Annotated in this window: 114 protein-coding genes and 2 pseudogenes (2 of these 116 running past the window's edge); 72 read left to right on the forward strand and 44 right to left on the reverse strand. The window is 69.4% G+C overall.

Annotated elements, in window-relative coordinates:
• The 6 genes in view from HDC37_RS07130 to HDC37_RS07155 are tightly spaced (at most 43 nt apart) and all read left to right on the forward strand, a layout consistent with a single transcriptional unit that may run on beyond the window.
• Window positions 1-67 carry the final stretch of a carbohydrate ABC transporter permease gene (locus HDC37_RS07130; RefSeq protein WP_179559725.1) on the forward strand. It extends 812 nt beyond the left edge of the window, so the window shows 67 of its 879 coding nt (coding positions 813-879); its start codon lies beyond the left edge, outside the window; the stop codon is at window positions 65-67.
• A 43-nt stretch (window positions 68-110) separates the two neighbouring features.
• Window positions 111-1124 (forward strand): NAD(P)-dependent oxidoreductase, encoded by a 1014-nt coding sequence (locus HDC37_RS07135; protein WP_179559726.1) that lies wholly within the window; start codon window positions 111-113, stop codon window positions 1122-1124.
• Between the two features lie 38 nt (window positions 1125-1162).
• Entirely contained in the window at window positions 1163-2062 is a 900-nt protein-coding gene (locus HDC37_RS07140) for a sugar phosphate isomerase/epimerase (RefSeq protein ID WP_218869473.1), read from the forward strand.
• The gene (locus tag HDC37_RS07145; RefSeq protein ID WP_218869475.1) at window positions 2049-4757 is read left to right on the forward strand and encodes an alpha-L-rhamnosidase; all 2709 of its coding nucleotides are present in this window, start codon (window positions 2049-2051) and stop codon (window positions 4755-4757) included. Before HDC37_RS07140 ends, HDC37_RS07145 begins: the two co-directional genes overlap by 14 nt.
• Before the next feature lie 4 nt (window positions 4758-4761).
• Entirely contained in the window at window positions 4762-5325 is a 564-nt protein-coding gene (locus tag HDC37_RS07150) for an RpiB/LacA/LacB family sugar-phosphate isomerase (protein WP_179559729.1), read from the forward strand.
• Window positions 5325-6617 carry an FAD-binding protein gene (locus HDC37_RS07155; RefSeq protein WP_179559730.1) on the forward strand — a complete coding sequence of 431 codons (1293 nt, stop codon included), beginning with the start codon at window positions 5325-5327 and terminating at the stop codon, window positions 6615-6617. Before HDC37_RS07150 ends, HDC37_RS07155 begins: the two co-directional genes overlap by 1 nt.
• 594 nt (window positions 6618-7211) lie before the next feature.
• On the opposite strand, the gene HDC37_RS07160 is transcribed toward HDC37_RS07155, so the two are convergent.
• The gene (locus HDC37_RS07160; protein WP_179559731.1) at window positions 7212-8060 is read right to left on the reverse strand and encodes a MarR family transcriptional regulator; all 849 of its coding nucleotides are present in this window, start codon (window positions 8058-8060) and stop codon (window positions 7212-7214) included.
• Between the two features lie 166 nt (window positions 8061-8226).
• Here HDC37_RS07160 and HDC37_RS07165 point away from each other — a divergent pair, with 166 nt between their 5' ends.
• The 23 genes from HDC37_RS07165 (at window position 8227) to HDC37_RS07275 (ending at window position 29386) form a co-directional block, all read left to right on the forward strand.
• Window positions 8227-8739, forward strand: coding sequence for a hypothetical protein (locus HDC37_RS07165; protein ID WP_179559732.1), 513 nt, complete (start codon window positions 8227-8229; stop codon window positions 8737-8739).
• On the forward strand, window positions 8739-9110 hold the full coding sequence (locus tag HDC37_RS07170; RefSeq protein ID WP_218869477.1) for a hypothetical protein: 372 nt from the start codon (window positions 8739-8741) through the stop codon (window positions 9108-9110). The genes HDC37_RS07165 and HDC37_RS07170 overlap by 1 nt, the downstream gene beginning before the upstream one ends.
• 77 nt (window positions 9111-9187) lie before the next feature.
• A complete protein-coding gene (locus HDC37_RS07175) occupies window positions 9188-9979 on the forward strand; it encodes a CPBP family intramembrane glutamic endopeptidase (RefSeq protein ID WP_179559734.1) in 792 nt (263 codons plus the stop codon).
• A gap of 1001 nt (window positions 9980-10980) precedes the next feature.
• Window positions 10981-12054 (forward strand): Gfo/Idh/MocA family protein, encoded by a 1074-nt coding sequence (locus tag HDC37_RS07180; RefSeq protein ID WP_179559735.1) that lies wholly within the window; start codon window positions 10981-10983, stop codon window positions 12052-12054.
• On the forward strand, window positions 12051-13067 hold the full coding sequence (locus HDC37_RS07185) for an aldo/keto reductase (RefSeq protein WP_179559736.1): 1017 nt from the start codon (window positions 12051-12053) through the stop codon (window positions 13065-13067). The genes HDC37_RS07180 and HDC37_RS07185 overlap by 4 nt, the downstream gene beginning before the upstream one ends.
• Window positions 13068-13346: 279 nt before the next feature.
• The gene (locus tag HDC37_RS07190; RefSeq protein WP_179559737.1) at window positions 13347-14771 is read left to right on the forward strand and encodes an ABC transporter substrate-binding protein; all 1425 of its coding nucleotides are present in this window, start codon (window positions 13347-13349) and stop codon (window positions 14769-14771) included.
• Between the two features lie 51 nt (window positions 14772-14822).
• Window positions 14823-15770, forward strand: coding sequence for an ABC transporter permease (locus HDC37_RS07195; RefSeq protein ID WP_179559738.1), 948 nt, complete (start codon window positions 14823-14825; stop codon window positions 15768-15770).
• Window positions 15763-16593: an ABC transporter permease gene (locus HDC37_RS07200; protein ID WP_179559739.1), complete on the forward strand. Its 831-nt coding sequence runs from the start codon at window positions 15763-15765 to the stop codon at window positions 16591-16593. The genes HDC37_RS07195 and HDC37_RS07200 overlap by 8 nt, the downstream gene beginning before the upstream one ends.
• Before the next feature lie 5 nt (window positions 16594-16598).
• Window positions 16599-17597: an ABC transporter ATP-binding protein gene (locus HDC37_RS07205; protein ID WP_179559740.1), complete on the forward strand. Its 999-nt coding sequence runs from the start codon at window positions 16599-16601 to the stop codon at window positions 17595-17597.
• Window positions 17594-18457, forward strand: coding sequence for an ATP-binding cassette domain-containing protein (locus HDC37_RS07210; protein ID WP_179559741.1), 864 nt, complete (start codon window positions 17594-17596; stop codon window positions 18455-18457). Before HDC37_RS07205 ends, HDC37_RS07210 begins: the two co-directional genes overlap by 4 nt.
• The gene (locus HDC37_RS07215; protein WP_179559742.1) at window positions 18450-19451 is read left to right on the forward strand and encodes a Gfo/Idh/MocA family protein; all 1002 of its coding nucleotides are present in this window, start codon (window positions 18450-18452) and stop codon (window positions 19449-19451) included. The genes HDC37_RS07210 and HDC37_RS07215 overlap by 8 nt, the downstream gene beginning before the upstream one ends.
• The gene (locus tag HDC37_RS07220) at window positions 19448-20230 is read left to right on the forward strand and encodes a hypothetical protein (RefSeq protein ID WP_179559743.1); all 783 of its coding nucleotides are present in this window, start codon (window positions 19448-19450) and stop codon (window positions 20228-20230) included. Before HDC37_RS07215 ends, HDC37_RS07220 begins: the two co-directional genes overlap by 4 nt.
• A 77-nt stretch (window positions 20231-20307) precedes the next feature.
• Complete coding sequence (locus HDC37_RS17510) at window positions 20308-21366, forward strand: amidohydrolase family protein (protein ID WP_218869479.1); 1059 nt, start codon at window positions 20308-20310, stop codon at window positions 21364-21366.
• Window positions 21363-22256 (forward strand): 3-hydroxyacyl-CoA dehydrogenase family protein, encoded by an 894-nt coding sequence (locus HDC37_RS07230; protein ID WP_179559745.1) that lies wholly within the window; start codon window positions 21363-21365, stop codon window positions 22254-22256. Before HDC37_RS17510 ends, HDC37_RS07230 begins: the two co-directional genes overlap by 4 nt.
• 53 nt (window positions 22257-22309) lie before the next feature.
• Window positions 22310-23410, forward strand: a complete 1101-nt coding sequence (locus HDC37_RS07235) for a zinc-binding dehydrogenase (RefSeq protein WP_179559746.1) — start codon at window positions 22310-22312, stop codon at window positions 23408-23410.
• Between the two features lie 161 nt (window positions 23411-23571).
• Window positions 23572-24624 carry a hypothetical protein gene (locus HDC37_RS07240; protein WP_179559747.1) on the forward strand — a complete coding sequence of 351 codons (1053 nt, stop codon included), beginning with the start codon at window positions 23572-23574 and terminating at the stop codon, window positions 24622-24624.
• Window positions 24625-24629: 5 nt separating this feature from the next.
• Window positions 24630-25493 (forward strand): fumarylacetoacetate hydrolase family protein, encoded by an 864-nt coding sequence (locus HDC37_RS07245; RefSeq protein WP_218869513.1) that lies wholly within the window; start codon window positions 24630-24632, stop codon window positions 25491-25493.
• Complete coding sequence (locus HDC37_RS07250; RefSeq protein WP_179559749.1) at window positions 25490-25867, forward strand: RidA family protein; 378 nt, start codon at window positions 25490-25492, stop codon at window positions 25865-25867. The genes HDC37_RS07245 and HDC37_RS07250 overlap by 4 nt, the downstream gene beginning before the upstream one ends.
• 65 nt (window positions 25868-25932) lie before the next feature.
• Window positions 25933-26751, forward strand: coding sequence for an IclR family transcriptional regulator (locus tag HDC37_RS07255; protein ID WP_179559750.1), 819 nt, complete (start codon window positions 25933-25935; stop codon window positions 26749-26751).
• Complete coding sequence (locus HDC37_RS07260; RefSeq protein WP_179559751.1) at window positions 26748-27674, forward strand: phosphotriesterase; 927 nt, start codon at window positions 26748-26750, stop codon at window positions 27672-27674. Before HDC37_RS07255 ends, HDC37_RS07260 begins: the two co-directional genes overlap by 4 nt.
• Window positions 27675-27739: 65 nt before the next feature.
• Window positions 27740-28078 (forward strand): helix-turn-helix transcriptional regulator, encoded by a 339-nt coding sequence (locus HDC37_RS07265; RefSeq protein ID WP_179559752.1) that lies wholly within the window; start codon window positions 27740-27742, stop codon window positions 28076-28078.
• Between the two features lie 137 nt (window positions 28079-28215).
• Complete coding sequence (locus HDC37_RS07270) at window positions 28216-29142, forward strand: hypothetical protein (protein ID WP_218869481.1); 927 nt, start codon at window positions 28216-28218, stop codon at window positions 29140-29142.
• Between the two features lie 37 nt (window positions 29143-29179).
• Window positions 29180-29386, forward strand: a complete 207-nt coding sequence (locus HDC37_RS07275) for a hypothetical protein (RefSeq protein ID WP_218869483.1) — start codon at window positions 29180-29182, stop codon at window positions 29384-29386.
• 169 nt (window positions 29387-29555) lie between these two features.
• Here HDC37_RS07275 and HDC37_RS07280 read toward each other — a convergent pair whose 3' ends face one another.
• Window positions 29556-30137 (reverse strand): TetR/AcrR family transcriptional regulator, encoded by a 582-nt coding sequence (locus HDC37_RS07280; protein WP_179559755.1) that lies wholly within the window; start codon window positions 30135-30137, stop codon window positions 29556-29558.
• Window positions 30138-30183: 46 nt separating this feature from the next.
• Between HDC37_RS07280 and HDC37_RS07285 the strand changes: the two genes are divergently transcribed.
• Window positions 30184-31389: a DUF418 domain-containing protein gene (locus HDC37_RS07285; RefSeq protein WP_179559756.1), complete on the forward strand. Its 1206-nt coding sequence runs from the start codon at window positions 30184-30186 to the stop codon at window positions 31387-31389.
• Window positions 31390-31445: 56 nt separating this feature from the next.
• Here HDC37_RS07285 and HDC37_RS07290 read toward each other — a convergent pair whose 3' ends face one another.
• From HDC37_RS07290 to HDC37_RS07330, 9 genes are all read right to left on the reverse strand, one after another.
• Window positions 31446-32537: an epoxide hydrolase family protein gene (locus tag HDC37_RS07290; RefSeq protein ID WP_179559757.1), complete on the reverse strand. Its 1092-nt coding sequence runs from the start codon at window positions 32535-32537 to the stop codon at window positions 31446-31448.
• A 169-nt stretch (window positions 32538-32706) separates the two neighbouring features.
• Entirely contained in the window at window positions 32707-34056 is a 1350-nt protein-coding gene (locus tag HDC37_RS07295) for a GGDEF domain-containing protein (RefSeq protein ID WP_179559758.1), read from the reverse strand.
• Window positions 34057-34178: 122 nt separating this feature from the next.
• Window positions 34179-34823 carry a pyridoxamine 5'-phosphate oxidase gene (pdxH, locus tag HDC37_RS07300; RefSeq protein ID WP_179559759.1) on the reverse strand — a complete coding sequence of 215 codons (645 nt, stop codon included), beginning with the start codon at window positions 34821-34823 and terminating at the stop codon, window positions 34179-34181.
• A 39-nt stretch (window positions 34824-34862) separates the two neighbouring features.
• Window positions 34863-35114, reverse strand: a complete 252-nt coding sequence (locus HDC37_RS07305; RefSeq protein WP_179559760.1) for a hypothetical protein — start codon at window positions 35112-35114, stop codon at window positions 34863-34865.
• Window positions 35114-35446 (reverse strand): ATP-dependent DNA ligase, encoded by a 333-nt coding sequence (locus tag HDC37_RS07310; RefSeq protein ID WP_179559761.1) that lies wholly within the window; start codon window positions 35444-35446, stop codon window positions 35114-35116. The genes HDC37_RS07305 and HDC37_RS07310 overlap by 1 nt, the downstream gene beginning before the upstream one ends.
• A 124-nt stretch (window positions 35447-35570) precedes the next feature.
• Window positions 35571-35879, reverse strand: coding sequence for a hypothetical protein (locus HDC37_RS07315; RefSeq protein ID WP_179559762.1), 309 nt, complete (start codon window positions 35877-35879; stop codon window positions 35571-35573).
• 99 nt (window positions 35880-35978) lie between these two features.
• The gene (locus HDC37_RS07320) at window positions 35979-36539 is read right to left on the reverse strand and encodes a DUF3618 domain-containing protein (RefSeq protein WP_179559763.1); all 561 of its coding nucleotides are present in this window, start codon (window positions 36537-36539) and stop codon (window positions 35979-35981) included.
• The gene (locus HDC37_RS07325; RefSeq protein ID WP_179559764.1) at window positions 36536-36949 is read right to left on the reverse strand and encodes a phage holin family protein; all 414 of its coding nucleotides are present in this window, start codon (window positions 36947-36949) and stop codon (window positions 36536-36538) included. The genes HDC37_RS07320 and HDC37_RS07325 overlap by 4 nt, the downstream gene beginning before the upstream one ends.
• Window positions 36927-37667 carry a hypothetical protein gene (locus tag HDC37_RS07330; RefSeq protein ID WP_179559765.1) on the reverse strand — a complete coding sequence of 247 codons (741 nt, stop codon included), beginning with the start codon at window positions 37665-37667 and terminating at the stop codon, window positions 36927-36929. Before HDC37_RS07330 ends, HDC37_RS07325 begins: the two co-directional genes overlap by 23 nt.
• A 211-nt stretch (window positions 37668-37878) precedes the next feature.
• Between HDC37_RS07330 and HDC37_RS07335 the strand changes: the two genes are divergently transcribed.
• Window positions 37879-38538, forward strand: a complete 660-nt coding sequence (locus HDC37_RS07335) for a hypothetical protein (RefSeq protein ID WP_179559766.1) — start codon at window positions 37879-37881, stop codon at window positions 38536-38538.
• A 4-nt stretch (window positions 38539-38542) separates the two neighbouring features.
• A complete protein-coding gene (locus tag HDC37_RS07340; RefSeq protein WP_179559767.1) occupies window positions 38543-39265 on the forward strand; it encodes a DUF72 domain-containing protein in 723 nt (240 codons plus the stop codon).
• Here the strand turns inward: HDC37_RS07340 and HDC37_RS07345 are convergent.
• Complete coding sequence (locus HDC37_RS07345) at window positions 39251-40318, reverse strand: YihY/virulence factor BrkB family protein (RefSeq protein WP_179559768.1); 1068 nt, start codon at window positions 40316-40318, stop codon at window positions 39251-39253. The two genes, HDC37_RS07340 and HDC37_RS07345, sit on opposite strands and share 15 nt — an antisense overlap.
• 198 nt (window positions 40319-40516) lie before the next feature.
• Between HDC37_RS07345 and HDC37_RS07350 the strand changes: the two genes are divergently transcribed.
• The 3 genes from HDC37_RS07350 to HDC37_RS07360 are packed head-to-tail and all read left to right on the forward strand — an operon-like array spanning window position 40517 to window position 42941.
• Entirely contained in the window at window positions 40517-41464 is a 948-nt protein-coding gene (locus HDC37_RS07350) for an SDR family oxidoreductase (protein WP_179559769.1), read from the forward strand.
• Window positions 41465-41475: 11 nt separating this feature from the next.
• Window positions 41476-41964, forward strand: a complete 489-nt coding sequence (locus HDC37_RS07355; protein WP_179559770.1) for a hypothetical protein — start codon at window positions 41476-41478, stop codon at window positions 41962-41964.
• Complete coding sequence (locus HDC37_RS07360; RefSeq protein ID WP_179559771.1) at window positions 41961-42941, forward strand: cation diffusion facilitator family transporter; 981 nt, start codon at window positions 41961-41963, stop codon at window positions 42939-42941. The genes HDC37_RS07355 and HDC37_RS07360 overlap by 4 nt, the downstream gene beginning before the upstream one ends.
• Before the next feature lie 4 nt (window positions 42942-42945).
• Here HDC37_RS07360 and HDC37_RS07365 read toward each other — a convergent pair whose 3' ends face one another.
• A complete protein-coding gene (locus HDC37_RS07365; RefSeq protein ID WP_179559772.1) occupies window positions 42946-43863 on the reverse strand; it encodes a LysR family transcriptional regulator in 918 nt (305 codons plus the stop codon).
• A gap of 132 nt (window positions 43864-43995) precedes the next feature.
• Between HDC37_RS07365 and HDC37_RS17125 the strand changes: the two genes are divergently transcribed.
• Window positions 43996-44118, forward strand: coding sequence for a hypothetical protein (locus tag HDC37_RS17125; protein ID WP_257021366.1), 123 nt, complete (start codon window positions 43996-43998; stop codon window positions 44116-44118).
• A 51-nt stretch (window positions 44119-44169) separates the two neighbouring features.
• On the forward strand, window positions 44170-44709 hold the full coding sequence (locus HDC37_RS07370; protein WP_179559773.1) for a YaeQ family protein: 540 nt from the start codon (window positions 44170-44172) through the stop codon (window positions 44707-44709).
• Window positions 44710-44815: 106 nt separating this feature from the next.
• On the opposite strand, the gene HDC37_RS07375 is transcribed toward HDC37_RS07370, so the two are convergent.
• Window positions 44816-45259 (reverse strand): YbhB/YbcL family Raf kinase inhibitor-like protein, encoded by a 444-nt coding sequence (locus HDC37_RS07375; RefSeq protein WP_179559774.1) that lies wholly within the window; start codon window positions 45257-45259, stop codon window positions 44816-44818.
• A gap of 203 nt (window positions 45260-45462) precedes the next feature.
• Here HDC37_RS07375 and HDC37_RS07380 point away from each other — a divergent pair, with 203 nt between their 5' ends.
• The 4 genes from HDC37_RS07380 to treS all read left to right on the forward strand — a co-directional run bounded on the left by HDC37_RS07380 (window position 45463) and on the right by treS (window position 49632).
• Complete coding sequence (locus tag HDC37_RS07380; protein WP_179559775.1) at window positions 45463-45894, forward strand: DUF6325 family protein; 432 nt, start codon at window positions 45463-45465, stop codon at window positions 45892-45894.
• 1 nt (window position 45895) lies between these two features.
• Window positions 45896-46261: an SHOCT domain-containing protein gene (locus HDC37_RS07385; RefSeq protein WP_179559776.1), complete on the forward strand. Its 366-nt coding sequence runs from the start codon at window positions 45896-45898 to the stop codon at window positions 46259-46261.
• Window positions 46262-46372: 111 nt separating this feature from the next.
• A complete protein-coding gene (locus HDC37_RS07390; protein WP_257021367.1) occupies window positions 46373-47224 on the forward strand; it encodes a universal stress protein in 852 nt (283 codons plus the stop codon).
• Between the two features lie 95 nt (window positions 47225-47319).
• Window positions 47320-49632: a maltose alpha-D-glucosyltransferase gene (gene treS / locus HDC37_RS07395; protein WP_179559777.1), complete on the forward strand. Its 2313-nt coding sequence runs from the start codon at window positions 47320-47322 to the stop codon at window positions 49630-49632.
• Window positions 49633-49645: 13 nt separating this feature from the next.
• Here the strand turns inward: treS and HDC37_RS07400 are convergent, their stop codons facing one another.
• From HDC37_RS07400 to HDC37_RS07450, 11 genes and pseudogenes are all read right to left on the reverse strand, one after another.
• Window positions 49646-50890, reverse strand: coding sequence for a phosphotransferase (locus HDC37_RS07400; protein WP_179559778.1), 1245 nt, complete (start codon window positions 50888-50890; stop codon window positions 49646-49648).
• A 74-nt stretch (window positions 50891-50964) separates the two neighbouring features.
• Window positions 50965-51648: an ABC transporter ATP-binding protein gene (locus tag HDC37_RS07405; protein WP_179559779.1), complete on the reverse strand. Its 684-nt coding sequence runs from the start codon at window positions 51646-51648 to the stop codon at window positions 50965-50967.
• The gene (locus HDC37_RS07410; protein WP_179559780.1) at window positions 51645-52526 is read right to left on the reverse strand and encodes an ABC transporter ATP-binding protein; all 882 of its coding nucleotides are present in this window, start codon (window positions 52524-52526) and stop codon (window positions 51645-51647) included. The genes HDC37_RS07405 and HDC37_RS07410 overlap by 4 nt, the downstream gene beginning before the upstream one ends.
• Entirely contained in the window at window positions 52523-55222 is a 2700-nt protein-coding gene (locus tag HDC37_RS17395; protein ID WP_218869486.1) for an FtsX-like permease family protein, read from the reverse strand. The genes HDC37_RS07410 and HDC37_RS17395 overlap by 4 nt, the downstream gene beginning before the upstream one ends.
• A gap of 14 nt (window positions 55223-55236) precedes the next feature.
• The gene (locus HDC37_RS07420; RefSeq protein ID WP_179559782.1) at window positions 55237-58251 is read right to left on the reverse strand and encodes a hypothetical protein; all 3015 of its coding nucleotides are present in this window, start codon (window positions 58249-58251) and stop codon (window positions 55237-55239) included.
• Between the two features lie 381 nt (window positions 58252-58632).
• On the reverse strand, window positions 58633-59508 hold the full coding sequence (locus HDC37_RS07425; RefSeq protein ID WP_179559783.1) for a PhzF family phenazine biosynthesis protein: 876 nt from the start codon (window positions 59506-59508) through the stop codon (window positions 58633-58635).
• A 113-nt stretch (window positions 59509-59621) separates the two neighbouring features.
• Window positions 59622-60032 (reverse strand): arsenate reductase ArsC, encoded by a 411-nt coding sequence (locus tag HDC37_RS07430; RefSeq protein ID WP_179559784.1) that lies wholly within the window; start codon window positions 60030-60032, stop codon window positions 59622-59624.
• 55 nt (window positions 60033-60087) lie between these two features.
• A complete protein-coding gene (locus HDC37_RS07435) occupies window positions 60088-60975 on the reverse strand; it encodes a metalloregulator ArsR/SmtB family transcription factor (RefSeq protein ID WP_179559785.1) in 888 nt (295 codons plus the stop codon).
• 134 nt (window positions 60976-61109) lie between these two features.
• Window positions 61110-61616: a GNAT family N-acetyltransferase gene (locus tag HDC37_RS07440; RefSeq protein ID WP_179560069.1), complete on the reverse strand. Its 507-nt coding sequence runs from the start codon at window positions 61614-61616 to the stop codon at window positions 61110-61112.
• A pseudogene (locus HDC37_RS07445) lies at window positions 61616-61819 on the reverse strand (flavoprotein); the annotation flags it as partial. The pseudogene HDC37_RS07445 and the gene HDC37_RS07440, both read right to left, overlap by 1 nt.
• Window positions 61820-61827: 8 nt before the next feature.
• Window positions 61828-62454: a TetR/AcrR family transcriptional regulator gene (locus tag HDC37_RS07450; protein WP_179559786.1), complete on the reverse strand. Its 627-nt coding sequence runs from the start codon at window positions 62452-62454 to the stop codon at window positions 61828-61830.
• Window positions 62455-62663: 209 nt separating this feature from the next.
• On the opposite strand from HDC37_RS07450, the gene HDC37_RS07455 reads away from it, so the two are divergent.
• From HDC37_RS07455 to paaE, 9 genes are all read left to right on the forward strand, one after another.
• Window positions 62664-63404 carry an enoyl-CoA hydratase/isomerase family protein gene (locus HDC37_RS07455; RefSeq protein ID WP_179559787.1) on the forward strand — a complete coding sequence of 247 codons (741 nt, stop codon included), beginning with the start codon at window positions 62664-62666 and terminating at the stop codon, window positions 63402-63404.
• Window positions 63401-64285, forward strand: a complete 885-nt coding sequence (locus HDC37_RS07460; RefSeq protein WP_179559788.1) for a 3-hydroxyacyl-CoA dehydrogenase family protein — start codon at window positions 63401-63403, stop codon at window positions 64283-64285. Before HDC37_RS07455 ends, HDC37_RS07460 begins: the two co-directional genes overlap by 4 nt.
• Window positions 64270-66342 carry a phenylacetic acid degradation bifunctional protein PaaZ gene (paaZ, locus tag HDC37_RS07465; protein WP_179559789.1) on the forward strand — a complete coding sequence of 691 codons (2073 nt, stop codon included), beginning with the start codon at window positions 64270-64272 and terminating at the stop codon, window positions 66340-66342. Before HDC37_RS07460 ends, paaZ begins: the two co-directional genes overlap by 16 nt.
• A gap of 5 nt (window positions 66343-66347) precedes the next feature.
• Window positions 66348-66737 (forward strand): hydroxyphenylacetyl-CoA thioesterase PaaI, encoded by a 390-nt coding sequence (paaI, locus tag HDC37_RS07470; RefSeq protein WP_179559790.1) that lies wholly within the window; start codon window positions 66348-66350, stop codon window positions 66735-66737.
• 123 nt (window positions 66738-66860) lie between these two features.
• Window positions 66861-67868: a 1,2-phenylacetyl-CoA epoxidase subunit PaaA gene (gene paaA, locus HDC37_RS07475; protein ID WP_179559791.1), complete on the forward strand. Its 1008-nt coding sequence runs from the start codon at window positions 66861-66863 to the stop codon at window positions 67866-67868.
• Window positions 67868-68173, forward strand: coding sequence for a 1,2-phenylacetyl-CoA epoxidase subunit PaaB (gene paaB / locus HDC37_RS07480; protein ID WP_179559792.1), 306 nt, complete (start codon window positions 67868-67870; stop codon window positions 68171-68173). Before paaA ends, paaB begins: the two co-directional genes overlap by 1 nt.
• Window positions 68170-69006, forward strand: a complete 837-nt coding sequence (gene paaC / locus HDC37_RS07485; RefSeq protein ID WP_179559793.1) for a 1,2-phenylacetyl-CoA epoxidase subunit PaaC — start codon at window positions 68170-68172, stop codon at window positions 69004-69006. The genes paaB and paaC overlap by 4 nt, the downstream gene beginning before the upstream one ends.
• An 8-nt stretch (window positions 69007-69014) precedes the next feature.
• Window positions 69015-69530 carry a 1,2-phenylacetyl-CoA epoxidase subunit PaaD gene (paaD, locus tag HDC37_RS07490; protein ID WP_179560070.1) on the forward strand — a complete coding sequence of 172 codons (516 nt, stop codon included), beginning with the start codon at window positions 69015-69017 and terminating at the stop codon, window positions 69528-69530.
• Between the two features lie 50 nt (window positions 69531-69580).
• Complete coding sequence (gene paaE / locus HDC37_RS07495) at window positions 69581-70702, forward strand: 1,2-phenylacetyl-CoA epoxidase subunit PaaE (protein ID WP_179560071.1); 1122 nt, start codon at window positions 69581-69583, stop codon at window positions 70700-70702.
• A 361-nt stretch (window positions 70703-71063) separates the two neighbouring features.
• On the opposite strand, the gene HDC37_RS07500 is transcribed toward paaE, so the two are convergent.
• Entirely contained in the window at window positions 71064-72026 is a 963-nt protein-coding gene (locus tag HDC37_RS07500) for an ROK family protein (RefSeq protein ID WP_179559794.1), read from the reverse strand.
• A gap of 51 nt (window positions 72027-72077) precedes the next feature.
• Here HDC37_RS07500 and HDC37_RS07505 point away from each other — a divergent pair, with 51 nt between their 5' ends.
• From HDC37_RS07505 to HDC37_RS17135, 3 genes and pseudogenes are all read left to right on the forward strand, one after another.
• On the forward strand, window positions 72078-72713 hold the full coding sequence (locus HDC37_RS07505) for an NAD(P)-dependent oxidoreductase (RefSeq protein ID WP_179559795.1): 636 nt from the start codon (window positions 72078-72080) through the stop codon (window positions 72711-72713).
• The gene (locus tag HDC37_RS07510; protein WP_179559796.1) at window positions 72710-73144 is read left to right on the forward strand and encodes a MarR family winged helix-turn-helix transcriptional regulator; all 435 of its coding nucleotides are present in this window, start codon (window positions 72710-72712) and stop codon (window positions 73142-73144) included. The genes HDC37_RS07505 and HDC37_RS07510 overlap by 4 nt, the downstream gene beginning before the upstream one ends.
• Window positions 73137-73796, forward strand: a pseudogene (locus tag HDC37_RS17135) (NmrA family NAD(P)-binding protein); the annotation flags it as partial. The gene HDC37_RS07510 and the pseudogene HDC37_RS17135, both read left to right, overlap by 8 nt.
• A gap of 117 nt (window positions 73797-73913) precedes the next feature.
• On the opposite strand, the gene HDC37_RS07515 reads toward HDC37_RS17135, so the two are convergent.
• Window positions 73914-74954, reverse strand: coding sequence for an SDR family NAD(P)-dependent oxidoreductase (locus HDC37_RS07515; RefSeq protein WP_179559797.1), 1041 nt, complete (start codon window positions 74952-74954; stop codon window positions 73914-73916).
• A 50-nt stretch (window positions 74955-75004) separates the two neighbouring features.
• Here HDC37_RS07515 and HDC37_RS07520 point away from each other — a divergent pair, with 50 nt between their 5' ends.
• Complete coding sequence (locus HDC37_RS07520) at window positions 75005-75580, forward strand: TetR family transcriptional regulator (RefSeq protein ID WP_179559798.1); 576 nt, start codon at window positions 75005-75007, stop codon at window positions 75578-75580.
• Window positions 75581-75622: 42 nt separating this feature from the next.
• On the opposite strand, the gene HDC37_RS07525 is transcribed toward HDC37_RS07520, so the two are convergent.
• Window positions 75623-76096, reverse strand: a complete 474-nt coding sequence (locus HDC37_RS07525; protein WP_179559799.1) for a YdeI/OmpD-associated family protein — start codon at window positions 76094-76096, stop codon at window positions 75623-75625.
• A gap of 105 nt (window positions 76097-76201) precedes the next feature.
• On the opposite strand from HDC37_RS07525, the gene HDC37_RS07530 reads away from it, so the two are divergent.
• The gene (locus tag HDC37_RS07530) at window positions 76202-77350 is read left to right on the forward strand and encodes a hypothetical protein (protein WP_179559800.1); all 1149 of its coding nucleotides are present in this window, start codon (window positions 76202-76204) and stop codon (window positions 77348-77350) included.
• 65 nt (window positions 77351-77415) lie between these two features.
• Window positions 77416-78408 carry an NADP-dependent oxidoreductase gene (locus HDC37_RS07535; RefSeq protein ID WP_179559801.1) on the forward strand — a complete coding sequence of 331 codons (993 nt, stop codon included), beginning with the start codon at window positions 77416-77418 and terminating at the stop codon, window positions 78406-78408.
• A 42-nt stretch (window positions 78409-78450) separates the two neighbouring features.
• Here HDC37_RS07535 and HDC37_RS07540 read toward each other — a convergent pair whose 3' ends face one another.
• Window positions 78451-78882: a GIY-YIG nuclease family protein gene (locus HDC37_RS07540; protein WP_179559802.1), complete on the reverse strand. Its 432-nt coding sequence runs from the start codon at window positions 78880-78882 to the stop codon at window positions 78451-78453.
• 70 nt (window positions 78883-78952) lie between these two features.
• On the opposite strand from HDC37_RS07540, the gene HDC37_RS07545 reads away from it, so the two are divergent.
• Window positions 78953-79846: a zinc-ribbon domain-containing protein gene (locus tag HDC37_RS07545; RefSeq protein WP_179559803.1), complete on the forward strand. Its 894-nt coding sequence runs from the start codon at window positions 78953-78955 to the stop codon at window positions 79844-79846.
• Window positions 79847-79856: 10 nt separating this feature from the next.
• On the opposite strand, the gene HDC37_RS07550 is transcribed toward HDC37_RS07545, so the two are convergent.
• The 3 genes from HDC37_RS07550 to nhaA are packed head-to-tail and all read right to left on the reverse strand — an operon-like array spanning window position 79857 to window position 83785.
• Window positions 79857-80207: a UBP-type zinc finger domain-containing protein gene (locus HDC37_RS07550; RefSeq protein ID WP_179559804.1), complete on the reverse strand. Its 351-nt coding sequence runs from the start codon at window positions 80205-80207 to the stop codon at window positions 79857-79859.
• Between the two features lie 31 nt (window positions 80208-80238).
• Window positions 80239-81882, reverse strand: coding sequence for a cyclic nucleotide-binding domain-containing thioredoxin-disulfide reductase (locus tag HDC37_RS07555; protein ID WP_179559805.1), 1644 nt, complete (start codon window positions 81880-81882; stop codon window positions 80239-80241).
• Between the two features lie 10 nt (window positions 81883-81892).
• A complete protein-coding gene (gene nhaA / locus HDC37_RS07560; RefSeq protein WP_179559806.1) occupies window positions 81893-83785 on the reverse strand; it encodes a Na+/H+ antiporter NhaA in 1893 nt (630 codons plus the stop codon).
• Window positions 83786-83908: 123 nt separating this feature from the next.
• Between nhaA and HDC37_RS07565 the strand changes: the two genes are divergently transcribed.
• On the forward strand, window positions 83909-84907 hold the full coding sequence (locus HDC37_RS07565) for a glycosyltransferase family 2 protein (RefSeq protein ID WP_179559807.1): 999 nt from the start codon (window positions 83909-83911) through the stop codon (window positions 84905-84907).
• A gap of 37 nt (window positions 84908-84944) precedes the next feature.
• On the opposite strand, the gene HDC37_RS07570 is transcribed toward HDC37_RS07565, so the two are convergent.
• Together HDC37_RS07570 and HDC37_RS07575 are read right to left on the reverse strand one after the other, a co-directional pair.
• Window positions 84945-85400, reverse strand: a complete 456-nt coding sequence (locus HDC37_RS07570) for a CinA family protein (protein WP_179559808.1) — start codon at window positions 85398-85400, stop codon at window positions 84945-84947.
• A complete protein-coding gene (locus HDC37_RS07575) occupies window positions 85400-85834 on the reverse strand; it encodes a hypothetical protein (RefSeq protein ID WP_179559809.1) in 435 nt (144 codons plus the stop codon). Before HDC37_RS07575 ends, HDC37_RS07570 begins: the two co-directional genes overlap by 1 nt.
• A gap of 225 nt (window positions 85835-86059) precedes the next feature.
• Between HDC37_RS07575 and HDC37_RS07580 the strand changes: the two genes are divergently transcribed.
• The 3 genes from HDC37_RS07580 (at window position 86060) to HDC37_RS07590 (ending at window position 87691) form a co-directional block, all read left to right on the forward strand.
• Window positions 86060-86344: a hypothetical protein gene (locus HDC37_RS07580; protein WP_179559810.1), complete on the forward strand. Its 285-nt coding sequence runs from the start codon at window positions 86060-86062 to the stop codon at window positions 86342-86344.
• 94 nt (window positions 86345-86438) lie between these two features.
• On the forward strand, window positions 86439-87431 hold the full coding sequence (locus HDC37_RS07585) for an SDR family oxidoreductase (RefSeq protein WP_179559811.1): 993 nt from the start codon (window positions 86439-86441) through the stop codon (window positions 87429-87431).
• Window positions 87431-87691 (forward strand): ATP-dependent DNA ligase, encoded by a 261-nt coding sequence (locus tag HDC37_RS07590; RefSeq protein ID WP_306457549.1) that lies wholly within the window; start codon window positions 87431-87433, stop codon window positions 87689-87691. The genes HDC37_RS07585 and HDC37_RS07590 overlap by 1 nt, the downstream gene beginning before the upstream one ends.
• Window positions 87692-87741: 50 nt before the next feature.
• Here HDC37_RS07590 and HDC37_RS07595 read toward each other — a convergent pair whose 3' ends face one another.
• From HDC37_RS07595 to HDC37_RS07620, 6 genes are all read right to left on the reverse strand, one after another.
• Window positions 87742-88098: a hypothetical protein gene (locus tag HDC37_RS07595; RefSeq protein WP_179559813.1), complete on the reverse strand. Its 357-nt coding sequence runs from the start codon at window positions 88096-88098 to the stop codon at window positions 87742-87744.
• A gap of 2 nt (window positions 88099-88100) precedes the next feature.
• The gene (locus HDC37_RS07600; RefSeq protein WP_179559814.1) at window positions 88101-88265 is read right to left on the reverse strand and encodes a hypothetical protein; all 165 of its coding nucleotides are present in this window, start codon (window positions 88263-88265) and stop codon (window positions 88101-88103) included.
• Window positions 88266-88382: 117 nt separating this feature from the next.
• Window positions 88383-90659 (reverse strand): glycoside hydrolase family 3 N-terminal domain-containing protein, encoded by a 2277-nt coding sequence (locus HDC37_RS07605; protein ID WP_179560072.1) that lies wholly within the window; start codon window positions 90657-90659, stop codon window positions 88383-88385.
• A 93-nt stretch (window positions 90660-90752) separates the two neighbouring features.
• Complete coding sequence (locus HDC37_RS07610; RefSeq protein ID WP_179560073.1) at window positions 90753-91625, reverse strand: carbohydrate ABC transporter permease; 873 nt, start codon at window positions 91623-91625, stop codon at window positions 90753-90755.
• A 5-nt stretch (window positions 91626-91630) separates the two neighbouring features.
• Complete coding sequence (locus HDC37_RS07615; protein ID WP_179559815.1) at window positions 91631-92644, reverse strand: carbohydrate ABC transporter permease; 1014 nt, start codon at window positions 92642-92644, stop codon at window positions 91631-91633.
• A 1-nt stretch (window position 92645) separates the two neighbouring features.
• Window positions 92646-93935 carry an ABC transporter substrate-binding protein gene (locus HDC37_RS07620; RefSeq protein ID WP_179559816.1) on the reverse strand — a complete coding sequence of 430 codons (1290 nt, stop codon included), beginning with the start codon at window positions 93933-93935 and terminating at the stop codon, window positions 92646-92648.
• Window positions 93936-94096: 161 nt separating this feature from the next.
• Here HDC37_RS07620 and HDC37_RS07625 point away from each other — a divergent pair, with 161 nt between their 5' ends.
• Entirely contained in the window at window positions 94097-95098 is a 1002-nt protein-coding gene (locus HDC37_RS07625) for a LacI family DNA-binding transcriptional regulator (protein ID WP_179559817.1), read from the forward strand.
• Here HDC37_RS07625 and HDC37_RS07630 read toward each other — a convergent pair.
• The 3 genes from HDC37_RS07630 to HDC37_RS07640 form a co-directional block, all read right to left on the reverse strand.
• Window positions 95067-96296, reverse strand: a complete 1230-nt coding sequence (locus HDC37_RS07630) for an ROK family transcriptional regulator (protein ID WP_179559818.1) — start codon at window positions 96294-96296, stop codon at window positions 95067-95069. The genes HDC37_RS07625 and HDC37_RS07630 overlap by 32 nt on opposite strands.
• Before the next feature lie 115 nt (window positions 96297-96411).
• The gene (locus HDC37_RS07635; protein WP_179559819.1) at window positions 96412-99732 is read right to left on the reverse strand and encodes an endo-1,4-beta-xylanase; all 3321 of its coding nucleotides are present in this window, start codon (window positions 99730-99732) and stop codon (window positions 96412-96414) included.
• Between the two features lie 101 nt (window positions 99733-99833).
• On the reverse strand, window positions 99834-100847 hold the full coding sequence (locus HDC37_RS07640; RefSeq protein ID WP_179559820.1) for a LacI family DNA-binding transcriptional regulator: 1014 nt from the start codon (window positions 100845-100847) through the stop codon (window positions 99834-99836).
• Window positions 100848-100963: 116 nt separating this feature from the next.
• Between HDC37_RS07640 and xylA the strand changes: the two genes are divergently transcribed.
• The 6 genes from xylA (at window position 100964) to HDC37_RS07670 (ending at window position 107060) form a co-directional block, all read left to right on the forward strand.
• Entirely contained in the window at window positions 100964-102169 is a 1206-nt protein-coding gene (xylA, locus tag HDC37_RS07645; protein ID WP_179559821.1) for a xylose isomerase, read from the forward strand.
• 100 nt (window positions 102170-102269) lie between these two features.
• A complete protein-coding gene (xylB, locus tag HDC37_RS07650; protein ID WP_179559822.1) occupies window positions 102270-103568 on the forward strand; it encodes a xylulokinase in 1299 nt (432 codons plus the stop codon).
• Window positions 103569-103620: 52 nt separating this feature from the next.
• Window positions 103621-104331 (forward strand): GTP pyrophosphokinase family protein, encoded by a 711-nt coding sequence (locus tag HDC37_RS07655; protein WP_179559823.1) that lies wholly within the window; start codon window positions 103621-103623, stop codon window positions 104329-104331.
• Between the two features lie 47 nt (window positions 104332-104378).
• Entirely contained in the window at window positions 104379-105302 is a 924-nt protein-coding gene (locus HDC37_RS07660; protein WP_257021369.1) for a transposase, read from the forward strand.
• 49 nt (window positions 105303-105351) lie between these two features.
• On the forward strand, window positions 105352-106572 hold the full coding sequence (locus HDC37_RS07665) for a cation:proton antiporter (RefSeq protein WP_308472130.1): 1221 nt from the start codon (window positions 105352-105354) through the stop codon (window positions 106570-106572).
• The gene (locus HDC37_RS07670; RefSeq protein ID WP_179559824.1) at window positions 106569-107060 is read left to right on the forward strand and encodes a glutaminase; all 492 of its coding nucleotides are present in this window, start codon (window positions 106569-106571) and stop codon (window positions 107058-107060) included. The genes HDC37_RS07665 and HDC37_RS07670 overlap by 4 nt, the downstream gene beginning before the upstream one ends.
• Window positions 107061-107075: 15 nt before the next feature.
• Here HDC37_RS07670 and HDC37_RS07675 read toward each other — a convergent pair whose 3' ends face one another.
• Window positions 107076-107819, reverse strand: coding sequence for a GMP synthase (locus HDC37_RS07675; protein ID WP_179559825.1), 744 nt, complete (start codon window positions 107817-107819; stop codon window positions 107076-107078).
• 78 nt (window positions 107820-107897) lie between these two features.
• Between HDC37_RS07675 and HDC37_RS07680 the strand changes: the two genes are divergently transcribed.
• The 4 genes from HDC37_RS07680 to HDC37_RS07695 all read left to right on the forward strand — a co-directional run.
• Window positions 107898-108515 carry an RNA polymerase sigma factor gene (locus tag HDC37_RS07680; protein WP_257021370.1) on the forward strand — a complete coding sequence of 206 codons (618 nt, stop codon included), beginning with the start codon at window positions 107898-107900 and terminating at the stop codon, window positions 108513-108515.
• Window positions 108502-108972, forward strand: coding sequence for a hypothetical protein (locus HDC37_RS07685; RefSeq protein ID WP_179559827.1), 471 nt, complete (start codon window positions 108502-108504; stop codon window positions 108970-108972). The genes HDC37_RS07680 and HDC37_RS07685 overlap by 14 nt, the downstream gene beginning before the upstream one ends.
• A gap of 54 nt (window positions 108973-109026) precedes the next feature.
• A complete protein-coding gene (locus HDC37_RS07690) occupies window positions 109027-110682 on the forward strand; it encodes a S8/S53 family peptidase (protein ID WP_179559828.1) in 1656 nt (551 codons plus the stop codon).
• A 129-nt stretch (window positions 110683-110811) separates the two neighbouring features.
• Window positions 110812-112352 carry the 5' portion of a CHAT domain-containing protein gene (locus HDC37_RS07695; RefSeq protein ID WP_308472131.1) on the forward strand. Its footprint extends 910 nt past the window's final position, so the window shows 1541 of its 2451 coding nt (coding positions 1-1541); the start codon lies at window positions 110812-110814; its stop codon lies off the right edge, out of view.

Genomic DNA, 112352 nt, shown 5'->3' on the forward strand with positions numbered 1-112352 from the left:
CGTCCTTTTCCTCATCTTCCAGCGCCGCTTCGTCGAGGGCCTAGCGAGCGGTTCCGTCAAGGGCTGATAACCCACACTTCCGAATCTCTTAATCAACAGGAGCGAACTCCATGACAGCAAAACCCCGTGCTCTCGTCGATATGTACGGCCGCAAGATCGATGAGATCTTCTCGTCCGACGATCTGGCCCGCCTCCACGACACCGTCACGGTGCTCTGGGCGAAGGACGCACCCATGCCGGAGGACGAGGCAGCTCAGGTCTTGCAGGATGCAGACATACTCATCTGTTCCCAGTGGCGGTACGGCGAACTTCGCGATCGCTTCCCTCGGTTGCGAGCCATCATCGATGTTGGCGGTGGACTGCCGCGCGGCCTGGACTACGAGGAAGCCTTCCGTCGGGGGATCCACGTCCTGACAGCAGCGCCAGGATTTGGACGGCAAGTGGCGGAGATGGCCCTCGGCCTCGCTCTGGCCGCATGCCGCGAGATCGCAATAGGCGATCAAGCGATGAGGCAGGGTCGCGAGGCATACATGCATGGCGGCAACGAGACGACCTTCATGCTCTTCGACAAGCCGATAGGCATCATCGGATACGGCGGCATCGCGTCGGCGCTGCATCCGCTCCTGATCCCCTTCGGCGGAAGCATCAGCGCTTACGACCCCTGGCTCGGAGACGGATATCTGCGATCGCGCGGCGTCACCCCGAAACCGCTCGACCAGCTCCTAGAGGAGTCCAAATTCATCTTCGTTCTCGCCGCCCCGAGTTCTGACAACAACGCCTTGCTGGATCGCGGACGATTGGAGATGATCGCCCCGGATGCGGTGCTTCTCCTCATCAGCCGAGCCCACGTCGTCGACTTCGAAGCACTCACCGACCTTCTCGCGGAGGGTCGATTCCGCGCCGGTATCGACGTCTTTCCCGAGGAGCCGCTACCTGCCGATCACCGGATCCGAGCTTTGCAGTCCGCCGTCTTGTCTGCCCACCGGGCCGGGTCGGTACGCGAAGGGATGTGGGACCTCGGTCGACTGGTCGTCGACGACGTCGAATTGCTCGCACGAAGCCTGCCCCCTCGGCGACTGCAGCCGGCTGCCCGTGAACTCGTCACTCTGCTGACCAACGCCTAATTGGAGACTCGATGAAACTTGGATTCGTCACCGCTTGCATGCCTCAGGCTTCTCTTGAGGAGGTCGTGCTCTGGGCGGGGTCCGCCGGCTTCGACTCTTTGGAAGTGTCGGCGTGGCCGACCGACGGTTCAGGTCCGTCACACATCGACGTGGCCCGGCTCGACGAGGCCGCAGCGAAGGAGATCGCGCGCTCCCTCTCCGACGCCCAGCTCGAGATCTCCGCAATCGGGTACTACGAGAACAACCTCCACGCCGACCCAGCCGTCCGCGAGCGCGTCCATGCGCATCTGCGCAGTTGCATCGACGCGGCAGCGCTCCTGGGCGTGCCCTATGTGGGGACGTTCGTCGGACGCGATGTCACGCGTTCCGTCGCGGAAAACCTCAGCGATGCTGAGATCGCCCTTCCTCCGCTTGTCACGTACGCTCGCGAGCGGAGAGTGTCGCTAGTCGTGGAGAACTGCCCGATGGAGGGATGGCACCCCGACGGCTACCCGGGAAATCTGGCCTACTCGCCCGAGCTCTGGGAGTGGATGTTCGAGTTGGGTTTCTACCTCAACTACGATCCGTCACACCTCATCTGGCTAGGAATAGACCCCGTGGAAGCGGTTCGGCCGTACGTCTCGAAGGTCATCCACGCGCAGGCGAAGGACACAGAAGTCGACCCAGCTGCCCGCACTCGCTTCAGCGTCTTCGGGAAGACACGGAAGCGCGAAAGCGAATGGGATGTGGGCTGGTGGCGGTACCGCGTCCCCGGTCGGGGCCAAGTCGACTGGCTCGCCGTCATCGATGCACTGGACGAGGGCGGATTCACCGGCCACATCGCCATCGAACACGAAGATCCCGTATGGGGTGGGACTCCTGATCGAGTGAAGCGTGGTCTGGAGATCGCCCGCGACACGCTGCGTCCGCTTGTGGGCCCTGTCAATGGTCGCGGCTGATCCTGCTCTCGAGGTCGGCGATCTCCGGACTGATCATGCCGTCGACCCGCTCGGGATCGACGAGCCGAGGCCCCGGTTCTCCTGGCAATTGCGATCAGGTCGACGTGGGGTGGTGCAGTCGGCGTACCGGCTGATCGTTCAGGAAGATGGCGGTGACCGCGGAACGCACACGGTATGGGACACCGGTTGGCTGCAGAGTGACGTTCAGCTCGGCGTTGAGTACGGCGGGAAGCCGCTGCGCAGCACGACGGGATATTCGTGGTCCGTGCAGATTCGCGACGACGTGGGGGAGGAGGCGCAGAGCGCCGTCGCAACCTTCGAGACGTCCTTTCTGCAGGAGGGCGACTGGGTCGCGAAGTGGATCGCCTGTGTCGCCAAGACCCCGACCGTGCAGTCGCCTCTCTTCCGTCGGGAGTTCACCCTGTCGGAGCGGGTGGTCCGAGGACGGATCTACGTCAGCGGACTGGGCTATCACGAGTTATGGGTGAACGGCGTACTTGTGGGGGATGCGGTTCTGGACCCGGCATGGACGGACTACCGATCTCGCATCTTCTATGTCACCCATGACGTGACGCAGCTACTACGGAAGGGGGGGAATGTCGTCGGGGTCGCGCTCGGTAACGGGTGGTTCGAACCCTTCCCCTCACCGGTCGCGAGCCAGCTGTGTCCGCAGTTCATCCTCGAGGTTCGCCTCGACCTCGCAGACGGTTCCCAGCAGGTCATCGCTACGGACGGCAGTGGAGAGTGGAAGACAACGGTCGACGGCCCCGTCGTGGATCACAGCATCTACGGTGGAACGACCTACGACGCTCGGCGCGAGATTCCTGGGTGGGCAGAACCGGGTGTGGCACACCTCAGCACCGGCGCGCGCTGGCGCTCCGCGATCATCGTGGAGGCGCCGGGAGGGCGGCTGCAGGCTCAGCCGCTTGAACCGATCAAGGTCGTGGACGTCCTCACTCCCGCAAAGGTGACACGCTTATCTGACACAACCCACGTCGTCGACTTCGGACAGAATTTCGCGGGGTGGGTTCGGATTCGTCTCGACGCGGAGCCGGACGCCGAGATCTCGCTTCGACATGCCGAGCTCCTGGACGATGACGGCCACGTCAACACCGTGAATCTTCGAAGTGCGGCCGCAACTGATCGGTTCATCGTCTCGGATGATTCGCCGCGCTGGCACGAACCGAAGTTCACGTATCACGGGTTCCGTTATGTGCAGGTCGAGGGTGCTCTGCGTTCGTTCGGCGCGGAAGACATTCTCGGACAGGTTGTGCGCAGCGACGTGTCGAAGACCGGTAGCTTCCGGTCAGACCACGACCTGCTGAACCGCCTTCACCAGAACATCGTGTGGACGGAGGCGAGCAACTTGCACGGGCTCCCGACGGACTGCCCACAACGCGACGAGCGCCTCGCGTGGCTCAACGATATGACGGTCCGCGCGGAAGAGGCTGTGCACAATTTCAACCTTGCTCGGCTCTACGGCAAGTGGTTCGGCGACATCCTCGACACGCAGGGGGCAGAGACGGGGGCCATCGCTGATACGGCCCCGCATGTTCGCTTCGGTCATCGCCCCGCCGACCCGGTCTCGAGCAGCTTCCTCCTCGTGCCGTGGCTACTTGCCATGCACTACGGAGAAACGCGTTGGATCGAACGCCATTATGAGCGTTTGGATGCCTGGGTCACCTACCTCGCGTCCCTCCGGGAGGGGGGCCTGATCCTGCAATCCGAGATCGGCGACTGGGCACCCCCCGTGGAGCAGGCTGTGGCGGGGAGTGCCGGAGCCGGCGCCGTCTCCGCCAAGACACCGGGCGGGCTCATCTCGACCTGTTTCCTCTTCCTGAACCTCGAACTCATGGCGCAATTCGCGCGCACGCTAGACAGATCAGAACACGAGACCGACTACCTTCGCGAAGCGGACCGCGTCAGGCAGAGCATCAACGAGCGGTACTTCGACCGGCACGCCGGCTCGTACGGATCAGGGAATCAGTCGTCGAATTCGATAGCTCTCTATACAGGCATCGTTCCGACCGGTTACGAAGACGCCGTCCTGGACAACCTCGTTCGCGACATTGCGGACCACGGCTACCATCTGACGACCGGGAACCTCTGCACCAAGTTCGTGATGGATGTCTTGGGTCGGGCAGGACGAACAGATGTTGCGATGCGTCTCCTCGAGCAGAGGACGTATCCGAGCTGGGGATACATGATCGATAAAGGCGCAACAACGATCTGGGAGCGCTGGGAGCACGTGACTGGCGGTCCGCTCGCTGCGATGGCCTCCCATAATCATCCGATGTACGGAGCAGTCGATTCCTGGTTCTACCGCTTCCTCGGCGGCATCTCACCCACACCCGATCGGGCCGGCTTCGGTCACTTTCTCATCGAACCTCAGCTCGCCGAGTCGGTGGGCAGCGTGGAGTGTCGTCTCGAAACGGTGCGCGGGCTGGTTGGCTCGAGCTGGACCGTTGGATCCGGCGCAACGGTGTTCGACATCGACATTCCAGCGAACAGTACAGCCTCCATCCTCCTCCCCTGCCCAGAGAAATCGACGGTCCTCGAAGGAGGTCGCGTCATCGAGGTCGGGCCACCGACCCCGCTCGATGGAGTACGAGCGGCGAGGCGGGAGGACGCCGGAATTCGACTGGAAGTAGGTTCTGGTCGCTATCGATTCGTCGTTCACAAATTGAAGGGATGAGGGGATGCGCTCAGCAAAAGACAAGCACGTCGTCGTCGGCGCGGACTTCGCGGGGTTCTCGCTCAAAGAGTCCGTGAAGAGACATCTTGAGGATCGCGGATGGACCGTAGCCGACCTCACTCCTGAGAAAGAGAATCTGCCGATGTATCACCGCGTCGGATTCCTGCTAGGCGCTCAGCTTGCGGAACGCGAATTCGAACGCGCGCTCGCCTTCTGCGGCTCCGGGATGGGCATCCACATCGCCGCCAGCAAATGTCCTCACGTTCATGCAGCGGTCTGCGAAAGCGTGGCCACCGCGAGAAGGGCGTCGACCGCAAACGGCGCAAACCTCCTAGCGATCGGCGCCTTCTTCACAGGACACCGCCTCGCGCAGGCGATGGCCGATGCCTTTCTCGAAAACGCGCTCGGAGACGGTTATGAGGAATGGGACGGGTTCTACGAGTATCACAAGCTCGGGTTCGATGAGTGTGAAGACTTCGACTACGGAGCCTTCAAGGCCAACGGCTTCCGCCTCACCAACGCAGGCGAAGTGAACCTGGGACCTGAGCCCCGCGGACTCGCCTTCTGATGGCGTTGACGAAGCGCCGCAGCGCGAGCCCAACCTCGGGCGAAACACGCCGCACCAACTGGGCGGGCAATGTGCGGTTCTCAGCGCGAAAGGTCGCGTCACCGACAAGCACCGATGAACTACAGGAGATCATCGCCGGCGCCGAAAAGGTCAAAGCAATCGGCACTGGGCACTCCTTCAGCGCGGTCGCCGACACGGACGGGCTCCAGCTCGACCTGACCCGCCTGCCGCGAATCGTGGAGCTCCACCCCGCAGCGCGTCGCGTTCGCGTGTCGGCGGGGCTTCGCTACTCGGACGTCGTCGAGATGTTCCACCGGAACGGCTTCGCGCTCGCCAACCTCCCTTCTCTCCCCGACGTATCGATGATCGGAGCAATACAAACCGCGACGCACGGTTCGGGAAAGGGGCAGCGATCTCTCGCTGACAGCGTTCACGCGATCGAAATGATACGAAGCGACGGTGAGCTCGTCCGTGTTCAGCGTGGGGACCCGGACTTTGCGGGGGTCGTCGTCGGTCTCGGTAGCCTTGGGGTCGTCACATCGATCGAGCTCAACCTCGTTGAAACCTACGACATTCGCCAGCGAGTCTATGAAGACCTGCCCCTCGAGCGTGCCCAGGAGGAGTTCGACGGGCTGATGGCGAGCGGCTACAGCGTTTCGTTGTTCCACTCGTGGAGTCGACCGAACTTTGTCGACTCACTGTTGGTTAAGCGGAAAGTCGGTGGCGTGGGACGTTTTCCGATGAGCTTTTTCGGGGCTCGTCGGGCAGCCCGCTCGCGTCATCCGGTCCGAGGCGTATCCGCTTCGACCTGCACACAACAGCTGGGGGTAGTCGGTCCTTGGTTCGACCGCCTCCCTCACTTCAGGATCGGTGGCACGGCCGCTCGCGGCGCCGAACTGCAGTCGGAGTATTTCGTTCCTCGCGCCCAATCTTCGGCAGCGCTCGAACAGCTGCGGCGTTGTGCCGCCTCCTTCCGGCAGGTGCTCCTCGTCAACGAGGTTCGGATCGTTTCTGGCGATGATCACTGGTTGTCGTACGCGTATGGGACGGACGTCACCGGCTTCCATTTCACGTGGAAGCCTGACCGCGAAGAAGTCTGGAAAGCAGTGCGAGAGATCGAACGCCACCTGGTGCCGCTCGGCGCGCGTCCGCATCTAGGAAAAATCCACAGTCTGTCAGCTGATGAGGTAACGCGACACCTGCCGATGGCCGAACCGTTTCGTTCCCTTCGCTCTCGATACGACCCCAGGGGCGCGTTCGCGAACTCAACTATTGAGTCTTTGGGTCTATAAACTCCCGTGCGTCGCCGAGTGATCTTGCCCTCGGCGACCGTGATGGCGGGCAGGTAGTCGCCATCGCGCAGTGTGTGCATCACCGCGGGTAACCCGTGAGAAAGATCCTGTCGCGATCGACGGCTGCGGGCACATTCGCCAAACCTCCGAACCCGCGTGAACACAGGCGTCGACGCCTCCGCACACTCTTGAAATGCCCCGCGGCTTGAGTTCAAATCCCACCGTCACCGCCAAAAATCCCCGATCAAGGGTAACTTTGTCTTCTATTCGATGAAGTTGAGCAAGAGCGCCGCGCACCATCCGCGGCGCTTTTCTCATTTGGCCGAGTTTCTCGCCCGTTTCGTGCTCGATCCGTGGGAAGGAATGAGGACAGATCGAATGTCCCGCTTCTCACTCGCAGAGAGGGGTGAGGACCTGCCCTCGATCGCGAAAAAGTCCCGGCCGGGGCGGATTCGAGCGAAAACCTGCGGTCGGGTTCTGCTCCTTCGTCAGTCTCTCATGCTCCTTCGGCGGGCTCCCGAGGGGGTGCCGGTGTAGCGAAGGGCTCCCTGGATCTAAACAACGGGTGCGGATCGCGTGTTCGTGGATCTTTCCTCAACGACCAGGGATCTGAGTCCGCTCATCGATCAGTGCGGTGGCCACTTCAAAGGCCGCGACTTCGGCGAAGAGTCGAGCGAGCGACGCGCTCTGCTCCGCGATCCCTCGCATCACGGCTTGGACGGCGCTCATGCCTTCGGGGGTCACCTGAACGACGACGGCGCGACGGTCCTCAGGTATGACGTCACGGAGACGGACCGCGTACCCCTTGGCGCAGAGCTGGTCGACGATGTACGAGGCAGCTGGACGAGATACCGCCAGAGATGTGGCCAGGTCGTGTGGACGGACGCCACCCATGGACGCAATCTGTACGAGGGCAGCCCGCTGGCGGGCGGCGAGGTGTCCTTGGCTTGCGGCGTCGGGCATGGTGCGTACGAGATTCACGCCGGCCTCGCACACCCGGAGAAGAAGAGGCATGGCGTCCGACGACGTATTCGACTCGAACCGCTCCTCCGCCGACGCGAGCCCGGCGCTGATCTCGTGGGCGATCTCCGCGCTGTCGAGGAAGAAGGCCACGATCGAGGTGCGCAGCACCTCCGCCCGCCGCTCACCGTCGGGGGTGAAGACGACCTCGACCGCACGCCTGTCCTTGTGGGACGGCCGTGTGGTGACGAGGCCCTCCTCGCGCATCCGGAGAAGCATCCGCGAGACGGCGCGCCGATTCATCCGCGTGATCGCTGCCAGCCGTCGGGTAGTCGGATGGGATTCGGCCGCGATCGCACTGAGCGCGACCATCGTCTCGATCTCCGCCCACCGGGAACCGAAAGCGGCGTCAAAGACCCGGGTCAGGTCATCGTTGAAACGCCCGAGGAGCCCCATCGCCCGGGCTTGCGCCGCAGCATCCATCCCTCACCTACCCCAGAGAATCCATTCAAGCAGTCCGGCATCTGCGAATGGTGTGCAGGATCGCTGGCGCGACGGTTCAAAGATGTCTTGATTTGAGTTAGCCTCATGCCGAGGCCAGGTGCCCGACCGATCGCGTCGGCGGCCGAACTGTGGGAGAGGCGCCGAAATGTCGAGAGAAGAGCACGCCCGAGAGGGCGCCCAAGCGGCGATCCCCGACGATGAGATCTTGGACGTCGCCGTGGTCATGCCCCGGGGGTCGACGTTCGCCGGAGTGGTGGGGGCGACGGCGGGAGTCGCTGCCGGCGGCAGCAATCCGACGGCGTGGGGCGTCGCCGGGGGGATCATCGGGCAACGCGTGGGTGCCGCATCTCGCGGCAGCTACCCCTCGCTCGTGCTCGCACTCTCTCCGGAGCGGCTCTACGTCCTCGGAAGGCAGAGCACCGGTCTGGTAGGCGGCTGGAAGAACCTGCACCCCGTCGCGCACATCGAGCGGAAGAACCTCGAGGTCAGCAAGCATCGACGCGGCACCGTCCTCGTCATCGGACTGACCGACACCACGACGAAGACGACGCTCGAGGTCGAAGCCCAGACCATCGGCGGTCTCGGGTTGAAGGATCTCCTGGGTGAGGTCGAACCCGATGGCTCGCGCGCGACGGACGCGAACGGAGGCGCGGCGTGATGGCCGGGAAGCGCCCCGCGGGCGTGGTGCTCATCGCCGTGCTCGCGTGGATCGGCGCAGCCCTGCAGATCATCACCGGGATCCTTGTCGTCACTCGGGTGCTCAGCCCGGATGGGGTGGGGATGGAGGCGGCGTGGATCGGGATCATCGTCGGGATCCTCTCCGCGATTGTGGCATCCTTCCTCTTCAGCGGAAGCAACGTCGCGCGCATCCTGGTGACCATCTCCTTCGCGCTCCAGCTGCTGACCGCAATTTTCGCAGTCGCGGCGAACCCCGCCAACCTGGTCGCACCGATCCTCTCGGCGATCGTCGCGATCATCGGACTCGCGCTGCTGTACACGGCCCGCGCGAACGAGTACTTCCGCAAGTGACCTGCGCCCGCCCGTCACGCCGACTCGCCTCGGTGTGACGGGCGTCTTCCGCCCCGCCATATCCAAGGAGAAACTCCATGCCCGACATCGCACAGCGCTACCGAGTCCGCCCGAGGGTGTGGATCGGCCTCGTCATCTACGTCGCTTACGTCGCGGTCGTCTTCATCGTTCAGCAGCTCTCCGGGGTGCCGTACACCGCACTGGGTGACAGCGGCGCGAACCTCTTCCTCGGTGCGGGTCTTTCCCTCATCGTGGGTGCGGTCCTCCTCGCGCTCACCACGTCACTGCTCGGATGGTGGCAGCCGGCGCTCTTCGACCGGCACCGTTCGGCGCACAAGTGGCCGATCGTCGCCGCGATCATCATGGTGGTCGCACTCGTGGTCAACCTCGCGTCCACCGATTGGGGCGCGTTCGATGTCGCATTCCTCGCGGCCGCCATCGTGCTCTTACTCGTCGGCTTCACCGAGGAGCTCGCCACCCGCGGGCTGCTCCTCGTGGGGCTGCGCAGTCGTCTCTCCGAGGTCTGGGTCTGGCTTCTCACCTCGGCCCTCTTCGGCCTCATGCACCTCGTCAACGTCCTCTCGGGTCAGGCGGTCGGACCGACGCTCCAGCAGGTCGCCCTCGCCTTCGGTGCGGGCACGATCTTCTACATCTTGCGGCGTGTGACCGGCAGCCTGATCTGGGCGATGGTCCTTCATGGGCTCTGGGACTTCTCCACATTCAGCGCCAGCCACGGAACACCCGCACCATTCGTCGTCCTCGGCGGAGTCCTGGAGATCGTCGCCATCGTCGTGGCGTTCATCGGCGTCGCCTTCGTCATCCGCGGAGCCGACGAGCGCATCAGCGCGGGGGAGGGGTCGCGCGTCTGAGAGGGCGAGGGGTGGCGAGACGTGCGCAGCTCTCGTCTGCCTGGCGTGAGAATCGACGAGTCCCTGCTGATGAGCCGGTGCGGCATCCACGAGGAAGCTCGTCACGGGGAGCTCGACCTTCCGGCGCTCCGGCTGAAGCCGTGGGAATGTCCGCGTTGCCACTCGACTAACTCGCACATCGCCGAAACCTCGAAATCCGCGTGAACACAAGTCTCGACGTCCCCGCACATCCCCGAAACGTCCGAGTCCATTAGTTCGAATCCCACCGACACCACCATAAATCCGTGGTCAGAGGCTGTTTCCGAATTTGATTCGGCGGGGTTGAGCAAGAGCGTCGCGCATCGCGTGCGACACCTTTTCGTCGCACCGGGGATCTCGGCTTTGCGCTCAGTCCGTGGGAGAGAATCGGGAAAGGTCCGGTTATCCGATTCTGGCTCGCAGAGGCGCGTACACCGTCGCCCGATCGGAGAGAGAAAGTCCCGGTCGGGCCGTTTGATCGCCGCTTCCGTGTCGGGCGAATCGACCGCGTTGGGCGAGGGCGATTCCTCTTCCCGGTGCCGTGGAGGCGGGATGCGCGGGACCAAGGGCTTCTGCGGGCGAGAAGCGCCGCGCGAAGGGCCAGAATTTGGTGCGCTAGTGGCGGGGGTGCTGCCGCCCCAGAAGGTTGCGCGCAGCGAGATTCTCCGCGTCGCCATCAGGTCACGCCAGGCCGGGGCTCCTGCGCGGACCTGCTCAGACCCTGGAATCTCTCCGTCACCTCCCATCGATCACCTCATGCACCCAGGGGCGCAGACTCCTGCGAATCGGACGGCCTGTCGGGCGGTGACGGAGCCCCGGTCTCGCGAACCGCTTTCGAGTCTTGCGGGGCAGGAGAGGGTGCCGATAACTTTATCACACATTTGAACCTTTGTTCAGATATATGAAATGCAGCGCGTGTCATTGTCGGCCTGCGGAAGGCCTGTCCGAGGGGGCGCGATGCGCTCCCACAGAGAGGTGACGCTGTGCCAGATGAGGCGAAGGCGAAGGTTGGCGTGATCGGATTGGGCGTCTATGGCGCGTTACACGCGCGGACCTACGCCGCGATGGATGGGGCGGAGCTCACGGGGGTCTGCGATCTCCGGCCTGATCGCTCCCGAGACATGGCTGCCGAGCTCGGATGCAACGGGTATACCGACGTCCAGCAGATGCTCGCCACTTGCGATCTGGATGCGGTTTCCATCGCATTGCCAGATCATCTGCATGCCGACGCCGCGATTACCGCAGCGAGGGCGGGGAAGCACGTGCTCGTTGAGAAGCCGTTGGCAACCACGGTCGACGAGTGTTTGCAGGTGATCGCGGCAGCTGAGGAGAGCGGGGTCTTCCTCATGACCGACTTCTCGCAGCGTTGGAGCCCAGTGATGCAGCTTGCCAGAAAGGCGGTCACGGAAGGCGACCTTGGTGACGTGCAGCTTGGCTACTACCGGGCGAATGACACGATCTACGTTCCGACGAAGATGCTGTCCTGGGGAGCGCAGTCGACCGTCGCCTGGTTTCTCGCGTCCCATTGTCTGGACAACCTCATGTGGCTCTTCGATGCTCGCGATGCCTACGCCGGCGGAGCAGGCGACTGCATCAGGCGCGTACGAACAGTGGCTCGGCAGTCCGTTCTCGCCGCTCGCGGCCTTGCAACTCCAGACTTCTACCTCACGACGCTTGAGTGGGAGTCGGGAATGGTGACGACGTTGGAGAACTGTTGGATTCTTCCGGAGTCGTCTCCCAGCGTCTTCGACATGAAAGTGCAGCTGATCGGATCTCGGGGGACCTTTCACATCGATGGGTCCCACAGTGGTGTCGTCGAGCAGTGGGCTGAGAAAACGTCCTACCTCGATCCGTTCGCCTACCTAGAGGTATTCGGCGAGCCTGTGGGGTTCGCGACGTCGAGCATCAGGCATTTCGTTTCATCGGTGGCAAAGGGGGTGCCACCTTCCGTCGACGGTTTCGACGGGTTGGCCGTCACTCGGCTGATTCTCGCGATGGAGAAATCGATCGCTGTCCAAGCCCCTGTGGACATCCGGAACAACCCCTTCCGGCCATGAGTGCGACGATGCCAACTGCGGAGATCGCTCCGCGCGTGGAGATGCCGATGATCGGCCTCGGGACGTGGTCGCTGAAAGACCCGTACCACTCGGTACGGACAGCTTTGGATGTCGGATATCGACACATCGATACCGCGGAGCAGTATGGCAACGAAGACCTCATAGGCAGGGCAATCGCCGACAGCGGATTGCCGAGAGAAGACGTCTTCATCACCACCAAGATCTTGTCCCGTGACGTCGATCGCGTCGATGACATCATCTCGGCGAGTCTCGCCGCCTTGCGCACCGACTATGTGGACCTTTGGCTGATCCATGATCCGCCTCCACCCGGCCTGTCCGAACGGCTTTGGGGGAGTCTGATCCGACTGCGCGAGGCAGGGTTTGCCCGCGCAATCGGCGTGAGCGAATACGGAACCAGCCAGATTGACGCCATCATCGCGTCCTCCGGTGTAACGCCTGCGGTGAATCAGGTGAGGTGGGCGCCGGCGCTCTTCGACCCCGTTCGATTGCGAGATACGACTGCCCGAGGTATTCGGCTGGAGGGCTTCAGTGGGTTGCGCCTGGCCGATCTCGATGATCTGGCCCTGGTGGCACCCGCGCAACGGCGTGGAGTCACGCCGGCACAGATACTTCTGCGATGGCACATCGACCATGGCGTCGTGGCCATTCCCAGGACGGACAGTGACCGTCGCATAGAAGAAAACCTCGATGTGTGGGGCTTCGAGCTCGATGAGGACGAACGGCGTGCAATCGATGCGCTGAGCACCGTCAGAGTGGCAGCACGGGCGTGCGGTCCTGGGTGCAGTCTGGTCGGCCGGGTGGGGACAGTGGTTGCCCCGACCGGTGTTCCCACAGGTCCCGGAGAGATCGCTGTCGAGGGCCAACTCCCTCTCATCGCCTGGTCCAGCGAGCTCATCGCAGTTGGGTCGATCGCTCGAATAGTCGGATGTCGCAGCAGCCGCTCCGTAGACGTCGTTCCCGAACCCAGGACCGACGCGGAGGCCCAGCCCTGATCGCCTGGAAACTATTGCGGCGACGACTCGTCGATGCTAGCTTTCGACAAATGTGAACCTGAGTTCAAGAACATGAACCAACCTCACACCCACACCCGAGGAGGCACCGTGAAGTTTCGTTCATCAATCGCGCTCGCCGCCGCCGCTGCAGTCGCCGTTGTTCTGGCTGGTTGCGCGAGCGGAGGCTCCGACGACACAGCCCCGACAGACGAGGCGGCCAGCTGCGAAGGTCCGCCGCAGGCGGGCGGCTCACTCACCGTCGCAAAACAGAATGAGACGTTGTCGCTCAGCCCCTACGCCACCCCCGGAGGATTCGGCGACACCGAGGCGTTGAACATGATCTTCGAGACACTGGTGCGGATGGATCCGACTGGCGCGACGCAGGACATCGTCCCCGGTGTGGCCGACGAGTGGACCGTGAGCGATGACGGGCTGACGTATACGTTCAACATCCGCGATGGAGCGACGTTCTCCAACGGGCGACCAGTCACCGCCGAGGACGTTCAGTACACCCTCGATAACTGGTCGGATCCTGAGGTCAGTCAGTGGGCTTCGTTTGCGCGCGGATACGAATCGACGACGATCGTCGATGAGTCGACCGTTCAGGTCAACATGTCCCAGCCCATCGGTGGATTCCTCTACTCGCTCGCGATGGTCACGGCCGCGATCCTGCCCGAGGCGGAGGCAGAAGAGGCCGGCGAGGCGTTCTTCGACGCGCCGATCGGCAGCGGTCCCTTCGTTCTGGACGAATGGGTGAAGGGCTCCTCGATCAGCTTCTCGAAGAACCCCGAGTATTGGGACGAAGCCGGACCGCTGCTCGACGAGATCGAGTTCCGGTTCATCACCGACGACAACAACCGCGTGCTCGCCCTGCGCTCGGGTGACGTGCAGATGGTCGACAACGTGCCGTGGTCGCAGGTCGAGGCGCTTGAAGGCGAGGCGGCGGTGACCCTCGAGGAATTCGAGATCCCCTCCTGGATCCTGCTGTCCCTCAACAACCAGCGCGGACCATTCGCCGACCAGAACGTCCGCCAAGCGTTGTCGCTGGCGATCGACCGCGAAGGCGTCAACGAGAACATCTACTTCGGCAAGGGTGAGCTACCCAACAGCATCCTGCCGCGCCTGCGGTTCGACGCCGGGGCAGACCAGATCGCGCCCACGCCTTACGACCTCGAGCAGGCCAAAGCACTTATGGCCGAGTCGGCCTACCCCGACGGCTTCGAGGCAACCCTGGAGTACCCGAGCGGCAACGCCGCCTTTGAGAGTCTCGCCGCGGTCCTTCAGGGCGCGTGGGCAGAACTGGGGGTGACGGTGGAGCTCGTACCCGGTGATCAGGCGACCCTCAGCCAGAACTTCACCGGCGGCGAATACGACATCATGCTGCCGTACTCGTTCGCGGCAAGCGACGTGCCGATTCCGGACGAGTTCGCGGAGTTCTACGCCGTACCCGGCGGCACCAACGGGTTCTTCACCTGGTGGACCGATCCTGCCATCGAGGAGATGGTGCTCGAGTTCACCGGCACCATCGACGAGGAGGAGCGCGCAGCGCTGTGGCCGCCGATCCAAGAGGCGATGCTCGAGGCCCAGCCCGCGATCAACGTGCTGAACCTGCCGCTCGTGAGCGCGCACCGTGACGGCGTCTGCGGGTTCACCACGAACCCCATCAGCCAGAGCACGTTCACGAACACCTGGGTCACCGGCTAGGAGTTCGCGCCATCGTGACACACGTCCACGAACTCCGGGGGAGGTAGGGGTTTGCTCCTCTACTTCCTCCGGAGGCTTTTGCTCAGCCTCGCGCAGCTGCTCGGTCTGGCTATCGTCGTCTTCCTCATCCTGCAGGCGGTTCCGGGTGACCCGGTCAAGATCATGCTCGGCGAACGCGCAGCACCCGAGTACGTCGAAGCGGTGCGCGAGAGTCTCGGCCTGAACGAACCCGTGCTGACACAGCTCGGGATGTACCTCGCCCGAATCTTGACCGGCGACCTCGGCGACTCGGTCACATTCGGACAGCCGATCCAGACCCTGATCGCCTCGCGCATAGAGCCCAGCGCGTACCTCATCACCTACGGCCTGCTCCTGGCCGTCGTGATCGGTTCCACGCTCGGACTTATCGCCGCCATCCGGTCGGGATCCGTGACGGATTTCTCGATGCGAATCCTGGCGACGGCGATCTTCGCCATGCCGGCTTTCTGGGTCGGACTCGTGCTCTCCCTGGTGCTCGGCATCCAGCTCGGCTGGTTTCCGGTCTCGGGATACGAATCGGGATTCCTCGGCGCGCTGCGCACCCTGACCCTGCCCGCCATGGCCATCGCTCTCTCCCTCATCGCGGTCGTGCTGCGTACGCTGCGTGCGAGCACGAAGCGCGTCCTCGACACCGAGTACGTCGAGGCCGCGCGGGCGCGCGGCTACTCCGAGGCTCGGGTGATCACCCGGCACGCGCTGCGCAACTCGGTCACCCCCACGATCTCGGTCGTCGCCGTTATCATCGGATTCCTGATCGGTGGAACCGCGGTGATCGAGCAGGTGTTCAGCATCCCCGGACTCGGCTCGCTGCTCGTCCAAGCCGTAGAGCGCCGTGACTACCCCGTCGTGCAGGTCCTCGCCCTCCTTGCCGGCGCGGTGGTCATCGTGGCAGGCCTGGTCGCGGACTTGATACAAGCCGCACTCGACCCGAGAATCAGGAGCGCGATCAGCAATGGCTGAGCCACTCGTGCGCGCCCGTCGCCGTACCTGGTCCGCGGAGACCACGGTCGGGGCATCCATCGTTGCCTTCGTTGTGATTGCGGCCGTCGTCGGGCCGCTCTTGTCGCCGTGGGATCCGAACGCTCCCGACGTTCTCGCCGCGCTCGAACCGCCGTCTCTCGAGCACTGGATGGGCACCGACTCCGCCGGCCGCGACGTTCTCACTCGATCGCTGGTCGGTGCACAGATCTCGCTGCTTGCAGGAGTCCTCATCACCGTCGCCACGGTGACGATCGGCACAATCGTCGGAGCGCTGGTCGCCTATGTAGGAGGCTGGTTTGACGCCTTCGTGTCCCGCGTCGTCGACACCGCGATCGCCATTCCCTTCATCGTCGTGGTGCTCGCCACCGTCGCGATCCTGGGCGTCGGCACGGTAAGCGTCGCGGTCGGCATGATCATCGTCGGCTGGGCCGTGTACGCGCGGATCGCGCGGGCGGAGGTGCTCTCGCTGCGAGAGCACGAGTTCATCATGGCCACACGTTCTCTCGGCTACTCTTCGCCGCGAATCATTTTCCGCCACGTGATCCCCAACGTGATCCGTCCGAGCCTCACCTTCGCCACGATGGACGTCGTCGCCGCGATGGTGGTGCTCGCAGCGATGTCCTACCTCGGCTTCGGCACACAGCCGCCCGTAGCCGATCTCGGCTCCATCATCGCCGGCGGCCAGCCCTATCTGCTGTCGGCGTGGTGGATCTCGACACTGCCTGCCGTGATCCTGATCGCCCTAGGCGTCGGGGTCGGCCTGATCGATGATGGCTTCTCCGGCCGACGGAAGGGACGGTGAGGCGCGTGGCCGACGACACCCGGGGTGCACCCCTGCTCGAGATAGCGGACCTCCGCATCGGCTTCGGCGATAAGCAGCGCGAAGCGGTCGCGGTGGTCCGCGGTGTGAGCCTGCGCCTGGAACGCGGCCGAATTCTCGGCTTGGTCGGCGAGTCCGGCTCAGGCAAGAGCCTCACCTGCCGTGCGATCATGCGGCTGCTGCCCGAGGCCGGCCATGTGCTCTCCGGGCGGATCTCCTTCGACGGTCGCAATGTTCTAGAACTGGACCGCCCCGACCTGCTCGCGTTCCGCTCCACCGAAGTGGGAATGATCTTCCAGGACCCGTTCTCGTCGCTCAACCCCACACGCCGGATTGGCTCGCAGATGGTCGAGGCGCTTCGGCTCGCGCTGCGCCTTCCCGACCGAGGGGCGACGAAACGGGCCATCGAGCTTCTCGCCGAGGTCGACATCCCGGACCCCGCCGCGAAGCTGAGGATGTACCCGCACGAACTCAGCGGAGGAATGCGACAGCGCGTGATGCTCGCCATCGCGATGGGTGCCAAACCCAGGCTGCTGATCGCGGACGAGCCTACGACGGCGTTGGACACCACCACGCAAGCGCAGATCCTGCAATTGCTGCGGAGGGTGAAGGACGACACCGAGTCTTCGATCCTGTTGGTGTCGCACGACTTCGGGGTGATCGCGGAGATGTGTGACGACGTTGCCGTGATGTACGACGGGTACGTCGTGGAATCAGGACCCGTCGAGGAGGTGTATCTGCGCCCCCAGCATCCGTACACGCGGGCACTGATCGCGGCGGTGCCGACGCTCACCGTCCCAGAGCGCGGGTACCGACGTCCCACAATCCCGGGACCGCCGCTGGGCACGACTCGCTATGACGGTGGCTGCCCCTTCACGCCGCGGTGTGCGTTTGCGCGGCCGGAGTGCCGCAACGTCTCAATGACACTGCTCCCGGTGGGTCCTGCCCACACGAGCGCCTGCCCATTCGAAGGGAGCCATCGATGACGGTGAACGCGCACGTCCTTTCGGTGCGAGGGCTGACGAAAACCTTCCGGCCGCGCGGCCTGCGCCTGCCTGGGCGGCCGCGACCGTACGGACTGAGGGCCGTCGACGACGTGTCGTTCGATCTCAGCGCCGGCGAGATCGTCGGGATCGCGGGCGAGTCGGGGAGTGGCAAGTCCACGACCGTCAAGTGTGTCGCCCGCCTCATCGACGCGGACGCTGGTGAGGTATGGCTGGACGGCCGTGACCTGATGTCGATGAAGGGCTCGCAACTGCGTGCCGCGCGCCGACTGTTGCAGGTGGTGTTCCAGGATCCGTACTCGTCGCTCAACCCTCGGATGCAGGTGGGTGACGCGATCCGCGAGGCGGGCACCACTCATGGCGTGCCCGACGCGCGCGCACCCGGGTTCGTCGCCGAGTTGCTCGACAAGGTGCGGCTGCCCGCCTCATACGCCAAGCGCATGCCGCGAGACCTCAGCGGTGGTCAGCGCCAGCGGGTCGCGATCGCCCGAGCGCTCGCACCACGCCCCAAGCTCGTCATCGCGGACGAAGCGGTCAGCGCCTTGGACGTGTCGGTGCAGACCGAGATCGTCAACCTTTTCCTAGACCTCCGCGACGAGACGGGGATTTCGGTCATCTTCGTCTCGCACCAGCTTCCTGTGCTCACCACCCTCGCTGACCGATTGATCGTGATGAAAAACGGACGCATGGTCGAGACCGGCGACACCCGGGCGGTGCTCGCCGATCCTCAGCATGAGTACACCCGGGCACTGCTCACCGCGTATCCCGATCCGCACGCATCGCTCGTGCGGCGAGGCTTCGCCCCTGCGCTGCCGGGCGAGGAAGGGGCCATCGATGATTGACGAGGACGGAGTGCTCCGGCTTGCGGTCTGGGGTGCCGGAATCATGGGTGAGCGCGTGGCGCGCGCCGCCTCGTCGCTTGATGGTGTGACGGTCGTGGCCGTCGTGGACCGCGAGGGGGAACGAGCTCGATCTGTGGGGGACCGGATTGGCGCGCGCGCCTTCACCGATCTTGCGCGCGCCTGCGAGAGCACGGGTGCCAGCGCGGTGTACATCGGGCTGCCCAATGCCGCGCACCGGGACGCTTGCGTGGAGGCCGCCGTGCAGCGACTTCACGTACTCGTCGACAAGCCCCTCACTGCGACGTCGGCGGAGGCTGACGATGTGGTTCGCGCCGCGCGCCACGCTGGGGGCTTCTGGATGACAGGGTTCAGCTATCGGTTCCGGGGCGAGTGGCAACGCGCCCGCGACGTCATCCGCTCCGGGGCCATCGGGGAGCCGTACTTCGTCTCCGACACCGTGGTCGAGGCGTTCCGGTCAGCACCGGCGTGGTACTGGAACCGCAGCGCAGGCGGTGGGGTGATACAGCTGCAGAGTCACCACGTGTTCGATCGATGGGAGTGGCTGTTCGACCGCGATGTCACCGGCCTCTGCGCCCAAAGTATTGCGCCGGACGGACACGACGCGGAGTTGTCGGCGGTAATCGCGGCGCGACTTGGACAAGCGCTCGTGGCATCGTCCGCCCTCTCGTTCGGCGTCGGCTACGACGCCCCGCCCCGGGTGGCGCTCACCGTCCAGGGCACCCACGGCGTGCTCGAGCTCGACGAGTCGCGGCGACTGATCGTCACGACCGATGCCGGGACCACCGAAGAGTCATTCCACGATGACTGGCTCGTCGCCGAACTTGCCGCCTTCGCCGCCGGCACGCGCGGAAATGACTCAGGCCTGCCTGGACTTGCAGCGGGGCGGCGGGCGGCGCTGCTCGCAGAGGCCGCCGTTGCATCAGCGGAGGGTGGCGGCTGGATCTCCACCGTGGCCGACAGGGGGTGGCGATGACCCCCGACACCTATTCGATCCGGGCGGAGCGTGCGGGGGTACTCGCGACACCGGGGTGGGCCATCATGCTCGGCGAGAACGACAGCACACTCCACGACTTGCACTTCTACGTGTGGATCGTCACCGATGGCACCACAATCGGCCTCATCGACACCGGTCTGCCGCCGGATCGCGCCGACTCTGATGCGCTCAGCGCGACCAATCGCGCCTTCGGGGACACGACCGGATTCCGTTCGATGCGCACGCTGGCGCAGATCCTCGAGGACGCGCGAATCGACCCTGCCGATATCGCATTCGTCGCCCTCACGCAGACCGTCACGTACCACACCGGTGGCCTTGACGCGGCGCTCCTGCCGAACGCCACCTTCTATCTGGCGCGCGCCGGAGTCGACGAGTTCCTGGGCGACCCCCCGGGCCATCCGGCACCCGAGTTCTACTTCACCGCGGCCTCATGGGACAGCCTGCGCATCTTGGCGATTGAGGGTCGGCTGCGCCTTGTCGCGGATGCCGAGCAGATCCGCCCGGGGATACGGTTCGAGGTGACCGGGGGCCACCACCCCGGTTCGGCCGGGGTGCTCGTGTCGACCCCCCAAGGGCTGGTGGGAATCCTTGAGACCGCGTTCTTCGCACGCAATCTCGAGACCGGCCGCCCGATCGGCATCGCCGAGAACGCCGCCGCCGCACGGCGGGCGATGGCGTCCTTCCTTGCGCGGTGCGACGACGTGGCCGCAATCCACGACCCTGGTAATGCTGAGCGGTTTCGGGCGGTGGTGCGATGAGCGCGGCTGATCAGGACGCTGCGCCCGTGGTGCTGCGAGGCGGCACGGTGCACGATCCGGCTACCGGACGCGCGCGCGTGACCGACGTTCGACTCGAGGGTGGGGTGATCGCGACGGGGGACGCACAGCCCGGCGACCGCGTGATCGATGTGACCGGGCGAATCGTGTCGCCCGGCCTCGTTGACCTGCACACCCACATCTTCGCCGGCCAGGATCTCGGCGTCGACGCCGACGGTGTCGCCTTCCCCTCCGGTACGACGACCATGATCGACACCGGCAGTGCCGGGGCGCACCTCATCGGAGCATTCCGCGCATCGACTTTGGAGCGTTCGACGGTCGGCATCCGCGCTTTCTTGAACATCGCGACGATTGGTGCGACGAGCATCCTCCTCGGCGGGGAGCTGCGCGCGCCGTGGTACGTCTCGGAGGAAGAGGCAGTCGCGGCGATCGACGCGCACCGCGACTTTGTGGTCGGCGTGAAGGTACGCGCGTCCGCGGACGTGGGCGGCGAGCACGCTCTCCCCGCACTCGCCGCCGCGCGGCGGGTCGCCGACCGCGTGGGCCTGCCGCTCATGGTCCACCTCGGTCCGCCACCGGTCGGCGTAGACGAGATCGCCGATTCGCTCCGTGAGGGTGACATCCTGACCCATGCCTTCACGGGGTGGCCCGGCAACGCTGTCGTCGACGACGACGGCCGGACGCGACCATCGGTAGCGCGGGCCCGCCAACGCGGGGTGCTTCTGGACATCGGGCACGGCGCATCCGGCTTCAGCCTGGAAGTCGCGCGCAGGATGCTCGCCGCCGGTCAGCCTCCCGACACCATCAGCACCGACCTCCACGCGTACTCGAGCAAGACTGTCGGAGACCTGCCGCAGGTGATGTCGAGGTTCCTCGCGCTCGGGATGCCGCTCGGCGACGTGCTACGTTGCACGACGGTCACCCCAGCACGCGCGGTCGGCCTCGCCGTAGGGGAGCTGACGCCAGGATCGCGAGCAGATGTCACCGTGCTCGAGCTCGTCGACGCCGACGTCGAGTACGCCGACGGCTTCGGCGCGACCATCCGGGCGTCACGCGAACTCCGGGCGGTACAGACCTTCCTCGGCGGACAGCAGGTCTACGAGCGGGGGTCGGCATGATCCACTCCGTGGTCGTGGGCGGCGGCATCATGGGCAGCGGGATCGCGATCGCGCTGGCCCGAGCCGGACACGCCGTGTCCGTCGTCGAACCCAACGAGTGCGCGCGTGCACGGCTGAACACGGGCTTCGCGGAGCATCGGTGGCCTTCGCCCGAGCTGGTGCCGTCGGTCGGCGCCGACCTCCAAGCGTCGGCCGCGGCCGATTTGGTCATCGAGGCGGCACCCGAACACGCAGAGCTGAAGCGGGCCCTGTGGCGGCGGATCGGAACCGTTGCCCCGGAGACCGCGATCCTCGCGACCAATACATCGTCGCTCGACGTCGACGACCTTGCCGCGTGCGTACCCAATCCCGCCCGCGTGCTCGCCACCCACTGGTTCAATCCCGCCTATGAGATTCCGTGCGTCGAGGTCGCTCCAGGGCACCTGACCTCCTCCGCGGTGGTGCAGCACGTGATGGAGATACTCGCCGCGGCCGGCAAACGTCCCGTCGTGGTGGGCAACACCGCCGGTTTCGTGGCGAATCGGATTCAGTTCGCGGCGATCCGGGAAGCAATGCTCTGTGTGCAGGAGGGGGCGTCTCCGGCAGACGTGGACGAGATTGTGCGGTCATCCTTCGCGCCGCGCCTGGCCGCGCTGGGGCCGCTTGCAAATGCGGATCTCGGCGGTCTCGACACGTATCTCGCAATCTTCGACGTGTTGCGACGTGCGCACGGCGCTCGCTTCGAGGCGCCTGCAATGCTCGTCGATCTTGTGGCAGAGGGGCGGGTCGGCACGAAGGCCAACGCGGGAGTTTTTGACTACACGCCGCAAAGCGCTCGCGCTCTCGCCATGCTCCGCGACGATCGGATATCCCGCGTCCTCGGCGCGATCCGCAATGAACAGGGAACATAGATGTTTCGGATATATGAAATACTATTCACGGTTATGAATGGGGAGGTGGGTCCGTGCGTGCGCTGAGGCTCGAGGAGATCGGCCGGCTGAGTCTGGTCGAATTGGACGAGGTGTCGCCGGCACCCGGAGAGGTCGTGGTCGAGACGATCGCTACCGGCATCTGCGGGTCCGACATCCATGGCTACACCGGCCACAATGGCCGACGGGTTCCCGGCCAGATCATGGGTCACGAGACCGTGGGGCGGATCGCCGCGGTGGGTGCCGACGTCTCGCGCGACCGCTACCGCGTCGGGGCTCTCGTCACGGTCAACCCCGTCGTCGTGCCACCCGAGCGCGTGCGGGCGTTCGAGGGCCGGGAGCAGCACGATCCCCGGCGACGGGTGATCGGTGTCGACCCGGCGTTCGTCTCCGCGTTCGCCGAGCGATACGCCGTTCCTGTGACGAACGTCGTTGTGCTGCCGGAACTGGCCAACCCCCTGCACGCGGCACTGATCGAACCTCTCGCCGTCGCCATCCACGCCGTCCACCGGGTGGGGGGCGTCGAGGGGCAGGCGGTCCTCGTCATCGGCGGCGGCCCGATCGGGCAGTCCTGTGTGCTCGCCGCCATCCGCGACGGCGCCGAGCGCGTCTTCGTGTCGGAGCCCAACGAGGCCCGCCGCTCGATCTGTTCGTCGCTTGGAGCCGAAGTCATCGATCCGAGCGGCGCCGACGTGCCGCAGTCCGTGAGCGAACTCACGGGCGGACTCGGCGCCGACGTCGCGATCGACGCGGTCGGGAACACCGCGACGATTTCGGACGCGCTGCGTTCGACCATGCTGGGCGGGCGGGTGTGCCTTGTCGGGATGGCCCAACCGAACGTGGCACTCGACGCCTATCGCATCAGCACTGACGAACGCGTGCTCGTGGGGAGCTTCACCTACCCGGCCAAGACCTTCGAGGAGGCGGCAGCCTGGGTGTCGGAGGGAACGGTCGACCTTAACGTGCTGGTCAGCGACGTCGTGGCACCTGAGTTCGCTGACGCCGCATTCGCACGACTGGCCCGAACTCTCGATGTCGCAGGCAAGGTGCTGATCCGCTTTGCTCCGGACGGCGCGGAGACGGGTTCGGACGCTGGAGCGGCAGCCCCTCTCCGCGCAGCTGCGGACGCATCATGAGCGCCGGGGCTCAGCGGGGAGGGGACGAAGGGGGGATCTTCGCGAGCATCGGTGTGCGTCGCGTCGTCAACGGCGTAGGGCCGGCAACCCGGCTAGGGGGCGTCGCATTGCACCCTTCCGTCGTCGCGGCGATGACAGACGCCACCCACTACCCGGTCCGGATGGACGAGTTGGAGCGGTCCGCAGGGCGCGAGCTGGCCAGGATGCTGGGAGTCGAGAGCGCGTATGTCACCTCCGGCGCGTCGGCCGCACTTACTCTTGCGACCGCGGCCATCATCGCGGGCGAGGACGCGGCCAAGATCGACGCGCTCCCCCGCGTTGAGGGCGTCCCGCGCGACATAGTCGTGCTTGCCGCGCACCGCGATCCCTATGACCGCGCGCTGGAGGCAGCCGGAGCCCGGCTGCGGGTGGTGGGCTACCCCGCCACGACGCACCTCGGCGAGGTGGACCGCGCCCTTGACGACGAGACAGCGGGCGTGCTCTACCGGCCCGGCCGCCCCGGCGATCATCCCCCACTGTCCGCCATCTGCGAACTCGCCGCGCGCCGCGGCATACCCGTCCTCATTGACGGCGCGCTCTACGCGCCCCCGCTCGAAAACCTGCACCGGTGGATGGATGCGGGCGCCGCGCTCGTGGCTCTGAGTGGCGGCAAGCACTTCCGTGGCCCGCAGGCCAGCGGCATCCTGTGCGGACACGCGGGACTTGTCGATCTGGTCGCGTTGCAGCACCAAGACATGGATGAGCGGGAGGCGACCTGGATCCGCGGAGCCCGCAGCACCACACCGCTCACCCCGCCCCGGCAAGGCATCGGGCGCGCAATGAAGGTCGGGCGTGAGCAGATCGCCGGACTCATCGCCGCCGTAACCCGATACGTCGAGGCGCCCGGGGCAGACGACGAACCCGGCATCCGCGAGCTCCAACAGCTGCGCGCACTGCTTCAACCGGGCACCATCCCAGTGATCTGGCACGAAACCTCTGTGCTGGGCGTGCCCGTACTCGAACTGGATCTGGCCGCTGCGGGACTCGACGCCGACTCGTTCGTGACCGCCCTCCGCGAGCGGGACCAACCCATTTTCCTCGAGGAATCAGAGGCATGGCGGGGGGTGCTCCAGGTCAACCCGATGGGGCTGACACACGGCGACGGACGGACGATCGCGGAAGCGGTCACCGCAGCCGCCCGGGCGCTGCGTGGCACAGAAGGAGAGCATCAGTGAAGCTCATGCGAACTGGCGAGCCCGGATACGAACGCGCGACAGTCAGCGCGGACGGCGTGATGTGGTTCGACGCCACCGCCGTCGTCGACGACATCGATCCCGGGTTCTTCGCCGGCGATGGGCTGCAACGGCTTCGCTCCGCGCTGGATGCGGGGACGTTGCGGCCCGTGGCGACCGACGGCGTCCGGATCGGTCCCGCGCTTGGATCGCCGACGTCGATCGTCTGCATCGGGATGAACTATGCCGCGCATGCCGCGGAGTCCGGGTCGTCCCCGCCCGACGAGCTCGTGATCTTCTTCAAGAAGACGAACACAGTGTGCGGCCCCCACGAGCCCATCGTTCCGACCGACGCACGCTCGACCATCGATTGGGAAGTCGAGTTGGGCGTGGTGATCGGAGCACCGCTGCACGGCCGTGTCAGCCCCGCGGAGGCGATGTCGGCGATCGCCGGCTATGTGCTCGCCGACGATCTCAGCGACCGGTGGCTGCAGATCGAACGCTCCGGCGGCCAGTGGTCGAAGGGAAAGAGTTTCCCGGGATCGTGCGCGCTCGGCCCGTGGATCGCTACGGCGGACGAGATCGCCGACCCGCAATCGCTGCGCATGCGTTCATGGGTCAATGGCCAGCCGCGACAGGATTCCACGACAGCCGACATGGTGTTCCCTGTCGCGCAGATCCTCACCGAGCTCGCTCGGGTGATGGCGCTCGAGCCGGGCGATCTCATCCTCACCGGCACTCCCGAGGGTGTCGCGCTCTCCGGCCGATTTCCCTACCTCTCGTCCGGCGACACCGTCCGGATGACTATCGACGGACTCGGCGAGATCGAGCACACCGTCGCTCCCTTCCCGACCGAGGAGGTCACGGCATGAACGACATCGTTGGACACACCGATCGGGCGCCGCGGCCTGCCGGACCCTATTCGCAGAGCCGTCGGAGGGGCTCTGTGGTCGCGTGCGCGGGCCAGGCGGGGATCCGCGCCGACGGTAGCGTCGCGGAGGGCTTCGTGCTCCAGTTCCGGCAAACTCTCGAGAACCTTCGAGAGACGCTGGCAGCGTCAGGCGCCGACCTGACGGACGTCATCCAGGTGCGTGTATTCCTTACCGATCCCGCCCAGTTCGCCGAGATGAATGAGGTCTACGCGGATTTCTTCACTGATCCGCTGCCTGTGCGTACGACGGTGACAGTCACGCTACCCGCCCCGCTGCTGGTCGAGGCAGACCTGCTTGCGGTCGTAGCGGACTGACGGCGTGAAGATGGGCGGTGCGACAATGTGCAGCGGTCAGTTCACGAACGCAGGGGAGGTCGGCGATGAGTGATCAGGGGCAGAACGTCAAGTCAGCCCAGCGCACCCTCGAACTCCTCGAGGTCGTGGCGCGGCATCCGAATGGCGTGACCTTCGTCGAGCTCGCAGAGCAGTTGCCGTATCCGAAGAGCAGCCTGCACGGGCTGCTGCACACGGTCGTGGCGATGAAGTGGCTGACGCTCGACCCCGACGATCGCCGGTACTCCATCGGTGTGCGTCCCTGGGAGGTCGGCCAGGCGTTCCGCCGCAGCCGTGACATCGTCATCCGGGCGCGACGCTACCTGCGCGAAGCGAACGAGGCGCTCGACGAGACCGTACAGCTCGGCATCTTGGACGACCTCGACGTGGTTTATCTCGACAAAGTGGAGGGCACAAAGCCATTGCGGCTCGTCTCCAACGTCGGTAGCCGGCTTCCCGCCTACGTGACCGGTATCGGGAAGGCGCTGCTCAGTGGACTGCCCGACCGCGTCCTGCGGGAGCGATTCGCGGGCCAGGAGTTGCCCGGTTACACCTCGCGGACGATCACCTCCGGCGACCGGCTCATCGAAGTGCTCGCGGAGGTGCGGCGTCAGGGCTACGCCACCGACGACGGCGAGTACTCGCACGGCGTGTACTGCGTCGCCCTTCCGATCATGAACCGGCAGCGCCAGGTTGCCGCGGCCCTGAGCTTCTCGGTGCCCAAAGCTCGGGTGGACAACGGTGAGGTGAGCAGCGATCGCATGATCGAGGTGCTTCGCGTCGCGTCTCACGCGATCTCGCGCGCCCTCGACACGGCATCGTCAGCCGGGGAAGCTCCACGTCTCGCGGAGGGGAGGGCGGAATGACCACGGGACGCGTAACCACGGTTCTCGGCGACGTCGAACCTGAGCAGCTCGGGTTCACCCTGACGCACGACCACATCCTCGTGGACGGTTGGGGCCTCCGCCAGCTCTACGAGGCGATTCTCGACGACGAGCAGATCGCCCTTGCCGAGCTCGTGCGCTTTCGCGAGGCCGGCGGCGGCACCGTGTGCGACCCCACCAACGTGGGGCTGGGGCGCGACCCCGAAGCACTCGCCCGGTTGAGCCGGGGATCCGGAGTCCACATCGTCATGGGCGCCGGCTGGTATCGCGAAGTGGTCTACCCGCCTGCGATTACGACGACTTCCACCTCCGAGCTCGCCGCGGTCCTCGTGAGAGAGATCACCGAGGGAGTGGGTGAGACCGGGATCCGGCCAGGGTTCATCGGCGAGATCGGCACCGAGCGCGGACACATCACGCCGCACCAGGAGCGCGTGTTCCGCGCGGCCGGCCGTGCACACGCCGAGACGGGCGTGCCGATCCTCACCCACACCACCCACTGGGGCGAACTAGCCCTCGAGCAGCTGGATTTGCTCGCGGAGGAGGGCGTGGACCCGGGGGCGGTCATCGTCTCGCACCTCGGCGACCGCAAAGGCGTCGAGCACATGCTGCCGATCGCCGAGCGTGGCGCGTGGATCAACATCGACAATCTTGCCTTCGTGCAGGGGTACGCACCGCTCTCCTTCCGGATCGACAACATCGTCGAGATGTGCCAGCGCGGCCTGGCGGAGCGGGTGATGCTCTCCAACGACATCTGCGAACTCGGTCAGCTCGCCGCGTACGGTGGCGTCGGGTATGACAACGTCCTGACCAACGTCATCCCATTGCTGCGAGAGCGGGGTTTGTCTGACTCGGACATTCATCAAATGACCGTGCTGAACCCTGCTCGCGCCTTCGTGTTCCGCTGAGCGCACCGTGCACGACCACCGCCTCGATTCGTGTCCACGGTGCGTACACGCGCGCGGGACTGCCGGTGAGTGACGAAGTGACTTCCGAGGAGCGACTGCAAGAGATTTTCGTTGCGCTTGGGAGCGTCAAGCGGCTCCTGATTCTTCGATTGTTGGCAGAAGCGGTTACAGGTCGGACCAGGTCGCTTGCCGCCGGCTTGACCATCAGTGAGGTCGCGACCGCTGTGGAGATCACTCGTTTCGCAGCCTCGCATCACCTGAAGATCCTCCGGGCGGCCGGGGTCGTGAAGGCTACCCGCGATCGGCAAAGTCTCCGCCACGAGCTGGAAATCAACACCTTCCTCAGTATTGACGAGTGGCTGCTTCCTCTTCTGCAGTCGGTCGAGACACAAGTGGAGCGCTGAGTGTCGGTCGAACGGACGACAGCTGCGTGCCGATCGAGGAAGGACCCATATAGGACGAACCGATTCGTATCGGTCCCGTCGGAGCGGGCGGAATCGCTTGCGCCCATGTCGCCGGACACCGACGCAACCTCGATACGGTGACGTTCGACGCGGTCGCGGATCCCGTCGCCGAGAGCTCATGGAGGCCGGCTACCCACCCGCTTTCACCTACTGCAGCATTTGGCGGGCGGTGCGCCGGCGCAGGTCGCCGCGATGCTGACCCGGCGTCGCCTGCAGTTCACGGACGCGAAGGACCCGGCCCAGGTGCTCGTCCGCTCAACAATGGCGTGGTCGGCCACGTGACGACGAGCTGGGCGTACGGCCCCTGTAATCTTCGCGGCCCACACCTCGCGGAGCCGCCGGCGTTCGAGGACCTGGACGCGGGGGCAGTCCTCGTCCGCTACGACTGCAAGATACCCGAGGGCGTGTTCGACGGCGCGGTTGCAGCAGCCCTCGTCGTCGGAGAGATCCGCGACCGGGCGTGGCTCGAAGTGGATGGAATGAGGGTCGCGCAGTTGTCCCGCGCGGATGGTGACCGCGCCGCAGTGCTTCCCCCGGTGCGCGCACTCACGGTCATCGTCGAGGACGAAGGCAGGATCAACTATGGCCCGTCGATCGGTGAGACCAAGGGCATCGCCGGCGGGGTCCTGATCTCGGGAGAGCCGCTGACGGGGTGGCAGGCGCAGCCTATCGATCTGCAGGGTCTCGCCGAGACGATCGCGCGCGCTCCGGTCGGCCCAGCCACGGGAAGGGCCGGGCTCCGCGGCTCCTTCACGCTTCAGGCCCCGACGGATCTGCACCTCGACACGGTCACACTTGGAACGGGCTTTGCTGTCCTGAACGGATACGTCCTCGGAAGGTACTCGAGGCGCAGGCCTCAGCCGACCCTCTTCGTGCCCGCACCGCTCACACGAGCAGGCGTGAACGAACTCATCCTGATCGAGATGAACCAGATCATCGAGCCCGTCGTGTCATTTCGTCGCCAGCGCCGATCTTGGCCCTGTCGAGGAGTAGGGGCTACGTAGGGTTGTCGGATCGGCGTCTGACACTCTGGGGGAGATCATGAAGATGCATTACATCGGTACGGTCCTTCTCGGCTGCGGCTTCGCGATGCTCGTCGGAGTGGTTCTGCTCTTGGACCCGGCCGCGCCGGACGCGAACATCGGGGCGGGAATCCTTGCGATGGTCGGGGTTCCGCTCGGCACGCTCGGCCTGCTGATGATCATCGCGCACGCCTCATTCCGGGTCTTCAAAAAGGTCCGGACCTAGATCGCGGCGCGCGCGGCGATGCCGCGTCAGCGCCCCTGCAGGATGCCCACAAGGGCGGCGCCGACATCGTGAGATTCGTCGCCCATCCGCGAGGCGTTGGCGCGTTCGAGGGCCGCAGAGACCCGCCGACGGTTCGCCAACGCGGAGTGAGACTCTGAAGCACAAGCCTCTAGGTTGAGTTCCTGCGACTATCGCAGTTCCCTTTCATCCACGTCTCGAACACGATCGTCGCTGCAGAGGCGGGCGCGATGACGCCTGCTCTCACCTGCTCCCACCCGAGGTACGTCAGGGTCAAGAATGACTCGGCTATCCAGCGGGCAGGGTGGTCGCCACGGAAAACGCCGCGACTCTGCCCCCGGCTGACGGCGTCGAGAAGCGGGGCGTCGAGCTCCGTCGTGACGGTCACGGGTGGGCCGTCCGCGGCGTCGTCGATGAGACCCGACCGCAGGAGCACCGCTACGTGTGCGCCAAGGGGGATCAGTTGCTCGGCAAGCCGGATGAACCGAGTAGTCGATGCATCCGCGGTTTCGTCCGTCTCGAAGGCCGAGGCGAGGTCTGCAGCGATGTAGGCATCGGAGAATCGGCCGGTCGCAGAGTCAGCGACCGCTTCCAGAACGTCCTCCCGGGTAGGGAATCGCCGGTGCAAGGTCGTCCTGCTCACGCCCACGGCAGAGGCGAGATCGCCGAGCGAGGACCGTGGACGCTCGACAAGAGCGGCAGCAAGTGCATCGATGAGTTCGTTTCTGTCCACGTTCCCACTCTACCCGGGGGCGAAACAATTGTGTACCGTATGGAACATGAATGTTTCAGCACCGCAGTCGAGCGCATCTCGGCAACTGCTGCCCGACGCGCTTCGCGGCTTCGCGCTGGCGGGCATCGTCGTGGTCAATGCTCCCTTTCTCGCGGTGTCGAACGACGGCCTCTACGGCGATCTGAGCTCCCCGCTCGATCAGATCGCCGCATTTCTCGTCGTGATGCTGGCGCAGGGGAAGTTCTATCTCCTGTTCGCCTTTCTCTTCGGCTACAGCGCGCACCTCATGATGCCCGCCGCGCGGGATCGATCGGAGGATTTCAGACGGCAACGGACTCGATTCCTGCGGCGTCTTCTCGGGCTTTTCGTTCTTGGCGCCATCCACGCCGTGTTCATCTTCATCGGCGACATCCTCATGGGCTACGCCGTCATCGGGCTGGCGCTGGTGCTGCTGATCTCCCGCTCCTCGCGAGCGATACTCATCGCCGCCATCTGCGTCTGCAGTGCCGGGTTGATCATTCTCAGCGCCCTGATGGCCTTCGCTTCGAGCTCGGCCCCAGCAACGGGAGGATTCGTCGGTGATGCGAGCGCCCTCGATGCCGCACTCCGCGGGGGATTCCTCGAGGGAGCCGCAGGTCGCCTGCAAGCCCTCCCCGACGCGCTCGCCTTTCAGGCGATCGTCAATCTCCCCCTCGCGCTGGGGATGTTCCTCCTCGGTCTCGTCGCCGCCCGCGCGGGCATTCTCGCCACGCCCGAGCGTTTTCCGCGCCTATGGCGCCGGCTCAAGATCGCCGCGGTCACGCTCGGCGTACCCGGAGGGATCGTCGCCGGATGGTTGGTTGTCTTCGGAGACGGCAGTGAGCTCACCGCGACCGCGAGCATCGCCATCGGCTTCGGGACGGCACCGGCGTTGGCCGCAGGGTACCTGGCCGTGGCGGCCTCAGCATCGTCGCGTGTGCTGTCTCTCGCGGCGCCGGCGGGACGGATGTCGCTCACCGGCTACCTCGGTGAGTCGGTCGTGTTCGCGGCCATCTTCTGTGGATGGGGTCTCGGGCTCTTCGGCGAGGTTCCTGTGTGGGCGGCAGTGCTCATAGGCCTCGCGGTGTGGGTGATGATCGATGTCTTGTCCCGATGGTGGCTGCACGTCTTCCGCTACGGCCCTCTGGAATGGCTCCTTCGAATGTGGTCCCGTGGTCAGCCTGTCGAGCTCATGCGGTCACCCGGCAGCGCAAGGCGAGGGAATGGTCGCTGAGAGTTCCGGGCCCCACCTGAACGTGGACGCGCTCGGCTGGACGTGCTGCGCGCGCGTCACGTGATCGCGTCGAAGAACACCGTGACGTCGCGAGCGAATCCTGCCGGGTCCTCCCAGGCCCCGAAGTGCCCGCCGCGCGGCATGGTCGTCCAGTGCGCGACAGTGAAGAAGCGCTCTGCGTACGACCGCGGCGGGTGAGCGATGTCTTTCGGGAAGATCGTGAACCCCGTGGGCACGGTGACCCGGCGAGCGGGGTCGCCGGGATGGAGGGCGGCGTCCCGGTAGTAGCGGATGGCGGACCCGGCCGTGCGTGTCACCCAGTACACCATGGCGTTGTCGATCAGCTCATCGGGCGAGAAGACGGTCCACACATCGCCGGCGCAGTCGCTCCACGCGTGGAACTTCTCGAGGAACCATGCGGCAAGTCCCACCGGGGAATCCTCGAGGGCGTAAGCGAGCGTCTGAGGTTTGGTGCGGTGGAGGGCGGCGTACGCGCCTTCGCTCACGCTCCACGCTGTCATCGCATCAAGGAAGGCCTGTTCGTCCGGGGTCGCCGTGGACGCGTCGAATGCATAGCGGTGCCAGTAGGGCACGTCCACGAGGTGAAGCCCCACGACGTGCTCCGGATGGCGCAGCGCGATTTCTTCAGCGATCGCGCTGCCGATGTCCCCGCCATGGACCCCGAACGACGGCAGGTCGATCCTCGCCATGAGAGCAGCGAGCAGGTCGGCTATCTGTCCGGGACCGTAGCCGGGATGCGGCGGGCGGTCGGAGAACCCATAGCCCGGGATGCTCGGGATGACGAGCTCGAACCGTTCAGCAAGAAGGGGAATGGACTTCTCGAAGCGCAGCGGACTATCGGGCCACCCATGGAGCAACAGGAGGGGAGTAGCCCCGCGCGTTCCTGCGCGGATGAAGTGGACGTTGAGACCGTCGATTCTCTCGTGACCGTGATCGTACGCGTTGATGCGCTCCTCCGTCGCGCGCCAGTCGTAGCCGTTTCGCCACCTGTCGACAAGTGCCTCGAGGGGGGAGACAGGAGTGCCCCACGACCAGTCGTCGACGACCGCATCCGGCCATCGGGTGCTGTCCAGCCTCCCACGCAGGTCGTGGAGAACGGACTCAGGTACGTGAAGCGGAGGTTTCATGGTGGATGCCGATCCTGCCCGAGAGAACGCCTTGACGGAAGATACCCCGAGCCGAAGACTCCCGCGAATACGGAGAGCCTCGACCTCGACGTGGGTCGGTTCAGGGCGCGCCGACGAGTGCGTGCTCAGCGGCCGTCGCCATCGCGTCGGACACGACGATCCGCGGAGTTCACGCCACGTCCGGCGGAGCGGAGGCGACGGGGCCGGTGAGCGTGATCGGTCCACCGACAGCGCTCATGATCTGATTCCCGCCGGCTTCCTTCGCCCGGTACATCGCCGTGTCGGCCGTACGGATGAGCTGCTCGGCGGTCGAAGGGCTTCCTGCCGGCGCGGTGGCGATGCCGATACTCGCTCCGAAAACCCGCCCGGTCGCGCCATCATGCAACAGTGCGAGCACCCTTCGGGCGATGGCCTGGGCGGCGGAGACGTCCGCCGTCGGACAGACGATCACGAACTCGTCGCCACCATAGCGCGCGACCAGATCCTGCATCCGAACAGCGGCGAGGAGGCGACGGCCTGCTTCGCGAAGCATCCGGTCGCCGGCGTGGTGGCCGAGGCGGTCGTTGACCTCTTTGAACCGGTCGAGGTCGACGAAGAGGACCGCGCATGCGGTCTGGCCGACGATGGCTCGCAGCTGGTCCTCGAGATGGCGCCGGTTGGGAAGGCCGGTGACGTCGTCGTGGGTGGCGGCGAAGGCAAGCCGGGTTTGGAGCCGCAGCGTCGCGAGGGCCTGGGCCGCCTGTCCGGCGAGGGCCTCGGCGAGCGGTGCCGCCTCGTGGTCGAAGGTGCGCTCGTGTCGGAACCAGGCGATGAAGGCCCCGAAGTCCATTTCCTCGTGATGCAGGGGCGTCGCGATGAGCGCGTGCACCCCCGCTGCCCGCATCGCCGGCGCCAGGCCTGGGTGGAGGCTCTCGCCTTCGTCCGGCCCGGACAGCGCGAGGGTCCGTCGTGGCGCGCTGACGAGCGCGATGAGTGACTCGGAGTCGATCTCCCCGTTGAAAGGGTCGTGTCCGGCGACGAGGGTGGTTCGACCGTCCGGATGATGCAGGTAGACCGCCGCGTGCTCCGCGTTGTAGGCACGCCCCGCGGTGTCGGCGAGGATGGTGGCGAGTCGATCCTCGCTCGTGGCTGTGGAGAAGGCGACGGAGGAGTCCATGAGCAACTGCAGGCGTGTGCTCGTGCGGTCGGCCAGATCGTGATCGCGCCGGAGGTCGCGCAGCGCACGCCACCTCGCGGATGCCTCCAGGAGCAGAAGCGTCTGTCCTTCTCGGCTGTGCTCTCGAGAGACGATGACGGCGCGACCGGGGTCTCGCCGGTCGAGCATCATCCACGGACCAGGACCCCGTCCGTCGGGAAAGAAATCGTCGTGTGCGTAGGTCAGCACGTCATCGAGGGCCAGGCCCACCAGCTCTTTCCGAGATCGACTGATCCACTCCGCGAACCAGTCGTTCACCGATGCGATGACTCCACTCGCATGGAGGTGCACCACACCTGCCGGAAGCGCATCACCGTCGTTCACCGCTCGCTCCCGTTCCGCGACGCGCAGGCGTCATGTGGACACGGATCGGCGCCCTTGTTCTCCGCGAAGCGCCTCGAATGTAGCATGGGGCTCACACCGTCGAGGTGGCGACCGGGCCGCGCTCAGGGCTGCAGGCGCGCGACGCTCCATGCCTCGTCGCCCGTGCGTGTGAACACGATACGGTCGTGCAGGCGCGACGTGCGGCCCTGCCAGTACTCGATGCGATGGGGTCGCAACCGGTAGCCGCCCCAGCGTGCGGGGCGTGGCACCTCCCGTCCCTCGGGGAAGGCCGCCGCGACCTCGGCGACGCGCGCATCGAGCTCGGCCCGCGACGCGACGGGCTGCGACTGCGCGCTCGCCGTTCCCGCGATCCGTGACCCGTGGGGGCGCGAGGCCCAGTACGCGTCCGACTCGGCGTCGTCCACGAGAGCCACGTCGCCCGTCACGATCACCTGCCGGTGCAGCGTGTACCAGGGGAAGAGGAGGGTCGCGACGGGGTGCGCCGCAAGGGCCTGGCCCTTCCTCGATGATCTGTCGGTGTAGAACACGAAGCCCTTCGCGTCCACGGCGCGCAGCAGTACGGTTCGGCTCGAGGGCGTGCCGTCGGCGTCGACGGTGCCGAGCACCATGGCGTTCGGTTCGTAGACGCCTCGCGCTGCAGCATCCTCGAGCCAGGTCGAGAACTGCGCGATCGGGTCGCTTCCGACATCCGATTCATCCAGGCTGAGGTTGCCGTAATCGGTGTGGCGGGCGAGTGGGTCGATCACAGCACCGACCCTAGGCGATGGCGCGGAGGGTGCAGCCCGTCACGGGCCGAGGCTCGTCACAGAGGCATCCGCCTCCGGCTCTTGCGGCGGATCCGGGATCGGCACGATCGCGATCGGCACGCCGGGTCCGATGAACAGCAGCGCTTCCCGACGCTCCCCTTCGCCGTCGTTGGCGGTCAGCCATCCGCCGTTGTCGGCGACCGCCTGCGTGATCTCACGCGTCAGACCCTCGACGGTGCGCCCACCGACGCTGAAGAGCTGACCGCCGTAGATGATGTCGATGCGCTTCATCAGATGACTCCCGCCTCGTCGATCCGGAGCTGGTCGGTCTGAGGCTCGGGCACGATGTAGAGTCCCGTCGGCGCATTCGCCGTGTACGCCAGAGCCTCGATCCAGGCGCGATTGATCGCGGGCCGCCGGCTGCCGTAGAACTTGTAGACGATCGAGCACCGCGGGTGCACCCAGACGGTCGTGCGCCCGTCGCCGATGCTGCTGTCGTCCTTCCAGGTGAAGTTGAATGCTTCGCCCCGCCGCAGTTTCGCCGCGATGACCATCTGCAGATGCAGAAGAAGGCGATCTTCGAAGTCGACCTTCACGAGCCCGTCATAGATGAATTTTCCCACCGGGCACCTCCTGGGTTTCGGTGTTCGTCAGGGTTGGGGGATACCTCCCACGCTGAACGCCGGCACCTGCGGTGGCAACATGGTTGACCAGCGCAGGTGCCGGGTGGTACGGCGGGTCTGCTCGTCAGAAGTCGTCTTCGCCGTACCCCACGTCGTGGTGATCGATCATGTCCGGCCACTCGGCGACCGACGGCTGCAGGCGGTTCGCACGTCGCTGCAGCTCCTGGACGAGCTCAGGGTCGTTGATCTCTTCGACCGCCTCAGCGACCGGTGTCGAGTAGAGCTGGCTCGCCGGCCCGATCAGGAAGTGGGCCGAGCCGCGCGCCCCGCCTTCTTCGAGGACCGGAATCGACACGACATCGGACGTGTGGGTGTCGGCCAGGGCGCGCGCGTATCGCAGGAGAGCCGTGCTCACCTCGTCCGAGGTCAGCACGTAACCGCCTGAGTAGTGAAGTCGTCGCAATGTCCTCATCTCCTTGACGACGGGTGGTGCCGGGTCGACCGGCCCGGCACCGCCCGTCAGTCGCCCGGCTCAGCCCGCCAGGTGCTGGCGAGACGTGTCTGCCTGGTCCTTGACTTCCGCGGTGGCAGAAGCAGCTTCGTCCTTGACGACGTCCACCGACTGGACCGCGGATTCCTTCACCGCGGCCGCCGCCTCCTTGGCGGGCTCGCGCAGGTGTGCCCCCGCCTCCTTGGCGACCTCGGTCACCTCGTCGACGAGCGGCTGCGCCTTATCCTTGACGGTGTCGGCGAGCTGCTTCTCCTTCGACGATGCGGGGATCAGCGACGCTGCCAGAAGTCCGGCGCCGAAGGCGATGAGGCCCACCGCCAGCGGATTGCCCTCCGCCTTCGCCGCCGCGCGGTGGGTCGCGGACCCGACGGCCCCACCGGCATCCGACAGGGCCGAACCGGCGTCATCCGCGGCTCCCATGATCCGGTCGCGCACCGACCCGACCGCCCCCTTCACCGCACTCGTACGGCGTTCCATGATCTTCGACGGCGATACCTTGTCGGCCAGGGCGTCGACGTCGCCGCCCAGTTCGCGCCTCGTGCGCTCGATGTCCGCGCGGATCGCTTCCGGTGAATCGCTCATCGGTTCTCCTCATTCCTTTTCAGCGTTTCAGGGATCTCCTTGAGGGTCTCCACCGTCTGCGGAGCACCCTGCACCTTCTTCATCTCGCCGCGGCCGACGGCGAACAGGATCAGCGCGATCGCCGCCCAGATCACCGCCACGATCACGGCCGCCCAGCCCCCGCCGACGAGGAGGGACAGCGCCCACCACAGTGCGACCGACAGGAAGAAGATCGCCATCATGGCGGCATACGCCGCGCCGCCGAGCTCGCCGGCTCCCTTGGCGGTCTTGCCGGCGGATTCCTTCAGCTCGGCCTTGGCGAGCGCCACCTCCTGGCGCATCAGCGTCGAGAGGTCTCTCGTCACCTCGCCCAGGAGGTCGCCGAGAGACGTCGTGGCAGCCTTCTGCTCAGATGGAGTAGGGCTGCTCATCGCCGTCCTCCCTCCGGGGTGCCCCAGCCGCGGGGGCCGGTGCGCCGACGGTCGACTGGGCGTAGATCGGGGTCTCCTCCGCGACGGACAGCTCCTCCTCGGCGCCACCGACCGGAGGCGACATGAGGGCAGCGTCCGACACCGGCCGTGCGGTGGACGCGCCGGATGCTGACCCGGCATCGGCCTTCTTCGCTTCGGCGGCGTTCGTCGCCAACGCCCTCGTCAGGCGCCCGACCACGATTCCGGCGACTGCCGCGCTCAGGATGAACACCCCGGGGCGACGCCGCGCGAAGCGTTTGACCTCGTTCAGCACGTCGGCCGGCTCTCGCTCGCTGAGCCAGTCCGACGCCAGCGACACCCGGGTCGATACCTGGCGCACGAGATCGGCAGCGAGGGAATCGGATGCTGCGCCGTCGGCCATGCTCTGGAGGTCGCCGCCGACCGCGCGAAGGCCGCCTGCCACCCGCTCCTGCTGGGTGCGGGCCTGAGCGCTCAGTTCCTGCTGAGACTGGGCGAACAGGTCCTTGGCCTGGTACTTCGCTTCGTGCGCGACCGACGAGGCTTCGCTCTTCGCCGTGTCGACGACGCTTTTCGCCTGATCGCCGGCGGTGTGCGCGAGATCGGACGCCTCGCGCTTGGCCGTGTCGACGGTGCCTGATGAGCCCATCGATCCGCCACTGTTCGGTCCCGACACGCTCGTGTCGTCGTAGTTCGACATCGCTCTTCCTTTCCGACCCGCTCGATCCGAACGGGATGACCGCCATTTCTACGCACGACGGAGGAATCGCAGATCCCCCTTGCCAAATCGGAACGCGATCGCTAACTGCACGCGCGATCGGGGTGCGGCGAGGGGGCTGAAGGGTACGGCGGCACAGGTGAACCCGCAACCCCGAAGACGAACGCAGACACCGGTCGCTACCGTCCCGGCCATGACCTCCCACACCGATGCCCGCGACGGCGACGATCGCCACGACACGCGACCCGCCGGAGCCCGGCCGGGTGCCCCCGCCGCACTGCGCGACGACGTGCTCGCCCGCGAACGTGAGCGCTTCGGCGGGATGAAGTTCGGGACGGCCTTCTTCGGCTGGCTCACCGCGACCGGCACCGCCGTGCTGTTGACGGCGCTCGTCGCCGCGATCGCCGGGGCTGTCGGGGTCGAGACCCGCACGGTAGACGACGCCGCCGAGGCCGCAGCGTCGAGCCCGGTGCTGACGACGGTGATCAGCGCGGTCCTTCTCGCGCTCGTCCTGTTGATCGCCTACTTCGCCGGTGGCTACGTCGCCGGGCGCATGGCGCGCTTCAGCGGGGCGAAGCAGGGGATCGCGGTGTGGATCTGGTCGATCATCGTCGCCGTGGTGGTCGCAGTCATCACCGCGATCGCGGGCAGTCAGTGGGACATCCTGGCGGCTCTCGACAGCTTCCCGCGGATCCCCGTCACCCCCGAAACAGCGACCCTCACCGGCATCCTCACGGCCCTCGGTGCGGCGATCGTCGCGTTGATCGGAGCGGTCCTCGGAGGGATGGCGGGCATGCGATATCACCGTCGGGTGGATCGCGTGGGGCTCGGTGGCGTGACCGCCGCACCGTAGGTCGATGGCGCGCATCGGGACGTCGGGCTGGAGTTACGACCACTGGAACGGCGTGCTCTATCCACCGGGTCTCGCCTCTCGCAACCGGTTCGCGCCCTACGTGGCGGAGTTCGACACGGTCGAGGTCAACGCGACCTTCTACCACTGGCAGCGCGATGCGACATTCACCGGGTGGCGGGAGCGGAGCCCCGCAGGATTCCAGATGTCGGTGAAGGCGCCGCGCGGGCTCACCCACGGGCGAAAGCTCGCCCACCCCGAGGTGTGGCTTGAACGGATGGCGCGAGGGCTGCATGCGCTCGCCGACCGCCGCGGGCCCCTGCTCGTCCAGCTGCCGCCGGACATGGAGCGTGACGACGAGCGTCTCGATCAGTTCCTGGCCCAGACCCCGGGCTGGATGCGGCCGGTCGTGGAGTTCCGTCATCCGTCGTGGCATCACGAGGATGTGTTCGCGCTGCTCGAACGTCGAGGCGCGGCCTACTGCGTCATGAGCGGGGCGGGACTCGCCTGCATCCTCCGCGCCACGGCACCCTTCGTCTACGTGCGGCTGCACGGACCCGACACCGGCGCGCTCTACGCCGGGTCGTACTCCGACGCCGACCTGTCGTGGTGGGCCGAGCGGGTTCGCGAGTGGGAGGGGCAGGGACGCGAGGTGTACGCCTCCTTCAACAACGACGGCGCCGGCCACGCCGTCCGCAACGCGCGAACGCTCCGGTCATTCCTCGCCTGATCGCGCAGCCTCGGTGCGAAGGCGCCGCCCCTCCTCGACATCCTGACGCTCCTTCTCGGCGGCCTTGTCGCTCTTCCGGGTGTCGCGCGGCGGCAACTGGATGTCCTCCTCCGCGGCGATCCCCCCCTGCAGCTGACGGCCTCGCTCGAGTTCCGCATCGAACTCCGCGCCGAAGAGTAGCGCGAGGTTCGCGATCCACAGCCACAGCAGGAAGACGATCACGCCGGCGAGCGACCCGTACGTGCGGTCGTAGTTGGAGAAGTTCGCGACGTAGAAGACGAAGCCGGTCGTGGCGAGCGCGAGCACCACGATCGCCAGCAGCGCCCCGAGGCTCAGCCACCGGAACTTCGGCTGCTTGGCATTGGGCGTCGCGTAGTACAGGATCGCCACCATCAGCACGACGATGAACGCCAGGACCGGCCACTTCGCGATCGACCACACCGTCTGCACGACCGCGCCGAGACCCAGGGCGTCGCCCACCGCTTCGGCGACCGGCCCCGAGACGACCAGGATGATCACGCAGACGACGACCAGGGCGATGCCGATCACGGTGACGAGCAGCTGGCTGGGCTTCAGCTTCCAGAACGGACGCCCCTCCTCGATCTCGTAGATGCGGTTCATCGCCCGGCTGAACGCCCCGACGTACCCGGACGCAGACCAGATGGCCAGGAGCAGGCCGGTGACCAGTGCGAAACCGGCTGCGGGAGAAGCGGCCAGCTGCTCGATGGGACCGCGCAGCGCCTGGGCGGTCTCCCCGGGAGCGACCTGATCGAGGATGCCGAGCACCGTGGTCGCCGCGGCATCCCCCTGTCCGACCACGCCCAGGAGAGAGAAGATCGCCACCAGACCGGGGAAGATCGACAGCACCGAGTAGTAGGTGAGTGCGGCGGCGATGTCGGTGCACTGGTCCGACGAGAACTCCCGCGCCGTCTTTCCGATGACGTACTTCCACGAGCGCTTGTGGAGGTCATCGGGCGAATCCGGTTTGCCGGCCGCTTCCGGGTCGGGAGCGGCCGTGTTCGTGCGCTCCTGTGCAGTGGTGTCGCTGGTCATGAGGTACTCCCCGAGCTCATCGGTGTCGCGAAGGCAACATTGTGCGACCCAGGGCGGGAACATCGGGCGGGACTTGATTTCGGCGAGCCGCGGGTTTATGACGGGTGGAGGGCGGATGCCGCGACGCGACGACTAGCGGTGTCGTCGTCGTCTGGCAAGGCCCGTGACCGCGTCTGTGGAGGAGCGCACGATGGGGGCGTGGTCGATCGAGTGCAGCTTCAGGGGAAGACCGTCGTCGTCACCGGTGCCACGACCGGCGTCGGACGAGGAGTGGCCTGGGAGGTCGCTCGGGCCGGAGCGAGCGTCGTCGTGGCGGCCCGGCGCCGGCACGAACTCGAGGAGCTGGTCGCCCGTATCGCCGCGGCCGGAGGCACCGCGCTCGCGGTGCCGACCGACGTGAGCGACCGGGCCGCTGTCGACCGGCTGGCGTCCGCGGCCGCGTCGCGTTTCGGTGGAATCGACGTCTGGGTCAACAATGTCGGGATCGGCGCCGTCGGGCCGTTCTGGGAAGTGCCGGTCGACGATCACGCGCGTGTCATCGACGTCAACGTCAACGGGATGATCTACGGGGCGCATGCCGCCCTCCGGCAGTTCCGCGCGCAGGTCGGCGGTGGGGTGCTCATCAACCTGGGCTCGGTCGAGAGCGTCGCACCCCTGGCGTACCAGGCCTCGTATGCGGCGTCGAAGGCCGCGGTCACCGCCTTCGGGCGCACTCTCCGACAGGAGCTGCTGCTGTCGGGCGATCACCGGCGCATCCAGGTCAGCACGATCCTCCCCTGGGCGCTCGACACCCCGTTCTGGAATCGCTCCGCCAACCGCACGGGTCATTCGCTGCGCATGGCGGCGATGAGCAGTCCGCGACCGGTCGTCGATGCCATCGTCCGCGCCTGCGTGCGGCCCCGACCGTGGCGGCCGGTCGGCGCCAAAGCGCGGCTCGCCCTGTTCGCCGCACGCCTCGCACCCGGGGCGGTCGATCGGATGTCGGCACGGATCGTCGGCATCGAAACGCCGCTGGGCGAGCCGGCCCCCCACACGCCGGGCGCGATCCACGAGCCGACCGTCACGCGAGCGACGGTGACCGGTGGCGTACGGGCCCGCATGCGTCGCGAGAATCGCTCCGGACTGCTTCGCCTTCTCGGCATGTGAGAGGAGTCGTCATGCGCACACGACGAGCCGTCGCGAGCGCCGCCCTCGGCGCCGTCCTGCTCCTCGCGGGGTGCGGCCAGCCGCTCATGCCGGCCGACCCCGACGGCACACTGGTCGCCGTGCGCGGCGACGTGCTGCGCGCCGGTGTCACGCCGAACGGCGACCTGATCGACGCCGCAGGCGTCGAGCCGCAGGGCGACGAGGCCGACGCGATCCGCGCGTTCGCCGAACATCTCGACGCCGACGTGGACTGGACCGTCGGCGCGGAGGAGGCGCTCGTGCGCGGTCTCGAAGACGGAACCCTCGACCTCGTGGCGGGCGGCATCACCGATAAGACGCCCTGGACCGACAAGGCCGGCGTCACGCGGGGCTACCGCGAGGTCGTCGACGACCAGGGACGCACGCACACGCTCGTCATGCTCGTTCCCCTCGGCGAGAACGCCTTCCTCTCCGAGCTCGAGCGCTTCCTCTCGGCGCACGTCGAGGGACGCGACCGATGACCCGCCCACCGGTGCGGTTCGGACGCACCGAACTCCCCGAAAGACAGCGCGAGGTCCTGCGGCGCGCGATCCGCCTGGAGTGGATCACCATCGGTTTCCTCGTCGTGTCGGTCACCCTCGTGGGGCTGGTCCTCGGCAACTCGCAGGCGATGAAGGCCGCCTGGATCGAAGACCTCCTGTCGTTCCTGCCGCCGATCGCCTTCCTCATCGCGGTGCGCGTGAGCCGTGTCCTCCCGAGCGCGAAGCATCCCTACGGCCAGCACCGTGCAGTCGCCATCGGACACCTCGTGGCCGCGGTCGCGCTCACGACGATGGGCACCTACCTCATCGTCGATTCCGCCATCGGACTCATCCTCCTCGAGCATCCGACGATCGGCACCGTGGAGGTCTTCGGCCTGACGGTGTGGCTCGGCTGGCTCATGATCGGCGTCATGGCCGCGATCGCGCTCCCGCCGGTGTTCATCGGGCGCGCGAAGATGCGCTTGGCCGAGGAGCTGCACGACAAGGTGCTGTATGCCGACGCCGACATGAACAAGGCCGACTGGATGACCGCGGTCGGATCCATCGTCGGTGTCACCGGCATCGGCCTCGGGATCTGGTGGCTGGACGGGGCCGCTGCCGTCTTCATCGCCGCCAGCATCCTGTGGGACGGTCTGCGCAACCTGGGCGGGGCTGTGACCGATCTGATGGATGCCCGCGCCACGACCTTCGACGACAGGGCGCCGCATCCGGTGGCGGTCGCCGTCGACGACTACCTCCGGAGCCTGCCCTGGGTGGAGAACGCGGGCAGCCGCGTGCGCGATGAGGGCCATGTGTTCCACATCGAGGCCTTCGTCGTTCCCCGAAGAGGGCGCACCCCGTCGCTCGACGCTCTCGAGGATGCCCGTCAGGCCTGCATCGATCTCGACTGGAAGGTGCAGGACATCGTCGTGGTGCCGGTGCGGGAACTCCCCGAGGTCGTCGACCACCGCGGTTGACCCGTCATGCGGCGTGGGCCGCTTCGATGTCGGCCGCCTTCGCCTGGAGGATGGACAGGACGGTGCGCACAGCGAGGCGCTCGGCGGTGTCGGGGCGGAGCAGCGCGACGATGTCGCGCTCGGCGTCCACGCCGCGCAGGGGCTTCAGGACCACGCGGCTCGGGTCGATCCCGCCCGAGGTGGAGCGGGGGATGAGGGAGACACCGAGTCCGGCGGCGACGAACGCTTCGACCATCCGCAGGTCGCTGATGCGCTGGAAGATGGTGGCCCGGCGCCCCGCGGCCTCCTCGATGTCGTGCAGGATGCGTTCGAAGGGGAACCCGATCGGGACCCCGATCCACGGCTCGTCGACGACATCGCCGGCGGTGAGGTAGCTCCTGCCGGCGAGGCGGTGGTCGGCGGGGAGGGCGATGTCGAGAGCCTCGGTCATGAGCGGCACCACGCGCAGACCCCGCCCACCCCAGGCGCGCGCACCGCGGAGCGAATGGGCGAGCACGATGTCGTAGTCGGCCGTGAGAGAGGGGAAGTCCAGAAGCTCGTGGTCACCGTCGGCGCACAGCAGGATCAACCCGGGGGTGCGCGAAACCTCCTGCAGCACCTGTGGGAGCAGCACCTGGCCCGCCGAGGGAAAGGTCGCCAGCCGCACCTCGCCGCTGGGGTGATTGCGGAACTCGTCCCAGAGGGCCGTGGCGCGCTCGAGCGCGACGGCCACCTCGCTGGCGCTGCGGGCGAGCGCGTGGCCGGCGCTGGTGAGCTGGACGCCGCGGCCCGCCCGTTCGGTGAGGGGAAGGCCCGCCTCGCGTTCGAGCACCTTCAGTTGCTGGGAGACCGCCGACGGGGTGCGGTGCGTGGCGGCTGCGACGGCGGTGATGCTGCCGCGCTCCGCCAGCTCGCGGAGAAGATCGAGCCGTCTGACATCCATGAAGCGAGACTACAATGACATTGCAGAACTCTGCGCTTGTGCTGAAAGGTCCCCCGGTGGACGATGGAGGGGTCGAGTAAGAGCAACGGAGCTCGTCGTACGTCGACGTTCACCTGTCTGAAAGGCCCGATCATGGTCGTCTTCTTCGCGCTCCTCGCCGCCACCGCCGTCGCCGCCATCGCCGGCGCGGTCTCGCTCACCGTCACCGACGGATACGGGCGCGTGCCGACCCGCACGTACGCCCGCGTCATCTGACCTGAGCGCGCGCTCGGCGAGAGGCGCGCCCGCCCCCTAGGCTTGACGACCATGGCCGCCGGCGCAGTGATGCACACCTTCGAGGTGCAGCTGGCGGATGTCGATCGCGGTGTCTACGACGAGGTGACGGTGCGCGCAGCGCGGCATCCGTCCGAAACCGACGCGTACATGGTCACCCGAGTGCTGGCGTACCTGCTGGAGTACGAAGAGGGTGTCGCCTTCAGTGGCGGGATCTCCTCGACCGAAGAACCCGCGGTGCTGATCCGCGACGCGACCGGCCGCGTCACCGCATGGATCGAGGTCGGCCTCCCCGACGCCGGGCGTCTGCACTTCGGCAGCAAGCTGGCCGACCGGACCACGGTGTACACGCACCGTGACCCGGCGAAGGTGCGTGCGGGTGTTGCGGGGAAGACGATCCACCGTGCCGAGGAGATCGTGCTCCACAGCTTCGACCCGGGCTTCATCGACGACGCCGTCGCGGCGCTCGCCCGGCGCAACACCGTGACGGTGTCGGTGACCGAGCGCCGGCTCTACCTCGACCTCAACGGCACCGCCCTCACCTCCGAGATCCACGACGAGCCGCTCGTATGAACACCGCCCGCTCCGACGGGTTCGAGGTCCTCGGGTCGACGACGACGTCGACGACGCCGAACGTCTCGCCGTCGTCACGGACCTCATGGCGCGGCGCTGAGCCGCCTCAGCGCTGGAAGTGCCCGACGAACCGGTTCTGCTCGATGACGGCGTCGGCGTAGTCGCGCAGGAACTCCTCCCGGCTGGGGGTGCCCTGCACTTCGCGATCCAGCGCGTACACCCAGAAGTAGTAGTGGTGACGGCCGTGCCCCGCGGGCGGCTGCGGTCCGTACCATCCGGACCTTCCCGCGCCGTTCGGCCCGGCGGTCGCGGCGGCGGTGTCGACGGACTGGTCCACCGGCGGCAACCCGTAGAGCACCCAGTGCGTGAAGCCCTGAGGCAGCGGCGCGTCGGGGTCGTGCGAGATCACCACCACCTCGCGGGTGCCCTCGGGCACCCCGGTGATCTCCAACCGCGGCACGGCGTTGCCGCCGTCTGCCGAGAACCGCTCGGGCACGTCACCGAGGCCGGGGATGTCGGGGCTCGAGATCGCGAGTTTGTCAATACGCATGCATACATCCTGCCCTCGGACGGATGCCGCGGGGCCGGCCGGTGGCGATCGTTCCCCGTTCTCTCAGGCGCGGTCGACGGACGGTTCCGATCTGAGGATGGCGCCCGGTACCCGCTCGCGAGAGGATGGCGGTCGGGGGCCTGTCGCAGGGCTGCCGCGTCGCCGGCTGCCGCGCCGCCCCGCGCGAGGAGAGAGGACACCCGATGGTCGAGTTCCGGTACGGGCCGGTCGAGTTGTATCTGGTCGGCTTCGACAGTGATCGTCCGCACCCCGACGCCGTGGCGGCGCTGCGCGACATCATCGAGTCCGGCGTCGTGCGCCTGCTCGACCTGGTCGTGCTGCGCAAGTCCGCCGAGGGCGACATCGAGATGATCGAGGTCGAGGAGCAGAACGCTCTCGGGATCAACGGAATCGAGCTGTTCGCCGCGGGCCTCACCGCCTCGGAGGACATCGACGAACTCGCCGAGCTCATCGCGCCCGGCAGCTCGGCCGTGCTCGTGGCACTCGAGATGACCTACGTGCGAGCCCTCGCCGAGAAGGTCGCGCAGAGCGGCGGCACCGTGCTCACGGCCGAGCGCATCCCCGCCCCGGTCGTCAACGCCGTGGCCGACATGATCGACGCAGAGGAGAACTGACATGCCGTTCCGCCGCATGGGGCGCCCGGGCCTGCTCGGCCTTGCCGCCCGGACCGCCGTGGTCGCGGGAACCGCATCGGCCGTGAGCGGCTCGATGCAGAACTCGCGCGAGCGCAAAGCGCAGGCGCAGTACGAGCAGGATCAATACCAGGCTGCGCAGCAGCAGGCGCAGCTCGATGCCGCCGCTCAGGCGGCGGTCGCCGCACAGATGCCGCAGGCCGCGCCCGCCGCATCCGCGCCCGCCGCCCCTGCCGCGGGCGGAGGCGACGACATGATCGCCCGTCTGCAGCAGCTCGCCGCCCTGAAGCAGAGCGGCGTGCTGACGGACGAGGAGTTCGCCGCCGCGAAGGCGAAACTCCTGGCCTGACCCCACCCCGTTCGTCCACCCTCCCCGCGAGAGTGCATCTGGGCGCCGAGAATGGGGGTGGACCCCGAATCCTCGTCGCGCAGACGCACTCTCGCGGCGAGGGGATGAGAAATGGGAGACACGATGTCCGAGGTGATCGTCGTCGGTCTGACCGACGCGCCCGTTGCGCAACGCGCGGTGGCATGGGCGGCGTCCCGCGCCCGCGACCGGCGTCAGGGGCTGAAGCTGGTGTCGATCCTGGGCGGCGCGGTGGGCGCCGTCGGAGAGGATGCGCTCGCCGACCGGCTTCTCGCCGAGATGCGAGAGCGGGCCGAAGCCACCGCCGCGGGCCTGCGCGCGACCGGAGTCGAGGTCGAGGTGGTCGTCGAACGCGGCAATCCGACCGAGAAGCTCATCGCCGCCGCCGAGGGCGCCGCGCTGCTGGTGATCGGCAGCGATCACCGCGGCCCTGCCGCCGGAGCGACGCGGGGCCCGCACGGGTTCCGCATCGTCTCCGCCGCGACGTGTCCGGTGGTCGTCGTCCCCGACTTCGATCTCGGTGAACGCCGGGGAGTGGTCGTCGGCGTCGACGGATCCGAGACCTCGGAGCGTGCCGTCGCGTGGGCCGCCGCCGAGGCCGACCGCCTGGGCGAACCGCTCGTCGCCGTGGCCGCGTGGGTGCCGCTTCCCGCGCCCGGGAACCACGGACGATACCCCGAGCAGTACCTGCAGAACATGCAGGCGCTGACGGAGGAGACCCTCTCGATCGCCCTCGCGGGCCTTCGCAGCCGCTACCCCGACCTCGAGATCGTCGCGCGCGCGGAGCGCGGCTACCCGGCGTCCACGATCAATCGTCACGCCGCAACGGCGCGCCTCGTCGTCGTCGGGACCCACGGCCGCGGTGCGTTCCGCCGCTTCGTCCTGGGCTCGGTCAGCTACGACGTCCTCACCCACCTCGCGACGGTGACCGCGGCAGTGCGCTGACCCCGGCCGCGCCCGACCCGCGCCCTCGCACTACCGGTCCGCGGCACGACACGCCAGCCCTCGCATCCGGCGCGTCGAGTACGTACGGTCGGAGGATGGCGCGCGACGAGTATCAGCCGGAGGAGCTCTACACCGGCCCCATCGACCTCCCCCTCCTGCAGGAACTCGACAGCGACAGCTCCGAGCCCGAGACTCCCGAGATCAGCTACGACGAGCAGCGGTACCCCGCCCGCCCGCGGCGGCTGCGTCCCCGTGACAACCTCCGCTCCGGGCGTGTGCGCCGGGTCACGACCGACCCCCGTACCGCGAACGGCTCGAACCCGTCGTACGTCGAGTGGCTGGTGCGGCAGTCGATGCTGAAGGATGCCGACGTGCTGGCCCGGCAGCTGTCGGGGCAGCCGTCGATGTGGCGCAACCCCTACGCCCGCCCCGATGCGCGCCGTGCCATCGCGACGAGCGATGTGTGGTTCACCGCCTACCCGATCTCGCTCATCACCCGGCCCGGCCAGTCGTTCCTCGCGTCCCTCGGCGACGACGCCCTCTGGTCGGCCTTCGAGCGCGTGGGGATCACCGCAATCCACACCGGACCGGTCAAGCGCGCCGGCGGCATCGCCGGGTGGCTCGAGACCCCGAGCGTCGACGGCCACTTCGACCGCATCAGCACCGCGATCGACTCGGCCTTCGGCACCGAAGACGAGTTCCGCGCTCTCTGCGACGTCGCCGACACCCACGGCGGCAGCATCATCGACGACATCGTGCCCGGTCACACCGGGAAGGGCGCCGACTTCCGCCTCGCCGAGATGGGCTTCAAGGACTACCCCGGGATCTACCACATGGTCGAGATCCTCGAAGAGGACTGGGCGCTCCTTCCCGAGGTTCCGGGCGACGTCGACAGTGTCAACCTCGACCCCGCGACCGAGCACGAGCTCGCCGAACGCGGCTACATCATCGGCGCGCTGCAGCGCGTCATCTTCTACACCCCGGGCGTGAAGGAGACCAACTGGAGCGCGACGGCACCGGTGCTCGGCCCCGACGGCGTCACCCGCCGCTGGGTGTACCTGCACTACTTCAAGCAGGGCCAGCCCTCGATCAACTGGCTCGACCCCACGTTCGCCGGGATGCGGCTCGTCATCGGCGACGCCCTGCACTCCCTCGGCGAGCTCGGCACGAGCGCGCTGCGCCTCGACGCCAACGGCTTCCTCGGCGTGGAGAAGAGCACCGAGGGGCTCCCCGCGTGGTCGGAGGGCCACCCGCTCTCCCACGCGGCGAACCACATCATCGCCGGCATGGTGCGAAAGGTCGGCGGGTTCACGTTCCAGGAGCTGAACCTCACGATCGAAGACATCCGCGACACCGGCGCGGTCGGCGCCGACCTCTCCTACGACTTCATCGGCCGCCCCGGCTACCACCACGCCCTGGCGACCGGACGCACCGATTTCCTGCGCCTTGCGCTGACCTCCTCGCTCGCTCTCGGCGTGCAGCCGGTGCAGCTGGTGCACGGCATGCAGAACCACGACGAGCTCACCTACGAGCTCGTTCACTGGGCGACCCGGCACGCCGAGGAGGAGTACCGCTTCCGAGGGCGGGAGGTGAGCGGCAGCGAGCTCGCCGAGATCGTCCGCGCCGAGCTCACCGAGAGCCTCACCGGCAGCGCCGACTTCAACCGGGTGTTCACTCAGAACGGCATCGCCTGCACGACGACGTCGCTCATCGCCGCCGCGCGCGGCGCGACGCGGCTCGATGACATCACCGACGACGACATCCCCGCCATTCGCGACGCCCACCTGCTGCTGTGCGCCTACAACGCCTGGCAGCCCGGGGTCTTCGCCCTCTCGGGCTGGGACCTCGTCGGCATGCTCACGGTGCCGGCCGACCAGGTCGCCGACCTCATCAGCTCGGGTGACACGCGCTGGATCGAGCGGGGTGCGCACGACCTCCTCGACGTCGATCCGCAGGCGACCCGGTCCGCGGCGGGCATGCCGCGCGGTCGTTCGCTGTACGGCTCCCTCCCGGCGCAGTTCACCGACGAGGACTCGTTCGCCTCGCGGCTCTCGCAGATCATCGAGCTGCGTCGCCGCCACGGCATCGCCACCGCGACGCAGGTCGACGTGCCCGAGGTCGCCCACCACGGGATGCTCGTCCTCGTGCACCGTCTCGACGACGGCGCACACGACGCCGATGCACCGCTGCAGGTCACGGTGCTGAACTTCGCCGGCGAGCCGGTCGAGGGAACGGTCCGCTCGAAGCAGCTCGAACGGCGGTCGGAAGTGCGCGACGCCGCGACCGGCGAGGTGATCGGCCACGTCGACGATCTGCAGAGCTTCACCGTGTCGCTGCCCGCCTACGGCGCGATCTTCCTCCTCCTCGAGCCCGGCGAGCCCGACGAGGACGAAGATCTGATCGGATGACGCGGTCGGGCGCTCAGCCCGCGAGCGCGGCGTCGATCCCGGCGAGCGGCACGGGGAGCCAGGTGGGGCGGTTGCGCGCCTCGTAGATCGACTCGTACACGGCCTTGTCGAGCACGAGGGCGCGGAGGATGACGGGGTCGAGGCCGACCGATCCGTCGGCGCCGGCATAGGCCTGGACGAATGCGGCGCGGCAGGCGGCGGCCCACGCCGCGGCATCCGATGCTCCTCCGACTGCGCCGGCGTAATCGAACGAGCGGAGCATACCCGCGACATCCCTCGTCGCAAGGTCGGGCACCGCGCGCTCGTGCATCGGCCGGAGCGGCTCGCCCTCGAAGTCGACGATCCGCCATCCGGCGCCGGGGACGGCGAGCACCTGCCCCAGGTGCAGATCGCCGTGGATCCGCTGCAGCCGCGGCCAGGGGCGGGCGAGCGCGGCGTCGTACACCGCCTCGATCGCTGCGGCGCGGTCGGCGACAGCGGGGACCTCGTTCACGGCGATCGACAGACGGCGGCGCCACGTGACGCCGGCAGCCAGAACCGCTTCCGGACCGCCGTCGGCGGTGCCGAGAGCCTCGCCGAGCGCTCCGTGCACTCCGGCGACGGCTGTGCCCAGATCGCGCGCGGCGTCGGTGAAGTCGCGCCCTTCGCGCGCCGCTTCGAGCGCGATGGCCCACCCATCGCGGACGCCCGGGAGGAACTCCTGCGCGAAACCGAGCGTTCCGCGGGCGACCCCCTCGATCATCCCGCTGTCAGGCCACTCGGCGTCGACGCTGCCGAGGAACTTCGGGACGAACGGCGACCCGGCGGCGCTCAGCGCACGCTGCACCGTGACATCCGGATTCTCCCCGTCGTGCAGGGTGCGGAACAGCTTGAGGATGATGGTGGGCTGACCGTCCTCGTCGAAGACGATGGAGGTGTTCGACTGCTCACCGGTGAGGACACGGCTGCCGGTCACGCGGCTGGCATCGACCCCCATGGCTTCGAGGGTCGCGATCGCGAACGGGGGATGCTGCGCCGCATCGATCTCGCAGCCCTCGGCTGTCCGCGCGATGAGCGCGGGCGTGTCAGGGGCCGTCGGCACGCTCGAGACGGGCACGTGGTAGAGCACCGGCCGGGCGCCGGCGTCATCCATCAACAGGTAGCGGGTCGCGTGGGGCACCGATTGGGTGTCGAGGAGCCGGAAGCGGGGCTCATGGCTCTTCCCCGCATACCAGCGTTGCTGCGCCACCCAGGCGCCGAGTTCGTCTGCAGAAGGCACCATCCCACCTTGGCGTGCGCGGGCACCCCCGTAAAGGACTGGACGGGCGTTGCCAGGAGGCGTAATGGGAACGGTCAGTCGCCCGCCAGGAATCCGTCCCGCATCTCGACGATACGATCGGCGTGCGCCGCCATCCGCGGGTCGTGGGTGGACACGATCGCGGCGATCCGGTCGCCGCGGACGAGCTGCACGAGCATCCGCATGATCGCCTCGGCGTTCGCGCTGTCGAGGCGGCCGGTCGGCTCGTCGGCGATCAGCACTCGGGGGCGATGCGCCAGGGCCCGGGCGATGTCGAGGCGCTGGCGTTGTCCGCCCGAGAGCTCCGGCGGACGCTGCGCCGCGTGAGCGGAGAGGCCGACGGCCTCGAGCACCGCCGAGCTGCGCTCGTTGCGGCTCGCCCGATCGAGCCCGCCGAGGCGCAGCACCAGGTCGACGTTCTCGCTCGCCGTCAGTTCGTCCAGGAGTGCAGACGCCTGGAAGACGAACCCGAGGTCCTGCCGGCGGAACGCGACCTGCTCCCCGCGGCTCGCGGAGACCACCGAGCGTCCGTCGAGCCGGACGTCGCCGCGGGAGGGCCGATCAAGACCGCCCAGCAGATTCAGGAGGGTGGTCTTCCCCGATCCGGAGGGGCCGCGCAGCACGACCAGCTCGCCGGCTCGCAGTTCCAGCGACACCCCACGCACCGCCCTCACCCGTGCCGCACCGTGACCGTAGCTGCGGTGCAGATCCTCCGCGCGAAGGACGACGGCGGCACTCACTCCGGCTTCTCCTCCGTGGCGGTGGGGTGCACCTCGACGTGGTCGCGCTCGAGCTGCAGCCGGACCAGATCCTTCAGTGCCAGGGCCCGCAGGTAGTCCTCGGGCAACTGGAGCCGGCCGACACGGTCGAGGACGGCGTACTCGCGAGCGTGGGTCTGCTCTTCGCCGTCCTCTCCGACCCGCTGTTCGCGGTGGGTTTCGGTCGACAGACGTCCGTCGCGGATCTGCACGGTCCGTCGCACCTGGCGGGAGACCCCCTCGTCGTGGGTGACGATGAGCACCGTGGTGCCGAGGGCACGATTGACCTCTCGCAGCGCACCGAAGACGTGCTCGGAGTTGGCTTCGTCGAGCTCCCCGGTCGGCTCGTCGGCGAAGAGCACCGCCGGCTCGTTCGCCAGGGCGACTGCGATGGCCGCGCGCTGCTGCTGTCCGCCCGACAGCTCGGCCGGGCGCCGGTCGCCGAGGTCGCCGATGCCGAGGACGTCCAGCAGCTCGCGGGACCGCGCGCGGCGCGCGCGGCGCGCGGTTCCGGCGATGGCGAGGGAGGTGGCGATGTTCTCGGTGACGGTCAGAGGCCCGAGGAGATTCCGCTCGGCCTGCTGCCAGACGAAGCCGACCGTATGGCGCCGGTAGCGTGTGCGCTCGCGCGAGGACATCGTCAGCAGATCGTGTCCCGCGACCGTCGCCGACCCGGCGGTGGGGGTGTCATGACTGGAGAGGATGGACAGGAGGGTGGATTTCCCCGAACCCGAGGCGCCCACCACGGCGGTCACCTCGCCCTGTTCGACGGTGAGGGTGAGTCCCTGCAGGGCCTGGACCTCCACGCCGCCGGTCGAGTAGATGCGCACCAGGTCGGTGCACTGGATCTGCGGTGTCATCGATCTCCCATCCGGAGGGTCGTGGCAGGGGTACGGCGCGCGGCGATCGCGATCGACACGGCGGCGGTGAGGGTGGCCGCCAGCGCGACCGCGGTGAGGGCGACGGCGAGAGGAAGCGGGTCGATCGTGACCTCGGGCGCCAGCCGCCCCCCGACGAAGGGGCGAAGGTCGACGACGGTCGTGATGACCCACGGAAGCGCCATCCCCGCCGCGAGCCCCACGATGAGCCCGAGGAGGACGGGCGGGGTGAACTCCCACCGGGCGATCTGTCGCTCCTGCCGGCTGTCCGCCCCGATGATCCGCAGCACCGCCGCCGTCCGAGCCCGCGCGCGGGCGGCGGTGACGGTGGCGAGCACGACGGCGACGGCGGTCAGGGCGAGGGCCGCTCCCGCCGCCCACGGGAGTGCCGCGTCGATACCGCGGGTGAGCGGCGATGCGAGAGCGGCGGCGACCTCCGCATCCGCGGCGACCGTCACCACGCCGCCGCTGAGCTCGCGGGGGACGGCCGCGCGCACGACCTCGTCGATCGTCGCGGCGAGCGCCGCGGCATCCGTCCCCTCCGACGCCGCGACGACGAGCTGCTCGGCGTCCGGAAGGTCGCGACCCAGGACGTCGAGCAGACCCGCATCGATCAGCGCCCAGTTCGGCGAGGAGCTCGGCAGCGCGGTCGTCGGCACGGTACCGGTGACGATGACCCGTGCGCCTCCGATGCGGCTGTCGTCATCGAGGGAGGGGGCGAGGTCTTCGGAGACCAGGAGCGGGATGCCGCCCGCTTGCGCCTCCGCCAGGCCCGTGAGGCCTGCGAGGTCGGGCCTCACCTCGGTCAGGGCGGCGGTGTCGGTCACGATCAGGGTGAGGCTGGCCCGCGCAGAGTCGCCCGCGGCCCGGACTCCCGGGATCTCCGCGATCGCCGCAGCCGCCTCGACGCCGGGGACCCGCGCGACCTCCGACCTCACCGAAGGGGGGATCGCCGGCGCGATGACGAGGATGTCGCCCCCCACGTCCTCGCGGGCGCCGGCGACGATCGCGGTGCGCAGGGTCGACCCGAACACGGCCGAGAAGACCACGACGGCGACGCCCAGGATGAGCGCGAAGCTGGCGGCGAAGCCGAAGACCGGGGCGCGGATGGCGCGGGCCGCTCCGAGGAGGGGGGCGGGCCGGTCGCCGCGGTGCGCCCGGCGGAGCAGGAGCTGAAGGGGCAACGGTGCGAGGCGGAGGGCCAGGAGGCTGATCGCGGCCATCACCAGAACCGGTGCTGCGATGAGGAGGGGGTCGAGTGCGACCGCATCCGCCGCGCCGGCGATGCCGCGCTGGGCGACGAGCAGCACCGAGACCAGGGCGAGCAGGCCGACGGCGACGTCGATGACGAGGCGCCGACGGCCCGAGCGCGGGCTCAGGTCGCGACGCTCGGCCGTCAGGTTCCCGGGTGAGGCGAGGACGGCGAACAGAACGGGGACGGCGGCTGTCACCAGGAGCGGCAGCACCCAGCCGGAGGCGCCGACGGGCTCCGGGACCGCGACGGCCGCGAGGACTGTCGCGGCCGTCGCCGCGGGGACGGCGAGGAGGAGACCCTCACCGGCCATCGCTCCGCGCAGCTGTGCCCCGCTTGCGCCGCGTGCGCCGGTCAACGCCAGGACGGGACGGCGGACGCGGACCACCGCCGATACGCCGAGCGTGAAGACGGCGAGGACGAGTCCGAGCAGTCCCGACAGGGCGAACGCGAGCAGGGCGGTCACCGTGGCGGTGCGGGCCAGCGCGGCGTCGATCTCGTCAGCGGACAGCGTGGCGAGGGAGACATCGCCGCCGTAGGGCATCACCAGGCCCTGCGCGAGGGCGCGGCGAAGCTGATCGGCGCTCTCGGGCGCGTCGACCGCGCGCAGCGGCGACGCCGACACCGGGTAGTAGGCGAGGAACGTTCCGGTGGTGAAGCTGGTCGTCAGGCCGCCGAGCCCGGCGGTGTCGATGATCACCGCAGCCCGCACCGTCGCCACCTCGCCCGGAGTCGACTCGACCACGGGTCCGGCGAGGTCGGTGAGGTGCGCCCAGTGTCGGTCGGCGGCATCGAGGGGGTGATAGAGACCGGCGACCCGCAGCTCGAAGGGTCCGTACGTGAGGACGTCGCCGACTCCCACGTCGGCCGCCGTCGCCGTCTCGACCGCGACGGCGATCTCCAGGACGGGGTCGGGTGCGGGCGTGGTCTCGTCTCCCGACCACGGCGCGGGGGCGGCTCCTTCGACGATCTCCACCCGCTCGCGCCACCCGGGATCCACGGCGAGCCCGGCGAGGAACCGCGGTCGGGGTGCGGCGCCGGGACCGGCGTCGGTGCCGGTGTGCACGGGAATCGTGTCGCGGGGTTCGGTGCGTACCACCCACTGCGGGTCGCCGACGAGGGCGCGTAGGGGCGGGGGCAGCTCGTCGGCGAAGGCCTGCACCGCGGCATCCGTCGGGGCGGTCAGTCGATCGATCGGCTGGCCGGCGATCCCCGGCACCAGCCCGATCGTGCCCGCGGCACGGATGTCGCGGACCGGAGGGGGGAGTGCATCGAGGGCGCTGTGGAGCTCAGCGGTGGCGAGGGCGGCGGTGACACGCGGGATGACCGCCGCGGCGAAGGCGGTGACCGCGACGAGCAGCGCGACCAGGAGAGTGGCGCCGAGGCGGTCGGCGCCGATCCGGGCGAGGAGACCGGCTGTGCTCACGCGGGAACGGCGACTCATCGTCTGCTCCCGTCGCCGCGGATCCGCCGGGCGTCGCGGCGAACGGCCACGACCACCCCGGCGACGACGGCGGCGCCCAGGAGGACGAGCGCGCACAGCCCCGCGCTGAGAAGAGCGGAATCGACCTGGATCGACATCGCGGGGGCGAGGGCCGCATCAGGGACGGCGGCCCGCGCCAGAGCACGGACTGTCAGAAGCACCACGGCGCAGCCGGCGACCGCACCGATGAGCAGGCCGATCACGATAGTCCCCGTCCACTGGCGGCCGCGAAGCGCGGCCTGGGCGGTGGGGCGGAGGCCGAGCGCGCGCAGGGCGGCGACCTCGGACACACGGCTGCGGCGCTCGCCGCCGGCGACGACGACCAGGGTGAGGGCGCTGAGGAGGATGGTCACGATCGCGACGACGGTCATCGCCTCGGCAGGAGCGGCGAGGATCGTGCGGCGGTCGTCCGAGGCGGCGGTGAGGACGGTCGCGCTCGGTGCGATCACCCGTCGGACCTCGGCGGCCGCACCCGGACCGGTCTGGTCCACCCAGATGGCCGTGGGCGGGACGACACTGCGCGGTGCGAGGATCGCGTCCATCTGCAGAACCGTCAGGTCGACGAAGAGTGCCACCGGCTCTGCCGTGCCGGGAATCGAGGGCACGATGGCGGCGACGACCCCGGTGTAACGGGCGACGCGCTCGATGCCGAAGGAGATGGGGTCGCCGACGGCGAGACCGTACCGGTCGGCGAGGGCGGCGGAGATCGCGACCGGGGGCTCCTCGAGCAGGGGTGCGGGTTCGCCCGTCTGCGCCATCCGCACCTCGGTCACTCCCGGTACGACGCGGAACCCGCCGTCGGGGAGGGGGTCGGGAGGGGCCAGGACGTCACCGACGCGCGCAGCCCAGGCGCGATCGGCGAAGACCGGGTCACCGCTGTCTGAGAGGAACGTCGCGGGGCCCACGACCGCCTCGGATCCCACGATCGCTCCGTCGGGGAGGTCGACGTTCCAGCCGACGAGCCGCGTCGTCGATCCGGTGGGTGGCAGATCGAACCGCGCATCAAGCTCCGCCCCTGTGGCGGTGTCGGACAGGCTGACCGTCCCTGGCAGGACGCGAAGCGTGCCGTTCTCGTCGAGGAGCAGGAGCGACAGCGCGGGCGGGACGGCGAGTCCGGTGACCGGAAGCCGCAGGGCGAGGGTGCGAAGTGCCGGCGGCAGCTCCGGTCCGGGAGCCGCGACCCCCACGCGAGCGGCGAGCGATCTCGGGTCGATGACCTGTCCGGCTGCGGTGGGCAGAGTGGCGAGCGCGGTGACGTCGGCGGCGACGAGCGCCCCCGTGCCGTCGCTGAGCTGCAGCGCGGAGAGCTGGACGGGCGAGGCGCTCCCCACGTCGGCGGCCGCGGCGACGGCATCGAGGTCGGTCGGAGTGAACCCGCCTCGCCCCGAGACGATCAGCACATCGGCTCCTGCACGGAGGGCGCTCGTCTCGGTGAAGGCCTCCTCCCACGTCTGGCCGTAAGAGGCGGCCGTCGCGAGGGACCCGACAGCGAGGGCGACCGCCGCGAGCGCGGCGGTCATCTGCGGCATCCGTCTGAGGAGGAGTCGTCCCGCCAGCGCTCCGCTCGGCAAGCGGGCCGATGCCGACCGGTCGACGGTCGTGGCGACCGGGGGGATGAGGAGAAGCAGTGCGAAAAGGACACCCACGAGCAGGAGAGCGGGCGCAACGCCAGTCAGCGGGTCGGTTCGCAGAGCCCCGTCCGGGGAGGTGACGACAGGTGAGCCGTAGAGCAGGAGCTGCCAGACCGAGAGGACCGCTGCCGCACCCACCAGGGTCGCGAGCAACGGCGCCCCTGCGCGTCGGCGCCGCCTCCGTGCACCCGGCGCACGGGGCGGTCCCGATACGCGGAGCGCGGCGGCGCCGGACGCGAGGGCCGACACGACGATCGCGGACGCCGCCAGCGTCGTGGCGACGGGGGGAATCTCCGCGACGGGGGTGCCTTCGGCGATCAGGGAGCCGAGCGCCGCCCCGACGACGGCGCCCACCGCGGCACACGCTCCACCCTCGAGTGCGGCGGTCGCGGCGGCGGGCGAAGCCGAGAGACCACGCGCCCACAGCAGCGCGTACTCCGACCGGCGTCGCCGCGCCAGGTATCGGGTCAGTGCGACGAGGGCGACGCACTGGGCCGCGAAGAGCAGTGCGATCGAGACCGGGACGAGCGCGCGGGCGCGATCGACGTCGGCCATCACCGCCTGCGCGGTGTCGGTGAAGCGTCCCGGGGTGGAGAGCCCGGTCACCTCGACCCCGTTGTCGGCCAGTCGCACACGAAGCGTCGGCCAAGACCGGAGTGTCTGCGCCAGGTCGCCGACGGTGAGCGTCCCCGGCGTCGGGGCGATCACCCACTGCACCCGCGGGCGGGCGTCGGCGAAGTCCGACCAGTCCGGCTCCGCGAGGACGAAGGCGGGTTCTGACCCGCGACCGCTCGTGATGCGATCGTCGCCGACCCACGCGGGATCGCGCACGTCGATCGCCCGCCAGGTTCCCACCACCCTGACGGGAACACCCCCCAGGACGACCTCGCTGCCCACTCCGAGGCCGAAGCCGGCCGCCGCATCCGCCTGGATCATGGTCTCGCTCTCGCCGGCCGGCGCGCGCCCGTCGGCGACGGCGACAGCGCCGCCCAGGTCGACGCCCCGCAGCACGAGGGCCGCGCGGTCCTCCTGCGGCTCGCCGAGAGGCATCTCCGCGGAGACCGACCGGAGGACGGGCCAGTCGGCATCGCGCGGCAGAGCCCCCGCGATCGCGTCGCGGACCCGCTCGTCCTGGTCGACCTCGTCCGTGGCGAGGGGGAGGCGGGCTGCGAGGGCCAGATCGGCCCCGGCGCGGAGGTCGAGCGCGGCGCGCGTGCCCGCCTGCGCCGCAGCATCCATCCCGGAGAGCATCACGACGCCCGCCCCGGTGACCAGCGCGACGACGACGACGACCGCGGCGAAGACCGGGACGAAGGGACGCGCGCGCCGCAGTGCCAGCACTAGGGATGGCCTCACTTCTGTGTGTGAGGGGGAGTCTAGGGCGGCGCGCCTTCTCTCGGGGAGGGAACGATGCGGGAGAAGCGGCGGGGTCGCCGTCAGGCGAGGGCGATGTCGGGCCGACGGACCGCCGAGCCCGACACCACGATCCCGCCGGTGGCGGGGCTGTCGACGGTGAGCCGACTCGGGCGGCCGACGCGGGAGCACTGCCGAATCGTCAGGGGTGGGGTGAGATGAGCGCCGTTGTCCGCGCAGACAGGACCTGCAGAACCCCGACACGGGGTGGGCGACAGGCCGGGCGATACGGGGGGCGACGGGCGGGGAGGCGGAGCCCGCCACCGAACCGGACGCGAGCACAGCGGCGAGGACGTGTCGATCCGCCGGTCAGTCGCGGACCGCCGGGTCGGGGAGGCGCACCGCCGAGCCGGACACGACGATGCCGCCCGCGGCGGGGATGTCCACCGTCAGCTCGCTCGGTCGTCCGACGTGGGTCCCCTGGAAGATCCGAATGCGCTGCGGCGGTGTCACCGCCCGCGTCTCCCGCAGATACCCGCCGAGGGCGGCCGCGCCGGCCCCTGTCGCCGGGTCTTCGCTGATCTCGCCCACGGGGAAGACGTTGCGTACATGCCACCGGTCGGCCGTCTCCGGCCAGGCGACGATGATCGTGGCGGGCCATCCCTCGGCGTCCATCAGGGCGCGCGCCGCGGCGGGGTCGAAGGTCATCCGGTCGAGGGTGGCGCTCGAACGCACGACGAGGAGCGGATGCCGGTTGCCCGCGAAGGGCAGCGCTGCGGCGTGCGCGGGGTCGAGGTCGGCATCCTCGAGGTGGAGGACCTCGAGGATGCGCGTGCGCGTATCGGCGGGGAGATCCTCCACGAAGGGGACGACGCTCGTGAAGCGCACCACGCGGTCCGCGTCGTCGTCGTTGACGGTGATCTCGATGCGCCCCACGGGTGCGGTGAACGAGTACGCTCCGGCGCCGCGCAGCTCGGCGAGGGCCGCCGCCGTCGCCACTGTCGCGTGGCCGCAGAAGGGAACTTCGGCGAGGGGTGAGAAGTAGCGGATCGACAGGGCGCCCTGGTCGTCGCGGGTCACGAAGGCGGTCTCGGAGTAGCCGACCTCGGCTGCGACGCGGAGCATCTCGTCATCCGACATCCCGTCCGCATCCAGCACGACCCCCGCGGGGTTGCCGCCGGCGGGGTCGGAGGAGAAGGCGGCCCAGCGCTGGACGCGCGGTGCGAGAGGTCGTGCGGCAGCCACCCCCCTACGCTACGCGTCAGGAAGGTCGCAACAGCGCCGGCGCCCGGATGGATCAGCTTCTCGATAAGCCGGGGCCGTCGCCGTTCGCCGCGACGTGACGAGGTTGCCGGTGCTCAGCCCCTCGCCGGCACGAGCTCGGTGAGCAGGGTCTCGATGCGGCCCCGGATGTCGTCGCGGATGCGCCGGACGGCGTCGATGCCTTGACCGGCGGGGTCGTCGAGCTCCCAGTCCTCGTACCGCTTCCCGGGGAAGATCGGGCAGGCATCGCCGCATCCCATCGTGATGACGACGTCGGATTCCTTGACGGCTTCCACGGTGAGCACCTTGGGCTGCCGGCCCGCGATGTCGATCCCCTCCTCAGCCATCGCCTCGACGGCTACGGGGTTGACCTGATCCTTCGGCTCCGACCCGGCGGAGAGAACTTCGACGCGGTCTCCGGCCAGTGCGTGGAGGAATCCGGCGGCGATCTGCGACCGGCCAGCATTGTGGACGCAGACGAACAGGACGGTGGGCTTGTCGGACATCCGGTCCTCCTTTCTCGGTGGATGAGAAAAGCATAGACCGTGATCTATTTATGAGCTAGACGGTCGACGTCACGAGTTCCGGAAGAAGGTCGCGCACGCGCGACTCGATGTCGTCGCGGATGCGGCGCACGGTCGCGGTCGGTTTGCCCACGGGGTCTTCGAGGTCCCAGTCGAGGTAGCGGCGACCGGGGTAGACCGGGCACGCATCGCCGCATCCCATCGTGATGACCCAGTCCGCGGCGCGCACCGCCTCGTCGCTGAGCGGCTTCGGGAATTCGCCGCCGATCGGCACCCCGATCTCGTCGAGGGCGTAGACGATCGAGGAGCGCACGTCGGCGGCGGGGGCAGACCCCGCGCTTCGAACGATCACCCGGTCGCCGGCGAGCTGGCGGAGGATGCCCGCGGCGATCTGCGAACGCCCGGCGTTCTGGACGCACACGAACAGCACCGACGGCCGGTCGGGCGGGTGGCCATCGATCCGGGTCAGGTCATCGAGGCGGGATGCCGCGAAGGAGGCCGTGCGCGACACCTCGAGGGCGGGCCTCCCGGCCGCGATGAGCATCTGGTGACTGTCGGTCACGTAGCGGGCGACCGTTTCGGGGCTGAACACCCCGCGGTAGCGCGCGGTCAGGTCGTCGATGACGCGCGAGAGGTCCGCCTCGCCCCCGGTCGGCGGGGGACCGAGGAGGGTCGTCACGCGCTCCTCGTGCGCCGGGTCGAGGGAGTACCAGACCCGCCTGCCGTCTTTCTCGCGCTGCACGATGCCCTCGGCGTGAAGAGCGGACATGTGGTGGCTGACCGTGGGCTGGCGGAGTCCGAGCGATTCGGCGACGCGGCCCACGAGCACCCGCCCGTCGGCGCTGTCGCGCATCATCCGCACGATTCGGGCGCGGGTGGGGTCGGCGAGGAGGGTCAACCCCGCGTCATCCGTCCCCGCACCCATAGACGCAAGTCTATGCGCTGCCGGTCGCACGGATATCGTCGAATCCACCGTTTGTCGGATGCTGACGGCCCCGCTGTCCGACGATGATGCGAATCTCCGACGGACGGTCGCGTCACGGGTGGCGGAGGCGACGCTCAGACGCCGTTGCGGGTCGAGCGGCGCTCGAGGAACACGGTCGAGCGCCACCGGCCGGCGTGCGGGCCGTTGGTCGACTGCGCGATCCGCTCGCGCGTGCCGACGACCCGGAACCCGGCGCGCTCGTGCAGGCGCAGGCTCGCGGTGTTCTCGGGGAAGATGCTCGACTGCACCGTCCAGTAGCCGGCCGCGTCGGCGGCATCCAGGAATGCCCCGTGCAGAACTGCGCCGATCCCGCGGCCCCGAGCCCGGGAGTCGACATACACCGAGTGCTCGATGACGCCCCGGTACACCTCGCGCGTCGACACGCGCGACGCGGCCACCCAGCCCACCACCTCGCCGTCCAGGTCAGCGACGAGCCGGGGGTGAGCGATCTTGCCCGCGTCGAACTGCTCCCACGTCGGCACCGTGCTTTCGAAGGTCGCTTCTCCCTCGGCGATGCCCTCGGCGAGGATCTGCTCCACGCGCGGCCAATCGTCCGCCGTCATCGCCCGCACCGAGACCATCAGCAGCACGAACCGCCGAGATCGGTCGAGCACACCCCGGTTGCCGGCAGGGCGAGGGCCACCGTGGTCGCGGCGGCCATGTCGCCGGCGATCCACGCGACGATCGAGCGGACCTGCTCGTAGCCGGTGGCGAGGAGGAACGTCGGCGCCCGCCCGTAGGACTTCATCCCGGCGAGGAAGAAGCCGGGTTCGGGATGCCGCAGCTCGGCGCTCACGGCGCTCTGATCGAGCGGGGGCGGAGGCCCTCGAGCGCGGTCGCGAGCACCGTGTCTGCCAGTGCATCGGCGTCGAGCGGGCCGCCCGGGCGGTACCACTCGGTGAGCGAGTTCACCATGCCGAACACCAGTCGGGTGGCGACGGCGGCGTCGACGTCGGGGCGCAGCATCCCCTCGCTCTGAGCGCTGGCGACGACCTCGCTCACACGGTGGTCGAAGGCGCGGCGGCGCTCGAGGGCCGCCTGCTCGACCCGGCCGTTGCCGCGGACGCGCAGCAGCAGCGTCACCTCCGGCAGCTTCTGCACCAGGACGCGCACCGCGCCCCGGATGACCCTTTCGAGTTGCGCGCCGGCGTCGGCGGACGGCTCGGCGAGTACTCCCTCGAGGGCGGTGAGCGCGTCGTCGAGGGCGAGGCCGAGGAGCTCCTCCTTGGAGGAGAAGTGGTGGTAGAGCGCCGACTTCGTCACGCCCAGCCGGTCGGCCAGGTCAGCGACCGAGGTGGCGTCGTACCCCTTCTCGATGAAGAGGGCGACCGCGACGGCGAGCACGTGCTCCCGGTCGTTTCCCGGGCGACCGCGTCGTCCGCGGGGGGCGGCGTCGGCGGATGCGGGCTGGCTCGTCACCCGCTCACTCTGGCATCTTCCCGGTCGTCGGGCGAGCGCCTCGGTCGTTGAGCGAGCGCAGCGAGACGAAACGTCGGGGTGCTGCGTTTCGTCTCGTCGCTGCGCTCCTCGCTCAACGACCACCGCATCGTTGCGGGCGGAACCGTCGCCTGACAGAATTACTGAACGATCGGTCTGCAACACGTTCGCGACGAAGCGGAAGGCCCAGGATGACCCGTTCACCCCTCCGCGTCGAGCACGCCGGCGACCGCACCGTCGTCGCGCTCGACCGCCCCGAGGTCCGGAACGCCATAGATCAGGCCACCGTCGACGCCCTGCACGCGGTCTGCGCCGATCTCGAGCGAGAGCCCCGCACGCTCATCCTGATCGGCTGCGGTGGCGTCTTCGCCTCAGGCGCCGACATCGCCGAATTGCGAGACCGCCGCGCCGCCGACGCCCGCCGGGCGATCAACCAGGCCGTGTTCACCCGCATCCGCGCCCTCCCCATGCCGGTGATCGCGGCACTCGACGGCTACGCGCTGGGCGGCGGGGCCGAGCTCGCCTACGCCGCCGACCTCCGCATCGCCACGCCCAGGCTGAAGATCGGCAATCCCGAGACCGGCCTCGGCATCATCGCGGCCGCAGGGGCGACCTGGCGGCTGCCCGCGATCGTGGGCGAGGCGCGCGCCGCGGAGATGCTCCTCACCGGACGGATCCTCGACGCCGACGAAGCACTGTCGTGGGGGCTCGTGTCGGCGCTGCATCCGCCGGACGAGCTCCTCGACGCCGCGCACAGGCTCGCCGACCGCATCGGCCGCAACGATCCGCTCGCCACCCGGTACACCAAGCGGGTGCTGGAGGCCGAACCGCTCGACCAGCCCGCCCTCGTGAACGAATTCCAAGCGGAGCTGTTCGAGAGCCCTGAGAAGATGCGCCGTATGACCGCCTTCCTCGAGCGGAGAGCCCGATGACTGCCGCTGACGAAGCGCCCCGCCCTGTCGCAACGCCCCCGCGGGTCGGGGTGCTCGGCGGCGGCAGGATGGGCGCGGGCATCGCGCACGCATTCCTCCTCGCAGGCTCCGAGGTGACCGTCGTCGAGCGCGACACCGAGGCCGCGGAGGCGGCGCGCGGTCGCATCCTCACGAGCATCGCCGACTCGACCCGCCGCGGGGCGACCGATCGCAGCGAGGCCGAGCTCGCGGCATCCGTCCATCTCTCCACCGACGTGACCGATTTCGCCGGGGCGGGGCTCGTCGTCGAGGCGGTGCCCGAAGACCGCCGCCTCAAGCGCGACGCGCTCGCGCGCATCGAGGCGATCGTCGCGCGCGACGCGGTCATCGCCACCAACACCTCCTCGATCGGGATCGCCGCGCTCGCCGACACCCTGCAGGATCCCGCCCGCTTCCTCGGGCTGCACTTCTTCAACCCCGTGCCCGCCTCGCGCCTGGTCGAGATCGTCGTCGGTGACGCCACCGCGGCCGGCGTCGTGGAGCGCGCGCGCGGATGGGTCGACGCGATCGGCAAGACCCCGATCGTCGTCTCCGACGCCCCCGGCTTCGCCTCCAGCCGCCTCGGTCTGGCGCTGGCGCTCGAGGCGATCCGCATGGTCGAGGCCGGGGTCGCGAGCCCGGCCGACATCGACGCGGCCATGGAGCTCGGCTACCGCCACCCCGCAGGACCTCTCCGCACCACCGACATCGTCGGACTCGACGTCCGACTCGCCATCGCCGAAGAGCTGCACGCCACCCTCGGCGACCGCTTCGCCCCGCCCGACCTGCTGCGCCGCATGGTCGCCGACGGTCACCTCGGCCGCAAGACCGGGCGAGGCTTCTACGAATGGAGCACGCCGTGACCGACATCCTTCCCAGCTACATCCGCGACGGCTGGTGGACGCCGGCGGAGGATGAGGTCGCCGCGGTCGTACGCGACGCGTCGACCGGCGAGCCGGTGGTGCGCCTGAGCACCCGTGGCCTCGACCTCGCCGGGGCGCTCGAGCACGCGCGCACGGTCGGGCAGGAGAGCCTCGGCGCGCTGACGTTCCACCAGCGGGCGGTGCTGCTGAAGGAGTTCGCCCTCGTGCTGCAGGGGCGGAAGGACGAGCTCTACGCCCTCTCCGAGCGCGCAGGCTCCACCCGGCGCGATTCGCTCAGCGATGTCGACGGCGGCATCGGTGTGCTCTTCACCTACTCCTCGAAGGGGCGCCGCGAGCTGCCGAACGCGAAGGTCTACGTCGACGGGCCGATCGAGCCGCTGTCGAAGGACGGATCGTTCCTCGGGCGTCACGTCTACACGCGTCTTCCCGGTGTTGCCGTGCAGATCAACGCCTTCAACTTCCCCGTGTGGGGGGCGCTGGAGAAGTTCGCCCCGGCGTTCCTCGCGGGCGTCCCCACCGTGGTCAAGCCCGCCTCGCCGACGGCCTACATCGCCGAGGCGTGGGTGCGCATGCTCGCCGAGACCGGACGCCTCCCCGCCGGGTCGCTGCAGCTGGTGAGCGGCAGCGTTCCTGACCTGTTCACCGCGCTGCGCCTGGGCGACCTCGTCGGGTTCACCGGCAGCGCGACGACCGCCTCACGCCTGCGGGCGCAGACCCCCGACGGGGTGCGGTTCACCGCCGAGACCGACTCGATCAACGCCTCGGTGCTCGGCCCCGATGCCGCCCCCGGCACGCCCGAATTCGACGCGTACGTGAAGCAGCTGCTGGTGGAGATGACCACCAAGGCGGGGCAGAAGTGCACCGCCATACGCCGGGCCATCGTCCCCGCCGCCGCGGTCGACGCGGTCGTCGCGGCGCTGGGGGAGAAGATCGCCGAGAGGGTCGTGATCGGCGACCCGCGCGCCGCGGGCGTCACGATGGGTCCAGTGGTCTCGCGCGCGCAGCGCGATGAGGTGGTGCGGCAGGTGCGGGCGCTGCAGGATGCCGGGGGGACGCTCCTCCTCGGATCGCTCGACGCCCCCGAGGTCGTCCACGCCGACGGCTCGGTCGGGCCCGCGCCCGAGGGTGCGTTCGTCTCGCCGATCCTGGTCGGGTTCGATGACCCGACCGCGCCTGCCGTCCACGACATCGAGGCGTTCGGGCCGGTCGCGAGCCTGCTGCCGTACGCCTCCCTCGCCGAGGCCGCCCACCTCGTCGACCGCGGCGGCGGGTCGCTGGTGACCTCGGTCGCGACGAATGATCCGGATGTCGCGGTGGAGCTCATGACCCGGATCGCCGCCTTCAACGGTCGCGTCCTGTTCCTCAGCCGCGAGAACGCGCGCACCTCCACCGGGCACGGGGCGCCCGTGCCGCATCTGGTGCACGGCGGGCCCGGCCGCGCGGGGGGCGGCGAGGAGCTGGGCGGCATCCGTGCGGTGCTGCACCACATGCAGCGCACCGCGGTGCAGGGCTCGCCCGAGATGCTCACCGCCCTCACCGGCGTGTGGCACGAGGGCGCCGAGGCGCAGCCGGGGGGAGCCCATCCGTTCCGCAAGTCGCTCGCCGAGCTGCGGATCGGCGACCAGGTCGTCTCCGAGACGCGCGAGGTCGCCCTCGACGACATCGAGACCTTCGCCCGGTTCACCGGCGACACCTTCTACGCCCACATGGACGAGGAGGCCGCCGCCGCCAACCCGTTCTTCCCGGGGCGTGTTGCGCACGGGTATCTGCTGGTGTCGTGGGCCGCGGGACTCTTCGTCGACCCGGCGCCCGGCCCGGTGCTCGCCAACTACGGCCTGGAGAACCTGCGGTTCGTCACGCCGGTGTCGCCGGGCGACGAGATCCGTGTCGTCCTCACCGCGAAGCAGATCACGCCGCGCGAGACCGACGAGTACGGCGAGGTGCGCTGGGACGCGGTCATCCGCAACCAGCGTGACGAGATCGTCGCGACCTACGACGTGCTGACCCTGGTCGCGAAGGAGGGAGCGTCGGTGTGAGACGGATGCTGCAGCAGGACCGGGTCTTCGACGCCTTCGGGATGGAGGCGATCGTGGATGAGGCGGGGCGGGCGGTGATCCGGATGCGGGTGCGCGACGACATGACGAACGGCTTCGCCATCACCCACGGCGGCGTGGTGTTCGCCCTCGCCGACACGGCCTTCGCCATCGCGTGCAACGAGCCCGACGGGCCCGTCACGGTATCGGTCGGCGCCGACATCGTGTTCTTCCGCTCCACGCGGCCGGGCGATGTGCTCACTGCGGAGGCGCGCCACCGTGTGACCCGGGGGAGGACCGGGCTGTACGACGTCACGGTGACCGACGCCGACGGCGAGGTCGTCGCCGAGTTCCGCGGGCACGCGCGCCGCACCGATCGGCGTCTCGACGACGCCTGACGCGCGCCCGTCGGTCGGTGGGCGAGCGGAGCGAGACGAAACGACTCGGCGGCGGCGAAGGGTTGCCGCACTGCCCCCGCGCGCCTAGAATTACTGAACGAGCGGTCTGTAAAGGAGTCGACGATGACGGACCTCACCGGCGAGGAGCAGCACTTCGATGCGCTCATCGCCGCCGATCAGCGCATCGAGCCCCGTGACTGGATGCCCGACGCCTACCGGCGCACCCTCATCCGCCAGATCTCGCAGCACGCGCACTCCGAGATCATCGGCATGCAGCCCGAGGGCGGGTGGATCACCCGGGCGCCGAGCCTGAAACGCAAGGCGATCCTGCTCGCGAAGGTCCAGGACGAGGCCGGCCACGGCCTCTACCTCTACTCCGCCGCACAGACCCTCGGCATCACCCGCGACGAGATGACCGACCAGCTCATCGCCGGCAAGGCCAAGTACTCCTCGATCTTCAACTACCCCGCCCCCACCTGGGCCGACATGGGCGCCATCGGCTGGCTCGTCGACGGCGCGGCGATCTGCAACCAGGTGCCGCTCTGCCGCGCATCCTACGGTCCCTACGGCCGGGCGATGGTGCGCATCTGCAAGGAGGAGTCGTTCCACCAGCGGCAGGGGTTCGAGATCCTCCTCACCCTCATGCAGGGCACCGACGCGCAGCGGCAGATGGCCCAGGACGCGGTGAACCGCTGGTACTGGCCGTCGCTGATGATGTTCGGCCCGCCGGATGACGCCTCGCCCAACTCGGCGCAGTCGATGGCGTGGAAGATCAAGCGGTTCTCGAACGACGACCTGCGGCAGCGCTTCATCGGGATGCTGGTGCCGCAGGCCGAGATCCTGGGTGTCGCCCTGCCCGACCCCGAGCTGCGGTGGGACGAGGACGCGCAGCGCTGGCACACCGGCCAGCTCGACTGGGACGAGTTCCGCGAGGTGCTCGCCGGGCGTGGCCCGCTCAATGCGGAGCGACTGCGCCACCGCAAGGCCGCGCACGACGACGGTGCGTGGGTGCGGGAGGCCTCGGCGGCGTATGCGCAGAAGCGGGCGGAGGTTTCGACTCGCTCCGGTCGCTCAACCACCGATGAGGTCGCTCGCTCAACCACCGGCCCCACCGAGCGGGAGGTGGCGTGATGCCGACCCCCGGATCCTCCGACCGCGAGACCTGGCCGATGTTCGAGGTGTTCGTGCGCTCGGGCCGCGGACTCAGCCACGTCCACGTCGGGTCGCTCCACGCGCCCGACCCCGAGCTGGCGCTGCGCAACGCGCGCGACCTCTACACCCGCCGGGGTGAGGGCACCTCGGTCTGGGTGGTCCCAGCCGAGGCGATCACCACGAGCGACCCCGACGCGAAGGGTGCGTTCTTCGAGTCGGCGTCGGGCAAGAACTTCCGCCACGCGTCGTACTACACCGCCTCCGAGGGGGTGCCGCACCTGTGACCGGTCCCCACCTGCCCGTCGAGACGCACCCGCACGTCGACGTGATCGAGCACGAGCTCGCCGCCGAGCTGCTCGGCGGCGATACCGCGCCTGCGTCGCGCGACGTCGCCGAGTACGCCCTGTGGCTGGGTGATGACGCCCTGATCCTCTCGCAGCAGCTGATGCAGTGGGTGGCTCGAGCCCCTGAGCTGGAGGAGGATGTGGCGCTGGCGAACATCGCCCTCGACCAGCTCGGTCATGCCCGTTCCCTCCTCCGTTACGCCGGCACCGCCGACGATCGCAGCGAGGACGACCTGGCGTTCTGGCGCGACGACCTGCAGTTCCGCTGCGCGTGGCTGTTCTGCCAGGACAACGGCGACTTCGCGCACACGATCGCCCGCCAGCTCATCGCCGCGAGCTACCAGTTCGCCCTGTACTCCGCCCTGCAGTCCTCCGCCGATGCGACGCTCGCGGCGATCGCCGCCAAGGCGGTGAAAGAGGTCGAGTATCACCGCGACCACGCCGTGCAGTGGACCCTCCGGCTCGCGGGCGGCACCGACGAGTCCCGCCGGCGGATGATCGCGGGCCTCGCGGACGTCTGGCCCTACGTCGACGAGCTCTTCCGTGACGAGCCCCTCACCGACCGGCTCGCCGGCATCGCGGTGCGGCCGTCCACGCTGCGCCTCGACGTCGACCGTGTGCTCGACGCGGTGTTCGCCGAGGCAGAGCTCGACCGCCCCGACGTCGCGCCGTCGAGCGGCGGTGGTCGCCGCGGCATCCCGTTCCCGGCTCTCGGCGGGATCCTCGCCGAGCTGCAGGTGCTCGCCCGCGCCCACCCGGGAGCGGCCTGGTGACCGAACACGTGACTGTCCGCGACGTCGCCGCCACCCGCCGGGCGCCGGATCTCCACACCGCCCGGCGGGTCGCCGGGGCGGTCGCCGACCCCGAAGTGCCGGTGCTCACCATCGCCGACCTCGGCATCCTCCGCGATGTCGAGGTCGACGGCGACACCGTGACCGTGACGCTCACCCCCACCTATTCCGGATGCCCCGCGGTCGACGCGATCCGCGACGATGTCGTGCTGGCCCTCACCGATGCGGGCTTCGCCCATGTCGATGTGCGCCTGACGCTCGCCCCCGCGTGGACGACCGACTGGATGAGCGAGGACGGCAAGGCCAAGCTCCTCGCGTACGGCATCGCCCCGCCTACCGGCCGGGCGGCGGTGCGCGGCCCCATCCCGGTGACGCTCGGGGTGGCGTGCCCCCGTTGCGGAACGCTCCGTACGCGCAAGGTCTCGCGCTTCGGGTCGACCGCGTGCAAGGCGCTGTACGAGTGCCAGGAGTGCGGCGAGCCGTTCGACCACTTCAAGGTGCACTGAGGAGCCGGCCCGTGACCACCGCCCGGGCGACCGACGAGGTCGCCGAGACCCTGCTCGCCAATGCCCGCGGCGGTGATGGAACGCGTCGCCGCGCGCGCTTCCACACCCTCGACGTGAGCGGGGTGCGCCGGCTCACCGACGACGCGGTCGAGGTGACCTTCGCCGTGCCGCCCGAGCTCGACGATGAGTACGCGTTCCTCCCCGGCCAGCATGTCGCCCTGCGCGCACACCTCGACGGCGAGGAGGTCCGCCGGTCGTACTCGCTGTGCCGACCGCCGACCCGCGGATCGATCAGCGTCGCGATCAAGCGCGACGCGGGTGGCCGGTTCTCGACCTGGGCGCAGACAGGCCTCCGACCGGGTGATCGCATCGACGTGATGAGCCCGCAGGGCTCGTTCACGTCTTCGCTCGCCGAGCTCGACGGCTCCCATGTCGCCGGGATCGCCGCGGGCTCGGGCATCACTCCGATCATGGCGCTCGCCACCGCGGTGCTCGGTCGGTCGACGACGTCGCGGTTCACCCTGGTGTACGCCAACCGCTCGTCGGCAGACGTCATGTTCCTCGACGACCTCGCCGACCAGAAGGACCGCTACCCGACCCGCTTCGCGGTGCACCACGTCTTCTCTCGCGAGGAGCGCGCGGCACCGCTGCTGTCCGGACGCCTCGATGACGAGCGCATCCGGGGGCTCCTCTCGCACGTCGTCCTTCCCGACACGGTGGACGAGTGGTTCCTGTGCGGGCCGCTGGAGTTGGTCGACCGGTGCCGCACGGCGCTTGCGGATGCCGGGGTGCCGCGTGACCACGTGCGCTTCGAGCTGTTCACGACCGGCGTCGAGGGTTCCCCGGCATCGCCGGTCGCGCGACCCCCGCGGCCGCGAGCGGATGAGCCCGTGCACCGCATCGACCTGCGGCTCGACGGGCTGAGCGCGAGCGTCGCGTCGCCCGTCCACGCGCGTGAGACGGTGCTCGCTGCGGCGCTGCGGGTGCGCCCCGACGCGCCGTACTCGTGCTCGGGCGGTGTGTGCGGTACCTGTCGCGCCCGGCTCGTCGACGGCGCGGTCACGATGGACGAGAACTACGCGCTCGAGCCCGACGAGATCGCCGCGGGGTACATCCTCACGTGCCAGTCCCGCCCCACGACCGAGCGGGTGGTCGTCGACTACGACGTGTGAGGCGGCCGAGTCGCCCCGCGGCGCGGCCGCCCCGGTTCATCCGTCGCAGATGTACGCCCGTGGGGCCTCCAGGCATACATATCCGACGGATGAAGGAGGAGAGTGCGGGGTTCCGGCCCCGCCCATGATGCGCCGCTGCGGTCGTTGCGCGCGTGACGGGTCACCGCCGCGCACCGCGCTTGCGCGCACCGCGCTTGCGCCGCGCGCCGCGCTTGTACGCACCGCACCCCCGTCGGGGACGCGCCCACCTCCCATTCGTCCGTCGCAGATGTACGCCCCTGGGGCCTCCACGCGTACATATCCGACGGATGAATGGCGGGTGAGGCCGAGACGCGCAGCGGCGCGGTCGGGCGGCGGGGCGTCACAGCAGGTCGGTGCGGGCGCGCAGCGCCGCTGCGCCGAGAAGGGGTCCATCGTTCGACAGGGTCGAGGGTCGCACGGCGATCGGTCGGGTGCGGGGGAGCGCGGTCCACCGGACGACGGCGGCGTCGACGAGGTCGAGGTAGTCGGGTCGCACGCGTGCGAATCCGCCGCCGATCGCGACCACGTCGAGGTCGAGGAGCGCCGAGACGCTGGCGATCGCCTGCCCCACCGCCTCGGCCGAGCGCCGGGTCGCGATGTCGGCGATCGGGTCGCCGGCGGCGACGGCGGCAGCGAGGTCCTCGCCGGTCCGGCCCTGCCAGCCGCGTCGCCTGGCCCACGACACCGTGGCCGGTCCGGACGCGGTCTCTTCCAGCGTTGTCCCGGTCCCGGTCCCGGTCCCCGCCCCGGACTCAACGGCGCTCCCGACCCTGCCGACCGGGTCGACGACGTGGAGCTGGCCGATATGGCCGGCGTTTCCCGTCGACCCCGAGACGAGGCGACCGTCGGCGATCACCCCGCCCCCGACTCCGGTCGAGACGACCATCCCGAGCGACGTCGAGGCGCCGCGTGTCGCGCCGAGCCAGTGCTCCGCGAGGGCGATGCACGTTCCGTCGAGACGAAGGGTCGTCGGAACGTCCGCCGCGTCCTCGACGAGCTCACCCAGGGCGAGATCGCGGATCGCCGGCATGTTGAGCGGACTCACCGTGCCGCGAGTGAAGTCGATCGGACCCGCGGAGCCTACGCCCGCGCCGACCACGGATCCGGGCGCATGCGCCAGGGTGGCCGCGATGAGGGACCGGATGACGCCGGCCAAGCCCTCGGCTCCGATCTCGCGTCCCGTCGGCTGCCGGTGGCGTGATCCCGGCAACACGGCCCCGAACCCCTGCGCGTCGACGGCGACGAGGGCCGACTCCGCCTTCGTGCCGCCGAGGTCGACCGCCAGGATCAGCTCACCCGTCACTCTTCACACGTTATCGCCCTCGACGGGTACTTTAGTGGCTAAAGTAAAGGCATGACCACCATCGCCCTCTTCGGAGCAACGGGAAAGACCGGTCGGCGTGTGCTCGACCGTGCGCTCGCCGCCGGACACACCGTCCGAGCTCTCGTCCGCGATCCCGCCGCAGTCGTCGTCAGCTCCGAGCGACTCACGATCATCCCCGGTGACGTTCGAGATCCGGCGTCCGTCGCTGAGACCGTGCGCGGCGCCGACGTCGTGCTGAGCCTGTTCGGGCAGGTGAAGGGCTCGCCCCCCACCCTTCAGACCGACGGCACCCGCGTCATCGTGGAGGCGATGCGGGAGGCGGGCGTGAGCCGCATCGTCACCCTCTCGGGAGGGGGTCTCCGCGACGACGAGCACGATCGCCCGAAGGCGGCGGACCGCGTCATCCGGTTCCTTCTGAAGGTCCTCTCCGGAAAGGTGCTCGCTGACGCCGAGGGGCATCTCGAGGTCCTTCGCGCGTCGGGGCTCGACTGGACGGTCGTGCGTGGGCCTCGCCTCACCGAGAAACCCGGGGTCGGCAGCCACCGGGTCGGGTGGGTCGGGGTGAACGCGAGCACGCAGATCAGTCGCGACGACCTGGCCGATTTCATCCTCACGCAGGTGGAGGATCGCCGGTTCGTCGGCGCGATGCCGTTCATCAGCGCATGACTCTCGCGCCGCGCGACGCCGCGATCGGTCGCGTTCTGGAGGGTGTCATCGCCGTTCGACGGGTGTTGGGAGTCCGCCGGAGACCCTTCGCTCAGCTGCACCTCTCTTCGTCGCAGCTGGAGGCGCTGTACCTCATCGCCCACTCGTCCAGCCCGGTCACCCCGGGGGGTCTCGCGGCTCGGCTGGGCGTCACCCCCGGTGCCGTCACCCAGTTGGTCGAGGGTCTCAAACGCGTCGGCCTCGTCGCCCAACGACCGCACCCCGACGATGCCCGCTCGCGGACGCTTTGGCTCACCGACGCAGCGCGCAGAGAGGTCGACGGGTTCGAAGCCCAGGTCATCGACGACATGCGCGGTCATCTGTCCGAACTGTCGGATGCGGAGGTGGCGGAGCTCGGCCGGCTTCTTCACCGCGTGGGCGGCGATGGCTGAGGGGAGAAGACAGGGCGCGGTCCTCGTGACCGGCGCGACAGGCACCGTCGGCGCATCTGTCCTCGCCGAGCTCGCCGCGCGCGGCGCCGAGGTCGTCGCGGCGGTGCGCGATCCGGCCGCGCCGTCGGCGCGAGCGCTGGGTGTGCCGGTTCGCGAGTTCACCTTCGACGGTTCGCCGACTAACGCGCAGCGCGCCCTCGAGGGAGTCGACAGGGTGTTCCTGATGCGTCCCCCGCAGATCGAGGATGTCCGGACCTTCCTCTTCCCCACCATCGACGCGTGCCGTGCAGTGGGGGTGCGCCAGGTGGTGTTCCTGTCGTTGCAGGGAGTCCAGGTCAATCGCCGAACACCCCATCACGCGGTGGAGGCCAGGCTCCGAGAGGCGCGAGTCCCGTTCACCTTCCTCCGACCCAACTTCTTCATGCAGAACCTTTCGGCGACGTACGCGGCCGACATCCGGGTCCGGGATGAGATCTTCGTGCCCGCCGGTCGATCGCTGACCGCCTTCATCGACGCGCGCGACATCGGGCGGGTCGCCGCCTGCGTCCTCACCGAGGACGGGCACCTCGGAAAGGCGTACACCCTCTCGGGTGAGCGTGCCCTCGGCTATCGCGACGTCGCGCGGGTACTCACCGATGTCCTCGGTCGAGAGATCCGCTACGCCCGTCCGCGCGAGGATGCCTACCTCGATCGTCTGCGAGCGGATGGGGCGCCCGCCGCGTACATCGAGGTGCAGCGGATGATCTATCGCATCGTCCGCGCGAACGTGTCAGCGCTGCCCAATCGGATGGTGCGTCGACTCACCGGGCATCCCGCCATCACCTTCCGGCAATTCGCGATCGACCATAGGGATGTCTGGATGCCCGACGGTGCCGGTGGCATCCTGCAGCCAGGCCCAGAGACGTGACTGGCGCCCGGCGTCGAAGGTGACCGCCTCGGCCCGGGTCTCGCGTCCGATCTCGATGTAGGCGTCGTGCCGGTCTCGGTGCCGCTCGCCGAGGGCGAGGGCGACTGCGTGGCGCGCGGTGCCTCGCGGCGTTGTGGCCCCGGGAAGGACTGCCATCGCCGGCATGACGTTGCGCCACACCCAGTCCATGTAGGCCGGCATGCCGCGCACCAGACCCGTGCCCGCGACGAGCCCCGGGTCGTAGACATTGAGGCGCCGTCCGGTGGAGCCGAGCCGCGTCGCCCACGGGTGGGAGAGGGTGACGAGCGCGAGTTTGCTGGTCGCGTACGCCACGCCGCCGCGTTCGCGTTCGGCACGGAACGTCCCTGGAGGGGTGTCGTCGGGGATCGCGAGCTCAGCCGGCTCCTGCCAGAAGGGGTCGGGCACGAGACCGAAGGACTGACGCTTGCCGCGATGGGTGGAGGACCCGGCGAGCACGACGTGACCGGTCGGGCTGAGGAGCGGCACGAGCCCCTGGAGCACCGCATGCTGCGCGACCACGTTGATGGCGAACGTGAGCTCGTGCCCCTGTGCGCTGACGTGACGGCGATCGAGGAACTGTCCGCCGGCGTTGAGCAGCGCCGCATCGATCGTGGCGACCTCTCCCGAGCGGACGAGAGCGGCGACCTTCTCGAGCGCAGAGCGGACGGAGTCGAGGTCGGCGAGATCGAGGAGGATGCCGCGGGCATCGGCTCCCGCAGCGCGCGCCGCGGCCACGGCTTCGTCGAGTGAGCCCCGGTCGCGGGCGAGGAGCACGAGGCGGGGTTGCGCGGGGTGGGTCAGCAGACGATGGAGCATCGCTCGACCGATGCCCCGGGTCGGTCCGGTGAGGAGGACGGTGGGCGTGATGTCACTCTGTGTCATAGCCCCACGATAGGTGATGTCATAATGTGACGCAAGGGTAGAGTGGACGGATGCCGCGTTGGCCAGAGGATTCCCGTGAGCGTCTCGCCGGCGCTGCGGTGTCGCTCTTCGTCGAGCGAGGGTTCGCGGCGACGACGGTCGAGCAGATCGCCACGGCGGCGGGGGTCACGCCGCGCACGTTCTTCCGGCATTTCCGTGACAAGGAGGAGGTGCTCTTCGCTGAGGAGGACGAGCTCCTGCCGCTCCTGCTCGACGCGATCGCGACGCTCGAGCCGCCGTTTCGCGCCGAGGAGCTGATGCGTCACGCGCTCGGCGTGCTGGCCGACACGATGGAGCCGGACCGGACGCGCCTGCGCGTGCGGCACGCGATCATCAAGACCGATGTCGCCCTCGCGGGACGGGAGTTGGCCAAACAGGCGGCGTGGCAGCCGCAGATCGCCGCGGCGATCGCCGCGCGCGGCTACACCGAAGCTGACGCCGAACTGCTCGCGGCCATCGGATTCGCCCTGTACCGCACGAGCTTCGTCGCGTGGCTGGAGGAAGACGAGCCGGAGCCGCTGCGCGAGCGGGTTCATCATGCCCTTCCCTCGGTGCGGACCGTGATGGACCTCGTCATCCCCGTGTGACGCGCGACGCGTCCGGCATGCCGGAACGGGCGGGTCGGCGGCTCAGAGGGCGCGGAGGAGAGCCTCGATCCGTCGATGTCGTGTGGCCGCCGTCGCGGCGCCGTCGATCGGCACGAGCTGGCGACGGCGTGTGGTGGGCGGCTGCAGATCCCATCGCTCCCGGAGCCCGGCGGCCGAGAGTGCCTCAGCGAGGTCGTCGGGCACGGGTACCTCGTCGGGGTCGACCGGCGCGAGCCACCCGGCGACAGGGTCACCGACCTCCAGGCGCAGTCGGCGCAGCAGCGACGATCCCGTCCAGACGAACGTGTCGTCGATCACCGGGGCGCGCGTGAGCGCGAGGTTGACCGCGACGTCTTCGAGTCGGCCGGCCACCCGCCGGGTGCCGGCGTCGTCGGCGGCCTCGACGAGAGAGGGAGGTATCCGCAGCACGGTGTATCGCGAGCGTCCCCAGACCATCGGCTCGATGAACCCCGTCACCTCGTGCGGCGCTCCCAGAAGCGGCCAGGACTCGCTCACGTCACCCTCCCTCGTCTCATCCGTCAGGGCTTGCGCGGTCGGACTCTACCGGCCGAGACGGCCTGGCGGTACGGTGACCTCACCCACCTCGTCGAAGGGGTTGCCGTGACGTCGTCCAGTGCTGAATCCGTCGCCCCCGCCGTCCCGACCACGCGCGTGCGCGTCGAGAGTGAGGCGTTCTACGCCTTCGTCGCGGCGGCCGCGTCGGGCGGCGTGCTCGGACTCCTCCTCGGGTGGTTCGGGCCACCCCGTCCTCTCTCCGGTGAAGGGTCCTTCGGCTGGATCTCGGCGGCGGCGTGCGCGGTGACCGCGGTCAGTGCCGCGGGTGTCGGCTATTGGCGGGCCCGGCGCTCCCCTGGCCATCGGTGGCGACTGGTTCTGTCGTCGTGGCGTTTCGGTGTCAACGCGGTGGCGGTGGCGCTCGTGCACGCCGGACTGGCGACCCTTGCAGCCCTCGTCGTGTTCCTCGTTCTCAACGCGGGACTGATCGGATGGGACGTCGAGCCGTTCTGGGCGGCCGTGCTGATGGGGGCGACCACGGGGATCACCGCCTACCTGGTGTATCTGTCCGCTTCGGGGATGACGACGCGGCGGATGTCCTCCCTGCTGCTGGCGTTCGTCGTGGTCGGCACCCTGACCGCCATGGTGACGACCCCCGACCCGGCCTGGTGGGAGATCCACTTCAGCCACCTCGGCACGTTCCGGCACCTTTCGAGCGTCGTCTTCAACGGCACCCTCATTCTCGGTGGGCTTCTGGTCACCGCGTTCGCCGTCTACGTCGCCCACGATCTGGCAGCGGCGGCGGCATCCGGCGGCATCGACCCGGCGGCGCGCTGGCGCGTGGTGCCGACGCTCTTCGTCGTCATGGGCATCATGCTCGCGGGCGTCGGGGCTGTGCCGGTGAACGCCAGTCTGCTGATCCACAACCTCTGCGCGTCGGGGCTGGCCGCGATGTTCCTGTGCCTCCTGGCCGGGGGGCGCTGGCTCATGCGGGGCTTGCCCCGCGCCTACTTCCGGGCGGCGGCCCTTTTCCTCATCGCCCTGCTGGTCTCGGTCGTGCTGTTCGCCACCGGCTACTTCGGTCTCACGGCCTTCGAGATCGTCGTCTTCGCCCTGATCTTCGGCTGGATCGCTGTCTTCATCCGCTTCCTCACCGCCGACCAACCCGCGGACACCGGCGACGCCGCCGAAGCGGGGCCGACTCACGGTATTCGGCTCCCTGATGCATCCGTTCGAGGCGTCCTGCCCGAATAACCCTGTGACACGGACGACGGTGTCCGCCGGGCCATCCGGCTCGTCGACGGTGGAAGGGGACCGGCATGGCGAAGAAGCTGACCGAAGCGACGGTGGTCGAGTACGACCGCACGGGCGATGCCGACGTCCTGGAGGTGCGTACGCATGAGCTCCCGCCGCCGGGGCGCGGGGAGGTCACGGTCGAGGTCATCACCGCGGGCATCAGCCACATCGACGGATTCATCCGGAGCGGTCGCGAGGACGCCTTCGCGCACGACCCGTTCCCGCGTCGCTCGGGAAGCGATTTCGCGGGAACGGTCATCGCCGTCGGTGAGGACGTCCACGGCTTCGCCAAGGGGATGGACGTCGTCGGGCACGTGCGTGCGGGAGCCCACGCCTCGGCGATCACCGTGCCGACGTCGGTGCTCGTGAAGAAGCCGCGCACGGTGTCGTGGGAGGCTGCCGGCGGCCTCTTCCTGGCGGGGGCGACGGCTCTCGACATCCTCGACCAGGTACGCGTCGGGGAGGGCGACACCGTCGTGGTGTCGGCCGCGGCCGGCGGGGTCGGGAGCATCGAGGCGCAGATCGCGCGATACCGCGGAGCGACGGTCATCGGCACGTGCGGTGAGCGCAACTTCGACTATCTGCGGCAGCTCGGCATCAAACCGGTGCTGTACGGGCCGGGCATCGCCGACCGCATCCGCAAGGCCGCGGGAAAGCCCATCACCGCGATGATCGACAATTTCGGGCAGGACGGTCGCGCGCTCGCCGAGGACCTGGAAGTCTCACCCTCGCGCTACCGGTCCAGCGAAGACCGTCGAGACACCGAGGTGCGGTTGCTGCAGGACGATCCCGAGTCGGTCGCTCAGGCGACGTCGCTGCTGGAGCGCGTGGCTCAGCTCGCCGAGAAGCGCGCCTTCACCCTGCTGGTGTCGGGGCTCTACTCGCTCCGAGACGTGGCCGAGGCCTACGCCGATCTCGGCAAGCTCCACGCCCGGGGGAAGGTGGTGCTCGCGACGCGACCGGTGACCACGGTGCGTACCCTGAAGGCCCGGGATGTCTGGGAGGCGGCGGGCTGACCCAGGCAGCACGCCCGGCGCACGCCAGGCAGCAGACCCCGGTCACAGCCGCTCCCGGTGCGCGCTGCTGACCCACCGGGCGTACGAGCCCCACGGGTCGGCGCTGCCGGGGAGAGCGCCGATGTGCGCGAGCAGTTCCGGCGCGGAGGTGAACCATTCACCGCCCTCACGGAGGTGCGCGAACAGCCGGTGGCGTGAGCGCTCGACCGTGCGATCGCCGGGTTCGAAGGCGAGCAGTTCGTCGTGCCTGATCGCGCGGAGGCGCGCGCGGGGCTCGCGAGTGGTGCCGATCTTCACCCGCTCGGCGTACCCGAGGTAGTACACGACGTCGACTCGCGGTGGCGGGAGATCCGGATCGGGCGCGTCGCCCACCCGCCAGGCGCACACGGCGCAGAACCATGAGCCGTTCCGACGGACGCCGCGGCGCTCGCCGCACAGCACGCACGGCCCCGGCATCACCCGCCTGATCCCCATGGCCACAGGGTAGGACGCAGCTCCGACACGCCGCCCCGGAGTGTCGGATGCACGCGCTAGGTTCTCGGCCATGACCGAGAGGGTGGAGCTGTGGTGGGCGAGGCGGCAATTCTCGCGCGGCGCGGACGTGCCGTACGCGATCGGCACCTACCGCGAGGCGTGGGCGGCCTACCCGGCCGTCGCGCGCCAGTACCACCCCGACCTCAACGCCGGGATCGCGCTGTCGCAGATCCCCCCGGCCGCCGACGTGCTGCTGCGGTGGCAGTGCGACGCGGGCCACCTGTTCGCGGCCACCCCGACCGAGCAGCGAAGTCGCCCCGGGCGCGTACGCCGGCGGTCGGCCTGGTGCCCCGAGTGCCTCGAGGCGGCCACGGGGCGCGGTGCCTTTCCCGCACTGGCACTGCTGCCGCCCGGTGCAGATGCCTCATCGCCGCCGCCGATCACGTCGTCCTCCCGCGCAGCACCCTCTCGCGCCCCGCGCCGGAGCGCCCGGCCGGGCCCCATCTGCGAGAAGACGCCCGACGTGCCGTCCGGCACGTCGTTCGCAAGCGTCTGCGCACCCCAGCCCGCGTCGGCGGCGGAGGCGTTGCTGCACGAGCGACTGTTCGGCGCGCTCGCGGTGACGCGAGGTCACACCGCGGTCCGCGTCTCACGCCCGTTCTTCGAGCACCGCGAGGTCTGGCCCGACCTCGTCCTGCCCGAGCTGCGGATCGCGGTGGAGTACGACACGATCGGTCGGTTCGGCCTGGAGCATGTCGGCGCCCGCGAGGACTCCGATCGGCGCAAAGACCGGCTCCTCCGCGAGGCCGGGTGGGAGGTGGTGCGCCTGCGCAGCGGCAAGCTCGAGAAGCTCGGTCCCCATGACCTGCAGATCACCTCGACAGGCCCGCGGACCGTCGGCCTGCTGCTCGACGCGTTCCGCAGCATCCGCGGTTCTCTCCTCATCGACGCCTATGCGACGTGAGCCGGGCCGTTCACCGCTCCTGCAGGATCTGCCGCCAGTTCAGCGGAACCCGACCGCGCGGCCCGGGCGCCGGCTGGTCGTCGGGATGACTGCGGGGCGGCGCGAGCTCGGGCCCGTCGACGATCCGCTCGTCGATGTAGTCCCAGAACCAGTCCTCGCCCGGTTCGAAGCTCTGGATGACGCGGTGCCCGGTCTCACGGAAGTGCGCGGTGGCATGACGACCGAGCGAGTCGTCGCAGCATCCCACGTGCCCGCAGGCCGCGCACCGCCGCAGGTGCACCCACCAGCCGTCGTGCGCGCCGCATTCCACGCACCCGTCGCCACTCGGGCGAGCGAGCGGATCGATGGCTGTCTCACTCATGGGGTCTCCCTCCCTCGACCGGATGACGCCGTCATCCCGCCAGAGCACGATGCACCGACGCGACGGCGCTGGAACCCTCGCCGACCGCCGCGGCCACCCGCTTCATCGAGCCGCGGCGCACGTCGCCGGCGGCGAAGATGCGGGGGAGCGAGGTCTCGAAGGGCAGGGGCTCGCGTCCCGTCGCCTGCCATCGCGTGAGCGATTGCACGGTGATGTCGGTGCCGGTGCGCACGAAGCCGTCGTCGTCGCGGTCGAGATCGGGAAGCCAGGATGTCGCGGGGTCGGCGCCGATGAAGCAGAACAGACCGCGCGCGTCGACCTCGCCGACGCTGTCGATGGCGACTCGGCGCAGCGACCGGTCGCCGTCGAGGCCGACGACGTGCGAGCGCGTGTGCACGTGGACGCGCGGGTCTTCCAGGAGTCGGTCGACCAGGTAGCTGGACATCCGGAACGACAGGTCATCTCCACGAACGACCAGGTTGACGTCGCATCCGTTCGCCGCGAGGTAGAGGGCGGCCTGTCCCGCCGAATTCGCCCCGCCCACCACGACGACGGGCGACTCGGCCACCTGCCGCAGCTCGAGCGGCGTGGCGGCGTAGTAGATGCCGGCGCGTTCGAAGTCCTCCCACCGATCCAGCTGCAGCCGGCGGTAGCTGGCGCCGGAGGTCACGATCGTGCTGCGCGTGCGGATGCGCCTCCCGTCGGCGAGGGTGACATCGAGGTCGTCGCCGTGCTGTTCGAGGGCGATCGCCTCGCAGGGCGCGTAGACACGGACACCGAACTTCAGTGCCTGCAGCGTCGCCTGTCCGATGAGGTCGCTGCCGCTCACACCGAACGGGAAACCGAGGAAGTTCTCGATGCGCGACGTCGCTGCGGCCTGGCCGCCCGGAGCGACCGCGTCAAGGAGCACCGTCTCCAGACCCTCCGACGCCCCGTAGATCGCTGCGGCGAGCCCGGCGGGGCCGCCTCCGATGACGACGAGGTCGACGACCTCGTCCGCCTGTCCCTGGTAGCTGAGCCCCAGCCGGTCGGCCACCATCCCGGGCGTCGCCCGGACGAGGGGCTCGCCCTGGATGAACGCCACCGGAAGGTCCTCCGCGGTGAATTGCAGGGTCTTCCCCGACGCCTCCGCCCTCAGCACCTCATGATCGGTCACCGCGTGCGCGGCGTGGATGAGGTCGATCCGCTCAGCGAACCGGCGCAGCGCCAGGAACTCGCTGGACCCGTCCCTGCCGAGGAACTTCAGCGTCCACGCCGCCGAACCCCGTCGAAGGCTCTCGCGGCGGGCCCAGAGCGCGTGCAGGATGATGTCGCACAGCTCGTCGTCCTCGTTCATGATCCGGCGCAGCTGCGTCCGGGGGAGGAAGTACATCCTCCCCGCCTCGGTCGCGCGAGCGGACAGGAACGCCGCCTGACCGTTCAGCAGCCCGAGCTCGCCGACGATCGAGCCGGGACCGACCGCGGCGAGGATCTCCTCGTCCGCCCAGGCGAGCGCATCGCGGACGATCTCCACCTCGCCGGTGCCGACCAGGATCATCGGGTAATCGCGCTCACCCGAACGGAAGACGTACTCGCCCGCGGCGACATCCCGTGACTCCGCGGCGGACGTGAGGCGCTCCCACTGGGAGTCGGTGAGGGTGGGTGATTGGACAGCGTCGAGATTCTGACCGGCCATGCCCAGAAGGCTACTCAGCCGGTGCGTCAGCGCGAGGGGCCCGCGGCTCTTCGCGTGACGCCTGCAGCGAACGGATGAGAGTCTGTGCGTCGTAGGGACCGTGATGGCGGCGGCCGCCCAGGAAGAACGTCGGCACCGCTGAGATGTTCATCGCTTCGGCGTCGAGCATGTCGTCGCGCACCCGTGCGGTCACCTCGGGTGAGGTGAGGTCGCGCTCGAACCGCTCGACATCCAGCCCGAGCGAGGCCGCGAGGCGCACGATGTCGGAGGGGAGCTGGTGTTCCTGATCCGAGAAGAGACCGCGCTCGAACTCGAAGAACCGCCCCTGGAGCGACGCCGCCTCCGACGCCTCTGCGCCCGCAAGGGCGTTCGGATGCTGCTGGGTCAGCGGCGCATGTCGCCACACGTACCGCAGCTGATCTCCCAGCTCTCGCCGGACCTCCTCGATCGATCCCGAGGCCTTCAGGCAGAACGGGCACTGGAAGTCGCCGTACTCGACGATCTCGTAGGGCGCGTCCATCGAACCGAAGATGTGGTCGCGTCGTGGGTCGACCGCCCGGACGAGGGTCTCGCCCGTCTGCACATCGGGGTGCATCGCGTCGGACACCCGGAACACGATGGTGGCGACGATGAAGGCGAGGACGGATGCGGCGAGAACCCCGACCCGCGCCTCGTTCTGGGCGAGGTCGTCGTCGATCGCGAGGTCGACGATGAAGAGCGAGATGGTGAATCCGATACCGCACAGGGCCGCTCCTCCGGCGATCCGGTCGAGGGTGAGGCCCGGCCCGAAGTCGCCGATCTTCAGCACGCGAAGCACGGCCGACGACCCGAAGACGCCGAGGAACTTCCCCGCGACCAGACCGATGACGATCCCCCAGGTGAGGGCGGAGCCCATCGCGCCGGCGAGGATCTCCGGCGTGAGCTGAACGCCCGCGTTGGCCAGAGCGAACAGCGGCAGGATGACGTAGGCGACGTACGGGGCGTAGGCGGACTGCAGGCGCTCGTTGATCGAGATCGACTCGCGCAGGCTGTTCGCCGCGGCTCGGGCGTACTCGGTGTTCGGCGATTGGCGGAAGGTGCGCGCGAGGTCGAGCGCATGCTCCACGTCGCGCCGGTTGGGCCGGTAGACCGGTACGAGGAGGGCGATCGCGACACCGGCGAGGGTCGGGTGCACGCCGGAGGCGAGGAACGCCAGCCACACGGTGATCGCGAGGGTCGCGTACACCGGACCGCGACCGGACGGCAGATAGCGGGTGAAATACACGCCGACCAGCCCGACCGCGGCGATCAGGAGTGGCAGCGGAGTGAAGTTCTCGGTGTAGACGAGCGCGATGATGCTCAGGGCGCCGATGTCGTCGACCACCGCCAGCGAGAGCAGGAAGATCCGCAGTCGCCCCGGGATCCTCGGACCCACCAGTGCGAGGGCGCCGACCAGGAAGGCGGTGTCGGTCGAGATGACCACGCCCCAGGCGTGGGCGTACCCCGAGGGGAGGGCGACCCAGAAGAACAGGAGGGCGGGGACGACGAGGCCCGCGAGCGCCGCGACAACGGGCACCAGCGCGCGGGACCAGCTGGTGAGCTCGCCGATCGCGAACTCGCGCCGCACTTCGAGGCCCACGGTGAAGAAGAAGATCGCCATCAGGGCGTCGTTCACGAGCGCGTGGAGGGTGAAGTCGAGTTGGATGTCGCCGAGCCCGACCGTCAGCTCCATCTCCCAGAAGGACTCATAGGCCCCGTGCGCGACATTCGCCCAGACGACGGCCGCGACGGTGGCGATGAGAAGCAGCAGGGCGGCTGCCCGGTTCTGCCCGATCGCCCCGATCTTCTCCGCGATGGAATGCCGTCGGCGCGGGCGGGGCGCGGGCGCGGCGGGCGGGTCGGCGGATGTCGTGGAAGCACTCATGGTCGAACTGGGCACATGCTAGAGCACTCGTGTGTCCGGCACATCATCCCGCGTCGGTACCCGATCCAACCGTCCCTCGTCAAACCCCCGCGGCACGGGGCGGCTCGTGTCTACCGTCGAGGGATGGCTCACCCGACCCACCGGCCGCGGATCAGTGTCGTCATCCCCGTGAAGGACGACGCCGACGAGCTCCGGCAGGCGCTGGCGGCGCTCGGCGAGCAGACGGTGCGACCCGACGAGGTCGTCGTGCTCGACAACGGCTCCGACGACCACGTCGAAACGGTCGCGCGGGAGGCGGGCACCCGTCTGGTGCGGGTGCCCGGCGGCGGGATACCCCGCGCGAATGCGGCTGCCTTCGATGCGGCCACCGGCGACATCGTCGCGCGCATGGATGCCGACTGTCGACCGGGCCCGACCTGGGTGGCGGGGATCGTCCGCGCCTTCGATGCCCGGCCCGAGCTCGCCGCCGTGACGGGTGGTGGCCGTTTCGTCGACGGACCCGCATGGCTCCGCCGACCGCTCGCCGCCATCTACCTCTTCGCCTACTCGGCATCGCTCTGGCCGGCACTCGGCCACGCGCCGCTCTGGGGGTCGAATCTGGCGGTGCGACGAGAGGCCTGGCAGCGCGTCGCGCATCTCGTCCACCGAGACGACCCCGACGTGCACGACGATCTCGATCTCGCCTTCCATCTCGGCGAGCGTCACCGCATCGCTCTGGTTCCGGGGCTCCCCATGGGGGTGTCCATGCGGCCGTTCGCCGATGCGTCGGCAATGCGTCGGCGGTTCCGCCGCGGCATCCACACGGTCTTCCTCCACTGGCCGCGAAACGTGCCACCCGTGCGGGTCGCGCGCCTCACCCTCGCGCGCGCGACGGGGCGGACCTTCCCCGGTGCCGCCCGGATGTCAACGGGGTCGACCGGCGTGGGTGAGGGCCGCACAGTGGACCACATGAGCGACGCGACAGCATCCCAGCCCTCCGACCCGACCGACGCCGCCGACGGAGCGCAGACCCACGAACCTACCCCCGACGCGGACGGCGACACGGTGGCGGTGGACGACGGGGATTCCCTGCGCGACCGCAGCGACCTCCAGGATCTTCCGCCCGTGGACGCGAGGACCTGATCCGCCCTCGGGCCCGCGAGCGGGCGCACCCACGCGCTCAGCCGAGGCGGTCCAGGAAGACGTCGAGCGCGGCCTCGACGCTTGCCTCCAGCACCTCGCCCGGGTCGTCGGTGTCGAGCGCCAGCGCGCGGTGCCCGGTACCGGTGTCATCGGCCCACCCCACGTACACGGTGCCCGGGGGGTGTCCGTCCGAGGGATCCGGACCGCCGACGCCGGTCACCGACACGGCGATGTCGGCGACGATGAGCCGGCGCACACCCCGGGCAAGCTGCTCAGCGCACTGCGGAGAACACGGATCCGTGCCGGGTTCCAGCCCGAGGAGCCGCTCCTTCACGTCGAGGGCGTAGCAGATCACGCCCCCGGCGAACCACTCCTGCGCCGATGCGCCCTTTCCGATCGTCGAGGCGAGCAGGCCGCAGGTCAGCGACTCGGCGACGGCCAACCGTGCGCCGCGCTCCTGTGCGCGCTCCGCGAGCGCCTCGACGACGTCCATCAGGGGTGGACGCCCGGAGAGGTGTCGTCGTCCGAGGGGCTCTCCACCTCTCGGACCAGGGCGTCGAGGTCGACGTCGTCAGCGAGACCGGCGTCACGCAGACGGCGGGACAGGATGTCGCGAACCTGGTCTTCGCGCGCGTTGCCGAGCTGGATGTCGGCCCGGGTCTGCACCAGGATGCCGCGCACCTCTTCGCTCAGCGTCGTGGAGTTTTGATCCTCGAGGGGTGCGTCCTGGGTGGCGACATCGTCAGGCTCTCCGCCGCGCGGGCCGACACCGGCGATGTCGTTCTGGCTCGACGCCTCGTCGCCTGTCGCATCCCTGCCCTCCGGGGCGACTGCCGGGGCCGCGCCGGAATCGGCACCGCCGCCGCCCGCGGGCGTCGGGCTCACCGATGCTGCCTTGTCGTCGTCGTGCGGCTGGTTCGTGGTCATGTGGGTTCCCTTCCCGGGGGCGGTGCCGTCGATGGACGATACCGCGGCTGTGGTCCAGCCTGGCGCGACGGGGTCCGGTGCGCACCCGCTTGACGGTCGCGTCGTCGCGGGGTACCGCGCGGTCGCGGGGGAGCGGGGCGGACAGCGGAAGTGGTCCGACCGCCGCTGTCAAGGGTCTGGGCGACGCCATTCCTTCGGGCGCACCATCGAGACGAGGTGAAAGCCATGTACAACCTCAGTGAGAGATTCTTCGAGTTCGCGCCGGTGACCGGTGACTCGTGGCAGCTCCGCGATCGCTCCCTGCCCGACGACGACCCCCGCGGTGTGATCGCCATCGTGACGCGTGTCGCCTTCGGCGTCGACGTGATCTGGGGCCGGGGTATTCGCGCGCCCGACCACTTCGGCCGCCTCGATGACGTTCTCCGCACCGCCGTAGAGGTGCTCTCACGCGGCAGCGGCGGACCGCGCCGACCGGTGCCGATCCCGCACCGCCCGCCCGCGCGCGGGTGAACCCGCGGCATCCGGCTGTCAACCCCCTCGCTCCTGCGACCATCTGCGACGAAAGTCGACTCGACATCGGCCGTCGACCTCGAGGAGCACTCCCATGTCGGATAGCACCGAGCAGGACTTCCCGCCTCAGGGGCAGGAGCAGCCCGGAACCACCGAAGAGATGACGCCGGACCCCGACCACGGCGAGGAAAGCTACGTCGGCTCCGGGAGGCTCGCCGGCAAGCGCGCCCTCATCACCGGGGGCGACTCGGGTATTGGCCGCGCCGTGGCCATCGCGTTCGCGCGAGAGGGCGCCGATGTCGTCATCACGGCGATGCCGGAGGAGGAACAGGATGCCGCGGGCACCGTCTCCCTCGTCGAAGACGCCGGCCGCACCGGTGCGGCGCTCGTCGGCGATCTGCGCGACGAGGCGTTCGCGACGGGCATCGTCGGTGACGCGGCGGAGCAGATGGGAGGTCTCGACATCGTCGTGCTGAACGCCGCGTACCAGGCCGACCGCGACAGCCTGGCCACCATCCCCACCGACGAGTTCGATCGCGTCTTCCGCACCAACCTCTACGCGCTGATGTTCACCGCGCGCGCAGCCCTGCCGCGACTGGCGGCGGGAGCATCGATCATCGTCACCTCGTCGGTCCAGGCGTTCCAGCCCTCGCCCGGGCTCATCGATTACGCGATGACGAAGGCGGCGCAGGTGGCGTTCGTGAAGGCGCTGGCGCAGGAGGTCGGCGAGCGGGGCATCCGGGTCAACGCCGTTGCTCCGGGGCCGATCTGGACACCGCTCATCCCCGCGACCGGCTTCGACGAGGAGAAGCTCATATCCTTCGGTTCCGACACCCCCCTCGGGCGTGCCGGTCAGCCTGCGGAGCTCGCCGGGGCGTATGTCTACCTCGCCTCGGACGACGCGTCGTACACGTCGGGGGCCGTCCTCGCCGTGACGGGGGGGCAAGCCGCTGTAGCCGCACGCACTCGCCGCCCTGGTGGGGCCGGACTGGGTAGGATCTCCCCATGGGCAGGTTCATCTATGACACGATGGCGAATTCCGTTGACATCGAAGACCGGACGCTCGCTCACCTCCGGATCGTCGTGATGAACAAGCTCCGCCGGTCGGAGTCGTTCATGTTCGACGTCGAGATCGGCGACGGCAGCGGTCGACGCAGCTTCTGGATGCACCCGTCGGTGCCGATGCAGTTCCACTTCTTCGGCAGCCGGAACCCCCGCATCAACCGCCTGTGGATCGAGGAGCTCATGCTCGCCGCAAGCGGCCCGAACGGCCTCAGCATCACTCCCGAGCCCGCCGAGGAAGAGAATCCGCCGAACCCCGGGTCGGCCCCTCGCGGCCTGAGCTGACCCCGCCGGTCGGGTCGGCTTCGCGACGCCGCGGCGCGATCGCGGGCGGGTCAGCGGAGGGCGCGCAGCTCGGCGATGTGCTGCGGAGCGGCGTTCTCCGTGGAGGCGTCCATGTGGTCGGTGATCAGCATGATGCCGCCGCTGGAATTCGCCGAACCCACCAGTTCGTCGATCCATGCACGGCTGATCGCAGGCTGCTCCGGATCGTCGAAGACGAAGCGCAACGGAATCGACGGGTGCAGCCAGATCGTGCTGCGCCCGGTCGGCTCCTCATCCGGATGCCGCCACGACAGGGTGAAGCTCTCATCGCGGCGCAGCTTCGTGGCGATGACGACCTTCAGGTGCGCCAGCGCCCGATCCTCGATGTGGATGGGGGTCGCCGAGCCGCCGTAGAAGATGGTGCCCACGATCACGTCACCCCTCGGCCGACCGGTGCGGTCGAGCGCTCAGGGGGGAGGAGCGGGTTCGGCTCCGCGGGGTTCGGCGCGGTCGGTTCGTCCGGCGTCGGGACGACGGGCTCGGCGGGAGTGGAGCCCGGAGTCTCCTCAGGAAGAGGGAGTGCAGCGAAAGTCATGACAACCTCCTTCACGCTCCACAATGCGCCGAACCGGGCCGGCAGCCCAGTGGGTTGACGGCCCGGGTTCCGGGGTATACCCGCGCGCACGCGCGCGGCAGCCGCGCGGTTCTCCGGTCAGCGGACGGCGGCGGCCACCGAGGTCGACACCCCGTCCCGGGATACGGATACCGGCGTGACACGGGCGATCGCGATCCGCGGATCGCCCGCACCGACGGGGTGGACCTCTCCGGTGATCTCCAGCGTCGCCGCCGTCTCGCGCTCGGCGACCGACGCTCCCACCCACAAGTGGATCGTGCCCGGCTCGACGATGCGGGTGAGGTCCCGCCCGCTGAACGCGAGTCGCTGGGTGGGAACCTCGAACGAGACCATCGCCGACTCGCCGGGCTCGAGGGTCACCCGCTGGTAGGCGAGCAGCTGAGCCCGGGGCCGTGTGATGGTCGCCACCGGATCGTGGGCGTACAGCTGAACGACATCGGTGCCGGTCCGCTCGCCGGCGTTGCGCACCGTGACGCTCGCCGTGAAGCTGTTCCCCGCCCCCACCGCCGAGGGAGCGGTGAGGTCCTCGTGTCGGAACGTCGTGTACGCGAGCCCGTGTCCGAAGGGCAGCACCGGCGCGTTGGAGGTGCTCGTGACGTCGGAGGGCCCGCCCAGGATCGGATGCAGGTAGCTGTAGGGCTGGGCGCCGGCGGCGCGGGGGAGCGAAACCGGAAGCCGGCCCGACGGGTTGACCGCACCGGTGAGAATCGCGGCGAGTGCCGTGCCGCCCTCTTCGCCGGGGAAGAACGACTGCACCACCGCGGCGGGGGCGCGGGTACCCTCGACGGCCCATGCGATCGCGTAGGGGCGGCCGGTGAGGAGCACCATCACCACGGGGGTGCCGGTGGCGACGATCGCCTCGACGAGCTCGCGCTGGAGGCCCGGGAGATCGAGCGACTCGACGTCGTTGCCCTCGCCGACCGTGCCGCGGCCGAAGAGGCCCGCTCGGTCGCCCACGACGACGACGGCGGCGTCGCTTCCTGCCGCGAGTTCTGCCGCGGCGGCGATGCGCGACCGGTCGTCGCCCTCGACGTCGCATCCCGCCTCATGGCGGATCTCGGCCTCGGGCAGCGCGGCGCGCAGCGCCTCGAGCACCGTCGGGATCTCGAATCCCATCTCGGTGCCGGGGTGGTGCGCGAGCACGTGGTTGGCGAACGAGTAGCAGCCCATGAGGGCCTCCGCGCTGTCGGCGTTGGGCCCGAGGACTGCGATCCGACGCGCATCGGGGCCGAGCGGCAGCATCCCGTCATTGGTCAACAGCACCGTGCCCTCCTCGGCCAGCCGACGCGCGACGCGGCGGTGCGCCGGGCTGTCGAGGTCGATCTGGCGGGGAGGGGTGTCGAACTCGGCGTCGAGCAGACCCAGCTCCTCCTTCTGAGAGAGGACGCGGGTCACCGCCCGGTCGATCACCGCCTCGTCGAGGAGACCCGCCCGCACCCGCTCGATCAAGGCGGGGTAAGCGTCGAGGGTGGGGAGTTCGACATCGATGCCGGCCTCGAGCGCGAGCTGAGCCGCCTCACCGGGGTCGGCGGCGATCTGGTGCATCGTCTGGAGGAAGGCCACGGCGAAGTAGTCGGCGACGACGACCCCATCGAAGCCCCACCGATCGCGCAGGAGATCGGTGAGGTATTCGCGGGATGCCGCGACGGGCACCCCGTCGATCTCGGCGTAGGAGTTCATCACCGAACGCACGCCGCCGTCGCGCACCGCCATCTCGAACGGCGGCAGGAAGACGTCCGCCATCTCCCGTGGACCTGCGTGCACGGGTGCGTGGTTGCGGCCGGCCTGTGAGCCGGAATAGCCGACGAAGTGCTTCAGGGTGGCGTGTACGCCCGCATCCTGCAGCCCCCGCACGTAGGCCGTTCCGATGGTGCCGACGACGTAGGGGTCTTCGGCGATGCATTCGTCGACCCGTCCCCATCGCGGATCGCGGATGACGTCGAGCACCGGCGCCAGGCCCTGGTGGATGCCGAGTTCGCGCATCGACCCGCCGATGAGGCGGCCCATCTCGGCGACGAGGTCGGGATCGAAGGCCGCGCCCCACGCCAGCGGTGTGGCGAAGGTGGCCGCCTGCCAGGCCGCGAGCCCGGTGAGACACTCCTCGTGCACGAGCGCGGGGATCCCTAGACGGGTCTCGCGCTGCAGCCGGCGCTGCTCGTTCCAGAGCCACTCGGCCCGCGCGATCGGATCGACCGGGCGGGTGCCGTAGACCCGCGTGAAGTGCCCGATTCCATGCACGATCGCGTCCTCGAACCGGGTCGAGGTCTTCATCTCGCCCGCGAGGGGAGCGACCACCTCATCGCCCTGGTCGATCCAGAAGCCGACGAGCTGGCCGAGCTTCTCCTCGAGGGTCATGCGGCGGACGAGGTCCAGGACGCGATCGGATGCCGAGAGGGCAGGGGAGAGTGTCACGATGCTGCTTTCTTCGAGTCGACGAGGGGGGAGGCGTCAGCCCTTGACGGCGCCGGTGAGGCCGCCGACGATGCGACGCTCGAACAGGCTGAAGAAGATCAGCGCCGGGAGCATCGACAGGGACGTGAACGCCAGCACCCGCGCGGTGTCGACGGAGTACTGCGAGGAGAACTGCTGCACGCCCAGGGGCAGGGTGAAGGCCGCCTCGTTGTTCAGGATGAACAGGGGGAGAAGGTACGCGTTCCAGCTGCCGATGAACGCCAGGATCGCCACGGTGATGACACCCGGGATCGACAACGGGAGCACCATCCGCCAGAAGAACGACAGCCGCCCGCATCCGTCGATGTAGGCCGCCTCCTGGATCTCGTCGGGGATGGCCCGCAGGAACGGCACCAGGATGATGATCGTCACGGGAAGCGCGAAGGCGATCTGGGGCAGGATGACGCCCGGGAGGCTGTTCATCAGGCCGAGGTTTCGGATCACGATGTACAGCGGAGTGATCGCGACGGTGATGGGGAACATCAGCCCCGCCGCGAACAGGGCGTACAGCGCGCCCCGGCCGCGGAAGCTGTAGCGGGCGATGACATAGCTGGCCATGAGCCCGAGCGCGACGGCGCCGAACGTGGTCGCGAGCCCAACGAGGGTGGAGTTGCCGACCTGCGTCCAGAACTGCGGGGCAGCCAGCACGCTGGCGTAGTTCTCCCAGCGCCACTCGGTGGGAAGGCCCGCCGGGTTGACGGTGATCTCGGAATTGCTGCGGAAGCCTCCGATGATGATGTACAGCACCGGGCCGAGCATCATCCCGATGACGACGAGGGCGATGAAATAGACGCTCGGCGGGCCCCAGGGGAGCTTCTTCTCGGGCGCGCCCTTGCTGCGTCGGCCTGCGACGCGGGTGGTGAGGGTCATGGTGCTCATCCGGCACCCCTTTCGGTGATCGCGCCGGCGGTGTCGCGCCGCAGCACGTAGCGCTGGTACACCAGGGCGACGGCCAGCGAGATGAGGAAGATGACGACGGCGACGGCGTTGCCGTAGCCGAAGTTCCCGGCGTTGCGGCCGGTGGCGACCATGTAGATGGCCATCGTGTTCGTGCCGGCGACCGACGCGACGTACTGGCCCCAGATGATGTAGACGAGGTCGAACAGCTGCAGTGCGCCGATGATCGACAGGAACGCCCAGATGCGGACGGTGGGTCCGAGCAGCGGCAGCGTGATCCGCCGCTGGATCTGCCAGTACGACGCGCCGTCGATCGCGGCGGCCTCGTACAGCTCCTCTGGGATCGACTGCAGGCCTGCGAGGAACAGGATCACGGCGAAGCCGACGTACTTCCAGGTCAGGATCGCCATCAGCGTCCAGATCGCGATCGCGGGGTCGGAGAGCCAGTCGGCGGCGAGGAAGCCCAGCCCGACGTTCTCGAGGAACCCGTTGAGGGCCCCGCGGGTGGCCAGCAGAAGGCTGAAGCCGGTGCCGACGACGACCTCGGCGATGACGTACGGGACGAAGATCAGCACTCGGATGACGGACTGGCCGCGCATCTTGCGGTTCAGCAGCAGCGCCAGCAGCAGCGCCACCGGTCCCTGCATCACCAGCGAAGCCACGACGATGAAGGCGTTGTGACCGAGCGCCGCCTGGAAGTTCGGGTCACTGAAGATGACGAAGTAGTTCTGGAGGCCGACGAAGTCTGTGGCGGGACCGAACCCCGACCAGCGGAAGAACCCGTAGTAAGCCGCCATCACCACGGGAAGGATGACGAAGCCGACGAAGAAGGCGACGGCGGGGCCCACCATGAGGAGGACTTCGAGCCGGCCGGACCAGCCCAGGCTGCGCGGACGGCCCCTGTCCCGCCGCACGGACGGGGGCGGCGTGGCGCCGCCCCCGTCGTGCTGCGCGAGATCGGAGTCCGTGGCGGACATCTCGCGAACGGTCATGTCAGCCCTGCGCACCCGCCGCGTTGACCGACTGGATGAACTGCTCAGGGTCGCTGTTGCCCGCGAGCATGTCGACGACCGCCACGTTCAGGGCGTTGCCGACGTTCTGGCCGAGTACGGTGTCGAGCCACTGCGAGACGAACGGGGCGCTGTTGTAGGCCTCGAGGATCTGCTGCAGGTAGGGCTCGGTCACGGCTTCCTGCGCCACGGTGTTCACCGGCGGCGACTGGAAGGCCTCGTAGTACAGCTGCTGCTGCTCGGCGCTGGCGACGAAGTTCAGGAAGTCGACGCACTCGTCCGGAGCGTCTGCCGCGCAGGAGTATCCGTCGACACCGCCCATCATCGAACCGGGCTCACCCTCGCCGCCCTCGATCTCGGGGAAGGGGAACCAGGCCAGGTCGGGAAGCGGCTGCTCGTCCGGCGTGAGGGAGGCGATTACGCCCGGGTTCCAGGCGCCCATGAGCTCCATCGCGGCCTGACGGTTGGCGAGGAGACCCGCCGACGACCCGGCGCCCTGCTGGGCGGGGGTGGTCAGGAAGCCCTCGTTGAAGGGCTCGATCGCGGCGAAGTCCTGCAGGTTCTCGGCGGCGCGGGTCCAGCACTCGTCGCTGAAGTCCTTCGAGTCGCCGGTCTCCTCGATCACCTCGGGGCTGCATTCGCGCAGGGCGAAGAAGTAGAACCAGTGAGCGGCCGGCCACGCGTCCTGCGCACCGAGGGCGATCGGCGCGATGCCGGTCTCCTTGAGCGACTCGACGGCGGCTTCGAGGTCGGCGATCGAGGTCGGGGTCTCGTCGATTCCGGCCGTGGCGAAAGCGTCCTCGCTGTACCAGAAGCCTCCGGGCAGAACCGAGAGCGGCATCGCCCACACCGAGTCCTGGTAGGTCTCGGCCGCGAAGGAGCCTTCGGGGATCTCGGCGCGCACGTCGTCGGAGATCAGGTCGGTGAGGTCCTTCAGCTGGCCGGCGTTGACCATGTCGGCCATCTTGCCGCCACCGCGCTGGAGGAAGATGTCCGGCGGGTCGCCCGCGTTCAGAGCTGTCTGGAGCAGACCGTCGAGGTCTTCGTTCTGCACCGACTGCATGTCGATGGTGACACCGGGGTTCTCCTCCTCGAACGCGTCGACGGCGTTCTGCCAGAACTCCTGACCGGGGCCGGTCGTGGAGTTCTGCCAGAGGGTCATCTCCACGCTGCCGTCAGCGGACTCGCCGCCGCCTCCGCCGGAGCATGCGCTCAGCACGAGCGCGCCGGCGAGCAGGGACACGGCGCCCGCTGTGATTCTGCTGGCTTTCATGTGATCCACCTGTTCTCTTCCTTGAGGTGCACTCTCGGTCCTCGAGGTGCGATGCGAATTTCCGGGGTGCTGTCGGGACCCGGACGGCGTCCAGTCTTCGTAACCGATGAAGGTGTGTCAAACGTTTTCGAAAACAGTTTCAATGCGACTACCATCCCCCTATGGGATCCCGTCCGACCATCACCGACGTCGCCCGCGCCGCGGGCGTCTCGGCAGCGACGGTGTCCAAAGCCGTGAACGGTCGATACGGTGTCGCACCCGACACCGTGGAGCGCGTGCTCCAGGTCGTCGCCGAGCTCGGTTACGAGTCGAGCCTCGTCGCCTCGAGCATGCGCTCCCGCCGTACCGGCGTCATCGGCGTCCTGGTCGCGGACTTCGAGCCGTTCAGCGCCGAGATCATGAAGGGGGTCGGGCGAGCGCTGCGCGACACGCACTACGACCTCTTGGCCTACAGCGGCTCTCGGCACCAGAACGGCGAAGGGTGGGAGCGCCGTTCGCTCAGCCGGCTCAGCGGCACGCTGATCGACGGGGTCATCATGGTCACCCCGACCGTGGTCGGTGCGAGTGCCGAGGTGCCGATCGTCGCCGTCGACCCCCACACCGGCCGGGCGGACCTTCCGACGGTCGAGTCCGACAGCTTCGCCGGTGCCCGCGAGGCCACCCGGTATCTGCTGGAGCTGGGTCACCGTCGCATCGGCTTCATCGCGGGGCGCCCCGACCTGCGGTCCTCCATCCTGCGCGATGCCGGGTACCGGCGCGCGCTGTCGGATGCGGGCGTGGCCTACGACCCTTCCCTCGTGCGGGTCGGCATGTACCAGCCCGACGTCGTGCGCGATCAGGCGCGCGGGCTGCTCAGCCAGGACCGTCCGCCGACCGCCGTCTTCGCGGCGAACGACCTGTCGGCGCTCGCCGTCATCGATGTCGCGGCCGGGATGGGCCTGCGGATTCCGCAGGATCTGTCGGTGATCGGATTCGATGACATCCCCGACGCGACGCAGGGGCCGGTGTCGCTGACGACCGTGCGTCAGCCGATGCAGGGGCTCGGCGCGACGGCCGCCGGAATGCTCGTCTCGCTGATGAACGGCGAGACGCTCGACGCCGTGCACGTGGGGCTGGCCACGCGGCTGGTGGTCAGAGGGACGACGGCGCCGCCGCCTCGGTGAGCCCCGCGCCGGCATCGGAGGTAGGCTCCGGGGCGGTCGTAGGGTCGGCCAAGAGGCCGTCGAACACCGTCTCGGCCGCGCCGATGAGCAGGCGATCCTCGGCCAGCGAAGCCAGGCGCAGCTGGAGGTCTTCGGTCGCGGCCGGCATCGCCTGCGCACGCACGCGGGTGAGGAGGTCGTCGACGTCCACGTCGGCGATGGTCGCCAAGAACCCGCCGAGGACGACCACGGAGGGGTTCAGGACGTTGACGGCGTTCGCGAGGGCGGTGGACAGGATGCGGCGCTGCCGCGCGACCTCGGCGGCGACGGCGGCGCGGGCTCGGGGGTCGGGCGGGTCGGCGAGGGCGGCGGCGAGGGTCGGCTCGTCGGCGGAGTCGAGCCCGACGGCGGCGAGCAGTCGCGATCTGCTGACCTCGTCTTCGAGCACGCCGTCGGCGGCGAGCCGGTCTGCTCCGTCGGCGATCCCCGGCCGGTTCTGACCGAACTCCCCGGCGTAGCCGCCCGAGCCTCCCACGGTCACGCCGCCGACGATGAGACCGCCGCCGATGCCGCTCGCGCCGCCGTTGAGGTAGACGACGTCGTCGACGCCGCGCGCAGCCCCGAAAAGGTGCTCGGCCAGCGCGCCGAGACTGGCGTCGTTGGCGACGCGGGTGAGCAGGCCCGTCGCCTCTCCGACGAGGTCGCCGAGGGGCACATCGCGCCAGTGCAGGTGGGGGGCATCACGGACCAGACCATCGGAGGCGCGAACGAGACCGGGCACCGCGAGGCCGATGCCGACGATCGCGGCGTCGGCGAGCACGCCCTCGCGCCATTCCTCCAGTCGCGCGGCGAGCAGGGCGGTGGTCTCCGCGGGAGTCGGCGGCCGGTCGACCTCGTGACGCTCGCGGATCACGGTGGTCTGGTCGAGGCGCACGGCGGCGATCGTGATCGCGTCGACCTCCGGATTCGCGGCGATCGCGACGACTCGCGGTGAGATCTCGACGACCGGCGACGGCCTTCCCACCCGGCGGGCGGGGTCGGGGGCGCGCTCGGTGACGAGACCGTGGCGGACGAGCTGGCCGACGAGGTCGGCGATGGTCGATCGGTTGAGTCGTGTGGCCTCGGTGAGGCTCGCGCGCGAGAGCGATCCGGAGCGATGCAGGAGCGTCAGGATCGTCGACAGGTTCCGCTGTCGACCGCCGGGCCCGAGCAGACTCATCGCTCCAGTGTAGAGAGGCGGTGCCCCGCGCCCGGACCGACGCGGGGCGCTGCGGGGTGAGAGGCGGAGTGCCCCGCGCCCGGACGGACGCGGGGCACTCCGGGGAACGTGCGCCTCAGCCCTGCATCCGCTCCCGTCGTCGCTGCGCGAGGATCGCGCCGGCGAGAAGGGCCAGCAGGCCCGCAAGGCCGAGACCGATCGGCAGGCCGCCGCCGGTGGAGGCGAGCGGGTTGCGCGGGTCGTCCGCCGCGCCGCCGCTGGATCCGCCCGATGCCGGGGGCGTGGTCGGCGTGCCGGGCGTGCCCGGCTCGGTCGGGGTGGTGGGCCCACCGGGCTGGGTGGGCGTCGTGCCCTCCGCGGCGACCAGCTCTCCCACGCCCCAGCGGGCCGTGGACTGGTAGCCGGCGCCGGTCGGATCGGCCCAGTTGCGGATGCCGGTGCGCGCACCGTCGGAGGCGTCGTTGACCTGGAAGTCAAGACCGTGGAACGTCCCCTCACCGCCCGAGTCGAGCAGGCTGATGCGAGCCTCGACGATGTAGCCGCCGTCGACGGTGGTGACCTGGGACTCCACGCGGTTCCGCTGGAACGCCTCGTCCCCCGTTCCGAACGACACGGCACCGGCCGCGCTGATGCGGATCTGGGTGTCGTCGTAGCGGTACGAGCCGTTCTTGACGTTGCCGGCGTCGACGTAGATCTCCACCGAGTCCTGGATCCAGGGGTCGGAACCCGAGACATCCACCACCGGGTCGGCCACTTCGGCCAGGACGAACAGGGTGTTGTCCTGCCAGAGGGTCCGCACCGACGCGGTCGCGCCACCCGTTCCCTCGACCTGGCGGTCGGTGGTGACGGGGTTCGCGGCGGCCCAGGCGTCATCCACCGCGCCGTCGATCGTCGGAGCCTCGGCCGCCTCGACGACATCGACGAACGACAGCGGCTCGACGAGCGTGAGGATTCCGAGCTCGCCGGCGGTGTTCCATCCGGCGGAGGCATCGCCATCGGCGATGCGCACGTCGAAGCGGACCACGTCGCCGAGCGCCGCGTCGCCGAGGGGCAGCGCCGCGACGACCCGGTAGCCGGTCTCGGTCTCGATGACCGAAGCGGTCACGTCGCCCTCGCCGTCGCGGCCCACGACGTACTCCTGGTCGCCCACGGTGAAGCCGACGCCGTCGGCGTCATCCATGGATCCATCCGTGACCTCGACGTACGCGGTGAGGGTGCCGGCCTCCCAGCGCAGCTGGAAGGCACCGCTCTGCTCGATCGGCAACAGGGGCAGACGGTCCCACTCGTCCGCGGTCGGCGCCGCGTCGTCCACCGGCACGGAGCCGCCGAACACGAAAGCGCTGCGCTGGCGGGCCGGCAGTTCCTCGTCGACGGCGCCGAAGAAGGCGGGCTTGCCCTGGTAGGCATCGTCGAAGAGCAGCGGTGCTCCGTTCGCCGAGCGCCAGCTGCGGCCGTCGGTGAGGCCCCACACGGTCACGCTGTAGAGCTCGTCGATGTTCTCGCGGAACACGCGGAACGCGTCACGGTAGTAGTAGCCCTGCTCGATCAGCAGCGCTTCGCTCACGGGTGTTCCCGTGGTGACGTCCAGCTCGGTGACCACCTGCGTGACGGGCAGATCGGCGAAGGTGCGGATCGCCTGCTCCAGCGCCGAGACCGGCATCGCCAGGCTCACGTGGAACTGGTGTCCTACACCGTCGATCGGCACGCCCCGCTCGAGGAGCCGCTCGACGAGCGCCAGGTAACGCCCCTGTTTGCCCGACTGCTCTGTGTTGTAGTCGTTGATGAAGAGGGTTACCGGGCGGTCGGTCCCGTCGGCGGCGTAGACGTCGTTGAACGCCTCATCGGCGTACTGGAACGACAGGTCGATGAACTCTTCACCGAGGATGCGGTACCACTCGCTGCGACGCAGGCCGTCGGCGTACTCGGAGCCGTCGGAGACGACCTCGTTCACGACATCCCATGCGTTCAGCGGGTTGGTGCCGCCGAACTCGCCGTACTCGGTGGCGAGCCACTCGGCGACGTTGAAGATGTGCTCGCGGAGGCGATCCCGCAGGATCTGCTTGTCGGCATCGCTCGTGGTCAGCGGTGAGCCGTCGGCCCCCTGGAAGAAGAAGGCCGGGGTCTGGCTGTGCCACACCAGCACGTGCCCGTACACCGCGAGGTCGTTGGCCTCGGCGAAGTCCATGAGCGCGACCGCTTCGGGGTTGGCGCGGAACTGGCCGTTCGCGTCGTACCAGGCCTCGGGCTTCATGTAGTTCTCGCCCGTGATCTGGTCGAAGTGGCGTAGGAGCAGCTCCGAGGCGACGCCCGTCGTCTCCCGGCTGTCGATCGCGACGCCCACCGGCACATCGAGGGTGTCCTGCAGCGGCGTGAGGTCCTGGATCTGGCCGGGCTCGGGCACGCTCACCTGGATGTCGTCGAAGAACAGGTCGGAGGTGTTCGTGCCGTTGTAGTCGGTCTCGAAGTAGAGCAGACCCGTGTCGAACGCCTGGAGCGGGAAGGATGCCCGCACCTGCGTCCAGCCGGAGTTGGTGACGTTCGCGAACTGCGCGAGCGTGGAGAACGTCGTCGCACCCTGGTAATCGCGCTGCAGGCTCAGCCAGACCGGACTGGTGGGCTGACCTTCACCGAAGCGCACCCAGGCGGTCACCTCATAGGTCGTGTTCGCCTGGAGCCCCGCGATGTCGTGGCCCATGCCCGAGCCCTGCGACGTGCGACCCGTCAGCGCCGCCGCCTGGTTGCCCTGCTGAGCGTCGTCGGTGGTGAGCGTCACGGTCGGGGCGCCGCTGCCGCTGTCGCGCGGAACCCAGCCGCCCAGGCTCTCCTCGAAGTCGTTCGAGAGGGCCGTCGGACCCACCACGGGCGGTGTGCCCGGGTCGGTCGGGTCGGTGGGATCGGTCGGCTCGGTGTCGAGGGCCGTCACGACGAGGTCGTCGAGGTAGTAGGTGAAGGTTCCCGAGTCGGCACCGCCCGTGCCGATGTAGAGCTGGAGCCCGGGCAGATCAGCGTCGTCCGCGACGGTGTACTCGCCGCTGATGGTCGTCCAGTCCTCGGCAGTGGCGGTGGTCGGCCCGATCCACGTGTAGGCCGGCTTCATCACGAATCGCGCCGACTGGTCGGCGGTGCCTTCGGCCAGTTTGATGCGGGCGGAGACGCTGTAGGTCGTTCCCGCCTCGAAGATCCCGGCGGGGCTCTGGATGCCGGTGAAGTCGTTGGCGCGATCGGCGACCTGAAGGACCTGCGAGCCGTCGAGCTCGACCACCGAGAGTGTGTTCTCACCTCCTCCGCTGGCGATCCAATCGCCGGTCGTGCCGTCCTCGAAGTCGATCGAGGTGATGACGGTGTCGGCCGCAGAGGCGGCTGACAGGGGGGCGACGATCAGTGCAGCGGCTGCCAGGACGGCGGCCGCAGCGGATCGAGCACGATGTCGTCTCACGAATACGCTCCTTTGCGCGGGGGTTTTGTCGTGCTCGCAAACCTATGTGCGCTGAGGAGCAGTGAGGGCGTTCCTCACAAAAACGTTACGAAACTCTGCACTTAACTTTCGACCAGTGCAGGACCCGTGCTTGCCCGCACGACGAGGTGCGTCGCGAGGTCCATTCGCAATGTCTCGGGCCGGCCGCCCTCACCGAGTCGGAGGGCCAGGCGGGTCGCCTCCTCGCCCATGCGGCGAAGCGGCTGGTGGACCGTGGTCAGCTGCGGGCTGAACCACCGCGCGAGCGCGATGTCGTCGTACCCGACGACCGAGAGGTCGGCGGGCACCTCGAGCCCGGCACCGCGCGCCGCGGCGATGACGCCGATGGCCTGCAGGTCGCTGCCGGCGAAGATGGCCGTCGGGCGGTCGGGGAGGGCGAGCAGCTGACGCGCCCACGTCTCGCCGCCGGAGGGGTGGAAATCGCCGAAGCGGACCCAGCCGGCGTCGACGGGGAGGCCCGCCGCGTTCATCGCCGAGCGGTATCCGTCGAGCCGGGCGTGCGAGCACATCGCGTCGGCGGGCCCGGTGATGGCTGCGATCCGCCGGTGGCCGAGCTCGATGAGGTGTCGGGTGGCGACGAGGCCGCCGGTCCAGTTCGCCGATCCGACGGCGGGCACGTCGGCGGCCGGGTCTCCCGACGGGTCGACGATGACGAACGGGATGCCGCGGCGCTTGAGCTTGTCGCGGTGGGCGGGTGCGAGGTCGGAGAAGACGAGGATGACGGCGGCCGGGCTGCGACGCAGCACGCCGTCGATCCACTCGTCGCCGGGGGCATGCCGGTCGCCGCTCAGGGTGAGCACCGTCGACAGTCCCGCTTCGGCCGCGACCGTCTCGACGCCGGTGATGAGGTCGGTCGACCAGCTCGGCTCGAGCTCGTGGAGGACGAGCTCGACGTATTCACCGCGGCGGTTGCCGGTGCGGCGGGTGTAGCCGTGCACGGCCAGAAGCTGCTCGATCCGCGCCCGGGTCGAAGACGCGACATCCGTCCGGCCGTTGAGGACCTTCGACATCGTCGCGATTGAGACGCCGGCTTCCTCGGCCAGCTGCGCCAGCGTGACGCGCGTGGTTTCCGCCATATCGGGAGTGTAGACCGAAAGTTTCGAAGCGGCGTCGCCTCCGGCTGGGTGGTGTGGACGCGGCATCCGATCTGGTATAGGTTGTTAACCGCAACATTTTCCCGCAAAGGAGCGCCATGCCCACCCCCACCCGCGCCGACAAGTTCTCGTTCGGTCTCTGGACCATCGGATACAACGGCACCGACCCGTTCGGCGGTCCGACCCGCCCGGCCCTGGACGTCGTGCACGCGGTCGAGAAGCTCGCCGAACTCGGCGCCTACGGACTCACCTTCCACGACGACGACCTCTTCGCCTTCGGCTCGAGCGACGCCGAACGTCAGACGCAGATCGACCGGCTGAAGGGCGCGCTCGCCGACACCGGCCTCATCGTGCCGATGGTGACCACCAACCTCTTCTCCGCCCCTGTGTTCAAGGACGGCGGATTCACCTCGAACGACCGTCAGGTCCGGCGCTTCGCGCTGCGCAAGGTCCTCCGCAACATCGACCTCGCCGCCGAGCTCGGCGCGAAGACGTTCGTGATGTGGGGCGGCCGCGAGGGCGCCGAGTACGACGCGGCGAAGGACATCCGCGCGGCCCTCGAACGCTACCGCGAGGCCGTCAACCTCCTCGGCGACTACGTCACCGACAAGGGCTACGACATCCGCTTCGCGATCGAGCCGAAGCCGAATGAGCCCCGCGGCGACATCCTGCTCCCCACCCTCGGACACGCGCTGGCCTTCATCGACTCGCTCGAGCGTCCCGAACTCGTGGGTCTGAACCCCGAGGTCGGTCACGAGCAGATGGCGGGCCTGAACTTCGCCGCCGGCATCGCGCAGGCGCTGTACCACGGAAAGCTCTACCACATCGACCTCAACGGCCAGCGCGGCATCAAGTACGACCAGGACCTCGTGTTCGGTCACGGCGATCTGCACAACGCCTTCGCCCTCGTCGACCTGCTTGAGAACGGCGGCCTGGGTGCTGATGGACAGCGTGGCGTGCCCGCCTACGACGGCCCGCGTCACTTCGACTACAAGCCCTCGCGCACCGAGGACGAGACCGGCGTCTGGGACTCGGCGGCTGCGAACATGCGCACCTACCTGCTGCTCAAGGAGCGGGCCGCGGCCTTCCGCGCCGACCCCGAGGTGCAGGAGGCGCTCGAGGCGTCGAAGGTCACCGAGCTCGCCCAGCCGACGCTGAACGCCGGCGAGTCGTACGACGACCTGCTCGGCGACCGCTCGGCGTACGAGGACTTCGACGCGCAGGCCTACCTCGGCGGGCACGGCTTCGGCTTCGTCCGCCTGCAGCAGCTGGCCACCGAGCACCTGCTCGGCGCGCGCGGCTGACCACTCGAAACCCACCTTCCCGCGCGAAACCCACCGTGACGCCGTCGGTCTCGACGGCCGCGGTGGGTTTCGCCGGATCCAGCGCGAAGCGAGGAGAGCCATGGCGCTCGTGATGGGGGTCGACTCGTCGACCCAGTCGTGCAAGGTCGTGATCGTCGACACCGCCTCGGGCGACGTCGTCCGCCAGGGGCGCGCCACGCACCCGGAGGGCACCGAGGTCGACCCTGCCGCCTGGTGGCGGGCGCTGCAGGCGGCGATCGAGGGTGCCGGGGGACTGGGCGACGTCGGGGCGTGGGCGATCGGCGGGCAGCAGCACGGCATGGTCGTGCTCGACGCCGACGGCCGCGTCATCCGTCCGGCCCTGCTGTGGAACGACACCCGCTCGGCCGGTGCGGCCCGCGACCTGATCGCCGAGTTCGGTGCCGACGACCTCGCGCGGCGCTCGGGCCTGGTGCCGGTGGCGTCGTTCACGATCACCAAGCTCCGGTGGCTCCGCGACGCCGAGCCCGACAACGCAGAGAAGGTCGCCGCGGTCGCCCTTCCGCACGACTGGCTCACCTGGCGGCTGCGCGGGTACGGGCCTGCCGGCGAGGCCCCGCGAGGTCCCGTGCTCGACGAGCTCATCACCGATCGATCGGATGCCTCGGGCACCGGGTACTGGGATCCCGAGACCGGCGGCTACGACCACGCGCTCCTCGAGGCCGCACTCGGCCACGACGCGCACCTGCCGCGGGTGCTCGGACCCGACGATCACGTCACCGACGCCGACGGGCGACGCGTGGGCGGCGGGGCGGGCGACAACGCCGGTGCCGCGCTCGGCCTCGGCGCCGCCGCGGGCGACGTCGTCATCTCGATCGGCACGAGCGGCACGGTCTTCGCCGTGAGCGACGAGCGCACGATCGACCCGACCGGCACGGTCGCCGGTTTCGCCGACTGCACGGGCCGGTTCCTCCCGCTCGTGGCGACCCTCAACGCCGCCCGCGTGCTCGATGCGATCGCGCGCCTGCTGGCCGTCGATCATGCCGAGCTGAGCCGGCTCGCGCTCGCCGCCGAGCCGGGGGCCGGCGGCCTCACCCTCGTGCCGTACTTCGAGGGCGAGCGCACGCCGAACCTCCCCGACGCCACCGCGTCGCTGGGCGGCATGACCCTCGCCTCCACGACTCGCGAGAACCTCGCGCGCGCGGCGGTCGAGGGGATGCTCGGCGGGCTCGGCGCCGGTCTCGACGCCCTGCGCGCCCTCGGCGTGCCGCTCCGGCGTGCGCTGCTCATCGGCGGCGGTGCCCAGTCCGAGGCGGTCCGCGAGATCGCGCCCCTCGTCCTCGGCATGCCCGTCGAGGTTCCGGCGCCCGGCGAGTACGTCGCTCTCGGCGCCGCACGGCAGGCCGCCGGCATCCTCTGATCGGGAGGGTTCCTCCCAGCCCGCTCAGAGCCGGCGTCCCTAGCGTCGCACCATGGACTCGAACCCCGGTGACGACGACCGCATCTCGGTGAGCCCGGCGGAGATGCGGGCGCTTCGCAATGAGATGCAGCGGTTCCTGCTGGAGTACCGCTTCGGCATGCAGGAGATCGAGACGAAGATCGGCATCCTCCGCGATGAGTTCCTCTACCTGCACGACTACAACCCGATCGAGCATGTCTCCAGCCGGGTGAAGTCGCCCGACAGCATCGTCGACAAGGTGGCGCGCAAGGGCATCGAACCCGAGTTCGCGGTGGTTCGCGAGCACATCACCGACATCGCGGGCGTCCGCATCACCTGCAGTTTCGTCACCGACGCCTACCGGCTGTTCGACCTGCTGACCCGGCAGGACGATGTGACGGTCCGCACGGTGAAGGACTACATCTCCGATCCGAAGCCCAACGGCTACAAGAGCCTGCACGCCATCGTCGAGGTGCCGGTCTTCCTCTCCACCGGTCGCGTGGTCGTGCCGGTCGAGGTGCAGTTCCGCACCATCGCGATGGACTTCTGGGCGAGCCTGGAGCACAAGATCTACTACAAGTACGACCGCCAGGTGCCCGAGGGGCTGATCGAGAGTCTGAAGGATGCCGCGGACACCGCGGCGGAGCTCGACGCACGCATGGAGCGGCTCCACCGCGAGCTGCACGCGTCGCCTGAGGCGGCCGCGGCGGCGCGGGCCCCGCACCGCGGCGCGCTCGCGGTGTGAACGCCGCTTCGCCCGAGCCGGTCACCGGGGCGCGGCAGAATGGGGTGATGACCGGTGACGAAGCGGGCGGTGCGGGGCGCGGCGACGCCGACGAGCACGACCCTCTCGCCGCCGAGCGCGACCCTGTCGCGGTCGAGCTGGACACCGTCGCGGTCGAGCTCTACGCCCTCCGCCCCGATGAGTTCACGGCGGCGCGGAACGCCCGCGCCCAGGCGGCGCCGCGCGCGCTCGGGGCTCGCATCCGCACTCTCCGCAAGCCCGCGGCCTCGGCCTGGGCGGTCGATCTCCTCGCCCGGGAGGGACTGCTGACCGACGTGCTGGAGCTGGCCGCAGCGCTCCGCGAGGCGCAGGACGACCTCGACGCGAAGGAGTTGCAGCGTCTCGGCCGCGAACGTCGGGCCCTCGTGCAGGCGCTCGCCCGCCGGTCGGTGGCCCTGGCCGCCGAGCGCGGAGTGACCCTCAGCGGGGCGGCACGCGACGACGTCGCCGCGACGATCACCGCCGCACTCCTCGACCCGCGGGCGGGAGCTGCCGTCGCCACCGCCAGGCTCATCCGGCCCCTCGAGGCGACCGGGGTCGACCCGGTCGACCTCAGTGAGGCGGTGGGCGGCAGCATCCCGGGGCTCCCCGACGCTCCCGCCCGTCCGCCGCGGACGACCGACGACCTCGCCGCGCGTCGGGCGCGGAAGGCCGCCGAGCAGGCGGTGCGGGCCGCCGAACGCGGTGCGAGCGAGGCCGAGCGGGAACTGACGCGGGCGGAGGCGCTGCTCGCGGCGGCGACCGAGCGCGAGACGCACCTCGCGGAACGGCTCGACGAGCTGCGCGCACAGCTGGCCCGCCTCGAGAAGGACGCCCGAGCGGCCGCCGACGCGGGCGAAACCGCCGCCGACGCGCGCGCCGCCGCCGCCGAGCGTGCCGGCGACGCGCGTCGTGCGCTCGAGACGGCCCGCGACGCTCTTCCAGGGGACTGATCGGCGCTCTCCGCTGACGGACGACCCGCCGCTCGCTACGCTGAGCGACGTGAACGGGTTGGACATCGCCGCGGTGGTGATCGCGCTGGTGGCGGTGGCGGCGCCGCTGCTGGTGCGCGGCCTCAGCCGCTGGGTCGCGGTGCCCATCGTGGTGTTCGAGCTCCTCCTCGGGATCCTCGTAGGACCTCAGGTGCTCGGCTGGGTCGATGAGTCGGCTTTCATCGACTTCCTCAGCGAGTTCGGGCTCGTCGCGCTGTTCTTCATCGCGGGCTCCGAGATCGAAGCCAGCGCCCTGAGGGGACGCGGGGGCCGAGTCGCCTGGCTCGGCTGGGCGATCAGCATCGGCGTCGGCGTCGGGATCGGCTTCGTGCTGTCCCCGGGCGAGGCCGGCGTCATCGTCGGCATCGCGCTGGCGTCCACGGCGCTCGGCGCGCTCGTGCCGATCCTTCGCGACAGCGGCGATCTGCGCACCCCGTTCGGTCGATCGGTCATGGCGGTGGGAACCGTGGGCGAGTTCGGTCCCCTGATCGCCATCACGTTGTTCCTCGGTGGCCGCGACATCGGAACGGCGACCGTCGTGCTGCTGATCTTCCTCGTGGTGGCCGCCGGGGCGATGGCGCTGGCGTACCGGATGCCGCAGGGCCCGCTCTACACGGTCGTGACGGCCACGCTGCACACCTCGGGACAGTTCGCCATCCGGGTGATGTTCCTGATCATCGCGGCGCTCGTCGTCCTGAGCGTCATCCTCGGCGTCGACGTGCTGCTGGGCGCTTTCGCGGCCGGCGTGATCTGGCGGCTCCTCATGCGGGGGGCAGGGGAGAAGCAGCGCAAAGACGTCGAGACCAAGGTCGAGGCGGTGGCGTTCGGCTTCCTCATCCCGGTGTTCTTCATCGACACCGGCATCGAATTCGACCTGGCGAGCCTCATCGCCGAGCCGCTCCTCCTCCTCGCCGTTCCCGTCGCGCTGGTGGGGTTGCTGATCGTCCGCGGGGTTCCATCGATGCTCGCGGCGCCGCCGGGCTCGAGCGCGCGCGACCGGGTGGCGACGATGTTCATGGGTGCCACCGCTCTGCCGATCATCGTCGCGGTCACCACCATCGGCGTCGACGAGCGCGTTCTCGAGGGTTCCACGGCCGCCGTGCTCGTCGGGGCCGGGATGCTCTCGGTGCTCCTGTTCCCCCTTCTCACCGCCATCGCCCGCGGGAAGCGTGCGACCTCGGCCGGCGACAGCCTCGAGTGGGACTCCGCCCCGATGTCCGACACCGCGTGAGCACCCTCGACGACCTCCTCGCCGATGCCCGGGCCCGACTGGTCGGGGTCTCCCGCGAGGGGCTGGGCGAACTGCTGCCGCCGCGGCGCCTGCTCGGCATCCCCCGCGCGCCCCGGATCGTCCGCAGGGGATCCGCCTGGCATCTCGGCACGCTCCTCCTCACCGATGACGGGCTGCTGGCGACGGGCGACATCCTGCGCGCCCGCGCCGAAGTGCGCCGCGGCTTCACCGCGGAGTCGCAGCGGCAGCGGGCGCAGCTCGCGGCAGCGGCCCGGCGGGGCGGATTCGCCGAAGGCGAGACCGTTCACATCGGCTGGCTGTGGCTCGACCTCGACGCGGTCGGGCGCGGCGCGGCATCCGGTCCGGTCAGGGTCGTGGACGGCGAACCGCGGGTGCGGTGGAGCGCCGCCGGGGGATACGTTCCGCTCGCGGGCTACCTCGACGAGCGGATCGGACTGCTCGTCGATCCTCCCGGAGGGGCGACCTGAGCGTCGCTGGAGGTGTCAGGAGGCGCCGAAGTGCGCGCCGAAAGCTGCCAGCAGACGAGCCGGCTCGGTGACCGGGGTCGCGAGCACCCGGCCGGCGATGACGTCGTAGTCGCGGGCGTCGTAGTACCCGTCGTTGCGGTAGACCTGCATGCGCTCGGTGAAGGCCCGCGGGGTCAGCTCCGGGTGGAACTGCGTGGTGTAGAGGCGGTCGCCGACGCGGTAGGCCTGCACCGGGCATGCGTCGTTCGCGGCGAGATGCACCGCGCCCGTCGGCAGGACCGCGGTGCCCTCCTTGTGGCCGGTCAGAGCCGAGAACCTCGGTGCGAGCGGGGCGAAGAGCGGGTCGCCCTGCGCGGCGGGCGTCAGCGACACCGCGGTCGGGCCGGCATCCTCGGGGAATCCGCGGCTGACCTGGCCGCCGAGGAGGCGCGTGACCACGCTGATGCCGTAGCAGGTGAACATCGCGGCGAGGGAGTCGCCCCCGGCTGCGGCGGCGGCGACCCTTTCGAGGTCGCGCTCGACGCGGCGCTGCACGTCGGTCTTGGTCGACTCCGGGTCGACGACGTTGAAGGGGCTTCCGCCGACGACCACGGCGCGGTAGGACTCCAGTGCGTCATCCGGCAGGGGCGAACGAACCAGATCGTGGCGGTCCATCCGCTCGATGCCGACGCCCATCGCCTCGCGGAAGGAGGCGTATTCGGCCTCCGCGGCCGCCTCCTGGGGCCGCGCGCAGAGGTAGAGCAGATCGGCGGAGGTCACCCGTGAAGTTTAGGTCGGCCGAGGATGTATCACACGCCCGGGTGGTGCCTCTGTTCGGGTGTGGCCACAATGGGCGCTATGACGCATGCTGACGCGGGTGCCGGGGTCGACCCTGCCCGCCCCCTGCGTTGGGAGCTCGCCGCCACCCTGTTCCAACGGTGGCGCGCCGGTGACCGCAGCGCGATGGACGACCTCGTCCGACTCATGACCCCGACGCTGTGGCACGTCGTCCGCGCCTACGGCGTCGACGCGGCGCTGGCGCAGGACGTCGTGCAGACGACCTGGCTGACCCTGGTGCGCCGGCACGAATCGATCGTGGAGCCGCTGGCGGTATCGGGGTGGCTCACCACCACCGCCCGCCGGGAGGCGTGGCGGGTCGGGCGTCAGCAGCGCCGCGCCGACCCCACCGAGGTCGACGACCTCGAACCGCACCTCCCGGCCCAGGAGTCGGCCGAGGAGACCGCGTTGCGCGACGAGGCATCGCGGAGACTCTGGCTCGCCGTGACCCGGCTCAACGAACGGTGCCAGCGCCTGCTGCGCGTGGTCGCCTTCGACGAACGACCCGATTACGCCCGCATCGCGACAGACCTCGCGATGCCGATCGGCTCCATCGGTCCGACGAGGCAGCGGTGTCTCGGAAAGCTGCGGGCGATCCTCGCAGAGGAAGGAGAGGACGGCAGAGATGACGACGGATGACTCCGCCGATGCCCGTCTGTTCGCACGGCTTCGCGCAGTGTGGGAGGAGGTCGACCCGATGCCCGCGGGCCTGGTCGACCGGATGGTCGCCGCCGTGGCGGTCGAAGACCTCTCCCGCGAGTACGCGCTGCTGACGCTCGTGGAGGGAACGCTCGCTGCTACCCGCGGCGACGCCGACACGGCCACGCTGCAGTTCAGCGACGGGCGCACGAACGTGCTGCTCCACCTCTCCGTCGCCGACGACGGCCGGCGCCGGGTGGACGGCTGGGTCGACGCCGAACCACTCTCGATCCGGCTCGTCCAGGACGCGCGGGAGTGGACGACGGATGCCGGCGAGCACGGCCGGTTCGCCTTCGTCGACGTCCCCGCGGGGTTGACCCGCCTCCGCCTGTCGCTTCCCGCCGCGCCGGGGGAGACCCACCCCCGCGAGTTCCAGACCCCGCAGTTCGAAATCTGACCGTGCCGCGCCGTGCGGCGCGGCCTCGCCCCCTGATCGAGGAGACGCCTCACCATGGTCCGACCCGACGGAACCCCTGATTGGCGCGATCGCGTCGACGCCGCCCGCCCCCGAGGGGTGCCCCTGGACCCCACCAGTGAACGCGTCGAGGGGGTGCGACCCTATCCGACCGCCTACGACCCCGACCACCTCCTCCTCACCGACGATGAGCTGCTCGATGAAATCCTCTCGATCCTCCGCGGCGCCGCCGGCGACTTCGGGTGGGGCGTGCGACTGGAGACGGTGCGGGGTGAGCGACTCACCGATGAGGAGGCGCGGGAGCGCGCGGGCACCGCGCGACGCGAGCTGGGCCTTCCCCTCGTGCTCGTCGCCCGGATCTTCCCCGACCCGCAGCCAGACCGCGACGATGAGCCGGTTCCCCCGATCGATGCCTGGCGGCTGCTGCAGCGGGCGCGCGGGCGTTCCGGGAAAGGACTGCCCGGGGTCGGGCTCGACCACGTCATCTCCATCGATCCCTACGGCTCGACGAACCCGTACGGCTCGACGAACCCCTACGGCTCGACCAACCCGTATGGCTCGACGAACCCGTACGGGTCGACGAACCCCTACGGGTCGACGAACCCCTATGGGTCGACCAACGCCCCCGGTCCCGGCTCCTACGCCTACCCCGGCTCCGGTGGGCGCGAGGTCGTGTCGTACATCGGAGATCCGCCCCGCCGCGACGACGACTCGATCCGGGGGCGCCGCCCCGTGGTCGCCTTCATGGACACCGGATGCGGGCGGCACGCGTGGCTGCCCGACAGCATCGTCGATCGCCACCTCCACAACGGCGGCGAGCCGGTCGGCGTCGTGGGAGCGGCCACCGACCCGGAGGAGATCGGCGACGTGTCCGGCCCCTTCGACGGCTTCCTCGACCAGGCCGCAGGTCACGGCACCTTCGTCGCCGGGGTGATCCGGCAGATCGCGCCCGACGCCGATCTCATCTCCATCCGCGTCGCCGACAGCCAGGGGACCCTCCTCGAGGGGGAGTTCCTCGAGGCCGTGCGAGCGGTGGCCGAACTCGTGATCCGCTACGCCCGCGGTGAGGGCGGCCGGCCCATCGACGTGCTCAACCTCTCGCTCAGCTACTACCACGAGACCCCCGAGGACGGTCAGTTCGACCAGACCCTGGTGACCTACCTGGTGGCCGCGCGGCGCCACGGCTGCGCGGTGGTGTGCTCGGCCGGCAACGATGCGACCGATCGCCCCGCCTTCCCCGCGGCCCTCTGGCGATGGCCGGATGCCGACTTCACGGTGGAGGACCCTGACGACGCCGCACCGCACCTCTCGGTCGGCGCGCTCAACCCCAATGCCAGGAGCGTCGCCCTGTTCAGCAACGTCGGCGACTGGGTCCGGGTGTACGCCCCGGGTGTCGCGGTGGTCAGCTCCGCGCCGCCCCTCAACGGCGGCATCCAGGCCGGGACGCGCAACGACCGTTACGGCCTTCGCCGCGAGACGATCGACCCCGATGACTTCACCGGCGGTTTCGTGATCTGGAGCGGCACCTCCTTCGCCGCCCCGCACATCGCCGGAGCGCTCGCCGAGATGGTCGGTGTGAAGCTCATGGACGGTTCGCTCGACGAGAAGCCCGCACCGCGGGTGAAGGCGCTCCGCAAGGCCGGGGCGCAGCTCGAGAAGGAATGGAAGGGCACGACGCGGGCGCCAGCCTGATCTTCTCGGCGTCGGCCCGCGCGCAACGGCGGGGATGGCGTGCGACACGCCGCCCCGCGGCATCCGTACCCGGCGTGTCGGCCCCCGGCCCCGCCGTTGCGGACCCCCACGTCTGCGCGAAGATGAAGGGTGGCCACCAGGAGCGCCGATGATCTGCACCGACTCGCCGTCGAGCTGTGCATCTCCGGACGCTACGCGCGCGCGCTGCGCGTGCTCGCGCAGGCCTCTGGCCGCACCGGTGATCCCGACCTCCTCGCGCGCATCGAGGGGACCCGGGCCCTGGCGCTGCAGCGCACCGGGTCGCCGGCCGAGGCCGAGGAGGTGCTGCGAGAGGCGCTGTCGGCTCGGGGGTTGACCGCGCACACGCGCGCGATCCTGCGGGGTCAGCTCGGGGCGCTGGCCATGTACGGTGGACGGCTCGACGAGGCCGAGCGCCTCTTCGGCGAGGCGACCGCTTCTCTCGACGACGCCGATCCGCTCGCCTCCGCCCGGGTGCGGATGAATCGGAGCCTGGGCCGGATGCAGCGGCGAGACCTCGGTGGAGCCGCCGCGGACGCCGAATGGGCGGCCACCCGTTTCGCCGCTGCCGGCCTCGCGACCGACGAAGCGCACGCCCGCCACAACCTCGGCTACATCGCCCTGCTCTCGGGCGACCTCGTCACGGCGCTGGACGCGATGCTCACCGCGAGGCCCGCCGCGGCGACGACCCCCGTTGCGGGAGCGGTGGGCGACATGGACAGGGCCGAGGTGCTGCGGGAAGCCGGGCAGACCACCGAGGCCGAGCGCCTGCTCGAGCGCGTCGCGGCCGTCTTCGGCGCCCACCGGATGCCGCAGTCGCGGGCGGAGGCGGAGTTCCAGCTGGCGCGATCGCTCCTGGCCCACGACCCCGAGCGTGCGCGGAGGGTCGCGCTCGCCGCATCCCGCAGATTCCAGCGCCTCGGGAACGAGGTCTGGGCACACCGGGCGGAGGCGATCCGGTGGCGCGCCCAGCTGCAGTCTCCGCGCGCAGCGTCGGGGGAAGGAACGACCCGACGGGTCGAGGAGGTCGCGGTTCATCTCACGCGAGCGGGCTTCCGCGGCGAGGCGACCGCCCTGCGGCTGACGGCTGCAGTCGCCGACCCCGCGCTCGACGGGCGCCGCCTGAGGGTCGGTGACGACGCCCCCCTCGAGGTGCGCCTCATCACGCAGGAGGTGAAGGCGGCGCGTGCTGCGCGGCGCGGTCGGCACGGTGAGGTGCGCCGACACGCGGGTCGGGGCATCGACACCCTGGCGTCGTGGACGGGCACGTTCGGGAGCCTCGATCTGCAGACTTCCGCCGCCATGCACGGCGCGCGCCTCATGTACGCGGGCCTGGACGCGGCGTTGCACTCGCGGGATCCGGAGATCGCGTTCGCGTGGGCCGAGCGCGCCCGGCATCTCAGCCAGCAGTCGACACCGCTCCGCCCGCCCCCGGACCCGCAGCTGGCCGCCGAGCTGGCCGAACTCCGCACCATCCGCGCGGAGCGACCGGGGATCGATTGGCTCGACGATCCGCGCGCGGCCGAGCTGCGCGAGCGCGCGCGTCGGCGGCAATGGGCGGGAACCCTCGTGGGCGAGGCGTCGGAGCGCACGACCCTGCAGACCGTGCGTGAGGTCCTCGGCGCCGATACCGCCGTGCTGAGCTTCCTCTA

It is taken from the genome of Microbacterium sp. AK009 (assembly GCF_013410955.1).
Classification (GTDB): Bacteria; Actinomycetota; Actinomycetes; order Actinomycetales; family Microbacteriaceae; genus Microbacterium.

Excerpts from the sequence above, each read along its gene's own strand:
- HDC37_RS07245 (WP_218869513.1), top strand. The coding sequence starts at position 24,630 with ATGCGAACTGGCGAGCCCGGATACGAACGCGCGACAGTCAGCGCGGAC.
- HDC37_RS07285 (WP_179559756.1), top strand. The coding sequence starts at position 30,184 with ATGAATGTTTCAGCACCGCAGTCGAGCGCATCTCGGCAACTGCTGCCC.
- HDC37_RS07565 (WP_179559807.1), top strand. The coding sequence starts at position 83,909 with ATGGCTCACCCGACCCACCGGCCGCGGATCAGTGTCGTCATCCCCGTG.
- paaI (WP_179559790.1), top strand. The coding sequence starts at position 66,348 with ATGCTGCAGCAGGACCGGGTCTTCGACGCCTTCGGGATGGAGGCGATC.
- xylA (WP_179559821.1), top strand. The coding sequence starts at position 100,964 with ATGCCCACCCCCACCCGCGCCGACAAGTTCTCGTTCGGTCTCTGGACC.
- HDC37_RS07145 (WP_218869475.1), top strand. The coding sequence starts at position 2,049 with ATGGTCGCGGCTGATCCTGCTCTCGAGGTCGGCGATCTCCGGACTGAT.
- HDC37_RS07170 (WP_218869477.1), top strand. The coding sequence starts at position 8,739 with ATGGCCGGGAAGCGCCCCGCGGGCGTGGTGCTCATCGCCGTGCTCGCG.
- HDC37_RS07155 (WP_179559730.1), top strand. The coding sequence starts at position 5,325 with ATGGCGTTGACGAAGCGCCGCAGCGCGAGCCCAACCTCGGGCGAAACA.
- HDC37_RS07545 (WP_179559803.1), top strand. The coding sequence starts at position 78,953 with ATGACCGAGAGGGTGGAGCTGTGGTGGGCGAGGCGGCAATTCTCGCGC.
- HDC37_RS07575 (WP_179559809.1), bottom strand. The coding sequence starts at position 85,834 with ATGACCACGAACCAGCCGCACGACGACGACAAGGCAGCATCGGTGAGC.
- HDC37_RS07550 (WP_179559804.1), bottom strand. The coding sequence starts at position 80,207 with ATGAGTGAGACAGCCATCGATCCGCTCGCTCGCCCGAGTGGCGACGGG.
- HDC37_RS07655 (WP_179559823.1), top strand. The coding sequence starts at position 103,621 with ATGGACTCGAACCCCGGTGACGACGACCGCATCTCGGTGAGCCCGGCG.
- HDC37_RS07625 (WP_179559817.1), top strand. The coding sequence starts at position 94,097 with ATGGGATCCCGTCCGACCATCACCGACGTCGCCCGCGCCGCGGGCGTC.
- HDC37_RS07460 (WP_179559788.1), top strand. The coding sequence starts at position 63,401 with ATGACTGCCGCTGACGAAGCGCCCCGCCCTGTCGCAACGCCCCCGCGG.
- HDC37_RS07440 (WP_179560069.1), bottom strand. The coding sequence starts at position 61,616 with ATGGTCTCGGTGCGGGCGATGACGGCGGACGATTGGCCGCGCGTGGAG.
- HDC37_RS07360 (WP_179559771.1), top strand. The coding sequence starts at position 41,961 with ATGACCCGCCCACCGGTGCGGTTCGGACGCACCGAACTCCCCGAAAGA.
- HDC37_RS07135 (WP_179559726.1), top strand. The coding sequence starts at position 111 with ATGACAGCAAAACCCCGTGCTCTCGTCGATATGTACGGCCGCAAGATC.
- HDC37_RS07630 (WP_179559818.1), bottom strand. The coding sequence starts at position 96,296 with ATGAGTCTGCTCGGGCCCGGCGGTCGACAGCGGAACCTGTCGACGATC.
- HDC37_RS07330 (WP_179559765.1), bottom strand. The coding sequence starts at position 37,667 with ATGTCGAACTACGACGACACGAGCGTGTCGGGACCGAACAGTGGCGGA.
- HDC37_RS07410 (WP_179559780.1), bottom strand. The coding sequence starts at position 52,526 with ATGACACCGCAGATCCAGTGCACCGACCTGGTGCGCATCTACTCGACC.
- HDC37_RS07260 (WP_179559751.1), top strand. The coding sequence starts at position 26,748 with ATGACCACGGGACGCGTAACCACGGTTCTCGGCGACGTCGAACCTGAG.
- HDC37_RS07325 (WP_179559764.1), bottom strand. The coding sequence starts at position 36,949 with ATGAGCAGCCCTACTCCATCTGAGCAGAAGGCTGCCACGACGTCTCTC.
- HDC37_RS07430 (WP_179559784.1), bottom strand. The coding sequence starts at position 60,032 with ATGTCCGACAAGCCCACCGTCCTGTTCGTCTGCGTCCACAATGCTGGC.
- HDC37_RS07605 (WP_179560072.1), bottom strand. The coding sequence starts at position 90,659 with ATGACCCTCGAGGAGAAGCTCGGCCAGCTCGTCGGCTTCTGGATCGAC.
- paaB (WP_179559792.1), top strand. The coding sequence starts at position 67,868 with ATGCCGACCCCCGGATCCTCCGACCGCGAGACCTGGCCGATGTTCGAG.
- HDC37_RS07535 (WP_179559801.1), top strand. The coding sequence starts at position 77,416 with ATGGCGAAGAAGCTGACCGAAGCGACGGTGGTCGAGTACGACCGCACG.
- xylB (WP_179559822.1), top strand. The coding sequence starts at position 102,270 with ATGGCGCTCGTGATGGGGGTCGACTCGTCGACCCAGTCGTGCAAGGTC.
- HDC37_RS07540 (WP_179559802.1), bottom strand. The coding sequence starts at position 78,882 with ATGGGGATCAGGCGGGTGATGCCGGGGCCGTGCGTGCTGTGCGGCGAG.
- HDC37_RS07685 (WP_179559827.1), top strand. The coding sequence starts at position 108,502 with ATGACGACGGATGACTCCGCCGATGCCCGTCTGTTCGCACGGCTTCGC.
- HDC37_RS07230 (WP_179559745.1), top strand. The coding sequence starts at position 21,363 with ATGATCCACTCCGTGGTCGTGGGCGGCGGCATCATGGGCAGCGGGATC.
- paaZ (WP_179559789.1), top strand. The coding sequence starts at position 64,270 with ATGGAGCACGCCGTGACCGACATCCTTCCCAGCTACATCCGCGACGGC.
- HDC37_RS07615 (WP_179559815.1), bottom strand. The coding sequence starts at position 92,644 with ATGACCGTTCGCGAGATGTCCGCCACGGACTCCGATCTCGCGCAGCAC.
- HDC37_RS07455 (WP_179559787.1), top strand. The coding sequence starts at position 62,664 with ATGACCCGTTCACCCCTCCGCGTCGAGCACGCCGGCGACCGCACCGTC.
- HDC37_RS07380 (WP_179559775.1), top strand. The coding sequence starts at position 45,463 with ATGGTCGAGTTCCGGTACGGGCCGGTCGAGTTGTATCTGGTCGGCTTC.
- HDC37_RS07385 (WP_179559776.1), top strand. The coding sequence starts at position 45,896 with ATGCCGTTCCGCCGCATGGGGCGCCCGGGCCTGCTCGGCCTTGCCGCC.
- HDC37_RS07555 (WP_179559805.1), bottom strand. The coding sequence starts at position 81,882 with ATGGCCGGTCAGAATCTCGACGCTGTCCAATCACCCACCCTCACCGAC.
- HDC37_RS07240 (WP_179559747.1), top strand. The coding sequence starts at position 23,572 with ATGGACGAGTTGGAGCGGTCCGCAGGGCGCGAGCTGGCCAGGATGCTG.
- HDC37_RS07435 (WP_179559785.1), bottom strand. The coding sequence starts at position 60,975 with ATGGGTGCGGGGACGGATGACGCGGGGTTGACCCTCCTCGCCGACCCC.
- HDC37_RS07660 (WP_257021369.1), top strand. The coding sequence starts at position 104,379 with ATGACCGGTGACGAAGCGGGCGGTGCGGGGCGCGGCGACGCCGACGAG.
- HDC37_RS07320 (WP_179559763.1), bottom strand. The coding sequence starts at position 36,539 with ATGAGCGATTCACCGGAAGCGATCCGCGCGGACATCGAGCGCACGAGG.
- HDC37_RS07200 (WP_179559739.1), top strand. The coding sequence starts at position 15,763 with ATGGCTGAGCCACTCGTGCGCGCCCGTCGCCGTACCTGGTCCGCGGAG.
- HDC37_RS07165 (WP_179559732.1), top strand. The coding sequence starts at position 8,227 with ATGTCGAGAGAAGAGCACGCCCGAGAGGGCGCCCAAGCGGCGATCCCC.
- HDC37_RS07600 (WP_179559814.1), bottom strand. The coding sequence starts at position 88,265 with ATGACTTTCGCTGCACTCCCTCTTCCTGAGGAGACTCCGGGCTCCACT.
- treS (WP_179559777.1), top strand. The coding sequence starts at position 47,320 with ATGGCGCGCGACGAGTATCAGCCGGAGGAGCTCTACACCGGCCCCATC.
- HDC37_RS07620 (WP_179559816.1), bottom strand. The coding sequence starts at position 93,935 with ATGAAAGCCAGCAGAATCACAGCGGGCGCCGTGTCCCTGCTCGCCGGC.
- HDC37_RS07515 (WP_179559797.1), bottom strand. The coding sequence starts at position 74,954 with ATGACACAGAGTGACATCACGCCCACCGTCCTCCTCACCGGACCGACC.
- HDC37_RS07215 (WP_179559742.1), top strand. The coding sequence starts at position 18,450 with ATGATTGACGAGGACGGAGTGCTCCGGCTTGCGGTCTGGGGTGCCGGA.
- HDC37_RS07255 (WP_179559750.1), top strand. The coding sequence starts at position 25,933 with ATGAGTGATCAGGGGCAGAACGTCAAGTCAGCCCAGCGCACCCTCGAA.
- HDC37_RS07505 (WP_179559795.1), top strand. The coding sequence starts at position 72,078 with ATGACCACCATCGCCCTCTTCGGAGCAACGGGAAAGACCGGTCGGCGT.
- paaA (WP_179559791.1), top strand. The coding sequence starts at position 66,861 with ATGACGGACCTCACCGGCGAGGAGCAGCACTTCGATGCGCTCATCGCC.
- HDC37_RS07220 (WP_179559743.1), top strand. The coding sequence starts at position 19,448 with ATGACCCCCGACACCTATTCGATCCGGGCGGAGCGTGCGGGGGTACTC.
- HDC37_RS07340 (WP_179559767.1), top strand. The coding sequence starts at position 38,543 with ATGGCGCGCATCGGGACGTCGGGCTGGAGTTACGACCACTGGAACGGC.
- HDC37_RS07365 (WP_179559772.1), bottom strand. The coding sequence starts at position 43,863 with ATGGATGTCAGACGGCTCGATCTTCTCCGCGAGCTGGCGGAGCGCGGC.
- HDC37_RS07305 (WP_179559760.1), bottom strand. The coding sequence starts at position 35,114 with ATGAAGCGCATCGACATCATCTACGGCGGTCAGCTCTTCAGCGTCGGT.
- HDC37_RS07275 (WP_218869483.1), top strand. The coding sequence starts at position 29,180 with ATGAAGATGCATTACATCGGTACGGTCCTTCTCGGCTGCGGCTTCGCG.
- HDC37_RS07185 (WP_179559736.1), top strand. The coding sequence starts at position 12,051 with ATGAGTGCGACGATGCCAACTGCGGAGATCGCTCCGCGCGTGGAGATG.
- HDC37_RS07250 (WP_179559749.1), top strand. The coding sequence starts at position 25,490 with ATGAACGACATCGTTGGACACACCGATCGGGCGCCGCGGCCTGCCGGA.
- HDC37_RS07570 (WP_179559808.1), bottom strand. The coding sequence starts at position 85,400 with ATGGACGTCGTCGAGGCGCTCGCGGAGCGCGCACAGGAGCGCGGCGCA.
- HDC37_RS07175 (WP_179559734.1), top strand. The coding sequence starts at position 9,188 with ATGCCCGACATCGCACAGCGCTACCGAGTCCGCCCGAGGGTGTGGATC.
- HDC37_RS07210 (WP_179559741.1), top strand. The coding sequence starts at position 17,594 with ATGACGGTGAACGCGCACGTCCTTTCGGTGCGAGGGCTGACGAAAACC.
- HDC37_RS07160 (WP_179559731.1), bottom strand. The coding sequence starts at position 8,060 with ATGGATGCTGCGGCGCAAGCCCGGGCGATGGGGCTCCTCGGGCGTTTC.
- HDC37_RS07585 (WP_179559811.1), top strand. The coding sequence starts at position 86,439 with ATGTCGGATAGCACCGAGCAGGACTTCCCGCCTCAGGGGCAGGAGCAG.
- HDC37_RS07375 (WP_179559774.1), bottom strand. The coding sequence starts at position 45,259 with ATGCGTATTGACAAACTCGCGATCTCGAGCCCCGACATCCCCGGCCTC.
- HDC37_RS07690 (WP_179559828.1), top strand. The coding sequence starts at position 109,027 with ATGGTCCGACCCGACGGAACCCCTGATTGGCGCGATCGCGTCGACGCC.
- HDC37_RS07345 (WP_179559768.1), bottom strand. The coding sequence starts at position 40,318 with ATGACCAGCGACACCACTGCACAGGAGCGCACGAACACGGCCGCTCCC.
- HDC37_RS07680 (WP_257021370.1), top strand. The coding sequence starts at position 107,898 with ATGACGCATGCTGACGCGGGTGCCGGGGTCGACCCTGCCCGCCCCCTG.
- HDC37_RS07610 (WP_179560073.1), bottom strand. The coding sequence starts at position 91,625 with ATGACCCTCACCACCCGCGTCGCAGGCCGACGCAGCAAGGGCGCGCCC.
- nhaA (WP_179559806.1), bottom strand. The coding sequence starts at position 83,785 with ATGAGTGCTTCCACGACATCCGCCGACCCGCCCGCCGCGCCCGCGCCC.
- HDC37_RS07150 (WP_179559729.1), top strand. The coding sequence starts at position 4,762 with ATGCGCTCAGCAAAAGACAAGCACGTCGTCGTCGGCGCGGACTTCGCG.
- HDC37_RS07390 (WP_257021367.1), top strand. The coding sequence starts at position 46,373 with ATGGGAGACACGATGTCCGAGGTGATCGTCGTCGGTCTGACCGACGCG.
- HDC37_RS07580 (WP_179559810.1), top strand. The coding sequence starts at position 86,060 with ATGTACAACCTCAGTGAGAGATTCTTCGAGTTCGCGCCGGTGACCGGT.
- HDC37_RS07640 (WP_179559820.1), bottom strand. The coding sequence starts at position 100,847 with ATGGCGGAAACCACGCGCGTCACGCTGGCGCAGCTGGCCGAGGAAGCC.
- HDC37_RS07370 (WP_179559773.1), top strand. The coding sequence starts at position 44,170 with ATGGCCGCCGGCGCAGTGATGCACACCTTCGAGGTGCAGCTGGCGGAT.
- HDC37_RS07355 (WP_179559770.1), top strand. The coding sequence starts at position 41,476 with ATGCGCACACGACGAGCCGTCGCGAGCGCCGCCCTCGGCGCCGTCCTG.
- HDC37_RS07520 (WP_179559798.1), top strand. The coding sequence starts at position 75,005 with ATGCCGCGTTGGCCAGAGGATTCCCGTGAGCGTCTCGCCGGCGCTGCG.
- HDC37_RS17125 (WP_257021366.1), top strand. The coding sequence starts at position 43,996 with ATGGTCGTCTTCTTCGCGCTCCTCGCCGCCACCGCCGTCGCCGCCATC.
- HDC37_RS07510 (WP_179559796.1), top strand. The coding sequence starts at position 72,710 with ATGACTCTCGCGCCGCGCGACGCCGCGATCGGTCGCGTTCTGGAGGGT.
- HDC37_RS07140 (WP_218869473.1), top strand. The coding sequence starts at position 1,163 with ATGCCTCAGGCTTCTCTTGAGGAGGTCGTGCTCTGGGCGGGGTCCGCC.
- HDC37_RS07590 (WP_306457549.1), top strand. The coding sequence starts at position 87,431 with ATGAACAAGCTCCGCCGGTCGGAGTCGTTCATGTTCGACGTCGAGATC.
- HDC37_RS07290 (WP_179559757.1), bottom strand. The coding sequence starts at position 32,537 with ATGAAACCTCCGCTTCACGTACCTGAGTCCGTTCTCCACGACCTGCGT.
- HDC37_RS07335 (WP_179559766.1), top strand. The coding sequence starts at position 37,879 with ATGACCTCCCACACCGATGCCCGCGACGGCGACGATCGCCACGACACG.